This window comes from Micromonospora hortensis (assembly GCF_022230935.1).
In the GTDB taxonomy this organism is placed as follows: Bacteria; Actinomycetota; Actinomycetes; order Mycobacteriales; family Micromonosporaceae; genus Micromonospora; species Micromonospora hortensis.
The window spans coordinates 168,670-282,041 of the sequence record NZ_JAKKFE010000011.1; the positions used below are offsets into that span (position 1 = coordinate 168,670).

Sequence of the window (113,372 nt, forward strand, 5' to 3'; positions counted from 1 at the left end):
TGGACGGACCCCCGAGGCCGTCTTCGCCTTTCTCGCCCGCGGCGAGAACGACGCGCGCTGGCGTCCCAACGTGCTCGACGTCGCGCGCGTCTCCGGCGAGGGGGTCGGCGCTCGCTACAAACAGGGGCTCAAGGGCCCCGGTGGGAGCCGCATTCCTGCCGATTACGAGGTGACCGGGTTCGAGCCGGGTCGACGTCTGGCGTTCCAGGCGACCGGCAGCGTGGTACGCACCCAGGGCGAATACACGCTCACCCCGGCCGACGGCGGCGGGACGCGACTCACGCTGAAGCTGGCGTGGCAGCCGAGCGGGCTGTCGCGCTTCCTCGGCCCGGTCGTCGGCAAGACGTTCGAGGAGGAGATCGCCGCCCTCGACGCCCTTCGCGACCTGCTGGAGAGCGAAGCCTGAGCGCGGCGTGAGCCGGTAGCGCCGGCGGCAACCGCCGCCAGTGGATGTCGCCCGAGGGCCCGGAGCCAACTGGCTCCGGGCCCTCATCCTGTCGAACTCAAGGACTGGCGCAGGTGACGTTGCTGGGTGCGGTGGCACCGTTGCCGGTGGCGGTGAACCCGAAGGTGGTGGAGGCGCTCGGGCCGACCGTGCCGTTGTAGGCGGCGTTCTTGACGGTGACACTGCCGGTGGTGCCCGTGTTGGTGCCGCTCCAGAGACTGCTGATGGCCTGACCACTGGCCAGGGTCAGGCCCACCGTCCAGCCGTTCAGGGGCGCTGTGGAGTTGTTGGCCACTGTCACCTCAGCCTGGAAGCCGCCGGGCCAGGTGTTGAGCGTCCGGTAGGTGGCAGCGCAGGTGCCGGGCTCACCGGTCGGCGGCGGGGTGGTCGGCGGATCGGTGGGCGGGTCGGTCGGCGGCGGGGTCGTCGGAGGCGTGGTCGACTCGAACTGGCTGAAGAACCTCCAGATCTCACCCGACGTCCAGGTCCGCGAGTCGTTGGGACTGCCCGACCCGTCCACCGGGCTTGGGGTGTGGTCCCCGTCGAACGCCGCCCACTGCACGGGGTAGCCGGCCCGGCAACCCGCGTACGCGGTGGTGATGTGGGTGAGGCTGCCCCGGCTCGGCTCGCGGGGGCTCTGCGCCGTGCAGCCGTTGTTGCGCACGAACGTGTCGCGCAGCTGCCGACCCTGGGAGATGTTCAGCACGCTGTCGTAGATGCCGTGGATGCCGAAGTAGGCGACCGGCTGCGTACCCCCGTTGCATCCGCTGAGGTTCGCGCCGGATATGACGGTGACCGCGCGGATGATCGTGGGCCGGGCACAGGCCACCGCGTAACTCATCGCCCCGCCGTAGCTCCAGCCCAGGGCGAAGCGCTGGGTGGTGTCCACGCACAGATCGTTCTCGATCTGCCGGGAGATGTCGTCGAAGAGGGTCAGGTCCCGACCGTTGGTGTTGGCCCAGCCGGCGTTGAGACCCTGCGGAGCAACGAAGATCGTGCTGTTGTTCGACAGCGGCTGGAGCCCGTAGTAACCGGCCGAGGTGACGTTGTTGGCTGATCCGTTCAACCAGTGGAAGCCGAAAATCAGCCGGTACTGGCGGTTACGGTCGTACCCGTCCGGGATCCGCAGGTTGTACGTACGGCTCTGGCCGCTGCTCTGAATCGTCCGCGTCCCGGTGGCGAGTGTGGGGGCCTTGCCGCAGCCGGCGGTCGCCGCGAGGGTGCCGTTGGTGGCGGCCACCGCCGTCGCACCGAAACCGCCGCTCAACGCGGCGCCGGTGGTGGCCGCGAGGAGAAGCGCCGCGGCCGCGATGGATGGGAGGAAGAACCTACGTCTGAGCATTGCTTGGGCTCCTTGCCGTTCGACGACAAACAGTGGTCGCCAGGCATCAACGGGGGCCCGGACTGGTCACCGACCGGAAAGGCGGGAGGGGCGGACCCCTCGGCGCGTCTTCGCCGGCTGGCTCGGGTGACCGGGAGCGTGCCCTTCACTCCCGGGTGAAAGATAGCATGTTATCGATAACACGCCGAGCTGATCGCGCCTCGCGGGCTCACGTCCCGAGCGGCCGGGCCGCCCACTCGGCCGCCACTTCGTGCAGGTCACCGGTGCGGAAACGCGGGGGCTCGTGCAGCAGGAAGTCACGGTGGCTGATGTTCCAGGCGTACGCCCCGGCCATGGCGAAGGCCAGCACGTCGCCCACGCCGATCGGCCCCGCGGTGACCGACCGGGACAGCACGTCCTTCGGGGTGCAGAGTTGCCCGACCACTGTGACCGGCCCGCCGTCGGTGCGGGGGCCGCCGGCACCCGGTCGCGGGTGCACAGTGAACGGCTGCGCGTGTCCCTTCGCCGCCGGAGTCCGCAGGTGGTGCGTCCCGCCGGCCACCACCACGAACCACTCGCCGTAGGAGCGCTTCACGTCGACGACCTCGGTGAGGTACGCCCCGCAGTAGGCGGTGACCGACCGGCCCGGCTCGATGCGCAGCCGCACGCCCGGGTGCCTGTCGAGGACGTCCGTCAGGGCCTGGCCGTAGCCGTCCCAGTCGAATCGCGCGTCCGGGTCGGTGTAGTCGACTGTCATGCCGCCGCCGACGTCCACCTCGGCCGCGTCGACTTCGGCCGCAGCCCAACCGACCACGGCGGCGGCGACAGTCGCGGCGAGCGGCGCGTCCAGTCCACTGGCCAGGTGGGCGTGGATCCCCCGTACGTCGATGCCGGCGGGCGGGCGGCGGGCGCACGCGATCGCATCGGCCGGGTCCATGCCGAACGGGCTCGGTCCACCGCCCATGACCAGGCTCGCGCCCGGCGCGTCGACCGGCAGGTTCACCCGCAGCAGCACCTGGGCCGACCGGCCAGCCGCGGTGGCCAGCGCGCCGAGTCGCGCCAGCTCGGTGGGTGACTCGACGTGGATGCGGTGCACCCCGGCGGAGAGAGCGGCGGCGAGGTCCGCGTCGGTCTTGCCCGGCCCGGCGTAGGCGGCCGGCGCCCGTCCCGGCAGCACCTCGGCCAGCCTGCGCAGCTCGCCCCGGCTGGCGGCCTCGAACCCGTCGACGATCGGGGCGAGGGTTCGCAGCACACCCGGATCCGGGTTGGCCTTGACCGCGTAGAGCAGCTCGACCGGCTGGGGCAGCGCCGCCCGGATGGCTCGGGCCTGCCCGGCGAGCGCGTCGAGGTCGTGGACGTAGACCGGGCGGGTCATCGTGGCCCACCCATCGGGTTCGGCACCGGCACGAACGGTGCGGCCCGGTCGGCGTCACGCCGCCACCGGACCAGCAGGTTCGCCTTGGCCAGCAGCGGCTCCCCGGTCAGCAGCGGGCGCAGCTCCGCCGGCTCACCGAGGTCGGCGGCCACCGCCTCGACGACGGCGCTCAGCTCCTGCCACAGCCGCCGTTCGATTCCCGGTCGCGCGTCGGCGAGGGCCCCACTGATCCCACCGAGGTGGTTGACGAACAGGCAGTAGACGATCCGGCTATGGGCGGCCCGGGGACCGTAGCGGACCTGCGCCGGGACGCCGTCCGGCCAGGTATCCCACCGATCGGCGTCCAGCTTCACCCCCTCCAGGTCGCGCAGCAGCATCCGTACCGGGCGGCGATCCCGGTCGAGCACGACGACCACGTTCTGCAGGTGCGCCTCGTGCACGACGCCGTGGCTGAGCCAGCTGCGCAGCACCGCCGGCACCAGCAGGCCGACGTACGCGCGCCACCAGGCCACCGGGTCCGGTGTCACCAGCGGCGTCGCCGCCAGCGCCGCCGCCAGCACCGGGGTGTCGCCCGGACGCAGGTGCGTACGCAGGCCGTCGCGCAGGATCGTTCCGTACGCCTCGTCCGGGCCGGGTACGTCGACGGTGCGGTAGGCGGGCTCGGCGAGCAGCCCCACCCCGTCCGGCAGCGGCACCCGGGCCAGCACGTCGGTCAGCGCCACCGCGCCGGTGAGTTCGTAACGCGCGTTCTTGCGCAGGCAGTTGGTGATCCGCACGTGCAGGCTGGTCTTCACGAACAGGTCGGCCTCGGGGGCGTAGAGGGTGCGGACGCTCGCCGTGGGTCGTACCGGCACACCGGCCGCCCCCAGGTCGCGTAGCCGTGGGTGGGTGGGCGGCATCAGCGACAGCTGCCAGGGGTGCACCGGCAGGACGCGGTGCCCGCGTGGGGGCCGTGGCGGGTCGAGCGCGGCCACCAGCGGATCGAACGGCCCGGCGTCGGCGATCAGGTCGTCCGGTACGGCAAGCCAGTGCAGCCGGAACGCCGTGCGCAGCTCCGGTGCGTACGCCCGCCACCTGTCCGGGTCGCCGCTGCGCCACTTCGGGGTGGGGTGGTGCGGGTGGCCGAAGACCAGCGACTGCTCGGAGTCGACGTACGCGTCGATGGCGGGCTCACCGGTGGGGGTCGGATCCTCGGCCGGTCGGTCGGCCAGCAGTCGGGCCACTGTGTCCCGGCTGGCCCGGACCTGCTCGGCGAACTCGTCGTTGACCAGGCCGGTACGTGTGGTGAGTTCCGCCGCTACCAGGGCGGCCAACCCGTCCGCGTCCAGGTCTTCCCACCGCCCGCCGCCGGTGGTGCGTTGGACCGGGCCGGTGTAGCGGTGCGCGCCGATCGGCGAGGTTCGCGCGACCTCGCAGCGCACCGTGACGTCGAGGTGCCGCAGTGGCAGCCGGACGGCGCCGTCGACAACCGTCGGGGTGCCGTCCGGCGGGGCCAGCTCCCGCAGCAGGCAGCCGAAGACGGCGTGGGCGGCGGCCAGGTCGGCGCGCTGAGCGGTGTCGCTGGCCGGCCGGGAGCGCAACTGGGCGCTCGTCATCGTGTCTCCCGGAGGTAGTTCGGGCCGGTACGCAGGTAGTACTTGTTGATGTCGGCGCAGCCCAACCGCTGTTTGGGCAACAGGGTGCCGGCGGTGATCATCGCTTTGATGGGCAGCTGGGTGGCGTGCAGGACCCGCTCGGTGAAGGTCCGCGCCGCCGGTCCGTCGCCCCACCGGTCGCGGGCGGCGGCGAGCCGGGGCACCAGCGCCTCGGCGGGTGTCGGCACGGGCAGCCCCCGGGCGGCCAGGGCGACCAGTGGCGCGGCGGCGGCCAGGTGCAGGGTGATGGTGATGAACACGTCGGCCAACTCGTGCGGGTCGCGCGCCCACATCCGGTCGTCGTGCAGGGCGAGCCCGTTCGTGCCGTCGTGCCGCCTGTCGAGCCGGGCGCCGTCGTTGTCCTTGTAGAGCAGGCCGACAGTGCCGTCCGGGTGCACCAACAGGTGGATGTTCTGCGGGTGCGCCTCCAGTGCGATCCCGTGGCGTAGCCAGAGGAAGACGTGCCAGTCGAGCAGCAACTCCAGGTAGGACTCCAGCAGCGCGACGGGCCGCTGCGGGCTGATCCGTTCCAGGACCGTGCCCGCCACCGGATCGGCGGCGGCGAGGGCCGCTACCGGCACCACCCGGACGCCGGCCAGGTCGCGCGGAAATCGGCGCAGCAGGAAACCGCGGCGCTCGTCGCCGTCGACGTGCGCCCAGGTGCTCTCGTCGACGTGCCGGATCCGACCGGCGAAGCTGGGTTCGGCGGTGGCGATCCGGTCGAGCAGTCCGGCGACGGCGGCGCCGTCGGCAAGCGAGCCCGGTTGCAGTGTGCGTCGGTTACGCGCGCCGAGACTCGCGGTCGGCAGCGGCAGCTTGAGATGCAGGTACGGGTCGTGGTCGAGCGCCACCGTCCGCATGGAGAGGGTGGGTCGCACCGGGGTCACCGGCAGGTCGGCCACCGGGAGCGCGTCGCGGGCCACCGTGATCGGATGTGCCGGCAGCAGCAACTGATCCGGTCGCGGCGCGCGCGGCCACCACGATGGAAGCTCGCCCGCGAGCCGGACGCCCTCGGCCGGGGCGGCGTACCAGCGCAGCGCGAACCGTGGGGCGTGCTCCGGGGCGTACCGGAGCAGTTCGTCGTCGCGCAGACCGTGCCGACACCGGTCGGTGGGGTAGACGGGGTGGCCGTGGTGGGCGGCGATCACGTCGTCCAGGAGCGCCGCCGGCAGACCGGTCGGGGTGAGCGCGCGTTCGGCGGCCACCTCGGTGAACACCCGCGCCCGGCTGCGGGCGGCAAGCCGTCGGGCCCGCAGGTCGGCGCGGCACTCGACGCCGAAGTCCCGCCAGCCGGCCTCGGCCTCGGCGTTGTCGCGTGGGGCGAGCAGGGTCACCAGCCCGTCCAACGTCTCCGTGCGCTGCGTTTCGCCGGCGCGGGTCACCAGCAGCACCATCGGCGCGGCGCTGCGCAGAGCCTGCTGGAACCCGTCCGCCCGGACCGGTATGCGCAGCAGGCCAGCGGGGTGTGGCACCTGCCACCAGTCGGGCCCGTCCGGTCGACCGGCGCTGCGCAGCCCGAGGTGGTCCTCGCGCAGCAGGGCGTCGAGCACCCGCGTGAAGACCTCCCGCTCGCAGTCGTCGCTCACTCGACGATGGTCCACTGGAGGCCGTTGCGGAGGGCGGTCAGCGACTGCCGAACGGTGCCCTCGTCGGGGCCGATCCCGTGCAGCACGGCCAGGTAGTCGCGGTTCGTGCCGGTGCGCTCGGCGGTGCGGCCCACCTCGCGCAGCGGACGGCAGCCCAGTCGGACGTCGCCGTGGACGGTGTCGAGTGGGCCCGGTGCGGCGACGAGTCGGCCGGACCGGTCCGCGCAGACGTACTCGACGTGGGCGTAGCGGTCGACGGTGTCGGGTAGGCCGAGGGCGGCCAGCGGCTCGCCCAGGTGCAGCCGGATGACGTACTCGAACAACGGCACACCGAGCAGGTCGGCGAGGATCAGGTCCATCCGGTCGCCGATGAGGCGGTAGTTCACCTCGATCAGCCGGACCCGGCCGTCGGAGACGACGTACTCGGTGTGGCAGGCGCCGAAGCCGACCCCGAGCGCGTCGAGCCGCGCCCGCAGCTGGGTGCACGCCCGCTCCGCCGGGGGCGACCAGGCGAGGCTCTCCTCGGTGAAGGTCGGCGGCGGGCCGAGACCGGTGCGCCACCCGCCGAGGGAGGCCAGCTCGGCGCCGTCGCCGAGGGTCTCGAAGGTCCGCAGCTCGCCGTCGAGGTACTCCTCGACCACCAGTGCCACGTCCGGCCGCCGACCACGGATCTCGGCGACCCGGGCGACCAGCTCGGCGTGGTCGGCCACCAGGTACGCGTCCTCACTGGCCACTCCCTCGCGGGGTTTGACCACCGCCGGGAACATCCCGGTCGGCACGTCCGGCGTGGTGTCGGGGTCGATGGTGACGGTGCGGACCAGATCGAGGCCGGCAGCGGCGATCGCCCGGCGGGCCGCGGCCTTGTCCTTGCAGAGACGGGCGGCGTCCGGGTCCTTGCCGGGCAGGCCGAGCTTTCGAGCGGCGATCGCGGTGGCCTCCTGGAGATGGTCGCTGTTGGACAGTAGCGCCACCGCTCGGGTGGCTGCCGTCGCCGCGACCACGGCGGCCGGGTCGCGGACCGCGCAGCGCGCCACAGGCACGTCGGCAGGCCATTCGGCCGGCCGGTCGGTCAACACGGTGGCCGACAGCCCGAGCGACGCCGCCGCCGGGAGAAACCCGTCCAGGACGGCGTCGGTGGGGTTGAGCGCGGTCAGGTAGAGCCGCATACCGCCTCCGTCGACTACCACGATGTGACTATTAGGGTAGCCTACCCTTATTAGACGGTTTTGGTGCGATCTGCCCGGTGTAGCAAGCCCGCGGCGACCAGGCCACCGATCAACACCGCAGCCGCGCCCACCAACTGCCCCGTCTCCAGCGCCGAGGCGAAGGCGACAGTCACGGCCTCCCGTTCGGCCCCGTCACCTGCGGCGGCGAGAGCCACCGGGAACGACCCGGCACCGGCCAGGGCCGCCGGCAGCAGCGCCGCGAACCGGGCGTTCAGCACGGCACCCAGCACCGCGATGCCGAGGCTGCTGCCGACCTCGGTCATGGTGCCGTCGACACCCGCGCCCGCGCCGGCCTTCGCCGCCGGGATCGCGCTCATCACCGCCTCGACGATGGCCGGATTGGCGAGCGCGCACCCAACACCCATGACGAGCAGCCCGACCAGCAGCACCGCGTACCCGTCGGACGGGAAGAGGGTGACCAGCGCGAGACCGGCCGCGAGCAGCGTCATGCCAACGGCGATGGCGACCGCCAGGCCGAGCCGGCGGATCACACTCGCGACGACGCCGCTGACGTTGAGCAGCACGATGGACAGCGCGAAGGGCGCCATCCGCAGACCGGCCTCCCAGGCGGGATAACCCCTGACGAACTGGAGGTGCTGGGTGAGCAGGAACAGCGCGCCGGTGGCGCCGAACGTGATCAGCACGACGCCGGAGATCGCACCGACGAAGCGCCGGTCCCGGAAGAAGCGCATGTCCAGCATCGGGTGCGCGATCCGTCGCTCCCACCGCACGAAGACACCGAGCAGGAGTACGCCGACGACCCCCGCGCCGATCACAGCGGTCGACGCCCACCCGCGCTCCGGCCCGGAGATGATCGCCCAGACGACAGCGGTCAGGCCGGCGGTGGAGAGCACCGCGCCGAGCACGTCGAGTCGGCCGCCGGCCGGCCCGCGGGACTCGGGGACCAGCGCGCGGCCGACGAGCAGGCAGACCAGCACGATCGGCACGTTCATCAGGAAGATCGCGCCCCACGGCAGATGCGCGAGGATCGTGCCGCCGATCGGCGGCCCGATGGCGAAGCCCAACGCGCTGGTGGCGGCCCAGATGCCGATCGCCCGGGAGCGCTCGGCCGCGTCGAAGACCTGCATCGCCACCGCGAGCGTCGCGGTGACCAGCAACGCGCCACCGACTCCCATCCCGGCCCGCGCGGCGATCAACTGCCCACTGGTGCTGGCCAGACCGGCGGCCAGCGAGCCGACCCCGAAGAGGACCAGGCCGGCGAGCAGCATCCGACGACGGCCGTACCGGTCGGCGGCGCTACCCGCGGTGAGCAACAACCCGGACAACACCAACGCGTACGCGTTGATCATCCATTGCACCTCGGCGGTGCTGGCACCCAACTCGGTGGTGAGCACCGGCACCGCCACGGTCAGCACTGTGTTGTCCAACACCACTACCAGTTGCGCGACGCACAGCACGGCCAGGATGAGCCATCGCTGTGGCAGTCGTGCCGATGTCGTGGTGTCGGTGGTCGGCTGAACGGTGGTCACGCCACCGCCTTGACGCCGTCCACTGCGGGCTGCTCGGTGGGCTGCTCGGCCGTCGGGCCGACGGCGGGGCCGGGCCGGTGCGGGAATCGCCGCTGGTGAGAGAGCCCGAGGGCGACCCCGGCGGCCACCAGCACGATGGCCGCGACAGCTACCGCCGGATAGCCGACCCGGTCGGCCGCCGCGAGACCGATGGACGCGGCCACGAACGAGCAGACCAGGCCGAACGACGACAGCACAGTGAAGTCGGTGCCGCCGGTGTCGGGCCGGGAGTAGTCCATGTTGACCGTGTAGAGCACGACGTTGGCGATGGTGTAGGCCACCATGAAGCAGCAGAGGGCGGCGACCGTCCCGCCCAGCGGAGCGTTGCCGTTCATCAGCGGCAGCAGCAGCAACGTCGACACGGTGAGCGCCACGCCGCCGACCACCAGCACTCCACTGCGCCCGAACCGCCCGATCCCGAGCCCCGCGACAAGGCCCGCCACGATGGCCGGGGCGCTGATCACCACGCCGGTGACGACGCCGATCCGACCCAACGACCACCCGGCGTCGACCAGGGCCGGGGTGACCAGGGCGTACGCCATGCCCGCACCGACGTAGACCAGCGGCACCACGCCGAAGGTCCACCACCGGCAGCCCGGCTGGCCGAACACCGACAGCAACGCCCGGTAGGCAGCGCCGACCCGTTCCACCCGATCGGTGCGGGGAGGCTCCCGGAACCGCCACACCACCACCAGGCCGACCGCCGTCATCGCGGCCAGCAGGCCGATCGCCGGCACCCAGCCGAACTGGTCGTAGACCAGGACGCAGGCGCCACCGCCGAGCAGGTTGCCGAGGTAGCTCGCGGCGACCTGGATGCCGTTGCCGGTGCCCCGGGCCGAGTCGGCCAGCATCCGGACTGCGACGGCGTCCACCGCGATGTCCTGGGTGGCCGAGAAGAACACGTACGCGGCGCAGATCGCGATGATCGGGCCGAGCGCGTCGGCCGGGCTGGCGAATGGCAGCAGCGCCAGCAGGGCGAGCACCAGGGCGGTCTGGAGCACGAGCAGCCAGGAGCGGTAGTGGCCGCGGTGCCGTGAGCCGTACCGGTCGAGGATCGGCGCCCAGAGGAACTTGATGGGCCAGATCAGGCCGACGATCTGCAACAGCGCCAGCGTGTCCAGCGAGGTGCCGCCGTCGCGCAGGATGGCGGTGAGCCCGACGGTGATGAAGCCGACGCCGAGGTACTGGGTGACGTACAGCGCGGTCAGGGTGCCGAGGCGGCCCTTCATGCCGCTTTCCAGTAGCCGAGGGAGGTCAACCGGTCCTTGTCGACGCCCAACGTCTTGCGCAGGTGTCGGGTGATGCCCCGGGTGGTGGCCGCCTCGCAGGCCACCCAGTAGTGGCCAGCGCCGCTGGTCGGCACTGCCGAGCAGACCGTGTCGACGAGATGCTGACCCGCTTCGCGCCGCGGCACCCAGGTGACGTCGTGGTGCGCCCGGGCCCGCAGCGCGAGTGCCTTCTCGCCCTCGTGGGCGTACTCCAGCCACACCGTCGCCGGAATGTTGGCGCCGGCGTCGAGCAGGCTGTTCACCGCGGGCAGCGAGGCCGCGTCGCCGACCAGGTAGAGGTGCTCGGGTGCCGGGTCGGGCAGCTCGAAGGCGCTGCCCTGCATCGTCGCGCTGATGGTGTCGCCAACCGTGGCCGTGGTGGCCCAGCGGGCCGCACAACCGTCGTGGATGGCGAATTCGAGTGTGAATCGGCCGGTGGCCGGATCGGGGTCCACCAGCGTGTACGCGCGCTGGTGGACCCGGCCGTCGTTGTCGAACCACAGCCGGATCCACATCGTGGGGTGCACCCCGCACGTCTCCAGCAGGCCGCCCCCGTCCATGAGGAGCCGCTGGTAGTGCCCGTCGATTGACTCGGTGCTCAGGACGGTCAGCTGAAAGTCCCGCCCTCCCATGGCCTTGAGGACCAGGGCCTCCCAGTTCCGTTTCACGCACCCCTCCAGGTAAGGTCATCCTTGGTTAGGGGAGGTTAACCTAAGTTGCGCCCCGGATGGAACAGAGGACAGCGCCCGATGACGTACCAGGAGAAGATCGCCGGTCTCGGCGAGCTGTCGTTGGTGACCGTGGACCCGGACCGGGACGCCGCACTCCTGCACGGTTGGGTGACCCTGCCCCGCAACTCCTTCTGGGGCATGGGTTCGCACAGCCTCGAAGAGGTCCGCGAGATCTATGCCTTTGTGGACAGTCTGCCCACGCACCACGCGTACCTGATCAGTGTCGACGGGGAGCCGGTCGGCCTCTTCCAGAGCTATCAGCCCGAGGCGGACCCGGTCGGCGAGCGCTACCCCGTCCAGCCCGGTGACGTGGGGATGCACCTGCTGCTCAGCCCCGACCGACGCCTCGCCCGCAGCCTCACCAACGCGGCCGGCCCGGCCGTCGCCCGCTTCCTGTTCCGCGACCCGGCCGCGCAGCGGATCGTTGTGGAGCCGGACGTCCGCAACCACCTCGCCCTGCGCCGGCTGGAGATCGAGGGCTTCACCTTCGACGCCCAGATCGACATGCCGGACAAGCGGGCCCAGCTCGCGTTCCTGACCCGCGCCCGGTTCGCCGAGAGGCACCCGACGCCGGCCTGACCAGCGCCGTCAGCCGACGGCCGCTGGCGACCGTCAGCCGTTGGCGTTCCAGAACCCGACGAGGGTCGCTGTCCACCAGGCGAGCTGCGAGATCGTGGCAGCGGCGACACCCGGCAGCAGGGCGGACCAGGGTGGGCGGCCCCGCACGGCCACGAGTCGATCCCGGACCCGGCCGAGGAACAGCCCGTTGATGCCGACCACCAGCACCGCGAGCAACTTGACCCAGACCAACGCGGACGACGTGTCCGGTCCGAGGGCGGTCCCACTGGCGAGCAGACCCACCAGACCCAGCCAGATGAGCAGGTGCGCGCCGCGGGCGGCGGTCAGCACGGTGCCGAGCGGTTCCTGGCGCAGCAGCCAACGCAGGCTGAACCAGTCCACAGTCAGCACCGCGCCGAAGCCCACCACGAGGCAGGTCAGGTGGCAGAAGAGGGCGACCATCCGCGCACCCGGAGAGAGGGTGACGTGCGGCGCGACCAGGATCGCGATCAGCCAGCCGAGACTGACCGTCAGCACCGAGGCGACGATGGTGGCCCGGCCGGCGGCGCGACGGTGGCCGCCGCGCCAGCCGGCCGCCGGCACCGGGGCGACCGTGTCGGGCGGTGACGCGTTGTGGGTCCGGTGCGTCGCGCGGCGCACCGGGCGGACGGTGTCCGACGTGACGGCACGGTGGGCGGGACGGGACGCCCGGGTCGGGGGTTTGACGTCGGCGCGAAGGTCAGACGTCCGCATCGACCGGTCCTCTGGGCCGCATGTTCAGCCGCCCGGCGCGGCGGGAGGCGCGCCGGGCCGGTTGTCCAGCGTGTTCAGCTCGGCGGCCCGCGCCTGCTGGATCCGGCCTGCGAGCGCCCTCAGCTCCGGGCTTCCCCCGGCGGTCTGCTCGCCCCGGCACAGCACCACAGTCTGCGCGAGGTGCGCCCGGATCAGGCCAGCCGCCCGGGACGACACCTCCGCGTCGGACGCGGCACGTAGCTCGGCGAGGCTGGCCTGGGTGACCATCCCTGGCATCTGATGGCCCTCGTGGATGTTCAGCTCCGGTACGTTTCCCGCGGCCAACAGCCCACGCAGGTCCCGCAACTCCGCCTGATGGGCCTTTCGGACCTCGCCGAGGAGAGCCCGTAGCGACGGATCCGTCGGGCGGGTGTCGAGCTGATCGATCAGCGCGAGCGCTCCCTCGTTCATCGGGATCAGCAGTTGAATGAAGGCATCATCGGTGCCGTTGAGCACCACCGGGGCGGTCGGCGCCGCAGCGGCCGTCGACCTTGCCACCGACGACGCTGCTGGTGCCTGGTCGGTGCGGCCCCAGCCCTGGGTGAGCCCGACGGCCACCGCCGTGGCGACCAGTGTCGCGACGACGCCGACCAGCCGCCCGGCCCGCACGCGAAGCCCTCGGCGCTGCACCGTGATCTGCTCGTCCATCCGTTCGCCAGTGCTCAACGGGCCGCTTGGAACGCGCGGCCGACCACTGTCGCCTCGGTCCCGTCGCTGAACAACCCGGACCGATCCTTGTCCGTGGCGGGTAGCCCGAACCAGGCGTAGCGCTGCAGGTAGGAGAGTTGGCCGAGCATGGCGGTGGCCGCCGTGAGGAAGGCCGCCTGCTGCTGCTGACTGGGGAACTGCGAACCGCCACCGGCGAAGCGGATCAGCGCGAACTCGGTCAGCCAGATCGGCTTCCGGTACCGCTGGTAGACGGCCTGGAGGTACTGCCGAAGTTGGGCCACCGCGGCGGCGGTCGTGAAGTCGGCACCGAACCAGTGCAGCGTGATGAAGTCCACCCGGTGGCCGCGGGCCTGGGCCCCGGTCATGAACCTGTCCAGCCAACCCTGCGGGTCCGGCCCACCCCAGGCGACCGCCGGGCTGCCCAGCTTGCTGCCCGTCGCCATCAGCTGCGGCCACAGGTCCAACGCCTGCTCGACTGTCATGTTCGCCTGCTCGGGCATGTCCGGCTCGTTGAAGGTGAGCAGGTACGGCCCGGCGGCCTTGGCCCGAGCCAGCTCCGCAGCGGTGACGTTCTCCGCGCTGCGGATCATCGGCACGAACGTCGCACCGCGCGGCGTGCTGATCCCCGGGTGCTGGGTGCCCCAGGTGTAGTACCAACTGGCCTTGGAGTTCGCCAACGCCTGAGTCGCCCCGGCGAAGTTCCACACCCCGACGCCCTTGCGGGCGGAGCTGACCGCCGGCGCGACCGGCGCCTTCGACGAGGGGCGTGCGCTCGGCGAGGGCGCGACGCTCGGGGCGGCGACGGTGGGCGCGGCAGACGGCGGCGCCGCCCACGATGGCGCGGACGGATCGTCCGGCTGGATCACCACCGCCATGGTGATGGCCAGGACGGCGGCGGCCACACCGGCGGCGAGGGACGGCACGAGGCCACGGGGCCGGCTCACCGCGAGGTCGACGACACTCGGGCCGCCGCTCGCGTCGGTGGGCACCGCGCTCTGTGGGGTCGGCCCGCCGGCGGATCCGGCCGTCGGGCCGGACGGCGCGACGGCCTGCGCGGCGGCTCCCGGGGCGGCGGCGTTCGGCAGGTGGGCGCCGAGACCCGCCGGCAGCGGCAGCAACGGCATACCGGCGAGCAGCCGGTCGATCGGCAGGAGGGTGGTGCCCAACCGTCCACAGAACGCGCAGTCGCGGACGTGTCGAGCCAGTCGTTTGCGCCACAGCGAGCTGGGCGTGCCGTCCCACTCGGCGGTCACGGCGCCCAGGTCCGGGCAGCCGGGGCGGGCGCGGAGCGCGCGTACGACGCCACGGGCGCTCTGGATCTGCTCCTTCATCCGGTGGATCCGCACCGCGACGTGCCCGGGTGACAACCCGAGCGCGTCGGCGACCTCGTTGCGGGTGATCTCGCCGGTCTCCTCCAGCCACCACAGCGAGAGCAGTTCCTGATCGTCCGGGTCGAGCCAGCGGGTCGCCTCGGCGACCTCGCGTCGTTGGTCGGTGAGGCCGAGCCGGAGGATTGTCATCCCCGCGAAGTCGGAGGCGGGGTCGGGCACGTTGTGGATCGCGTCCAGCCCGGCGTCGCGGTTGAGCGCGACACGTCGGCGCGTCTCCCAGTCACGCACCTGACGGATGGTGATCGCCACCAGCCAGGACCGGTATGCCGCCGGGTCGTTGAGCGCGGGCAGGTACCGGATCACCCGTACCAACGTCTCCTGGACCACGTCGTCGACGTCGGCGTGCCCGCGCAGCGCACGCCCGACGATGTTGTAGACCAGCGGGAGCGAGGCCGCCACGACGTCGTCGAGAGCGCGCTGGTCGCCCTGCCGGGCCGCGACGACCAACCCGACATCGGGCAGTGCTCGACCGGCTGACGACATGGGTCTCACTCCTTGGGTGCTCATCCGCGCGGCGCCCACGCTGGGTGTGCTGACCGCCCTCAAGATCGGAGACTCGCGGCAGCGGGTGGGATTACAGAATTCCCGGGCGCCCGGTTCGCCACAAGCGAGACGGGTCCGTCGGCGGCGCATATGTGGTGCCGGCGCCGGGTATGGTGCGGGGTGTCGGTGTCGCCGGGCGTTCGCCCGTGCACAGGACACCAGCATTCGGGCGCCAGCGTGTGCGCCGAAGCGTCACCAGGTCGCACGGCCGACGTTGCCGAGGCCTCAGACGCACCCCTCTCGTAGAGACAGGATCCCTGCATGACATCGAACGACAACGGTCGACCCGCCCTGTTCCTCGCGACGTCACACGGTGACGTGCTGGACGGACCGGCGGTGACCTTCGACAGCAGCGAGGAGGCCATGCGGCGACTGCGCCACCCGTTCGCCGTGAAGCCGGCCCAGCCGGCCGCGACCGCTGCCGACGCCTCGGATCAGCGCGGCTGATCCCCGCCCGCTCGCCCCTTAAACGCCTAGCCTCATACTTTCGGCTAGAAAATAGTCGGTCTTTCGGGTAGTGTCCGGGTCATCAAGTGAACGACATGACGCGGTGGCGAGGCCCGTGCTCGTGGCCTTGCGACAGCGCACCTTCGCCCGTACGTGCGCCCCGGCGGTAGCCGGTTCGGAGATTCTTCCGGTCGACTCGATCGACGGGCCTGCGGGAAGGACCACCCACATGGCCACCATTGTCGCCAACGCCACCACCGCCGATCAGCGGAGCAGCGAGCAGGACCCGGACGACCTCCTCGCCGTCCTGGCGGCGACCCCGGCGGACTCTCCCCGCCGCCCGGCAGTGCGGGACCGCGCCATCGAGGCGTGGCTGCCGCTCGCCCGGCACCTGGCGCGCCGCTACGGCGGGCGCGGCGCACCCGACGACGACCTGGTCCAGACCGCCTGCGTCGGGCTCATCAAGGCCGTTGACAACTTCGACCCCGACCGGGGTGTCGACTTCAGCGGGTACGCCATTCCCACCATCATCGGCGAGATCAAGCGATACTTTCGGGACCGCACCTGGGCGGTGCGCGTGCCCCGCCGCCTCCAGGAGCTGCGCCTGTCGATCAGCGCGGCGAACAGCGCCCTGACCCAGACCCTCGGCCGCTCGCCGACCGTCGCCGACATCGCCTCCTACCTCGACGTGACCGAGGAGACCGTCCTGGAAGGGCTGGAGGGCGCGCGCGCCTACCGGGCCACCTCGCTGTCCACCCCGACCGGGGCTGACGGCAGCCGGGAACTCGGGGACACCCTCGGCGACGACGACAGCGCGTTCGACCTCGTCGAGATCCGCGTCGCCCTCGGCCCGGCCCTCGCCACGCTGCCGGAACGCGAGCGCCAGATCCTGAGCCTGCGCTTCCACGGCAACCTGACCCAGGCTCAGATCGCCGACCGGATCGGCGTCTCACAGATGCACGTGTCCCGGCTGATCACCCGCTCGCTGGCCGCACTGCGTCACCAGCTCAGCCCGGACATCGCCGCCTGAGCCCGATCAGAGTTGGATGACGTGGCCCACCCGTGGCGGCGTACGACCGGCGAGAACGTCGAGCCAGGCGTGTCGCAGCGCCTCCGGCCCGGCACCCACCCGAACGTCCAACCATCCGCTCACCACTGCGGCGAAGCGTTGCCAGGCCTCGGTGAACCGCTGGTCGAGGCCGTCGCGGCCCCAGTCGTGGCTGCGCTTGCGCATCTGCACCGGCGCGAAGAACACCTCCTCGGCGGCGTCGGCGTTCGGCGTCTGGTTGGTGAGCCCGACCGCGATGTCCCGGACGAGCCGATCGCCGAGGCGTCGACGCAGGGCGGCACGGGTCGAGGGTGCCCCGGACAGGTCGAGGTAGACGGTCGGGACCACGTCGAGGGCGTCGATGTCGTCGTACGACACGACCTCGTCGTAGCAGCCGAGCGACCGGGTGAACTCCAGGTTGCCCGGTGAGGTGAGACCGACCAGGCGCGGCCCGCGCCGGTGCAGCTCGAACGCGGCGGCGTACGCGGTCTTGCTCGACGCCGACGACACCAGCAGCGCCTCGGCACCGTAGAAGTCGTTGTCGACGACCTGATCGGCCAGCATGAACGAGGTGAAGAACAGCGGCCGGAAAAGGATCAGCAGATCCTCCTGGTCGCGCTGGTACGCCGGGTCGCCGGTGGTCGACCGGTACGCGTTGTACGGCGACGGCAGCTCGGCCCGGTGCGGGCTCGCCTCGCGGAACCCGGACGCGTCCACCCGGTCCGGCCGCACCACGAGGTGACCGGCGGGCGGGAGGTAGCCGTAGATCCGTTGCCCCACCTCGACGCCGGCCACCGCCGAGGCGACCACGTCGGCGAAGCCCCAGAGCGGCGGCAGGCCCCACTGCGGCCCGAGGCCCTGGGCCGCCGGCGGAAAGAACTGCCAGTACCGCATCGAGTCGCCGAGCACCGCGTAGGTCACGTTGTTGGCGGTGAGGCCGACGCGGTCCACGCGCAGCAGCGCCTCGCCGTCGGTCAGGGCGGGGGTGGAGCCATCGACGAGCGTGGTCCGCCCGAGGTCGTCACGCGCCACGGCGAAGGTCCATGAGTCAGCCATGAGGTGACGCTAGACAGCCTCACAATCGGAGACAAGTGCACTGGGAGTGCAAAATCCCACTGCGCGCGGTCACTGTCGGAGCGCGGCGAGGTCGCGGAGGTGCGCGAGCGGCAGGTGCGGTGGCCGCCACTCCACGAAGAGGGCCGTCGCGTCGTCCTCGAGTTGGTCGTCCTGATAGCCGACGACCGCGCGGACCAGGCGACGCATCGTCTCCGGGCTGGGCAACCCGTCGTTCAGGGCACGGTTGACGAAGTCGACGAGCCGGTCCAGACCGAACTGCTCACCCTCCGCGCTGCGGGCGTCGGTGATGCCGTCGGTGTAGGCGAGTATGCGGTCGCCCGGGTGCAGATTCTCCACGTGCACCCGCGGTCGGCGAGGTGACAGGTGGCCCAGGCCGAGCGGCAACACGGTCGGCCCGGGTAGCTCCCGGACGGCCTTGCCGTCACGCAGCAACATCGCACCGGGATGCCCGGCGTTGATCATGCTGAGCTGACCGGTCTGGCGGTCCAACTCGATGAGCAACCCGGTCGCGAAGAAGTTCGGGTGCTCGGAGCGCACCCATCGGTCGATGCTGATCGCCGTGTCGACCAGGTCGAGGCCACACCGACGGGCATTGCGGTACGCGCTGACCACCAGCGAGGCCAGGGTGCTCGCCTTGATGCCGTGCCCGCAGGTGTCGAAGAGCCCGACGCTGAGCACGTCGTCGTTCAACGCGTAGTCGAAGATGTCGCCGCCGACGTCGTAACACGGTTCGAGGATGGCGGTGACCACCAGGTCGTCGGTGGCGAAGGTCAGCGGCGGGAGCAGGCCCCACACGATCTCGGCCGCGACCTGCATCGGCATCCGCCGCCGCATCCGCTCGACCACGTCACCGTAGAGCCGGCGGTTGACCAGGATCTGGGCGACGTTGACCGCCACCTCCCAGGCCGGGGCGTCCATCGTCTCGTCGGCGGCGGCCGGGGAGACGATCTCCAGTACGCCCATCCGCTCACACCCGAGCAGCAGCGGCACCCACACCCGGTCCGGATTGTCGGGCGCACGCTGGATGTCGAGGGTGGTGAAGGCCCGGCCGGCGAGCGTCGTCTCGATCGGCAGCTGGTCCCGGTCGAGCCCCGCGCCGAGCAGCGGCACGAGCAGGGTCTGCGTGTAGTCGGCCAGATAGATCACGATCTCGCTGGCATCGAGAGCGGGCGCCGCGCGGGCGACCAGTTGCGACACCTCGTCCGGGCCACCCCGGGGCGCGTTGAGCTGCAACCAACGCACCACCTCGCCGACGTCGGCCATGCTCCACCTCCCCCTGTCCAGCGGTGAGGCTACCTCGCCCCAGCGCATTCTCCGCCCGCCTCGACCATCGCGCCGAGGAGCGCGGACAACGGCACGGTGGCGAATCCCACTCGCGCGTCACTCGCCCCGTACGGCACCCACAGCTCACCGTCGTGCACGAGCGCACCGCAGGAGTAGACGACGTTCGGCACGTACCCGTCCCGGTCGTTGTCGTCGGGTGCGAGAAGCGCACCAGGCAGGTGGGCGATGACCCGCTCCGGTGTGTGCAGGTCGAGCAGGAGCGCACCGATCGCGTACCGACGCATCGGCCCGACGCCGTGGGTGAGCACGAGCCAGCCGACGTCGGTCTCGATCGGTGATCCGCAGTTGCCGACCTGGATCAGTTCCCAGCTCTCGCCCGGTGCGTGCAACGGGGTCGGGGCCTGCCAGCGGCTCTCGCCGTCCAGGGCGGTCAGGCCGATGGTCTCGCCGTCGGCACGGCACAGTGCCAGGTGCCGGCCGCCGACGGTACGCGGGAACAGCGCGAGCCCCTTGTTGCGGGCACCCGGTCCGCGCATCGGGGTCATCTCGAAACGGCGCAGGTCGTCGCTGGCCAGCGCGCGGGTGGCGATGTTCCGGCCGTCGTAGGCGGTGTAGGTGGCCCGGTACACCGGCCCGGATTCATCGACGAAGCGGACGAACCGGGCGTCCTCCATGCCGTTGCTCTCCGCCGGGGTCGCCGGCCACAGCACCCGTTGGTGCAGGGCCGTGTCCGCGGGGAAGGCAGTGGCGTAGCTACCGGCGTTGGTACGACGCAGTTGTTCGACGGTCGCCAACCCGGTGCTGCGGGAGAGCAGATCGGGTGGCAGGTTGCCGAGCACCCGCTCGAAGGCGGCCCCGTCGTACCACTCGGGCAACGCGTCCAGCACGGTGGCAGCGACCTCGTTGTCGCAGCCCTCCTCGGCCAAGCCGGCAACGAGCAGGTCCCGACGGTGCCGTACGCCAGTCCGTTGCCCGACGGCCAACGGCCCGGCCCGGTCGGCGATCCTGAGCTGTTCACCTGGTCCGACGATCGCGGTGGCGAAACCGATAGAGGACACGTGGCCCTCCCCGACCTGGCGCAGGCTGATGGCGACGCGCAGTTGCCCCGGGCCGAGACCGCCCTGGTCCGGGTGGACCACCATCGACGGGTTGCACAGGGCGGCGGCCTCGACGGCGTACTCGTGGCTGAAGTAGGCGCCGACCAGCAGCCGGCTGCTCGGTGAGAGGTCCCGGGCCCGTGCGGCGCGGTGCCGGACCAGCTCGTAGTGGTGGTGGAAGGTGCCGGCCAGGTCGCGGTGCCGGGCGCCGAACCGGTCGAGGGTTTCCCGCAGCAGCCGTGCGGTCTCCTCGTCGTCGAGCTGCCCGACCCGGTCGATCAGCGCCTGCGCGCGGGTCCGTACCACGGCGGCGTCCTCACCCGGCACGAAGAGCTTGACGATGACGCGGCGCGGATCCGGGGTGAGAGTGACGTCCTGTCGGACGGCCAGACTCCCTGTCACGACCACCGCCGGGCGTGCTGCAGCGTGGAGATGAGCGCGAGGGTGGACTCGGCGCCCTGGTTGAGGTTGGGCCCGTGCGCGGTCAGCCCGTCGTAGCCACCGCCGGTCGCCGGATCCCACATCGGCGTGCCGAGGTCGTTGTCGCCGAGGAACCACCCGACCGCCTGCCGCACCCCGTCGTCCCACGCCGGGTCACCGGTGACGGTGGCCGCCGTGGCGCAGGCATCGGCGAAGGCGGCGACCTCGATCGGCTGCTGGTCGTGGTGCAGCCGTACGGCGCCGCGCCGCCAACCTCCGGCCGGTACGACCGACAGCCGCCCGTCGCGGAGCTGGACATCGCGCAGCCAGGTCAACATGCGTAGGCCATCGTCGAGAGGTGGGCCACCCTCGCGAAGCTGACTCGCGGCGATGACCACCTCGGCGAGGGCGGCACTGGCGTACGTCAGCTCCTGCCGTGGCCACGGCCACCCCGCGTCGGAGGCCGGCGGGCCGATCGTGCTGGCCGCGTCCGCCAGCAGGGACGCGGCGGCGACGTGACCCGGGTGACGGCGAAGCACCTCGGCCGCGCCCAGACCGGCGAAGGCCATCGTGTGCGGGGCCTTGGCCCGGCGGGCGGCACCCCGACTGAAGGCGACCAGCGCCTCCTCGCGTACCCATGGGGCGGGGCTGCGGGCGACGGCAGTGCCCAGGCCCCACAGAGCTCGACCCCACCAGTCGCCGAGCCCTGCCTCGTCGACCCAGCGCCGGTCGTGCCCGAGCCGGTTGCGGAACGCTCCGCCAGCGTCCTGCGCGTGGGTCAGGAACGCCAGGTAACCCTCCGCCAGCCGGAGCAGTTCCTCGCTCGGCTCCGGCTCGCGGCTCACGACCAGCAGGCCACGGGCCACGTCGTCGGTGCAGTAACCATGCTCACGCCGGACGATGGCGTGCCGTGCGTGCTCGAACAGACCGGTGTCATCGCTGAGCCGAGCCAGGTGCGCGAAGCTGGGCGCGGGTGCCGTCACCCAGCGCCCACCCGTCGACGTCCGGGAGCGTCCGGTGGTCGCCGTCACGCCGGCACGGCGCTGATGGCGGGTTTGCGGGCGTCGGCGAGCTCTTCGGCGAGAGCGCCGTAGCGGGCCGCCACCGCGGGCCAACGCAGGTGCGCGGCCAGCGGACGAACCCGTCCGGCCAGCCGGGCGGCCAGGCCCGGTTCGATCAGGACCCGCCGGATCGCCTTGGCCAGTGCCGCCGGGTTCTGGTGGGGTACGACCAGGCCGGGCCCACCGGTCAGCAGCTCGACGGCGTGCGGGAACGCCGTCGCCACGACGGGCACTCCGGCGGCCACCGCTTCGATGAGTACTCCGGAGGTGACCTGTTCGCGGGAGTCGTAGGGCAGCACGACCACGTCGGCGGAGCGGATCAACCGGCCCAGCGCCTCCTGGTCGTGGTAGACGTCCTGGTAGTCGACGGCGTGCGCGACGCCCAACTGGGCACCGAGCTGGTGCAGCCCCGCCCGGTACGCCTCACCGTGGTGCTCGATCACCTTCGGGTGGGTCCGCCCCGCCACCGTGTAGGTCGGAGTCGGTTCCAGATCCTGCAAGCGCGCGAGGGCCCGCAACGACCACTCGATGCCCTTGCCCGGCCCGAGCAGCCCCCAGGTCAACAGGTGCGGGCGGGTACGTCGGTCGACGGGCACACCGGCGAGTTCGGCCGCGCCGTGCGGGATCACGGTCACCTTGCCCGGTGGCACGGCGTACCCGACGAGCAGCCGGTCGCGGGCCGTGTCGGTCATCGTGACGACCGCCCCGGCGGTCGCCACGATCTGCTCCAACAGGGATTTCTGCCGGGCCGAGGGCTGGCTGAGCACTGTGTGCAGCACCACGATGCTCGGCACGCTGAGCCGCCGCAGCAACGGCAGGACCTCCTCGCCGTCGGTGCCGGGGTAGATGCCGTACTCGTGCTGGACGATCGCCACGTCGTACGCGTTCAGAGCGGCCGCAGCCTCCCGCCAGCCGGCCGGGTTACGCGCCGACCAGGTGTGCACCACCCCGGGTACGGGCCGCTGGTCGTCGCCGTGATCGGTGACCCGGACGATGCCGCCGCGGGTGCCGTCGGCGGTCAACTGGGCGGCGAGGGCCGCGTTGAAGGTGGCCAGTCCGCACCGGGTCGGTGGGTGGGTGCTGAGGAATCCGTAGCTGAGCATGAACGTCGGGCCTTCCGGTTGTCGGCCACCGCAGGAGTACGGGTGAGCCTCACGCGGGGACGGCGCACGCCGGTCAGCGTGTGTGACCGGCGGAACGGAGAGCGGTGCAGTTCAGTCAGTTGCCGACGAGCTTGTCGTAGACGGCGAGATAGTCGGTGACCATCCGGTCCGCGCTGAAGCGCTTCAACGCCAGCGCCCGACACTGCACCCGATCGAGCCCGGCGACCTGGGTGATCGCTTCGACGGCCTGGTCGACGGTGGAGACGAGGAGACCCGTCACCCCTTCGTCGACGACCTCGGGCATGGACCCTCGCTTGTAGGCGACGACCGGGGTGCCACAGACCATCGATTCCACCACCGACAGCCCGAACGGCTCGTCGAAGGCGATCGGGTGCAGCAGTGCGGTGCTGTCACCCAGCACCTCGGCACGCCGTCGCGGACCCACCGACCCGAGGAAGATGACCTGGTCGCCGTCGATGTGTGGGGCGACCTGCTCAGCGAAGTACCGCTCGTCCTGCACGATCCCGCAGATGGTGAGGGGCCGGCCGGCGCGGCGGGCGATCTCGATCGCGGTGTGGGTGCCCTTGTCCGGGTGGATCCGGCCGAAGGCGGCCAGCCCAGGACCGGCCTCATTGGTGAACGGCAGTCCGGCGACATCGACGCCGTGGTAGACCGTGGCCACGTAGTCCAGCTCCGGCGCCCGGTCGGCGTCGGAGATCGACACGTACGACGAGCGGGCTCGGCCATAGGCGGGCAGGATCCCCGCGCCGGAGAAACCGTGCACTGTGGTCAGCAGTGGCGCGCGGCAGTGCTCCGCGAACGCCAGCGGCAGCCAGTCCAGGTGACTGTGCACCAGGTCGAACTGCGCCGAGCGGGCCATCGCGTGGGAGACGTGCATCGCCTCCCACACCCGACCGTCCAGATCAGGGTCGTCCGCGTACCCCCGTGGGCAGACTCCGTCGAGCTGGGCGGACGTGACGGAGTCCAGTGTCGCGAAGAGCGTCACGTCGACCCCGCGGCTGACCAGCCCCTCGGCGAGCAAGCCGGTCACCTGCTCCCACGGGCCGTAGTGGTGCGGGGGCGTACGCCAGGCGACCGGTCCGAGCAGCGCAACCCTCAAGGGGAGGACGCGTCGACGAGATCAGCTGGGTTGAGGTTCAGGGTGGCGAGCAGCCCCGAGTGCTTGGCCGGGTCCACGCGCTCCGGCAGCTCGCGCTCGACCCAGTCGGCCCGCGCCTGCTGGCCCCGGTCGCGAAGTGCGGCGACGATCCGATCCCTGGCGATCCTCATCTGGTACTCCCTAGTTAAGGCGTTCGGAACAATTCGCACGGAGGGTGTACCCAAGTGCGCGCGTCGGGCAACCGACCGCCGGACACCGGCGACGCGGCGCCGGTCGGTCGGGACGCGGTCTGCGATCAGCCGACACGACCGTTACGTCGCGGCGATGGAGAAGATGAGCGGTAACGCCCCTGGCGGGCTGGTGGCGACGGCGTCTGGCGGCCACCGGGGTCCCGGGCGACATGTTCACCGTACGCCCTCGCGGCGCCCCGCCGCACCAGCGCCCTGGACGGGCCGGAGGTCAGGGCTCCAGCACCACCTTGCCGGCCCGGCTGCGGTTCTCGGCGAACACCAGTGCCGCGGAGACCTCGCTGAGCGGGTAGCGAGCGGCGATCTGCGGCACGATCACTCCCTGCCGCAGCAGGTCGAGCACGATGCCGAGGTCGGTGCGCAGGCGACGGCGGAACGCGGCGCGGCGGGTGAGCTGACCGGCCCAGAAGTTGTAGAAGCCGGCCCGGTGGCCGTTGGGCAGCGCGTTCCAGGTGTAGAGGCGGGTCAGCAGCTTCACGAAGACCCACGCGACCGACTGCCCGGTGCCCACGGCGGCGGCGTTGCCGTAGACGACCAGCTTGCCGCCGGGGGCGAGCAGGGCGTACGAGGTGCGTACGCCCGGGCCGGCGACCGGGTCGAAGACGGCGTCGACGCCACCGGGCGACAGAGCGCGGACCCGCGCGGCCATGTCCGGGTCGCGGTAGTCGAGCGGTTCGACGCCGAGCGCGCGCAGCCCGGCGTGGTGTCGTTCGGCGGCGGTGCCGATGACCCGCAGTCCGAGGTGTCGGCCGAGTTGGACGAGCACGCTCCCGACGCCGCCGTTCGCGCCGTGCACGAGGATCGTCTGCCCGGCCGTCAGGTCGGCGTCCCGCAGCATCTGCCAGGCGGTCACCCCGTTGACGACGACGGTCTCGGCCGCGGCGGGGTCCAGGCCGACGGGCACCGGGGCCAGGGCGTCGATGTCGACAATCGCGTGCGTGGCCCAGGCGCCGGTCTTGGTGACCGCCGCCACCCGGGTGCCGACCAGTGCGTCGTCGCCGCCGGGACCCACCGCCCGGACGGTGCCGACGAGGTCGTAGCCGGGCACGAACGGGAACTTCGGCTGGCCGGGGTAGAGCGCGTGGCGCATCTGCTGCTCGGCGAACGAGATGCCGGTGGCCTCGACCTGGACGAGTGCCTGCCCCGGGGCGGGGACGGGCATGGCGCGCCGGTGCAGCCGGAGGCCGTCGGGCTCCACCACGCCGGGCAGTACCACTTCGGTGATCGTCGTCTCGGTGGTCATCGGGGTTCTCCCTTGTTTGTAAGTGTGCACTCACACACTTGTCGGTCCAAAAGAGTGGGCCGCCGAGGCGGCCCAGCATCGGGGTCGGTCAGGGGTGGCGAATGCCGGCGGTCAGGGCGCGAGCCCATGGCTCCGCGACCTGCTCCAGGCCGGCGGTCACGATCAGGTGACACAACTGGCCGTACGCGAAGAACTGCTGCACCTGCGCGTCGCTGGCCCGGGCCCGACTCTGCACGAAGGTCGCGACCCGCCGGTAGCCGGCCCGCACCGCCTCGGCGACCTCCGGGATGTCAGTGACGGCCTGCGCCTGCACCTGGAAGAGCAGCAGGTCGCGATCGGCGATCAGCTCCGCGTAGGCACCGCCCATGGCGTCGAGGATCTCCTCCGGGCTGTCACCCCCGGCGCGCTCCGCACCCGCCTCGATCGCGTCGGCGATCCGGTCGAAACACGCCCCCGCTGCCGCCACGAACAAGCCGAGCTTTCCGGAGAAGAGCCGGAAGACGTACGCCTCGGAGATGCCGGCGGCGGCGGCCACGGCGGTGACCGGGGTGGCGTGGAAGCCGGCGCGCGCGAACACCGACACTGCGGTGTTCAGGACGGTGACCCGGCGGGCCGCGGCGGTGGATCGCATGTTTGTAAGTGTGCACTCACAAACGAGCGTCGTCAAGTCCGCCGCCCTGCCATCCCGTCCGTCGCTCGGCCACCAGCGCCCATGCGGTCGTCCGGGGGCGCGATGCGGTCGTCCGGGGGCGCGGCGTGTCGTCAGGGGGCGATGCGTAGTTGCCGGATCGCGGTGTCGTCGTAGTCGCTGAAGCGGTACCGGAGGCCGGCGAACGGGCTGCCGGGGAAGTCGCCGGTGATCGTCGCGGTCACCACGGTGCCGGCCGGAGTGTCCTCCGCTTGGAGGACCGCGAATGCCCGCTGTCCAGCGCGCTCGGCCACGTGGGCGAGTGGTGGACGCTGCTGATCCTGCACGACGCCTTCGACGGCTACACCCGGTTCGACCAGTTCCAGGCCAACCTGGGCGTGTCGTCCAGCATCCTGACCAGCCGGCTGAAGACCCTCACCGGGCAGGGGTTGCTCGAACGTCGCCGTTACCAGACCAGGCCCGACCGCTACGAGTACGTCCTCACCGACCTCGGCCGCAGCCTGCGGCCCGTCGTCGTCGCCCTCGCCGCCTGGGGTAACTCACGCCTCGATCCGAGCGAGCGCAGCATGATCCTCGTCGACCGGACCACCGGGGTGGAGGCCGACCCGGTGATCGTGGACCGCCGCACCGGTCGCCCGCTCGACGACGTCGACTTCGTGTTCGCCGCCGGCCCGGCCGCCAGCGAGGCCATGCGCAAACGCTACGAGCACCTCCCCAGCCAGGTAGCCCCGCAGCGGCCCTGACCGGCTCACTCAAGCGGATAGAGGCGGGCCGGGTCGCCGGGCCGGAGGCTGTCCGGCGTGTCGTCGGCGCTGCTGGCGGCGATCGAGCCGAGCAGCGCCAACGAGCGGGCGGACTCCGTACCGGGCTCGGCGTGGTAGATCACCAGTAGCTGCCCGTCGGCGCCCGCCACCGCGAGCTTGTCGCAGTACAGGTCGAGGTCGCCCACCTCAGGATGGTGCAGCCGACTGACGATGCCCTCCCGCCGACGCACCTCGTGACGCGCCCACAGTTGCCGAAAGCAATCGCTCTTGAGTGACAACTCGCCCACCAGAGCCGTCAACCGTGGGTCGTTGGTTGCCCCGCCCGAGTCGGCACGCATCTGCCCCACGACGCCCTGCATCGCCTGCCGCCAGTCGCGGAACAGCTCTCGCTCGGCCTCGTCCAGGAACACCGCCAGGAGTCGGTTGGCACCCGGGGCGAGATTCGGCGACAGCGCCCTCGCCATCGGGTTCGACGCCAGGATGTCGAGGTAGCGATTCTGCACGAAGGCCGGCATGGAGAGCTGCCGCAGCAGGTGCAGGATGCTGGCCGGGACCCGCTCGGCGGCCGGTCGGGACGCACGGCGCGACCGCGCACGGCTCAACCCGATCATGTACGCGGTCGCCTCCGGATCCAGCCGCAGCACTCCGGCGAGGGCGTCGAGGACCTGCACCGAAGGGTGCCGCTCGCGACCCTGCTCCAATCGGAGGTAGTAGTCGGCGCTGATGCCGGCCAGCATCGCCACCTCCTCACGCCGCAGTCCCGGCACCCGTCGTAGGCCCACGCCCGGGCCGAGCCCGACGTCCTCGGGCCGGGTCTGCTCCCGGCGGGCGCGCAGGAAGTCGCCGAGCGGGTTCGTTGCGTCCATGCCACCGACGGTAGATCGCCGGGCGGCCCGGTGACTGGCTGTGTCACTACCAGGAACAGCTCGCCCTGCCGCCCGGCCGGCTGCCGGCGGACAGTCGACGCGTACCTACTGCGATCACGGATAGAGGATGAGATGAGCGAGAACCTTCCCGGCGGTGCCCTCACCCCCGCTGACGGCCTCACCCTGAGCCGGATGGGCTACGGGGCGATGCAGTTGGCCGGCCCGGGTGTCTTCGGCCCGCCCCGCGACCGCGAGCAGGCGCTCGCCGTGCTCCGCGAGGCCGTCGACCTGGGCGTCCGGCACATCGACACCAGCGACTTCTACGGGCCCGTCGTCGTCAACGAGCTGATCCGCGAGGCGCTCCACCCGTACCCCCAGGGTTTGCACCTCGTCACCAAGGTCGGCGCGCGCCGCGGCGCCGACCGCTCCTGGATCCCGGCTCTGGAGCCGGACGACCTCAAGGCCCAGGTACGGGAGAACCTGGAACACCTCGGCCTGGACGTGCTCGACGTGGTCAACCTGCGGGTAGGCATGGCCGAGGGCACCGGCGACGCGCCGCTCGGTGCGCAGTTCGCCGCCCTGGCAGAGCTGCGGCAGGAAGGGCTGATCCGGCACCTGGGGCTCAGCAACGTGACGCTCGACCAGCTCGACGAGGCGCAGGCCATCGCGCCGGTGGTCACCGTGCAGAACCTCTACAACCTCGCCAACCGGCGGGACGACGCCCTGGTCGACAGGTGCGCGGAGGAGAACATCGCGTTCGCGTCGTTCTTCCCGCTCGGCGGGTTCACGCCGTTGCAGTCCGACACGCTCGACGACGTGGCCGCCCGACTGGGCGCCTCACCGCAGCAGGTCGCCCTCGCCTGGCTGCTCCAGCGCTCCCCCACCACGGTGCTGATCCCCGGCACCTCCAGCCTGGCGCACCTGCGGGAGAACATGGCGGCGGCCGACCTGAAACTGCCGACCGACGCCGTCGAGGAGTTGGACGCGTTGGCTTCCTAGTGCTGGTGCGGCCGGTTGCGGATCAGGGTGACCGCCAGCACCGCGGTGACGAGGAAGACGACGCCGTTGACCCGCAACCCGGCCTGGACACCGGAGGTCAGTGCCTCGGCGATCGCCGCCCGGACCGGGTCGGACAGTGGTCGGCCGCCGTTGGCACCGGAGGCCACCGCAGCCTGCACGGCGGTGCGGGTGGGTTCGCCGATCTGGTGCGCGGCGAGCCGGTCCGGCAGGTCGGCCACCATCGTGGTGGTGAGGAGCGTGCCGAGCACTGACGAGCCGAGCACCGAGCCGACCTGGCGGGCGGCGTTGACAGCGCCGGAGGCCATGCCGGCCTGGGCGGGCGAGACGCTGGCCAACGCCGCCGCCGTCGCCGGGGCCACCACCAGACCGCCGGCCGCCCCGAACAACGCGAACAGCGCCCAGCGGTCACCGAACGACGTGGTCGGCCCCTGGTTCGCCAGCGCGAAGCTGGCCACCGCACCGAGGACCAGGCCGAGGGTCAACGGCGCCTTGAATCCGGTACGACGAATCGCGCGCCCGGCACCGAAGGCGACCAGCACGTACGCCCCGAAGAGCACCAGCATCCGCCAGCCGGTGTCCAGCGGGCTGAGCGCCTGGGCACGTTCGTGGAAGAGGACCAGCAGGATCGCCACACCGGTGAAACCGAACAGCGACACCGCGGCGACGACCATGACGGCGCTGAACGACGCGGACCGAAACAGCCGCACGTCGAGCATTGGCGCGCTGGCCCGCAGCTCGACCAGCACGAACGCGACAAGTGCGACGACTGCGACGACCCAGCCCGTCGACACCACCGGGCTGGTGTAGCCGACCTTGCCGCCCTGGATCAGCGCGTAGACGGCTGCCGCGATGGCGACGGTGCCCAGCAGCAGGCCGGGCACGTCGAGTCGGGCGGCGCTCGGCCGGGACTCGGCCACCCCGACGATGGCGACGACGAGGGTGACCAGACCCAGCGCGATCGTCGACAGGTAGACGCTGTGCCACTGGTAGTGCCGCAGCAGGAAGCCTGCGATGAGCGGGCCGATCGCGAGGCCGATGCCGGACGCCGCCGACCACGCGGTGATGACCTCGGTCCGTCGGTGCGGGTCGGTGAAGGTCGCGCCGAGGATCGCCAGACTGTTCGGCAGGATCAGGGCCCCGCCGAGGCCGGCGACCAACTGCCCGACGATCACCCACGCGACGGTCGGAGCGCCAGCCACGACGGCCGCGCCGGCGATCATCGCGACGACCCCGGCGCCGAACATGCGCCTTCGCCCGTAGCGGCTGCCCAGGGTGGCCGCGGACAGCACGACGCTCGCCACCATCAGGGTGTAGGCGCTGGGGATCCAGACCAGAGTGGTGGGGTCGACCCGCAGGTCCCGCTGGATCGTGGTCAACGCGGAGACCGTCGCGGTGATCTGAAGGAACGTGATCATCGCGCCCAGGCACATGGCGATCAGGGTCACCGGGCGGGACCCACGCACCGACGAACGAGCGGTCGCGGCCGGTCCTGGTGGGTTCTTCCCGGTTGGAGCCGCTCCGGGTGGGGTTGGGGCCGTGGCGCTGGTGGTCACTGAAGATCCTTCAGGCTGGTGATCTGACTTGCGTATGCTGAAGTCAGCGCAACCCAGTGAAGCACCTGGCTAGCATCTACGCAAGTCAGGTAGGCTGGAGGGCATGGAGGACCTCCGAGACGATCGCGATTCCTGGACGAGCGAAAACTGCTCGGTGGCCCGGGCGATGGACATCGTGGGCAGCAGGTCGACGGTCCTGATCATGCGCGAGGCCCTGCTCGGCACGCGCCGCTTCGACGACTTCGTCCGCCGGGTGGGCGTCGGCGAGCCCGCCATGGCCGCCCGCCTCAAGGAGATGGTCGCCGCCGAACTGCTCGAACGAATCCCCTACCGGGAGCCCGGGCAGCGCACCCGCCACGAGTACCAACTCACCCGCAAGGGCCGCGAACTCCTGCCCGTCATCACCGCACTACGCAACTGGGGCGACACCTGGGCCGCCACCGACACCGGCCCGTCCGTCGTCGCGACCCACCACGACTGCGGCGAGCCGATCCGCGCCGTGCTCCGGTGCGCCGTCGGCCACGAGATCGCCGACGGCGACATCGACATCATCGCCGGCCCGGGCCTCGTCCGGCGCGACTGACGCTCCGAACCAGCCCGCGCTCCGAAGCGACACTGCCGACAGGCTCCCAAACCGCAGCAGCCCTGCCTGCCCTGCCAACTTCACGTCGTCTGCCGCCGGGCAATCGATCATGGCAACTGGGATTGTCGTACACCTGTTCTAGTGTCGGGTCATGGTCGAGGAGTTGGCGCTGGCAGACGACGCGGTCGCGGCCTGCCTCGACGCTGCCGCCTGGGCCCTGCCGGAGCACGAGCTGATCGCCGCACTCGACGCCGCGCACCGCCTTCAGCAACGCCTCGCCGCCGTCACCCTCACCCTCGTCCGCGAGATCGACGGCCGCGGCACCGCCCGCACGCAAGGCGCCTCCAACACCGCGGTGTGGCTGCGCGAACGCCTGCGACTCACCATCCCCGCCGCCCGACGCCTCATCGACCTCTCCACGGCCCTCGACACCGCCAACCCCGGCATCCGACAAGCGCTGGCTGACGGCGCCATCAGCCTGGACCAGGCCCGGGTCATCGCCGACACCGCCACCACCGTCCAGGCCACCGCCGGCACGCAGGCCGCCGACAAGGCCGCCAGCCTGCTCACCGAGTGGGCCAGCCAGTTCGACCCCACCCACCTGCGCAAACTCGGCACCCGCATCCTCGACCACGTCGCCCCCGACATCGCCGACGCCGCCACCCAAGCCGCCCTCGACGCCGAAGCACGCCGCGCCGCCCGCGACCGGCACCTCACGTTGTCCGAGCAGACCGACGGCAGACTGCGACTCACCGGCACCCTCGACACCGAAACCGCCGGCCTGCTCCGCGCGGCCATCGACCCACTGACCGCACCATCCGGCCCCGACGACACTCGCTCCCCCGGTCAACGCCGCCACGACGCCCTCGCCGATGTCTGCCGACTCGCCCTCCGAACCGGCGAACTGCCCGACAGCGGAGGCGACTCCGCCCAGATCGTCATCACCACCACCTACGACGGGCTGACCCGGCAACTCGGTGCCGGCGCACTCGACATCGGCCTAGAACTCACCCCGGACACGGTGCGCCGGCTCGCCTGTGACGCCACTATCCTGCCCGCCGTCCTCGGCGGGACGGGTCAGGTCCTCGACGTGGGTCGACAACGCCGCCTCATCACCGGGCCGCTGCGCCGCGCCCTGATGCTTCGCGACCGCGGCTGCGCCTTCCCCGGCTGCGACCGACCACCGCGCTGGTGCGCCGCCCACCACATCCACCACTGGGCCGACGGCGGCACCACCAACCTCGACAACGCCGTGCTCCTCTGCGGCCACCACCACCGACACGTCCACCAGGCTGACTGGGTCGTCCGGCTCAGCGACGACGGACACCCCGAGTTCATCCCACCCGCCTGGCTCGACCCCGAACAACTCCCCCGTCGCAACCACTACCACCGACGAACGTAAGAGCAGCCGGCCGACGCCCGAGCAGCCCTTAAAGCCGGGCAACCACAAGCGCGCGTTCCGGGCGACGGGCTCGCTCCCGGTAGCCAGGGTCGGGCCGGGGCTGCGCTTCACCCGCTCGACGGGACACAGGCGCCGCTCCGCGCTTGACGACGCGGGCTAGGCAGATGCGTCCGTTCCTACACCGCGCCTAGCCGCTCTGCCTGGGCGATGGCGCACGTACTGCTCCGGGTGCTCGGCCACGCGGAGAGCCGCCCGACCGCACGCCTGTGGAACTCCGAGCAACCGCGCACCTGACCCACGGCTTCGGGAACGCAGCCGTCGTAGAGGTCGACCGCGACGAGGCCGGCGGCGCCGACGGCGAGGTGGGCGTCGAGGATCGCGTCGAACGCCGCCTCGACCTGCGGGACCGGCAGGTGCTGGAACCGGGTCAGCCCGCTGCGGTCCGCGCCACGCATGGTGGCGTGGTTCAGGACGCTGGCGTCGTACCACCGGAAGATGAGCGTCGGACCAGCCGCGCCGTGCATCGTCCGGATGGGACGGACGATGGACGGGTGGCGGCAACGCCAAGGAACGCGCCGGCAGTGCCGAGGGACGCGACGACGTGGAGGTGGCCGAATGGGCGCTGCGGGAGGTGGTGGCCGACCAGGCCGCCGCCTGGGTCCCCCAGTGGGACGGCCCGGCACGGATGGTGCAGGTGGCGGGCCGTCAGGTCGACGGCCCGCCACCGTGAATCAGAGGGTGACCTGGTGCACCCGGTCGTCGACGCCACGCACCGCCAGCCAGGCGCTGCCGTTGCCACCGGCGGCGGCCCCGGGCGCACCCCGGAACGCGTCGGTGGCGAACTCACCGCGTCGGAACCAGCCGCCCCAGGCCCCGTCGGCCAGGTTGCGCTGCCAGAGCCGGTTGTCGGCGGCCAGCGCGAACAGGTAGACCCGGCCGGAGGTGGCAAGCAGTGTCGGGCTGCCGCTGGTGGTACCGCCCAGGTTGGTCCAGGCCGACCAGGTGGTGCCGGTCCGGCTGCTCCACCACACCTCGTCGGTGCGGCTGCGGACCGCCACGTGCAGCACACCGGCCTCGTCGACGACAGCGCTCGGCCGACCGTAGAACGGCCGGTTCTCCGGAGCCCCGACGCCGGTCCAGCCGGCGTTCGGCGTACGCGACCAGAGCTTGCCGTCGGCACCGCGGGCGACGAGCGTCCACTGCGTCGGGCTGGTCCAGGCAACCGTCGGCGCGTCGGTCAGCGTGCCGCCGAGGCTGCGCCACGGTCCCCACCTGCCGGCCACGTAACTGCGCTGCCAGGCGGCGTTGTCGGTGCCACGGACGAAGACGTCGAGCCGCCCGTCGGCGGAGCCGTACGCCGCCGGCTGACCGAGGATCCGGCCGCCGACCGGGCCGCCGAGCGAGGTCCAGCGCGTGCCCCACGTCGTACCGGTGCGGGTGTTGACGGCCAGCGCACCGGAAGCGTCGCGAACGAAGGCGGTGGCGTGGGTGTCGTCCACCCGGACCAGCGCCGGGCTGGCGCTGGCGGTGCCACCGAGGTCGGCGCCGGCGACCTGGTCGGCGCCGGTCAGGCCGAGCATGGCCACCCCGTGCGCCGGCACCTCGACTGTGTACGAGCCGGTGAACGGCTGTACGCCGGGGGTGCCCGGCTGGGCGTCCACGTTGGAGCGGGACCACAGGTCACGGACCCTGACCGACCCACCGAGGGCGACGTCGGCGAAGTTCACAGTGATCTCCTGGGCGCTGTCGTGCCGGTTGAGCAGCGCGACCGCCCGCTTGCCGGAGCCGGCGAGCACCTTGCTCCACACCTGCGCGTCGGTGCCGGTGTCGGCGACCTTGACGCCCTGCCGGACCAGCGGGTCCTGGTCCACCGCGATGATCTCCGGGTTGGTCAGCGCCGAGATCATCTCCTTCGGCAGGCCACGCGGGTCGGAGCCGATCACCAGCGGCGCGGCCATGATGGCCCACATGCCGAGCTGCGTCTTGGACTCGTCAAGGCTCAGCTCGTACCCGCCGTCGGGCAGCGGGCGCATCGGCAGCAGGTAGTCCGGGTCGTTGTAGTGCCCCGGCCCGGTGGCCGCCGGGTGGTACGCGTTGACGTCCATGTTGCGCAGCACCCACGGGTACGCCCACTGCGGGGACGGGTCGGTGAGCCCCACGTCCGTGTACGTCCGCCAGGAGTCGGCGATGGTGGGCGCGTACGTGTAGCTCCAGGTGGAGAGCTGCTCCGGGGTGTACGGGCCGCCGCCCCAGTCCGAGCTGACCGGGTTGCAGATGTTGAGCAGCATCGGTCGGGGCGACTGGCGTACCGCCTCGGCCAGTTCCCGGAAGGTGGTCTCCGGGTCGAGGCCGGCGGCCCGGCCGCACAGCCAGTCGGCCTTCAGCGCGTCGAAGCCCCAGCCGGCGAACTGGGCGATGTCCGCCCGGTAGTGGCCGTTGCTGCCGAGCCCACACTGCCCCGGCAGGTACGGGCCCGCGTCGGTGTAGATGCCGGCCTTCATCCCCCTGCTGTGGATGTACGCGGCCAGCGCCGCCATCCCGCCGGGGAAGCGGGCCGGGTCGGCGACGAGCTGACCGGCCTCGTTGCGCGGGGTGGGCGCGGCCCAGTTGCCGTCGATCCACACGTAGGTGTAGCCGGCGTCCCGCAGGCCACTGTTGACCATGTAGTCGGTGACCGACCGTACTTCGGCCTCGGTGGGGTCGCCACCGAGACCGAAGTAGGTGTTCCAGCCCTGGTAGGGCGTCGGGGCGAGGCCGCTGTTGAAGAAGGTCGGCGCGCCCTGGTCCTCGGCGCCGGTGGCCGCCGGGGCGTGACCGGGGCGGCCGGGTCCGTGGCCGGCCGGTGGCGGGTCGGCGTGGGGTGGGCCGGCCATCGCCGGCATCGGGCTGGCCAGGCCCAGGCCGAGCACGGCCAGGGCTGCGGTCAGCTGTCGGTTCAGGCGCATGGAGGTACTCCTGTCCCTCGGGGGTGGGGGTGGTGGTGCTCCGATCTCAGTCGCGGGTCAGCACGATGAGGTCGGCGTCGTGGGTCGCGCTCCACTGCACGGGCAGGCCGACGGTGGCGAGGTGGCTGCCGGAGTAGTGCCGATCGCCGTGCGAGTAACGGGCCGCCGGGTCGAGGCCACGAAGGGGCAACCGGACCGGGCGGGACGGAAGCAGCCCCGCGCCGTCGAGCCGACCGGTGTGCCAGGCGAGCACGACGATCTGGTTCTCGTCCGGCGCGGAGTACTGCACCGCACAGCGGGCCTGGTCGGGGCCACCGATCAGGTGCACCTCGCCGTGCGTGACGACGTCCCGGATCTCCTTGTAGCGGGCGATCCAGCCGGCCGCCTCGGCCCGCTCGGCGGGGGTCCACGACCGGATGTCCGCGCCGATGCCGAGCACACCGGCCATCGCCAGGACGAATCGGAACGCCAGCGACCGGGGGCGGGTGTCGAACAGGCCGGGCGCGTCGGTGACCCAGGAGCTGAGCAGGTGTGGGGCGTTGGCGTGCAGGAAGCCGTACTGGATGGCCAGCCGGTCCAGTGGGCCGGTGTTGTCGCTGGGCCAGAAGACGTCGGCCCGGGCGGCCATCGCCAGGTCGGTCCGCGCACCTCCCCCGGCACACGCCTCGATCAGCACACCGGGATGGTCCCGGCGCAACCGCTCGTAGATCCGATGCAGGTTGGCGACGTGCGCGCCGTCCAGGTCGAGGGGGCCCAACCCGCCGGACCGACCCGGCTCGGTACGCGGCCTGTTGAAGTCCCACTTCAGGTAGTCGATGTCGTACCGGCGCAGTAGGCCGTCGACCGTGGAGTGGACGAACTCGGCGACCTCCGGCCGGCCCAGGTCGAGCAGGTACTGGTTGCGGACCGGGGTGAGCGGTCGGCCGTCGACGGAGTAGACCCAGTCTGGGTGCTCGGCGTACAGGGACGACTTCGGGTTGACGCACTCCGGCTCGACCCAGAGCCCGAAGTTCAGCCCGAGGGCGCGGACGTCGGCGATGAAGGTGTCGAACCCGGCCGGGAACTTCGCCGGGTCGGGCGCCCAGTCGCCCAGCCCGGCGGTGTCGTCGTCGCGGCCCACGAACCAGCCGTCGTCCACGACGAACGTCTCCACGCCCAACTCGGCGGCGATCCGGGCGAGCGCGAGCTGACTCTGCGCCTCGACCGCGAAGTAGGTCGCCTCCCAGGAGTTGTAGAGCACCGGGCGGGGGCTGAGCCGGTCGCCGGCCAGCGACCGCTGGTGGGTGTGCCAGACCCGGGCCAGCCCGTCCAGGCCGTCCGGGCTGTACGCCCCGGTGGTCACCGGCAGTGCCAACCGCTCGCCGGCGGCCAACTCCAGCGGCCCGTCGACCAGCTGACGGCCGACCCGGACGCGGGTCAGGCCGCCGGTGTCCCGCTCGGCGCTGATCTCCCACGAGCCGGTCCAGGCCAGCGCCATCCCCCACGCCGGACCGGCCGGCTCGGCGGTGTCACGCACGGCGAGCCAGGGCACGTGCAGATGCCCGGGTACGCCCTGGGAGCTGCCGATGCTGAACGTGCCGTGGCCCAGCTCGACGTGGGAGAGCTGGAACTCCTGCTCCCACTGGCCCCACTGGTGGCTGAGCAGCGCGCCGTGCGGCGTCGGTACGCAGAACCCGCCCGATCCGGCCCGGACGACCCGCAGCGCGTCGCTGCCGTCGTTGGCCAGTTCGACCCACCGCTGCACCACGTCGGTGCCGGCCGGCACCCGGTAGTGCACTGTGGCGCGCAGCCCGGTGACCGGGTCGGCGAACTCGACGGCCAGCTCCCGCTGGTCGGCGTCGACCCGCGCGTCGGTGTGCACGAAGCCCACCCGGCGCTGCCCGTTCGAGGTCTCGATCACCAGGTCGGCGCCGGTGAACGGGCGGTCGGCATCGGTGGAGTACTCGATGGGGGCCGCGTCCCCGGCGGTGAGGAACGGGACCGGGCCGTCGTAGGCGACCGGCGAGGGCCCGTCGGAGACGCCGTGCGGCCCCCACGCGACAAGTTCCAGCCAGCGGCCGTGCGCCGGCACCGTCACCGTGTACTCGGTGTGCGTGCCGCGCAGCGTCCAGCGCTGCCCGGCCTCGGCGGTCACTTCACCGCTCCGAGCGCCAGGCCAGAGACGAAGTGCCGCTGGAAGCGGAGGAACACCGCGACGGTGGGCACGGCCGCGATGACGGTGCCGGCGGCGATGACGTTCCAGGACGAGACGAACTGGCCCTGGAGGGCGAGCAGCGCCGGGGTGACCGGCATGTTGTCATCGGTACGCAGCACGGTGATCGCCCAGAGCAGGTCGTTGAAGATCCAGGTGAACGACAGCGCCCCGAGGGCGGCCAGCGCGGGTCGGGTCAACGGCAGCATCACCTTGGTGAAGATCTGCGCCGTGCCGGCGCCGTCGATGGTGGCCGCCTCCTGGATCTCGCCCGGCAGGTCCCGCATGAAGCCGTGCAGGACGAACGTGTAGAAGCCGAGCCCGAAGCCGACCTGCACCGCGATCAACGCCCAGAGCGTGTCGTACAGGCCGGTCAGCTCGCTGAACTTGGCCACCGGGATGAGCAGGATCTGCGGTGGGAGCAGGTTGCCGGCGAGCATCAGCAGCAGGATCGTGCGCCGCCCGGGGATCCGGAAGCGGCTCAGCGCGAACGCGGCCATCGCTGCCAGCCCCAGGCTCAGCGCCACCGACGGGACGGTGACCAGCATGCTGTTGATCAGCGCGCGCAGCTCGCCGCCGTCGGTCCACGCCTGCCGGTAGGTGTCCAGTGTGAACGACCGGGGCAGGCTGCCCACGCCGTGCGCGGCGATGTCGTCGAACGACCGGGTGGACATCACCACCACCCAGAGCACCGGGCCCAGCCAGAGCAGCGAGAGCAGGATCATGCCGGTGTGGAAGGCCCCGGTACGGAGCTTGTTCATGACGCTTCCTCCCGGAACGCGCGGACCAGGTAGCCGAGGATGACGGCCAGCGCGAGCACGAAGATCACGACAGCGATCGCCGAGGCGTAGCCCAGCCGCAGGCTCTGGAACGCGGTCGAGTACATGTAGGTGCTGAGCAGCTCCGACGAGTGGTACGGCCCGCCCTTGGTCAGCGACCAGACGATGTCGAACGAGCGCAGCGAGTCGATCACGATGACCGACAGCACCACTGCGTTGACCCCCTTGAGCTGGGGAATCGTGACGTGCCGTAGCCGCTGCCAGGCGCTTGCGCCATCCATCCGGGCCGCCTCGTGCAGGGCCGGGTCGATCGCCTTCAACCCGGCCAGGAACAGCACCATCACGTACCCGATCTGCCGCCACAGCGCGGGCAGGATCACCGCGTACAGGGCGGTCTGCGGGTCGGCGAGCCACGGCCGGATCAGCTGTTCCAGGCCGACGGCCCGCAGCAGCGTGTCGGCGACGCCGTCGGGCTGGTAGAAGACCCGCCAGACCAACGCGGTCACGACCAGCGAGAACACCACAGGGGTGAACAGCGCGGCCCGATAGAAGCCGACAAAGCGCCGCTCCTTCTGCAGGACGAGCGCCATGCCGAAGCCACCCAGCACGGAGAGGCCGCCGAAGAGCACCAGCCAGATCACCGTGTTGACCAGCGCGCCCCGGAAGGTGGCGTCGCCGGCCAGCTCGACGTAGTTGTCGGTGCCGACGAAGGTCGGCGGTGTCATCCCGTCCCACCGGGTGAGGGAGAACCAGAAGCCCTGGATCGCCGGCCAGAAGACCCAGACGCTCTCGACAGCGAACGGCACGAGGACGAACGCCACCAGCAGCGGCGACAGTCGAGCCGACCGTCGCCGCCGGGTGGGGGTGACCGAGGTCGTGGAGATCGTTGCTGTCACGTCAGCCCTTGAAGACCTTCTCGGCGCCGGCCTGCCACTCCCGCAGGATCGCGTCGATCTGGTCCGGCTTGTCGATGAACTTGGTCAGCGCGGTGTCCGCTGTCGGCTGGAGCGCGTCGCTGGAGTCGCGGTTGAAGAACTGGGTCAACTCCTTGGCCTCGTTCAGCATCGCCTTGCCCTTGACCACCAGCGGCGAGTCCGACGCCTTGGCCTTGGGGTTGGCTGGCAGCACGATGCCGGAGCTGGCCTTGACGTACGCCTCCTGGGCCTCGACCCCGGAGAGGTAGCTGAGCAGGGCCTTGGTGCCGGTCGGGTTGGCGGTCTTCGCGCTGGCGAAGAAGCCGTCGGTCGGCGCCTCCTCGGCCAGCGGCACCGCCGGGTCGATGATCGGGAACCGGAAGAAGTCCAGGTCGCCGAGTGCGTCCTTGGGTGCGGCGTCGGCGAAGAACGTGCCGATCAGGAACATGCCGGTCTTGCCGGCCAGCAGCGCGGTGGTCGCCTCCTGGAACGGGTACGCCTTGCCCTTGGGGTCGAAGTAGGGCAGGGCCTCGCGCCAGCGGGTGAAGACCGCCTTGACCTTCGGGTCGTCGAAGCGCTGCTTGCCGGCGAGCAGCTCGCGGTGGAACGGCGCGCCGTTGATCCGGATGTTCAGGTAGTCGAACCAGGCCGAGGCCACCCACGGGGTGTCGCCGAGGCCGATGCCGATCGGCGGGACGCCCTTGCTCTTCAGGGTCTCGCACAGCGCCAGGAACTCGGTCCAGGTCTTCGGCTCCTGCACGCCCCACTTGGCGAAGTTGGACTTGCGGTAGAAGAAGCCCCACCAGTAGTTGTTCATCGGCACGAAGATCTGCTTGCCGCTGGCGTCGGTGGAGAGCGTGCGCAACGACTGGGGGTAGTCGTCCAGTGACTTCCACACCTCGGAGACGTCCAGCAGCAGGTTCTTGCTGGCGTAGTCGTTGGCGACCGAGCCCGCGTACCAGGTGTAGAGGTCCGGCGGGTTGGCCGAGGTCAGGTAGGTCGGCAGCTGGGTCCGGAAGGTCTCCGAGGCGATCGTGTTGAGACTGGCCGTGCCCTTGCCCTGCGCGTTGAACGTCTCGATCAGCTTCTCCATCGCCGCCTTGGCCTGCGGCGAGGAGAGGTTGGACTGGATGGTGACCGCGCCCGAGCCGTTGCTCGTGGTCGGCCCGCTGGCGGAGCTGGCGCACGCGCTGAGGAACGAGCTGGCGCCGAGCGCGCCCAGGCCGGCGAGCCCAAGGTGGCCAAGGAATCGCCGGCGACCGGGGTCGAAGTCGCTCACGGAGGTATCCCTTCCTTTACGACACTCAGCGTCACCGCGCGATGTGTCGACCATGTGAATGCTGTGACGAGAAGGTTGCATCGGCCGTCGCCGACTGTCAAGATATCTTCGTAATTAATGATTAGACGAGACCAAGGCGAGGGCCAGGTGGATCAGCTTATGCGCCGGCTTGAGGGCAAGAACGCGCTGGTCACCGGTGCGATGGGCGGGATCGGTGCGGCCATCGCCCGGCGACTCGCCGCCGAGGGGGCAGCGGTCGCGCTGCTCGACGTGGCCGACCCGGCGCCATTGGCCGAGGAGCTGACCAGGCGAGGCGACCGCGCACTGTCCGTAGTGGGCGATGTCAGCGACGAGGCCGACTGGACGGCCGCCGTGAGCGCCGTACGGGACCGCCTCGGCCCGGTCGACATCCTGGTCAGCACCGCGTACGCCGTGCGGGTCGCCCCGGCGCACGAAACCAGCCGGCAGTCCTGGGACAACCAGCTCGGCGTCAGCCTCACCGGCTCGTTCCTCGGCGTCCGCGCCTGCCTTGACGACCTGCGGGCACGCTCGGGCGCGGTGGTGCTGATCTCCTCGGTGCACGCGCTGGTCGGGTTGCCCGGCCGGCCCGCGTACGCCGCGGCCAAGGGTGGCCTGGTCGCGCTCGGCCGCCAACTCGCCGTCGAGTACGGCCCACAGGTCCGGGTCAACACGGTGCTGCCCGGGCCGATCCTCACCGCCGCCTGGGCCGACGTGTCCGAAGAGGACCGCCAGCGCAGCATCGCGGAGACCGTAGCGAAGCGCTTCGGCACACCGGACGAGGTGGCCGCCACCGTCGCCTTCCTCGCCTCGCCGGACGCCGCGTACGTCACCGGCGCGAGCCTCGTGGTGGACGGTGGCTGGACAGCGGTGAAAGCCTCGGCCTGAGAGATCGATACCGACCAGCGAAAAGGCCAGGAGCATTGGCACAGTACGCACGCCGCGGCGTCCACGGGCAGACCGTCGAAGCGATCGCCCGTCGCATCCTCACCGGCGAGATCGCCGCCGGCGCGACGCTGAACATCGTCGCGTTGCAGGAGGAGTTCGACGTCAGCCTCACCGCGCTCCGCGAGGCGCTGAAGGTCCTCTCGGCCAAGGGCATCGTCGACGCCCGACAGAAGCGCGGCACCTTCGTCCGACCCCGTGCGGACTGGAACCTGCTCGACGGTGACGTGATCCGCTGGCAGTTCGCCGAGGGCACCGACCAGCGGTTGCTCGACCAACTGCACGAGGTGCGCGCCATCATCGAGCCGGCCGCCGCACGGCTGGCCGCCACCCGCGCCACCGAGGACGACCTGACCGCCCTCGACCGGGCGCTGGCCGAGATGGCCCAGGCCAACGGTGATCCCGCCGCCGCCATCGCCGCCGACCTCGCCTTCCACCGCGCGCTGCTCACCGCCACCCACAACGAGCTGCTGGAGCGGATGGAGGTGGTGATGGAGACCGGGCTCGCCGAACGGGACCGGCTGGTGCACGGTGGCAGCCCCCACGACGACCCGGTACCCAGCCACCGCGCGGTGGTCGACGCGCTGCGCGACCGGGACGAGACGGCGGCCGAGACCGCTATGCGTCAGTTGCTGGACAAGGCCGTCCGCGACGTCGAGAAGGCACGGGGACGAAGGGGCAGTCAGTGAAGATCGAGCGGATCGAGACCTTCCTGGTCGCGCCACGGTGGTTGTTCTGCCGGGTGGAGACCGACGACGGGCTGGTCGGGTGGGGTGAGCCGGTGGTCGAGGGCCGCGCCGAGGTGGTGCGCGGCGCCGTCGAGGTGCTCTCCGAGTATCTGATCGGTGCGGACCCCCTGCGCATCGAACAGCACTGGCAGGTGCTCACCAAGGGCGGCTTCTACCGGGGCGGCCCGATCCTCTCCAGCGCGGTCGCCGGCCTCGACCAGGCGCTCTGGGACATCGCCGGGCAGGCGTACGGCGCGCCGGTGCACGCGCTGCTCGGCGGGCACGTACGCGACCGGGTACGGATCTACTCGTGGATCGGCGGGGACGAACCCGGCGAGGTGGCCGACGCCGCCGCCGCGCAGGTCGCCGCCGGCCTCACCGGGGTCAAGATGAACGCCTGCGGCCGACTCTCGCCGATCCCCACCTCGGCCGAGGTGGACGCGGTCATCGGCCGGGTTGCCGCCGCCCGTGAGGTGCTCGGCCCCGACCGGGACATCGCCGTGGACTTCCACGGTCGCGCCGGAATGGCCGCCGTCCGCCGGATCCTGCCCGAGCTGGCCGCCCTGCGCCCGTTCTTCGTGGAGGAGCCGGTCCTGCCGGACCAGGCTCACCACCTGCGCGACATCGTCGCCAGCACGCCCATTCCGGTGGCCACCGGCGAGCGGCTCTACGGTCGGTCCGAGTTCCTCGGCCCGTTGCAGGCCGGGGTCGCAGTGGTCCAACCGGACCTGTCGCACGCCGGTGGGATCTCCGAGGTCCGCCGGATCGCCGCGCTGGCCGAGACGTACGGCGCGCTGCTCGCCCCGCACTGCCCGCTCGGCCCGATCTCCCTGGCGGCCAGCCTCCAGGTGGCCTTCGCGACGCCGAACTTCCTGATCCAGGAGCAGAGCATCGGCATCCACTACAACGCCGGCTCGGAGTTGCTGGACTACCTGATCGACCCGGAGCCGTTCCGGTTCGTGGACGGGCACATCGCCCGCCTCGACCGGCCCGGTCTGGGCATCACCGTCGACGAGACGGCGGTCCGCAAGGCCGCCCAGACCCCACACGCCTGGCGCAACCCGGTCTGGCAGCACGCCGACGGGTCCTTCGCCGAGTGGTGACCGGCACGCGGCCGGTGGCCCTGCGAGTGGCGTACGACGCGGCGCACGGCGGTCGGTGGACGAGTCTGCGCGGCGGCGGCCGGGAGTGGCTGTGGCGTGGCCCGGAACCAGGCCGGCACGAGGTGCGCCCCGACGGCGCGTTCGTCGATGCCGGCGGTCTGGAGGAGTGCCTGCCCACAGTGCGCGGCGAGCCCGACCACGGCGAGGTGTGGTCGCGGCCGTGGCGCGACGGCGGCCCCGGCACCGCGCTCATCGAGCGGCCGACGTTCACCCTCACCCGCCGGATCACCGACTCCGCCGGCGTGGTGGCGGCCGACTACCTGTTGGCCGCCGACCCCGGGTACCGGTTCGTCTGGGCCGCGCACGCCCTGCTCGACCTCTCCCCCGCCGCCCGCCTCGACGCGCCCGCCGGCACCCCGACCCGGCTGCACCCGGAGGCCGCCGCGCTCCTGCCACCGGGCGGCTGGCCCGCCGGCGAGCCATGGTTGACCGGGCCGTGGCCGGCCCCGGCCGGGCTGACGCTGGACACGTTCGGCAGTGACGACGGGACGGCGCTCGGCGCGGTGCTGCTCGACTGCGCCCGGGTCCAGGTCATCGACGGAGCCGACCGGCTGACTCTGGAGCTGGAGTGCGCCGACCAGCCCCGCGGCACCGCCGTCTGGCGCAACCTGGGCGGCTGGCCGGCGAACGGCCCCTACCGCAGCGTCGGCATCGAACCGATGCTCGGCGCGGCCTTCGACCTGGCCGACGCCGGCCCCTCCGACGCGGCGGTCGTCCCGCCCACCGGCGAGGTCACCTGGCGACTCACCATCTCCGCCCACCGCGACCACTGAGGACACCGGAATGAACCTGCTCGACGAGCTGCGTACCCATCGACTGTTGGCCATCGTGCGCGGCCCGGACCCGGACGCCGCGCTGACCGCCGTACTCACAGTGGCCGAGAGCGGCGTCGCACTGGTCGAGGTCTCGATGACCAGCGCCGACGCGCTCGGTGTCATCCGCCGCTCCCGTGCCGCCCTCGGGCCCGACTTCGCACTGGGCGCCGGCACCGTGCTCAGCGTCGAGGACGCCCGCGCGGCGGCCGACGCTGGCGCCGGTTTCCTTGTCACTCCGGCCATCTCGGCGAGTCTCGCCGAGGGCGGCCGGCTCGGGCTGCCGGTGCTCGCCGGCGCCCTCACCCCCACCGAGGTGGTGCGGGCCAACGACGGCGGGGCCACCGCGATCAAGCTCTTCCCTGCCTCACTTGGCGGGCCCGACTACCTCGGCGCCCTGCGCGACCCGTTCCCCGGTACCGCGTTCGTGCCGGTCGGTGGTGTCGACGCCGACGGTGCTCGGCGCTACCTCGACCGGGGCGCGACAGCCGTCGGCGTCGGTTCGCCGCTGCTCGGCGACGCCGTCCGAGGCGGCGACACGACGGCGCTGCGCGAGCGCGCCGCAGCCTTCCTCGCGGCGGTCCGGCCATGACCGACCTGCTCACCCTCGGCGAGACGATGGCGGCGTTCCGCACCACCGGCCCACTGCGACTGGGCGGCACCGCCGCAATCTCCGTCGCCGGATCCGAGTCGAACGTGGCGATCGGCGTGGCCCGGCTCGGCCACCGGGCCGCCTGGGTCGGTGTCACCGGCGCCGACGAGCCCGGTGAGCTGGTCCGCCGTACGCTGCGCGCCGAGGGTGTCGACCTGACCTGGTCCCGGGTCGACGCGACCGCCCCCACCGGCCTGATCCTCTTCGAGAATCGGGTCGCCGACATCAACCGGGTCACCTACCACCGCGCCGGGTCGGCCGGCTCGCGGCTGGGCCCGGCCGACGTGACCCGGGCCTTCGACGCGCCCGGGTCACCACCCCGGCTGCTGCACGTCACCGGCATCACCTGCGCGCTCGGCCCCGAGCCGTACCAGGCGGTGGTGGAGGCCGTGCGGCGCGCCAGCGTCGCCGGCAGCACGATCTGCCTGGACGTCAACCACCGCAACCGGCTGTGGTCGGTCGCCGAGGCCGCCGCCGCGCTGCGCCCGCTGCTGCCCTCGATCGACCTGGTGATCGCCTCCGACGACGAGTTGGCGGTGCTGACCGATGCGAACGATCCGGCCTCGGCGCTACTCTCGGCCGGCGTCACCGAGGTCGTGGTCAAGCACGGTGCCGATGGAGCGACCAGCCACAGCGCGACCGGTGCCATTCACCGTCCAGCCCGGACGGTGTCGGTGGTGGACACCGTCGGCGCGGGCGACGCCTTCGTCGCCGGGCTGCTCTCCGGCTGGCTCGACGGCGTCGACGCGTCGGCCCGACTGGACCGGGCCGTCACCACCGGCGCGTTCGCTGTCGCCACCCGGGGCGACTGGGAGGGCCTGCCCGACCGGGCCGAGCTGGCGCTGCTCGACCACGGCCCCGGCGGTACGGTCCGCTGACGACCCCTTTGGAGGAGCACCATGGAGCTGACCGAGCCGACCGTCTGGAGTACCGACCGGCTGGAGTTGGGTGAGGGCCTGCGCTGGGTCGACGACCGACTGGTCCTCGTCGACCTGCTGGCCGGGCGACTGTTGGAGACCGACGGCGACGCCCCGAGCCCGCTGCGGGAGCTACGCCACCTCGACGTGCCGCTCGGCGCTGTCGCCCCGGTGACCGACCGACCCGGTGCATGGCTGGCCGCCGCCGGGACCGGCGTCGCGGTGCTGCCCGCCACCGGCGACCCCCGACCGGTCGCCGAGCTGGTCGCCGACGCGCCCGAGCCGACCCGGATGAACGACGCGGTCGCCGACCCGCACGGCCGCTTCTGGGCCGGCAGCATGACGTACGCGAGGGTGCCCGGCGGGGGCACCCTGTTCCGCCTCACCCCCGGCGCCGAGCCGGTCCCCGCGGTGACCGGGCTGACCATCCCCAACGGGCCGGCGTTCGACGCGACCGGCACCACGATGTACCTGGCCGACACCCCGCGCGGCGAGATCGACCGGTTCACCGTCGACCCCGCCACCGGTGACCTGAGCGGGCGGGAGCCGTTCCTGCGGTTGTCCCCCGCCGACGGCGGGCCGGACGGCATGACGCTCGACGCGGCCGACCACCTCTGGATCGCGTTGTGGGGCGGCTCCGCGGTACGCCGTTACCGGCCCGACGGCACCCTCGACCGGGAGATCCGACTGCCGGCCAGGCAGCCGGCCGGCATCTGCCTGGGCGGCCCCGACCTGCGGCGACTCTTCATCGGCACGGCCCGGGTGGGGCTGGACTCGGCGGGTCCGCAGGACGGCGCGCTACTCGCTGTGGACGTCCCGGTGCCCGGCCTGCCCGCAGCGCGGGCCGGCGCGCCAGCGAGCTGATCGGAGGCATACCGGACGCCAGGGCGGGAACAACCGCACCGAAGCGCCGTAACAGCCGACCGGTAGGGAGCGAGCCGATGAGCACCGTGGGGCGGACGTCATGAACGGGCCGGTCGGCGACGAGCCGATGGGCGAACTGGAGCTGGTGCATACCTTCACCGGCCCGATGCCGACCGGGGTGAGCGTCTCGCACCGGGGCCGGATCTTCGTCAACTTCCCCAAGTGGGGCGACGAGGTGCCGGCCACAGTCGTCGAGCTGCGCGACGGTCAGGAGATGCCCTACCCCGACCAGGCCTGGAACGACCCGTCCGGCGACGACGACGCGGGCGCGTTCGTCTCGGTGCAGAGCATCGTGGTGGACCCGGCCGACCGGCTCTGGGTGCTCGACACCGGCAGCCCGATGTTCCAGCCCACCAAGCCGGGCGGCCCCAAACTGGTCCGGATCGACCTGGACACCGACACGGTCGCCCAGGTGATCACCTTCCCGACGGACGTGGCGCTGCCGACGACGTACCTCAATGACGTCCGCTTCGACCTGCGGCGGGGCGAGGCGGGGGTCGCGTACATCACCGACTCCGCCGACTCCGGGCCCAACGGGATCATCGTGGTGGACCTGGCCAGCGGGGCCTCCTGGCGGCGGCTGCACGACCACCCGTCCACCAAGGCGGAGCCGCTGACGTCGTTCCGGCCGGTGGTGGAGGGCCGACCGTTCCTCGAACGGCCGGCCGACGGCCCGCCGAAGCCGGTGAGCATGGGCTCCGACGGCATCGCCATCTCCGCCGACGGCGATCGGCTCTACTACTGCCCGCTGGCGTCCCGACGACTGCACAGCGTGTCCACCGAGGCGCTGGCCGACCCGGGCGTCACCCAGGAGGCGGTCGCCGCGACAGTCGTCGACGAGGGCGACCGGGGCACCGCCTCGGACGGGTTGGAGAGCGACGACGCGGGGCGGCTCTACCTCACCGCGTACGAGCACAACGCGGTGCTGCGTCGACTGCCTGACGGCGAGTACGAAACGTTGGTGCACGACCCGCGACTGCTCTGGCCGGACACGATGTCGGTGGCCACCGACGGGTACCTCTACGTGACCGCCAACCAACTGCACCGGCAGCCGCAGTACCAGCGGGGCAAGGATCTTCGGCGCAAGCCGTACGCGCTGTTCCGCACCCGCATCGACGCCGGCCCGGTGCTGCTGCGCCGCTGAGCGGGCAGCGCGCCCGTCAGCGCAGTTTCGCGCCGATCTTGCAGATTCTGTCGCGACAAAGCAGGTCTAAGCCGGCAATTCGACGACACAAAGTGCAAGATCGCGGAGCGGGGGCACAGCGGGTCAGCTGACGGGCAGGGTGCGGTTCAGGAGGTCGAACAGGGCGGCCCAGTGACGTTCGGTGGCCTGCTCGTCGTACGCCGGGGTGTCGGCCATGGTGTAGCCGTGGTGCGCCCCGGCGTAGACCTCGGAGCGGTAGCGCACTCCGGCGGCGTCGAGCGCCTCCTCCAGCGCGGCGATCTGCTCGGGCGTCATCGACTGGTCGGCGTCGGCGTGCCCGAAGTACAGCTCGCCGGTGATCGAGGCGACGCCCCGGTGTGGGCTGTCCGGCGCCTCGGTGACGATCCGCCCGCCGTGGAAGCTGGCGATCGCGGCGATGCGGTCCGGGTGCGCCTCGATGGCCCGCAGCGCGTTCGTGCCGCCCATGCAGTAACCGGTGATGGCGACCGGACCCGGTCGGACGTCGTCGCGGGCGGCCAGGAAGTCGAGGAACGCGGCGGTGTCCCGGCTGATCACCTCGGGGGTCAACGCGCCGACCAACGGCATGATCTTCTCGAAGAGCGCGCCGCGCTGGTCGGCCTCGCCGAGCCGGGACAGGTCGAACAGGGGTGCCCGACCGGCCCGGTAGAACAGGTGAGGCGTCAACACCAGGTAGCCCCGGGCGGCGATTCGCTCGGCCATCTCGACCAGGCGCGGGCGCGGCCCGAAGGCGTCCATGAAGAGCAGCACCGCCGGGAACGGGCCGTCGCCGTCCGGTCGAGTCAGACTCGCGTCCGCCACTCCGTCACCGGTCGGGATGTCCACCGTCGTCGTCAGCACCGTGCCTCCTCGTACGCCGATCTTGGTCCGTTCGGAACGTTACTCGCCGGGCCGGCGAGTCCGGCACCGGTCCGTCAGGCAGGGACTACCGATCCCTGGACAAGACCACCCTGGGCGGTGGCCGAAGTCTGACCCAGTGTTGGTGGCGACCAATGAAGGACACCGTTGACCTGGGGGTTGTCGTGCTCGACCTGACCGTTCCGGAGCTGACCGGAAAGCTCGCCGTGGTGACCGGCGGCAGCGACGGGCTGGGCCTCGGCCTGGCCACCCGGCTGGCGCGCGCCGGTGCCGAGGTGGTGCTGCCAGTCCGCAACCCGGCCAAGGGCGCCACCGCGCTGGAGGCCGTCCGAGCCGCCGCGCCGGGTGCCGTCGTGTCGACCCGGCCGCTGGACCTCGCCTCGCTGGGGTCGGTGGCCGCGCTGGCCGACACGCTGCTCGGCGAGGGCCGACCGATCCACCTTCTCATCAACAACGCGGGCGTGATGACCCCTCCCACCCGACATGCCACCGCAGAGGGCTTCGAGCTCCAGTTCGGCACCAACCACCTCGGCCACTTCGCGTTGACCGGACGGCTGCTGCCGCTGCTCCGGGCGGGGCAGGCCCGCGTCACCACGATGTCGAGCAGCGCCGCCCGCTCCGGCCGGCTGGACTGGGGCGACCTCCAGAGCAACCGCAGGTACGCGCCGATCCGCGCCTACAACGCCTCGAAGCTGGCCACCCTGCACTTCGGGCTGGAACTCGACCGGCGCAGTCAGGCCGGTGACTGGGGCATCGTGAGCAATGTCGCCCACCCGGGCACCACCATGACCAACCTGTACGCGTCCGGCCCCAATCTGGGCCGCAGCCGCCCCTCGCTGCACCACTCGATCATGGGTCGACTGGCCCACTGGGGGATCCTGGTGCATTCGGTGGATGCTGGGCTGCTTCCTGCCCTGTACGCGGCCACCAGCCCGCAGGCGCAGGGCGGCCGGTTCTACGGCCCGGACGGTCTGGGCCAGTTCACCGGCGCACCAACCGAGTTGACCGTCTACCGCTCGGCGCGCAATACCGACGACGCCGCCCGGCTCTGGGCCGCCTCGGAGCGGCTGGTGGGCGTCGAGTACCCCGGCAACTGACTGGGCGTCCGCCGTGAACGCGGCGTCAAGAAATGGCGGTGGCCCGTCGAAACCGCGTATCGACCAGTGCTCCGCAGTCGCGCGGTGGTGACGATGGGTCCATGAGTCCTTGGCGGATGACACGCTGGGAACGCGGCGAGCCGCCACCCGGTACCGACACGGCCAGCGATCCCGGCGAGCCCGTGACAGGAGCGGACGAGCCGGAGCGGCGGCACGAGGCGCTGGTCAGCGTCCGGCTCGGTCCGTCCGCGCCCGGTAGTCACCTGGTGGAGTACCTGCGGCGCGAGCCGTGCGCGGTCGCGGCGTGGTGGATCGCCGCCGACGTCGACGCGGTGGTCCGCCTCTCCGCCGACAGCATCACCGTGCTGCACCGCGCCGTGGCCGACCTGCGCCTGCGCGCCGGGGTGGAGGTGGCGGAGGCCAACTACATCCTGCGCGCGCTCGACCTGACCAGGCCGACCGACCCGCGTGCCGCAAAGGAAAGTCCGGCCTGGGTGGGGTCCGCCGCATGAACCGCCGCACTGGTGTTCACCGGATCGTGGTGGGAGTCGACCGCTCGTTCGCCGGGATGCAGGCGCTGCGCCGGGCGATGGGACTGGCCCGCCGCGACGGCGCGCAGGTGGACGCCGTCCGCGCCTGGGTCTTCGCGCCGACGTGGCGGCCTGGCACCCTGACCTGGCGGTGGCAGGACGAGTGCGACCGGGCGGCCCTGGTCTACCTGCGTGGCGTCTTCGACGCGGCGCTCGGTGGCCTGCCCCGGGACGTGACAGTGCGGCTGGTGGCCACTCAGGGGTACGCCGGGCAGGTGCTTGTCGACCACGCGCACCGCGATTCCGATCTGCTGGTCGTCGGCAGCCCGGATCGCGGCCGGTTCGGCCGGTCCCGTGGCCACGTCACCCGATACTGCGTGACCCGTGCGGCCGTGCCGGTCGTCGCGGTGCCCGCGCCGACCTGGGCACGGGCCGCGACGATCCGCCGCTTCGCCCGCGACCTCGAACGATTCAGCCGATGACCAGTGCCCTGGCGCCGCCGCCGGTGACTGCCGCTCTCGCGACACGTGTGGAAAGGACCAACCCGACAATGGACGAGGCCCCGATGATCTTCGCCGTTCCGGTGCGCGACCTGCCGGGACGGCTGATACGGACGGTGCGGACCGGCCGTTCGCCGCAGGGGCAACGGGTGGGCATCGCCTTCACCCGACCGGAGTTGCTGGTCGCCGCGATGGGCGCGGAGCAGCAGTGGGAGGAGCTGTGCGAACCCGCACTGCGGGGGATGCTGCGCCCGCTCGGCATTTCGGTGATCCAGGTCGACCCGCTGCTGGTGGCCCCGCCACTTGACCGGGTCGACCCGGCACCCGCCTCCGGTCAGGCGCGTACGAAACGCACCGCGTCCGCGACCACGTGGCCGTCGGTGTCCTCGGTGCGGATCAGCACGCTTCCGTCGCTGCCCGCAGTGAACTGATAGGTGCCCAACGGCACCCACTGACCGCCCGACTGTCGCTGGTTCACCGTCCGGGTGACCAACCCCCCGGAGTACGCGATGTCCACCGGCACGTTCGTCGCGCGGTTCGGGTCCGCGGTCCAGCGCAACTGCACTGTCCACGACCCGGAGGCGGGCAGTGAAGGGCGGAACCGCAGCCGGTTGACGCCCTTGGCGGTGTTGCCGTCGTGCTCGTAGTCCGGGCCGTAGTAGCCGCCGATGCTGGTGCTGCGCAGCCACGTTCCGGCCCTGGTGATGCCGCTGGACGCGGCGTTGTCCAGGATCACCTCGCTGGTGGAGCCCCACTCCAGCACCGCGCCGTCCTGGCGCAGCCGGGTCTGCAGGGTGGGCACGGAGACGGCCTGCACGGCGAGGTTCCCGGCGAGCGCCAGGGACGCCGCTGTGGCAGCGGCCTGCCCGAGGATCATGAACACGGGTTCCATCCGGATCGAGCCGTACGCGATGTGACTCGCCGAGAGACAGACCGGCACCAGCAGGTTGGCGCACTGCGCCTGGTGCGGCACTATCGCGCGGTAGCTCACCGGGTACGGCGCCGGCACGCCGATCTGCACGTCTCCCTCGTTGCGCACCCTGCCGTCGACGACCACCCGCTGACAGTTGTGCGAGTCCATCGTGTAGCTGGCCAGGCCCACGGAGTCGGTGGCGCGTACCCGGCCCCGACAGTCGGCCTCGGTCATCACGTACGCGGAGATCATCCGGCGTGCCTCGCGGATGTAGAGCATCGGTGGCCAGCCGCCGGTGCCGGTGAACTCGTCCACCGGCAGCCCCCACCGGGCCGTCGAGTCGCGGACCGTCGCCGGCAGTCGGGGGTCGTTGGCCAGGAACCACATCAGCCCCTGCTGGTAGGTGCGGTGCTCGGCGATGATGCTCTCGCGCGTGGCCCAGCTCGCCGTCGGGTACGCGTAGTTGAAGCCGATGTTGTCGGTCGACACGGCGCCGTTGTTGTTGGAGTCGGTCTTCCCGCCGCCGACCGAGTGGGTGGTGAAGTACGGCCCGGTGTAACCGGCCTGGATGTGCCGCAGCAGCAGCTCGTACCGGATCGGGTCGTACCCGGACGGCTTGCCGAACGGGATCCGGTTGGCCGCCTGGGTCAGGCACATCCGAAAGCAGTACGCCTGGATCTTGTCGTCGCCGCTGCCCTGCGGGGCGAGCGGGGTGGCGGAGATGCCCGGCAGCAACCCACTGGCGGGCGAGCCGGCCGTCACGTACGGGTCGACGGGGTAGGCGAACTGGTGGGTGTTGCGCGACTGCACCCCGTTGATCGTCTCGCCGTAGGTGTCGTTGGACTCCCGCCCGACGGTGAACCCCACCCCGGCCATGGCCAGCAGATCGCCCTCGTAGGTGGCGTCGACGAACACCCCGCCTCGGTAGATCGACCCGTCCTCGGTGCGCAGCTCGGTGATCCGGTTCCCGGTTCGGCCCAGGCCGGCCAGCCGGGCGTCGACGACCACCGGGACGCCCGCCTCGGCCAGCATCTCGGCGAAGACGGCGGTGGCGACGCGCGGTTCGAAGGTCATCCGCAGCGGCGACGTCGGCGTGAGGGTTCCGCCGTGGTACTTCACGTACACCCGGCGGTAGAACTCGGCGGCCAGCCCGCCGATGGACGCCTGGACGCCGGTGTCGGTGGCGCCCAGCCCTGCCGTGCTCAGCCCGCCGACGTGGCCGGTGGGCTCCACCACCACTGCGGTGTGGCCGAGCCGGCGCATGGTGATCGCGGCGGCCAGCCCGCCGGAGGTGGCGCCGTAGACGACAAGGTCGGCGGTGGTGACGGCGGCCCGGGCGGGGCCGGCCCGGAACGGGTCGGTGAGACCGGCCAGGACGAGGCCGGCACCGCCGGCGACGAGCAGCCGACGACGGGACAGGGGCAGGGGAAGGGGCAGGGACACGGCGGGGCTCCCGAGGGGTAACCGGTAACGGGGACGGTTACAGAAGCACGCCGCTGCCGCTGCGAAAGAAATTCTTCAATCTCTGCCGGCGGGTGTCAACGGTTCACGGCCGGTAGCGGTAACCCATTCCCGGCTCGGTGATGAGGTGGCGGGGGCGGGCCGGGTCGTCCTCCAGCTTGCGTCGCAGCTGGGCCAGGTACTGCCGCAGGTAGTTGGTCTCGTTCTGGTACTCCGGCCCCCACACGTCCTGGAGGAGCTGACGTTGGCTGACCAGCTTGCCGGGGTGGCGCAGCAGCTTTTCCAGCACGCTCCACTGGATGGGGGTCAGCTTGACCTCGGTGCCGTCGTCACGCAGCACGCTGTGGTCGGCCAGGTCGACTGTGTGCTGGCCGATCCGCAGAGCCGGCACCGCTTCGCTGGGCGCGCCCAGGCGGCGGGTCACCGCGCGGATGCGGGCCAGCAGTTCCTCCACCCCGAACGGCTTGGTGACGTAGTCGTCGGCGCCCGCGTCCAGCGCCGCGACCTTGTCCTCGCTGCCGGCCCGGCCGGAGAGCACGATGATCGGCACTGTGGTCCACCCGCGCAGGCCCCGGATCACCTCCACGCCGTCGATGTCGGGCAGGCCGAGGTCCAGCACCACCAGGTCGGGCGGGTGGCTGGCGGCGGCCTTCAACGCGGCGGCCCCGGTGCCGGCGACGTCCACGTCGTACCGGCGGGCGCGCAGGTTGATCCGCAGGGCGCGCAGGATCTGCGGTTCGTCGTCGACGACCAGGATGCGCGTCATTCCTGCGGCCCCTCCGAGCTGGTCGGCGCGGCGGGCAGCCGCAGCACCATGGTGAGCCCACCGCCGGGGGTGGTCTCCGGGGTGATGCTGCCACCCATCGCCTCGGCCAACCCCCGGGACAGGGCAAGACCGAGACCGACACCCGTCTGGTTGTCCCGGTCGCCGAGGCGTTGGAACGGCAGGAAGACGTGCTCCCACTGATCTTCCGGGATGCCCGGCCCCCGGTCGATCACCCGCAGCTCCACCTGACCGGCGTGCGCGCTGGCGGTGATCGTGGGCGGTTGGTCCGGCGGGCTGTAGCGCAGCGCGTTGGCGACGATGTTGACAAGCACCCGTTCCAGCAGGCCCGGGTCGGCGGTGGCGGCCGGCAGGTCGGCCGGGATGTCCGTGCCGACCGTCGCGGCCACCGGGCCAAGTTCGTCCAACGCCAGGGGTACGGCGTCCTCCAGGCCGATCGCTGTCGCCGAGATGCCCAGCACGCCCGCCTGGAGCCGGCTCATGTCCAGGAGGTTGCCGACCAGCCGGGCGAGACGGTCCAGTGACTCCTCGGCGGTCTCCAGCAACTCCTCGCGGTCGGACTCGTCGAACTCGATGTCGTGGCTGCGCAGGCTGGTCACTGCCGCCTTCGCGGACGCCAGTGGCGTACGCAGGTCGTGGCTGACCGCCGCGAGCAGCGCGGTGCGCATCCGGTCGGCGGCGGCGAGGGGCCGGGCGGTGGCGGCCTCCTGGGCGAGCCGTTCCTGTCGCAGCGCGACGGCGGCCTGGGCGGCGAACGCCTCGACGATCCGCCGGTCGGCGGCCTCCAACCGCCGGCCGCTGAGCACGACGGTGATCCGGTCGTCGACCGGTACCGCCGTCTCGCCAGCGTCGGGCGTGCAGGCCGGCTGCTCGCCGACGCTGGCCACCACACACCAGGCGTGCTCCTCGCGGGCCCGCTCCGGTCGCCCGCTGGCCTCCTCGGCCAACTCCAGCACGCTCACCGCGCGGAGCCCGAACGTTTCCCGGAGCTGATCCAGCAGGGCGGGCAGCGGACGTTCGCCGCGCAGCACGCCACCGGCGACGGCGGCGAGGGTCTGCGCGTCGGCGGCGGCCCGCGCGGCTTCCCGGGTACGACGGGCGGCCACGTCGACGATCCAGCTCACCGCGAGGGCCACCCCGACGAAGACGGCCAGGGCGAGCAGATTGTCCGCCTCGGCGATGGTCAGCGTGCGGAAGGGCGGGGTGAAGAACCAGTTGAGCAGCAGGGAGCCGCCGAGCGCGGCGACCAGGGCCGGCCACACCCCACCGACCAGCGCGACCCCGACGACCCCGGCGAGGAACAGCAGGATGTCGTTCGTCAGCGTCAGGTCCGGCAGGGTCTTCAGCAGCACTGTGAGCAGCGGCATGCCCAGCACCGCCAGGCCGAAGCCGAGCAGCCGGCGGCGTCGGGACAGCGCCGCCGGTACGGCCGCCGCCCGGCGGCCCTTGCCGGCCTGCTTGTGGGTGACCAGGTGCACGTCGATCGAGCCGGACAGCGCTGTGGTGGTCACCCCGACGCCTCTGGCGAAGATCTGCGCGAGGCGACCCCGCCGGCTGGCTCCGAGCACCAACTGGGTGGCGTTCACGCCCTGAGCGAAGTCCAGCAGCGCGGCCGGCACGTCGGTGCCGAGCACCTGGTGGTACGTGCCGCCGAGGCTCTCCACCAGCACTCGTTGCCGGGCCAACTGGGCCGGGTCGGCACCGGCCAGGCCGTCGCTGCGGGCCACGTGCACGGCGAGCAGGTCGGCGCCCTTGCTGCGGGCCGCGACCCGGGCCGCCCGACGGACCAGCGTCTCACCCTCCGGGCCACCGGTCAGCGCGACCACCACCCGTTCCCGGGCCTCCCAGGTGGCAGCGATCCCCTGCTGGCTGCGGTAGCGGTCGAGCTGCTCGTCGACCTTGTCGGCCAGCCAGAGCAGCGCCAGCTCGCGCAGCGCGGTGAGGTTGCCGACCCGGAAGTAGTTGCCCAACGCGGCGTCGATCTTGTCGGGTCGGTAGATGTTGCCGTGCGCCATCCGCCGCCGCAGCGCTTCCGGGGTCATGTCGACAAGCTCGACCTGCTCGGCGGCGCGGACGATCTCGTCCGGCACTGTCTCCCGCTGGGTGGTGCCGGTGATCTGCGCGACGACGTCGTTCACCGACTCCAGGTGCTGCACGTTGACAGTGGACAGCACGTCGATCCCCGCGTCGAGCAGCTCCTGGATGTCCTGCCAGCGCTTGCCGTGCCGGGAACCGGGCACGTTGCTGTGTGCCAGCTCGTCGATAACAGCGATCTGTGGCCGGCGGGCCAGCACCGCGTCCAGGTCCATCTCGGTGAACGCCGCGCCGCGGTAGTCAATGGTCCGGCGGGGCACCTGCTCCAGGTCGCCGAGCATCGCGGCGGTGTGGTGACGGCCGTGGGTCTCCACGAAACCGATCACCACGTCGGTGCCGCGCGCGGCCCGCCGCTGGGCCTCCTCCAACATGGCGTACGTCTTCCCGACGCCGGGGGCGGCACCGAGATAGATGCGCAGTTCTCCGCGTGGCACGGGGACCATCCTCCCTGGTCAGATCGGCGGGCGGGGCCGCGCCCGGTTGGCACGGCCCCGCCCGCGAAGGTGCTCAGCGTGCGGCGAACTGCTTGTCGAGGGCGAGGTTGAGCTCCAACACGTTGACGCCGGGCGCGCCCATGAAGCCGAGCCCGCGCCCGTCGGTGTGCTCCTCGACCAGCTTGCGGACCGCCGCCGGGTCCGCGCCGCGCTCCCGCGCGACCCGGTTCACCTGCAGTTCGGCGTACGCCGGGCTGATCTGCGGGTCCAGACCGCTGGCGCTGGCGGTGACCGCGTCGGCGGGCACCGCCGGGTCGGCGGACGCGTCGCCCCGGATCGGGGTGACCACGCCACCGGCGGCCACGTAGTCCTCGCCGGGCTGGGCCACCTCCACCGACACCCCCTCATAAGAGGAGACGAACGGCGTCGACGGGGCGGCCTGGTTGACGCTGACCACCCGAGTGACAGTGCCGGTCAGGCCGTCGGCGCGGAAGACCGCCAGGACGGCGCCCACCCCGTCGTCGGTGCAGTACGGGCGCCGGCCGTCGACGCCGTTGAGCTCGCCGACCGACTTGCTGCGCCCACACACCTGGGTGAGCAGGCTCTCGCTGGATTCCTCGGGGTCGGTGGCGATGGTGTCGACAACGCTCTCCGGGCCCAGGTTGCTGGCGGACGTGGAGGTCGGGTCGTAGCCGTCGCCGGCGGCGGAGGGGCGGGACTGGAAGTACCGGGCGACGGGGTTGCCGTCGGCGTCGGTGAAGGACTGACCGATCAGCGCGCTGCCGACAGTCGTCCCTCCCGAGGAGATCAGCGAGCCGTCGGCCTTGTGGTTGAGGCCGGGTAGCTGACCGAGCGCTACCAGGGCCAGCGGGTAGACCAGGCCGAGCAGCACGGTGAAGACGAGTACGGCGCGCAGCGCGGCGAGGTGTTGGGCGATCCAGGTAGGTAGGCGCATCACGAAATCCCCGGGATGAACTGGATGAGCAGGTCGATGAGTTTGATCCCGATGAACGGCACGATGATGCCGCCCAGCCCGTAGACCAGCAGGTTGCGGCTGAGCAGCTTCGACGCGGCGGCCGGCCGGTACCGCACGCCACGCAGGGCGAGCGGGATCAGCGCGATGATCACCAGGGCGTTGAAGATGACAGCGGACAGGATCGCCGACTCCGGGCTGGACAACCGCATGATGTTCAGCGCGTCCAGGCTCGGGTAGAGGCCGGCGAACATGGCCGGGATGATCGCGAAGTACTTCGCGATGTCGTTGGCGATGCTGAAGGTGGTCAGCGCGCCGCGCGTGATCAGTAACTGCTTGCCGATCTCCACGATCTCGATCAGCTTGGTCGGGTCGGAGTCGAGGTCGACCATGTTGCCGGCCTCCTTGGCGGCCGACGTGCCGGTGTTCATGGCCACCCCGACGTCGGCCTGCGCGAGCGCCGGCGCGTCGTTGGTGCCGTCACCGGTCATCGCGACCAGGCGGCCACCCTCCTGCTCCCGCTTGATCAGCGCGAGTTTGTCCTCCGGTGTCGCCTCGGCCAGGAAGTCGTCCACCCCGGCCTCGTCGGCGATCGCCTTCGCGGTCCGCGGGTTGTCGCCGGTGATCATCACGGTTCGGATGCCCATCCGGCGCATCTCGTCGAACCGCTCCCGCATGCCGGACTTGACCACGTCCTTGAGGTGGATGACGCCCAACGCGCGGGCTGGCGCACCGTCGACGTGCTCGGCGACGACCAGCGGGGTGCCGCCGGTGCCGCTGATCGCGTCCACGATCTCGCCGACCTGCTCGGTCGGGTGGCCCCCGTTCTCCCGTACCCACTTCATCACCGCGGCGGCGGCGCCCTTGCGGACCCGGCGGGCGGTGCCCACCGCGCCGGCGTCCACGCTGGCGTCCGGTGTGAGGTCGACGCCGCTCATCCGGGTCTGCGCGGTGAACGGTACGAAGGTGGCGTGCGGCATCACGCCCGGCTCACGCTCGCGCAGCCCGAACTCGTTCTTCGCCAGGACGACCACCGAGCGCCCCTCCGGGGTCTCGTCGGCCAGGCTGGACAGCTGCGCGGCGTCGGCCAGCGCCGCGGGGTCGACCCCCTCGACGGGTACGAACTCGGCGGCCTGCCGGTTGCCCAGCGTGATGGTGCCGGTCTTGTCCAGCAGCAGGGTGTTGACGTCGCCGGCCGCCTCGACGGCCCGGCCGCTCATGGCCAGGACGTTGCGCTGCACCAGCCGGTCCATGCCGGCGATGCCGATGGCGGAGAGCAGCGCGCCGATGGTGGTGGGGATCAGGCAGACCAGCAGCGAGATCAGCACCACGCCGGTCACACCGGAGTCGGTGATCGCCCCGCTGTCCGGCGCCGCCGCCTGGTACGCCTTGGAGAAGATGGCCAGCGGCTGGAGGGTGACCACCGCCAGCAGGAAAATGACAGTGAGCGCGGCGAGCAGAATGTTCAGCGCGATCTCGTTCGGCGTCTTCTGCCGGTTGGCCCCCTCGACCAGGGCGATCATCCGGTCGATGAAGCTCTCCCCCGGCTTCTGGGTGATCTTCACGATGATCTGGTCGGAGAGCACCTTGGTGCCGCCGGTGACCGCGCTGCGGTCGCCGCCGGACTCCCGGATGACCGGGGCCGACTCGCCGGTGATGGCCGACTCGTCGACGCTGGCGATGCCCTCGACGATGTCGCCGTCGCCGGGGATGATGCCGCCCGCCTCGACGAGCACGACGTCACCCTGACGCAGGTCCGGCGCCGGCACCGCCTCATCGCGGTAGGTGTTGGCCCGCGCGCCCGGCTTCCAGTCGATCAGCCGGGTGGCGATGGTGTCCTTCTTCGCCTGCCGCAGGGTCGCGGCCTGGGCCTTGCCCCGGCCCTCGGCGACCGCCTCGGCCAGGTTGGCGAAGACCACTGTCAGCCACAGCCAGATGGTGATCGCCCAGGCGAACACCGACGGGTCGATCACCGCCAGGACCGTGGTGAAGGCCGCGCCGACCTCCACGATCAGCATCACCGGGTTGCGCCACAGCGTGCTGGGGTTGAGCTTGCGTACCGCGTCCGGCAGGGACCGGATCAACTGCTTGGGGTCGAGCAGGCCCCCGCCGATCCGGTTGCCCTGGGTGGCGGGCGTGCCGGGAAGTTGCTCTGTCGGGGCGGACGTGACGGACATGTCCTCGTTCCTCATGATGATCAGAGCCCCTCTGCCAGCGGACCGAGCGCGAGCGCGGGCAGGAAGGTCAGCGCGACGAGGACCACTGTGACGCCGACGACCATGCCGATGAACAGCGGTCGGTGGGTCGGCAGGGTGCCCTCGGACGCGGGGGTGGGTGCCTGGCGGGCCAGCGAGCCGGCCAACGCGAGCACGAAGATGAGCGGCAGGAACCGGCCCAGCAGCATGCACAACCCGAGCGCGGTGTCCCACCAGGTCGTGTTGACGGTGATGCCGCCGAACGCCGAGCCGTTGTTGTTGCTGGCCGAGGTGAACGCGTACAGCACCTCGGAGAGGCCGTGCGGGCCGACGTTGAGCGCCGTGGAGTTGTTGCCGGTGCCGAACGCCGCAGCCGTGCCGACGAGCACCAGGATCGGCGTGATCAGGAAGTAGAGCGAGGCGAACTTGATCTCGCGCGACCCGATCTTCTTGCCCAGGTACTCGGGAGTGCGGCCCACCATCAGCCCGGCCACGAAGACCGTGATCACCGCGAGGATGAGCAGGCCGTACAGCCCCGAACCGGTGCCGCCCGGCGCGACCTCGCCGAGCATCATGTTGACCATCGTCATCATGCCGCCGAGCGAGGTGAACGAATCGTGGAACGAGTTCACCGCACCGGTCGAGGTGAGCGTGGTGGCGGCGGCGAAGGTGGCCGAGTTCGACACGTCGAACCGCACCTCCTTGCCCTCCATCGCCGCGCCGACCGCCTGCGGCACCGTGCCGTGGCCGGCCAGCTCGAAGATGTTGGTGATGGCGACGCTGAGGAACGCGAGGATGCCCATCACCGCGGCGATGGCGTAGCCCTGCCGGTTCTGCCCGACCATCCGGCCGAAGACCCGGGGCAGACTGAACGGGATCAGGAGGATCAGGAAGATCTCCAGCCAGTTCGTCCAGGTGGTGGGGTTCTCGAACGGGTGCGCGCTGTTGACGTTGTAGAAGCCGCCACCGTTGGTGCCCAGCTCCTTGATCACTTCCTGGCTGGCGACCGGACCACCGGTGATGGTCTGCGTGCCGCCGGTCAGTGTGCTCACGTCGGTGCCGGCGGACAGGTTCTGCACCGCCCCGCCGATCATCAGCGCGATGGCGCCGAGCACCGCGATCGGCAGCAGGATCCGCAGCGTGATCCGGGTCAGGTCGACCCAGAAGTTGCCGAGCTGCCCGGTACGACTGCGGGCGAAGCCGCGTACCAACGCGACAGCCACCGCGATGCCGACCGCCGCCGAGACGAAGTTCTGCACGGCCAGGCCGGCCATCTGCACCAGGTGGCCCATCGTCGACTCACCCGAGTACGACTGCCAGTTCGTGTTGGTCACGAACGACACGGCCGTGTTCCACGCGCCGTGCGGCACCACCGGGTCGAATCCCAGCGACAGCCACAGGTGGTTCTGCACCCGTTGGAACAGGTACAGGAACAGGATCGAGACCGCGGAGAACGCCAGCACGCTGCGGGCGTACACGCCCCAGGTCTGCTCGGCGGCCGGGTTGACCCCGACCAGACGGAAGACGCCCCGCTCGACCCGCGACTGCTTCGTGCCGGAGACCGCCCGGAACATGTAGTCGCCGAACGGCTTGTAGACGGCGACCAGGGCCGCCACCAGCGTCAACACGAAGATGACGCCCGCTGTTGTCATCGTCATCAGAAGCGCTCCGGAAACAGCAGGGCGAACACCAGGAACGCGCCCAGGACGACCGCGAGCACCAGACCGACGGCGTTGACAGCGTTCACAGCTTCTCCACCGCCCGGACCACCAGGGCGAGCACTGCGAACAGCACCACCGTCAGGACCACGAACACCACGTCAGACACGCTGACTCCTCAGCCGGAAAGGTTCGTCGCGACCGCCTTCCGGTCGCGCCGGGCAATCAAAGCCCCACCACCCGCCGGACGGCAGGGGTCATAACGCGACCATGACGGCGGCGAACCCTTTCTTGACGTGGTTTTCACACCTGCGCACTGAACAGGTGAAATGCGGCACAGACCCTCGGTGGCCCGCGAGGTCAGGACCGGTTGTCCGCCCTTTGCTCTGCACCCGCGGAGGCGACACTTGCTCTGCACCCGCGGAGGCGACACTTACGGTCTGTAGCTGGTGCCTCGGCGGGTGCAGAGCAAAGGGGAAAAAGCACGACAGAGACCAGGCGCGACTTGGAAGGGGTGCCTCATGGCACGGCGGGGCGGAGGTGCGAGGCCCGTCAGGCCGGGCGGCGGGCCACCAGCACGTCGCGCATGATCGACTGGTCCACCCGGTGCCGCAGCGCGCGGTAGGGCTCGGCGTCGACAACTGTCAGACCGGCGTCGGCCAACGCCGCCGCCGCGTCGTCCCGGCTGGCGACGTGGGTGTTCCAGGAGATCCCGAGCGCACCACCGGGACGCAACAACCGGGCCCAGACGGGCGCGGCGTCCGCGAGCAACGCCAGCGGGTCTCGGGTCAACCCCTGCCCAGCGGTACGACTGCCGTGCTGCACGCCGTACGGCGCGTCGGCGACGACCAGGTCCACGGTCTCCGGGCGGAAGAACTCCGCCGAGCGGGCGGTGTCGGCGTTGACCACGTCCAGCAACTGCGTCTGGCCGGCCTTGTGCTCCTCGCGGGTCGGCGCCAACTCGATCCGCACCCGCCGGCCGACCACCTTGCGCTCCCGCCGCACAGGTCCCGACTCCAGCACCCGGTGCTTGACCCGCTTCTGCTTCAGCCAGGTCGTGATGAACGCCCGGTACGCCTCGACGTCCTTCTGATCGCGCTCGATCCCGGCGGCGTCGAAGCCGTACATGAGCGCCTGGTTGAGGGTGGTGCCCCGACCACAGAGCGGATCGAGCACCCGAAACCGGCGGCTGGTCATCTCGGCGGCCCAGTCCGAGGCGAGCAGTGTCACGTTGAGCAGCAGCTTGGTGAACTGCTCATTGGTCTTGCCCGGGTACTTCTGGATGGTGAGCAGATCGTCGTCGTAGCGGTCCAGACGGCTCCACTCGATCGGCCGCAACAGCTCACCGACGATCTCGAACAACGCGTACCCGGCGGAGAGGTTGCCCAGGACGGCCAGATCACGCTCGGTCAGCCCGTCGCCGGTGAACGTGATGTACGACGCCCCTCCGACGACCTCGGTGTCCAACTCGCCGATCCGGCCGTCCAGCGCCGAGCGGCCGAAGATCTCCAGCTCGGCTCGGGTGAGGTCGACGGCGGCGCGGGCGTACACCCGGTTGGTGGCGGGCAGGATCAGCAGGCCGTAACGCGTCATGATCCGGCGAGTATTCCACAACCAGTCACTGTCGCCGGGAACCGGAGCGGCTGCCGGAGCGACTACCGATACATGGGGTGTGAGCAGTGGCGGGAGGTCCTGTCCGCGCAGTTGGACCGGGAGGAGACCGCCGCCGAACTGACGGCGGTGCAGGGGCACCTCGACGGGTGTGCCGAATGCCGGGCCTGGTTCACGGCGGCGGCCGCGGTGACCCGTCGGGTTCGTACCCGATTGGTGGTTGAGGTGCCCGACCGGACGGCGGCGATCCTTGCCGCGGCCAGCGCGGCTCCGGCCCGCCGGTCACTGTGGCGGCGTGGCCCGCTGGTCGCCGGCCTACCAAAGGTGCCCGGGCGGGGCCAACTCGCCGCCGGATTGCGCGCGGCGTTCGGACGTGGCCCGCTCGTCGCCGGCCTGCGGTCGGCACTCGGGCTGCTCGGCGCGGTGCAACTGGTGCTCGGCCTGGCCCAGGTGGGCCGGGGCGCGACCGCCGACCACCTGCACCCCACCGGCCAGCACCTGTGGCACGAGTCGGCGGCGTGGAACGTGGCAGTGGGCGCGGGCTTCCTCTTCGTGGCGCTGCGCCGCAGCCCACCCGCCGGGCTGCTGCCAATGCTCAGCGCGTTCGTCGGCACGTTGCTGCTGCTGTCGGTAAACGACCTGGCCACCGGTTCGGTGGGCGGGGAACGGCTGATCAGCCACGGCTTCCTGGTGGTCGGCTACCTGATCACCGTGCTGCTGTCCCGCCCCGGCCTGCGCCCCGGAGGCCCGGCACCGCAGCGGCAGCCGACACCGTCGCGCTGGCGATTCGGGTCCGACGAGGTGGACCGGCCGCTGCGGGTGGTAGGCCCCGAGTCCTATCCGGCGCAGGCCGCCGATCGCTTCGCCGCCCCGGCGGCGCATGCCGGGCGATCCACCCGCACCGGCGAGGCCGAGGAACGCCGGGCCGCCTGATCGGCCGAGTCAGTCCACCTGCCGCTGCCGCGCCCGGTGGGCGCGCAGGTTGGTGGGGTGCCCACAGGCCCGTACGGAGTGCCAGACTCCGCTGTTGTTGCGTGAGCGGTCGTAGAACGCCACTCGGCAGCGGGGGTTGCGGCAGGTCTTGATCCGCCGTCCGACGTCGGCGAGCTGCGCCTCGAACAGCGTGGCGAGGACGAGCGAGACCAGCAGATCGGCACCGACCCCGGCCGGGTCGAGGTGGACGGATCCGCCTCGATCGAGCCGGAGCGTGGCACCGCTGGTACGAGATCCGGTCGAAACCCGGTCCGACGCCGTGACGGGTTGCCCGGGGTCGGGCGTGACGTGGAGCCTGGCATCGATCTCGTCCAGCAACTCCTCGCGAAAGATCCGTAGTGCCCGGAGCCCCTCGGCGTCGAGCGTGACGTCGGGCGCCGGGCGCCCGGTGGCCGTCGACCACTGCCCGACGGCCACCCGTGCCCACTCGGTAGCGCTGCCCAGATCGTCCAGGAGGTCCGGATGCCGTGGCGCGCCGGCCGAGATCGTGTTGAGTAGATCCTGGACGAGACCGAGGCCGCCCGGGGCGTGGTCGATGCCGTACCTCGCGGTGGCGATCCACGGCCCGGCCACCGCATCTGCCGTGCGTTCGGGCATGGAAGGCGTCATCAGCTCACTTCCCGAGCAGGGCAAGTGCCCCGTACCACGCCGGTCCCGGATTCACCCAGTCTGGGTAGAGCCGCACCATCTCGTCGAAGAACTCGCGGGCGGTCGACTTCTCGGCCAGCAGGCGCTCCACGTTCAGCAGGTACTTCCGGGTCAGGTCGATGCTTGCCGGGTCGTCGGGGCGGTTCCGATTCTTGTGGCCGGCGACGACTGCGCGCGGTGCGAGCGCTTCGACGCGGTCGAGGGCGTCGAGCCAATGCCGTAGGCCGCCGTCGACCGTCTCCACGATGTACTGGTGAACCCCGTTGTAGACCACGTCACCGGCGACCACCAGGCCGATCGACGGAACGTGCAGGACGGTGGTCTGATCGGTGTCGGTGTGTCCGGTCTCGACGGGCTGGATGAGATTGCCCTCGAGCAGGAACCCTTCGGCCGGCACGGGCACCGCGTCGACCGGCGACTCCGGGATGAGGCCGGGGAAGACCCGGTCGAACAACTCACTTCGTCCGACGGTGGCCTGCTGGTGCATGACCTCGATGGTGCCGGGCGTCGCGTAGGTGACCGCGCCGGGGAAGCGCTTGACCAGCTCACCCGCGCCGAACCAGTGGTCGCCATGCCCGTGGGTGGCGTAGATGTACGTCAGCCGCTTACCCGACTGTGCGATCCAGTCGCCCACCTTCGAGATCTGCTCGTGGGTGAACGGTGGATCCACGAGGAGCGCCTCCTCGGCTCCGAAGATCAACGTTGAAGAGACCGGATTCCAGTGGATCCGTGACCCGTCCGGCATGCGTTGGTCACCCGCTCGCACCGGACCGTCCGAGACGAAGACCTCGTAGGACAGGGCATCTGTGGTCATGTCTCCTCCTCGGTGACTCGATCGCCCGCAGGTCCCGGGTGCGGTTACCCGCCGACCGTGAAATAACCATAACCTCTATGCCTATTTCATCGCGATCATCGCGCCCGTGGCCCGCGGCACACCACAGGTCGGGCACGCCGAGGACCGCCGGCTGAAGGTGAGCCGGCCTGCCTTCCACTCCCTACGCCGGAGGCTCAGCCGGCCGGTTCGAACCGTCCACGCCGAGGACCTGCGGGATGACCTGTTCGACGATGGTCAGCAGGGTCGTGGTGAGCAGCAGGTGCACCTGGGCGCGGGTCAGCGCGCCACGCTGAAGCCATTCGCGGGCCGTCGAGGTGGCCAGACCCCCGTACGCCCGGACCATCCCGCGCAACTCCTCGCGGTGCTCCGCCTCGCCGGCCAGCCCGACGGCGACCAGCATGCGGTCCGCGGCGACCTCCTCGGCCTCGGCGAGCACCCGCTCCACGTCGGCGTCGCCGCCCATCCCCCGCGCGGTGACCGCCGCCAGCCACGAGGTGCTGTGCCGGGACACCACGTCGAGGAACCAGGTGACGCTGGCGTCGACCCGAGTCCGAAGATCACCCTTGGGTAGCCGCTCCAGGGCAACCTCGGGGATGGTCACCATGACCCGGACGACCTCCAGGTAGAGGTCCTTCTTCGCACCGAAGTAGTGGTTGACCAGGCCGCGGGCGACACCTGCCTCGCGGGCGACGTCGGTGGTCGACACGTCCGCGTACGGGCGCTCACCGAACAGCCGGACCGCGCAGGCCAGGATCTGCCCACGCCGGGCGTCCGGCTCCAAACGGCGGCGGCGCGGAGCCGTCTCGACACTCATCTGCCCGACCCTATCGACAGCCCACCGGCCGGCCGCCTTTCCTCACCATGATCACTTGATGCTCAGTAGTCGTCAGCGCTGTCTCTGAGCTTCTCAGCATCAAGTGATCGCCACGGGCCCCGGCGACGCCGTTCAACCGACAGCGCAGCGACCACTTTCGGTTGGGAGCCAACCTTTCGGGGACCCCTGATCGGGGATCGGCGCCGAGTAGTTCGCCCGCCCCGCCTCGCGCCCGCCCACTCGCCGTCCGCCCGTGGTGTCTGACAACAGCGGATTCGCACGATTGATGCACCCACACAACCCCGCAGGCCGCACGGCGCACGCCTCGCGGCGGGGCAAGTTTGCCGCAATCTTGGACAGTTTCCGTTAGCTCGTAACGGAAACTGTCCAAGATCTCCGCGCACACGGCCCGCGCGCCGCCCGGACCACCGTCGATCTTGGAGGTGTGGTGGGCGATATGGCCGCCCGTTCCCTCTTTGTGAGGCACCACAACTCCATGATCGGCCACGTCTAGGCCAGGGTCAGCGGTGCTGGGCTGCGGACCGGACGTCCAGACGGCCCGTGGCCGGACGTCCATCTCGACTTATTGACATGCCGCCAACAGCGCGCGAGGGTGGTGCACATGCCGACCCCCCCGCCCGACGGCTCCCCCTCACAGTGGCCCGAGCCGGAGCATGACGACCTGGCCGAGCTGGCCCGCGCCTTCTTCACCAAGGAGGTGTTGCCGCACGCCGACCGCCTTCAGGAGCAGGGCCACCCGGACCGCGAGCACTACCGGCGCGCCGGTGAGCTGGGGCTGCTCGGCCTGTCGGTCCCGGAGGAGTACGGCGGTGGGGGCGGCGGGTTCACCCACGAGGCGGTGCTGCTGCACGAGCAGGCGTACGCCGGGGAGAGCAGCCTCGGCCTGGCCGTCCACAGTGGCATCGTCACCGGTTACCTGGTGGCGTACGGCAGCGAGGAGCAGAAGCGACGCTGGCTGCCCGGCCTGTGCAGCGGTGAGCTGGTCGGCGCGATCGCGATGACCGAGCCGGACGGCGGCTCCGATCTTCAGGCGATGCGTACCCGGGCGGTCCGCGACGGCGACGACTATCTAGTGACCGGCGCGAAGACGTTCATCACCAACGGTGGTCTGGCCGATCTGGTCATCGTGGCCGTGAAGACCGACCCGGAGCAGCGGGCGTCCGGCGTCTCGCTGCTGGTCTGCGAGGTGGGCGGCGACCCGGAGGGCTTCCGCCGGGGCCGGCTGCTGTCCAAGATCGGCCTGCACGCCAACGACACGGCGGAGTTGTTCTTCGACGAGTTCCGGGTGCCGGCGGCCAACCTGCTGGGCGGCGCCGAGGGGCTGGGCTTCATTCAGCTCATGCAGCAGCTTCCGCAGGAACGGCTGGTCATCGGCGTCGGCGCGGTAGCGGTCATGGAACGGGCGGTCGCGCTGACAGTCGCGTACGCCAAGGAGCGCACCGCCTTCGGCAAGACCCTGATGGGTCACCAGAACACCCGGATGGTGCTCGCCGAGTGCGCCACCCGCACCCGGGTCAGCCGCGTCTTCCTGGACGACTGCATCGTCCGACACACGCGTGGCGACCTGGACGTCTCCACGGCGGCGATGGCGAAGTCATGGCTCACCGACGGGCAGTGTGAGGTCGTCGACAGGTGCCTTCAGCTCTTCGGCGGCTACGGCTACACGACGGAGTACCCGATCGCCCGGATGTACGCCGACGCCCGCGTCCAGAAGATCTACGGCGGCACCAACGAGATTATGAAGGAGCTGATCGCCCGTGCTCTCTGAGGCGTACGTCTATGACGCGGTCCGCACCCCGCGCGGACGCGGCCGGGACACCGGCGCGCTGCACGGGGTCAAGCCCATCTCCCTGGTGGTCGGCCTGATCGACGCGTTGCGGGAGCGCAACCCCGGCCTGGACGTCGGCCGGCTTGAGGATCTGCTGCTCGGCATCGTGACTCCGGTCGGCGAGCAGGGCGGCGACCTGGCTCGGGCGGCCGCGCTGCTGGCCGGGCTGCCCGACCAGGTGGGCGGGGTGCAGCTCAACAGGTTCTGCGCCTCCGGGTTGGAGGCGGTCAACTCCGCCGCCGCGCGGATCCGCTCCGGCTGGGAGCATCTGCTGCTCGCCGGTGGGGTCGAGTCGATGTCCCGGGTGCCGATGGGCTCCGACGGCGCGGCCTGGGCCACCGATCCGCAGACCGCGTTGGCCACGTCGTTCGTGCCGCAGGGCGTCAGCGCGGATCTGATCGCCACCCTGGAGGGCTTCACCCGCGACGACGTGGACGGCTACGCGCTGCGGTCGCAGGAGCGGGCCGCCAAGGCATGGGCCGGCGGGTACTTCGCCCGCTCGGTGGTGCCGGTCCGCGACGGCAACGGGCTGGACATCCTCACCGTCGACGAGCACCCGCGCCCGGAGACGACCCGGGAGGCGCTGGCCAAGCTCACCCCGTCCTTCGCCACAATGGGTGAGGCGGCCGGCTTCGACGCTGTCGCGTTGCAGAAGTTCCACTGGCTGGAGGCCATCGAGCACGTCCACCACGCGGGCAACTCGTCAGGCATCGTGGACGGGGCGGCGCTGGCGCTGATCGGTTCGGAGCAGGTTGGTCGGGATCTCGGCCTCACTCCGCGCGCCCGGATCGTCGGCGCGGCGGTCACCGGCGCGGACCCGACGTTGATGTTGACCGGTCCGATCCCGGCCACCCACAAGGCGCTCGCCGTCGCCGGGCTGACAGTCGACGACATCGACCTGTTCGAGATCAACGAGGCGTTCGCCGCCGTGGTGCTCAAGTACGTCCGCGACCTGGGCCTCGACCCGGACCGGGTGAACGTCAACGGCGGTGCGATCGCGCTCGGCCATCCGCTCGGCGCGACCGGAGCGATGCTGCTCGGTACGGCGTTGGACGAGTTGGAGCGCCGCGACCTGCGCCGTGCCGTGGTGACCCTCTGCATCGGCGGCGGCATGGGCGTCGCCACAGTTCTCGAGCGCTGCTGACCCGGAGGACGACAATGACAAACACCATCCGGTACGACCGCGGCGCCGACGGCATCGTCACGCTCACACTGGACGACCCCACCCAGTCCGCCAACACCATGAACCGGGCGTACGCCGCCTCGATGAGTGCCGCGCTGGATCGGCTGGAGGCCGAGCCCGATCTCGTCGGCGTCATCGTGACCAGCGCGAAGTCGACGTTCTTCGCCGGCGGCGACCTGCCCGAGATGATCCGGGCCACCCGCGCCGACGCGCCCGACCTGGCAGCCCTGCTCGGTGCCATCAAACGGGACCTTCGCCGGCTGGAGACACTGGGCCGACCGGTGGTCGCCGCTGTCAACGGCTCCGCGCTCGGTGGTGGCCTGGAGATCGCGCTCGCCTGCCACCACCGGATCGCACTGGACGCGCCCGGCAGCCGGCTCGGGCTGCCCGAGGTGACGCTGGGCCTGCTGCCCGGGGCGGGTGGCGTCACCCGGACCGTGCGGATGCTCGGCCTGGCCGGCGCGCTGACCACTGTGCTGCTCACCGGCCGACGGATGCGCCCGGCCGACGCCCTGTCGGCAGGGCTGGTCGACGAGGTTGTCGCCACGCCCGCCGAGTTGCTGGAGCGGGCGCGGGCCTGGGTCGCGGCGAACCCGCACCCCAGGCAGCCGTGGGACCGGCCGGACTATCGGATGCCCGGTGGCACCCCGGCCAGCCGCTCGCTGGCCGCACAACTGCCCGCCTTCCCGGCGACGCTGCGCAAGCAACTCAAGGGTGCCCGGCTGCCCGCGCCCGAGGCGATCCTCGCCGCCGCCGTCGAGGGCGCACAGGTCGACCTGGAGACCGCCCTGACAGTGGAGACCCGGCACCTGATCGGCCTGCTCACCGGCCAGGTCGCCAAGAACATGATCGGTGCGTTCTTCTTCGACCTGAAGGCCGTCAACGGTGGCGCGGCCCGACCAACCGATGTGGACGCCGCGCCGGTGCGACGGGTGGCGGTGCTCGGGGCCGGCATGATGGGCGCGGGCATCGCGTACGCCTGCGCCAGCGCCGGACTGGACGTGGTGGTCAGGGACGTCACGCCGGAGGCCGCCGGCCGGGCCCGGGAGCACGCCGAGCGGTTGCTGGCCCGCGCGGTACGCAAGGGTCGCACCACCGAGGCGGACGCCCGCGCCGTACTGGACCGGATCACCACCACCGACCAGGTGGACGCGCTGGCCGGCTGCGACGCTGTCATCGAGGCGGTCTTCGAGGATCCGGCGCTGAAACAGCAGGTCTTCGCCGAGGTGCTGCCCGTACTGGCGCCCGGCGCGTTGCTCGCCTCCAACACCTCCACCCTGCCGATCACCGGGCTGGCCGCCGGCGTGGACCGGCCGGCGGACTTCGTCGGCATGCACTTCTTCTCCCCTGTGGACCGGATGCCGCTGCTGGAGATCGTGGTGGGCGAGCGGACCGGGGACGTGGCGCTGGCCCGGGCGTTCGACCTGGGTCGGCGGATCGGCAAGACCCCGATCGTGGTCAACGACGGCCGGGGTTTCTTCACCAGCCGGGTGATCGGCAAGTTCATCGACGAGGCTGTCGGCATGGTCGCCGAGGGTGTTCCCGCCGCATCGGTGGAGCAGGCCGCCCTTCAGGCCGGCTACCCGACCGGGCCGCTGGCGCTGGCCGACGAGGTCAGTCTCACGCTGATCCAGCGGATCCGCCGCCAGTTCGAGGCGGCCAGCGAGGAGTTCCGCCCGCTGCCGGCGCACCGCCTGGTGGACGAGCTGGTCGACGCGTACGACCGGCCGGGGCGCACCGCCGGACGCGGCTTCTACTCCTACGACGACGGCGCCCGCGGCCGGCTGTGGCCCGGTCTCGCCGACCTGACCACCGACGCGGGCCGGGCGGTGCCGTTCACCGACCTCCAGGAGCGGATGCTCTTCGCCGAGGCGCTGGACGCGTTGCGCTGCCTCGACGAGGGCGTGCTGCGCACCGAGACCGACGCCAACATCGGCTCGATCTTCGGCATCGGCTTCCCTGCGTGGACGGGCGGGGTGATCCGCTACGTCCGGCAGTACGCGGGCGGCCCGGCCGGCTTCGCGGCCCGTGCCACCGAGTTGGCCGGCAACTACGGTGACCGGTTCACGCCCCCCGCCGACCTGGCCGACCGGCTCGCCACCCCTCGGGCCGAACCGGCTGACGTCGCGTGATGGCGGCACGCGGCGGGCCGCTGGCCGGGGTGCGCGTGATCGAGCTGGCCAGCCTCGCCCCGGCGCCGTTCGGCTGCATGGTGCTCGCCGACCTCGGCGCGGACGTGGTGCGGGTGGACCGGCCGGGCGCACCGGGAACGGGCCGGCTGGCCGCCCCGACCAGCGGGCCGTTGCAACGCGGCCGGCGGGTCACCGCGCTGGACCTGAAGTCCCCGGCCGGGGTGGCGGACCTGCTGCGCCTCGCCGAGCGCGCGGACGTGCTGGTCGAGGCGTACCGGCCGGGGGTGGCCGAGCGGCTCGGCATCGGGCCGGAGGTGTGCCAGGCCCGCAACCCCCGACTGGTGTACGCGCGGATGACCGGCTGGGGTCAGGATGGCCCGCTGGCGGCCCGAGCCGGGCACGACATCGACTACATCGCTGTGGCCGGGGCGTTGGAGCCGCTGGGACGGGCCGGCGAACGCCCGTACGCGCCGATGAACCTCGTTGGCGACTTCGGCGGCGGCGGGATGCTGCTCGCCGTCGGGGTGCTGGCCGCGCTGCTGGAGCGGGAGCGCTCCGGCTTCGGCCAGGTGGTCGACGCGGCGATGGTGGACGGCTCGGCGCTGCTCACCTCGTTCCTGCACGGGCTGCTCGGCACCGGCCTGTGGGCCGCCCCGCGCGGGCGCAACATGTTCGACGGTGGGGCGCCGTTCTACGACACGTACGCCACCGCCGACGGTGGATTCATGGCGGTCGGCGCGATGGAACCGGCTTTCTACGCCGTACTGCTCAGCGGCCTCGGCCTCGCCGACGATCCGGACCTACCCGCCCAGTACGACCCGAGTGGCTGGGACGAGCTGCGCCGCCGGTTCACCGAGCGGTTCGCCGAGCGCACCCGGGACGAGTGGACGGCGGTCTTCGCCGACCTGGACGCCTGCGTGGCGCCGGTGCTCGCGCCCGGCGAGGCGCACACGCACCCGCACAACGCGGCCCGGGGCACGTTCGTCGAGGTGGGCGGCGAGGTCCAGCCGGCCCCCGCACCCCGCTTCGACCGCACCCCGACCGACCGCCCAACCCCGGCACCTGATCCGGAGCAGGACGCCCTACCGGTCGAGGACATCCTCACCAACTGGCCGCAACGCCCGTGACCTGGCGCGTGCAGGCGCGCCGACGGCCCGGCCCGCCGTTGCGGTGGCTGATAGCGTTGACGACTCACGATCCGCAACCTCCCATCGAGCGGGAGGCGCAAGATCTCCGCTTTCCTGCTGGAGGGTCTTGCCATGGCTGAGAACAATCGGGGGGCGGCTGCCTCACGCACTCGCCTGCTCCTGCTGACCGCGGTCAACGCCCGGATGGACGCGGGCAGCAGCCCCACGGGGATTGTCGGGCGGAGCCTCGCGCGGCAACTGCTGGACGCTGGTGACCGGGTGCGTGTTCTCGCCGAATCCGACCAGGTGGATGGCTGGCCCGACGGGGTCGAGGTCGTCGAGGGATCCATCACCCGGCCGCTCGAGCACGTCCAGGTCTACGACGACGTCGACGGCGTCTTCCTCGCCGGAGCCTCGCCGACGACGGTGCGGAATGCCCTGGACCTCGCCGGTGGTGCCGGTGTGCGGCGAATCGTCGTGCTGTCCTCGCACGGGCCGGAGTACGAGGAGAGGTACCCGCCCGAGACCTGGTTCTGGCTGTCGATCGAGCGGGCTGTCGAAGGCTCCGGGATGGAGTGGGTACACATCCGGCCGTCGGCGGTGATGGGCGCGGTGATCGAGGGCACCTATCCGGCCACCGGATCGGACTGGCCAGAGACGATCAGGGGCGAGGGCACCGTACGGGAGGCACACCTGGACGGCGGGCACTACCCCTTCATCCACGAGGACGACCTCGCCGCTGTCGCGTTGGCGGCGCTGCGTACCGACGACCATGTCGGCGCTGTCCTCGAAGCGGTAGGGCTGCCGATCAGCAGCCGTTCGCGGGTGGCGAGCATCGCCAGAGCGGTCGGCCGCGACATCGTCGCCATTGAGGTGACGCCCGACCACAGCCGTGCGAGTTGGCGGCGTCGCGGCTGGCCCGACAGCGGTATCGACGTGACCCTGTACGCCCTTGAGGAGTACGGCACGCGACTCGCTGACCTCACCCAGTGGACGCTCGACCAGCGGCCGACCGTGCGCGAGATCATCGGCCGCCCGCTACGCGACTTCGACGGCTGGGCGGTTGAAAATGCCCGACTGTTCCGCTGAACGTGCCGCAACCGAGCGCTGCCATTTCAGCCACGGCAATTCCTGGCCGGGACGGCAGCCAGAGCTTCACAGGGAGTCAACGAGCATGGGTACGGACAGCTGGAGGGGCCACGTCAACGGAATCCTCTACGGGGTTCAGTTCGACAGAACGCTCGACGATTCGGTGGTCACGCGGGTAGTCGACGGGGTGGCCGCTGGGCTCTACCCGGGTGACCGGGCCGAGACGCGGGACGCGCTGGTCCACGCGCTGCGCTACTCGGGTCCCCTGAATGAGCAGGCCGGAACGCACCACAGCGAGGACGACCTCATCGAGTTCCTCCGCCGGCTGTCCACCGCGCTGGCAGCGCCCGCTCCGTCAGGTTGATCAAGAAGTTCGCGTCAGGGATTCGTCCTCCGGTGACGCAAACTTCTTGATCAACCTGGTTGGACGGGGTGGCCGCCGCCGACCAGGGCGGCGGGAGTGGTACCAGGTGGCGAAGAGGGCTGCCGCCAGGAGCAGCTCGGCCAGGTCGCCGCCGTAGTACATGAGTTGGGCGGCCGAGCGGAACACTTCCGGGTCCCGGTCGGCGAGGCCGGGCGGGAGGGTTTCGGCCCGGGCGTACAGATACTTGGCCAGCACGGCGTGGCCAGCCGACGCGGCCAGTAACGCGCCGACCCGTACCGCCAGTCGGGGGCGACGCGGCGCCGGGTCCGGCCCGGCCAAGGACCAGGCGAAGAGGTACCCGGCTGCCAGATAGTGCAGGTGCACGGCGTGGTGCAGGATGGGTTGCCGTTCGGCCGCCGCGTACAGCGGGGTGAGCAGCACCAACGCCAACCCTCCGGTGGTCAGCAGCGCGGCGGTGACCGGGTGGGCGAGCAGGTGCAGCGGGCGGGCGCGCAGCAGCCGACCGACAGCTCGGCGTACCGGCGGCGGCACGACCCGGAGCAGCAGCGTCACCGGGGCGGCGAGCACCAGCCCCAGCGGGGCCAGCATGCCGAGCAGCAGGTGCTGCGCCATGTGCCCGCTCGGGTTGTCCGGGAGCGGAGCCAGCGGCCCGACGGCGACCGCCAGCAGGGCGCAGCCGACCAGCCAGGAGGCGGTGCGTCGGTGGTCCCAACCCCGCGGGTCCCGGACGGCGGCCAGCACGTAGCCGACCGCCAACAACGCGACCGGGAACAGTGGGAACCAGCTCGGCCCGGCCGCGCCGTGCCCGGCGTGCGCCAGCGGCCCGGCCACCGTCATCGGGCGCCGGGCTGGCGGGAGCGGGCCCGCCAGAGGACGGCGACGCCGGCCAGCAGCAGCACCGCGCCGGCCACGTTCCAGACCACGTCGTACGGCACCAGGTGTACGCCGTAGCGGATCTGGTGCAGCCGGAGCACCTTGTGGTCGACGAGACCGTCGAAGAGCTGGAATCCTCCGGCGCCGAGCAGGAGGCCACCCCAGGCCAGCCGGCTCGCCAGGGCATGCCGTCGACGCAGGTCGGCGAACCAGAAGAACCCACCGACCAGGGCGATCACCTCGGCGGCGTGCAGCAGCCCGTCGGAGAGCAACGCCACCGAGGGGGTGGAGCGGTCGTAGAAGTGGTGCCAGGCGAGGAGTTGGTGAAAGACGATCTCGTCGATCGCGGCCATGATCGCGATGCCGATCAGGACGCCGACGAGGGTGGAGGAACGAACGTCGACGGAACGGGGCCTTGGCAGGCTCGAATCGACCACCACACACCTCGCAGTCAGGTCGGATCGGGTCGTAAATACCCCGAACCGCACCAAACATGCCGGACCGGAGCAGCGGAAAGGCCCAGCGGGCCGGTGGCACATCCCCGTTTCGTGACTCCCGGGCCACTGACGGCATGATCATGGAGCCTGGAGGGGCAGCGACAGCCAGATACCGAGAAGGAGGTGCCCGTGCCGGACGCGGACGAACTCGTCGCCAACGCGCTCGCGGCGGTGCGCGGCACTGACGTACGGCAGGCCGAACGGCAGTTGGACCATCTGATGGTCGGCACCGGCGCCGCGGACGGCACCACGGCGGTGGACGCCGCTCTGCTGCGTCGCCTGGTCCGCGGCCTGGGCCGGCTCTGGCCGCGCGGTTGGCAGCCGGTCGACGTGGACCGGATCACCAGTCGACGGCTCGACGCCCGCGCCGCGCGGCTGGTCCGCGCCGCGATGGCCGCCCAGCGGCGCGACCAGGCCGAGCCGGTCCCGGCCTGGTGGGACGACCAGCTACGCGAGCTGGTGCCCGCCGACGGCGGTGCCGACGGCAGCGTGCTGGCCGGTTGGGCCAGCCGGGAGGGCCTGGACCGGGCCGACGCGCTCCGCGCGGCCGTGGACACTCTCGCGCTGGTGGAGAGCCTGCCGCCGATCGCGGTGCTGCGCCCACCGCCGGGCACGAGCGGCGCGGCACTGCCCCGCACGGCGGGCACGGCTCGCAGCGGGTCGCCGATGCTGGATCGGGTGCGGGCGCTGCTGGCGAAGGCCGAGTCGACCACCTTCCCGGCGGAGGCGGAGGCGCTGACCGGGAAGGCCCAGGAGCTGATCGCCAGGCACAGCATCGACGAGGCGCTGCTGGCGGCCGGGTCGGAGCGCGGGGATCTGCCCGGCGGCGTACGCCTGAGCACCGACACCCCGTACGCGGGCGCGAAGGCGCTGCTGGTGCAGGAGGTCGCGGCGGCGAACCGGTGCGAGGCGGTCTGGTCCGACGATCTCGGCTTCGCCACGGTGCTGGGCTGGCCGGCGGACCTGGTGGCTGTGGAGTTGCTCTACACGTCGCTGCTGGTCCAGGCCACGGCGGCGATGCTGCGGGGGCGTGCCGAGCGACGGCAGGGGTCGGGGCGACGGACGAAGGTCTGGGACGAGTCCTTCCTCAACGCGTTCGCGCTGCGGATCGGCGAGCGGCTGCGCACGGCCACCGAGGCGGCGACCAACGCGGCGGACCAGGCGGCGGCCGAGACCACCGGGGCGGAACGGCTGTTGCCGGTGCTCGCGGCCCGGGGCGAGGCGGTCCGGGAGCGGTTGGACACCCTCTTCCCCGGCGTCACCCGGCACCGGCTCAGCGTGCGCGACGCCGAGGGCTGGTCGTCCGGCACCTCTGCCGCCGACCGGGCTTCGCTCGACGTCGGCAGCGCCCGGAAGCCCCGACAGGTGCCCGGCCGACCCGATCCGCGCTGAACCATCCGGCGTGGGAGAGCCCCAGGCGGATGTTTCTGCGATTTTCTTCGGTACGCGGTAGGGATCGGGGAATCGACTCCGACCCTCCGCTGAGTCGCGCCCCGATCGGGATGCGACCAGAGCCTGAGGAGCATCGCCGTGAAGTACATGCTGCTGATCTGGAACCGGCCCGGCTTCACCGAGGAGCTGAGCGAGCAGGAGCGCACCGCCCTGTTCGGTGAGGTCGACGAGATCATGAAGGAGCTGACCGAGACCGGCGAGCTGATCGGCGGCCAGGCGTTGGCCAATCCGTCGCAGACGGTGACGGCCCGACTCGTGGACGGCACCCCAGAGGTCCTCGACGGCCCGTTCATGGAGAGCAAGGAGCAGTTCGCCGGTTACCTGGCCGTCGACTGCGACAGCCCGCAGCGAGCTGCCGAGATCGCCGCCCGCTGGCCGGACGTCCGGTACGGCGGCGCGATGGAGGTCCGCCCGATCATGGACGAGGCCGGGACGGAGATGTGACCGAGGACCGGACGGTCGAGGATCTGCTGCGCACGCTCGCGCCGCAGGTCCTCGGTCTGCTGGTCCGTCGGCACGGACAGTTCGACAGGTGCGAGGACGCGGTCCAGGAAGCCCTGCTCGCCGCCGCGACCCAATGGCCCGGGCAGGGCGTACCGGACAAGCCGCGCGCCTGGTTGCTCACAGTGGCCACCCGCCGGCTCACCGACGAGTGGCGCAGCGAGAGCGCGCGCCGGGACCGCGAGGTGGCGGTGGCGCGGCGCGAACCGGCGTACGCCGGGGTGGTGCCCGCTGTGGACGCGGAGCCGGCCGTCGCGGCCGACGACGACACCCTCACGCTGCTGTTCCTCTGCTGTCACCCGGCGCTGCCCGGATCGGCGCAGGTGGCGCTCACGCTGCGCGCGGTCGGCGGTCTCAGCACCGCCCAGATCGCCAGGGCGCACCTGGTGCCGGAGGCGACGATGAGTCAGAGGATCCGGCGGGCCAAGCAGCGGATCGAGGCCGCCGGGGCACGGTTCACCATGCCCGGGCCGGCCGAGCGGGGCGAGCGGCTGGGAACGGTGCTGCGGGTGCTCTACCTGATCTTCAACGAGGGCTACACCGCGTCCAGTGGCCCGGAGCTGCGCCGGGCCGAGCTGACCGGCGAGGCGATCCGGCTGGCTCGCATCCTGCGCGGCCTACTGCCCGACGACGGCGAGGTGACAGGGCTGCTGGCGCTGATGCTGCTGACCGACGCGCATCGGGCAGCCCGGGTGGGGTCCGACGGGGAATTGGTGCCCCTCGCCGAGCAGGACCGTTCACTGTGGGACGCCGCCGCCGTCGCGGAGGGGGTCGCGCTGATCACCGAGGCGCTGACCTGGTCGCCGCCCGGCCCGTACCAGCTCCAGGCGGCGATCGCCGCTGTGCACGCCGAGGCGTCGACGGCGGCGGAGACGGACTGGCGGCAGATCGTCGCGCTCTACCGACTGCTGGCCCGGATCGCGCCGAACCCGATGGTCACCCTCAACCAGGCGGTGGCGGTGGCCATGGTCGACGGGCCCCGGTCCGGGCTCGCCCTGCTCACGTCGTTGGACGCCGACGACCGCACGGCCGGGCACCACCGGCTGGCCGCCGTCCGTGCCCACCTGTTGGAGCTGGCCGGGGACGTCGGCGCGGCGCGGGAGGCGTACCTGGTGGCGGCGCGGGGCACCACGAGCCGGCCCGAGCAGCGCTACCTGGAGGTACGGGCGGCCCGGCTGACCGGGCAGGGGTGAGCCACGCCGAATTGCCATTTTGGCAACAATCTTTGCGCATCGCCCGGTCGCCGGTCACAGTCGGGGGCGACGCGCGAAGGAGCAGACACAGATGACCGAGCAGCACGAGTTCGACAAGGACTACTGGGAGCGGCACTGGCACCAGGCGCACCACGACCGTCCCGGCGCGATGAGCACGAGTCCCGCGCACCCGTACCTGGCCCGGGAGATCGGCGCTCTGACGCCGGGCTCGGCGCTGGACGCCGGGTGCGGCGCGGGCGCCGAGGCGATCTCGCTCGCCGCCCACGGCTGGCAGGTCACCGCCGTCGACATCTCATCCGTCGCGCTCGCCCGAGCCGCCGAACGCGCGACGGAGAGCGGGGTCTCCGAGCGCGTGCGGTGGGTGGAGGCGGACCTGACGACCTGGGCCCCGGAGACGCGGTTCGACCTGGTCACGACGCACTACGCGCACCCCGCGATGCCGCAGTTGGCCTTCTACGACCGCGTCGCCGGGTGGGTGGCCCCCGGCGGCACCCTCCTGATCGTCGGGCATCTGCACACCTCGGAAGCCACCGCGCCAGGCCACGGACACGGGCGCGGACATGGGCACGGGTCTGGGCACGGGTCTGGGCACGGGCACCCGCCGGACGAGGCGTCGGTCACCCTGGCGGACATCACCGCCGGCCTGGACGGCAGCACCTGGGAGATCGTCACCGCCGAGGAGCACCGCCGCACCGTGCCGGGCCGGGACGTCCCGCTGTACGACGTGGTCGTACGCGCCACCCGACGCCCCTGAGCACACCTCGGGTTCGACGGCCGAGAGGCCGGACACACAGCACGCCGGGCCGGTGATGATCACCGGCCCGGCGTGCGAGGTACGTCGTACGTCAGCTCTTGAAGGCGTCCTTGATCTTCTCGCCCGCCTGCTTGAGCTTGGCGGTGGACTGGTCAGCGCGACCCTCCGCCTCCAGTTGCTCGTTGTCGGTGGCCCGACCGGCGCCTTCCTTCAGCTTGCCGGTCGCGTCCTCGGTGGCGTTGTTGATCTTGTCGTCGAATCCCATTGCCAACCTCCATTGCAAGCATCGCAAGCTTCGCTACGACCACAGAGGTACCCCCGTCGTCACCGGCCCAACCATTACCGTCGTCACAGATCGGTAGCGGCCGGACGAAAGCGACGCAGCCGCAGGCTGTTGGCCACCACGAAGACCGAGGACAGCGCCATCGTCGCGCCGGCGATCATCGGGTTGAGCAGCCCGGCGGCGGCCAACGGCAGGGCCGCCACGTTGTAGCCGAACGCCCAGAACAGGTTGCCCCGGATGATGCCGAGCGTCCGCCGAGACAAGCGGATGGCGTCCACCGCGGCGTCCAGGTCGCCCCGGACGAGGGTGAGATCGGCCGCCTCGATCGCCACGTCGGCGCCGGTGCCCATGGCCAGCCCCAGGTCGGCCTGGGCCAGCGCCGGGGCGTCGTTGACCCCGTCACCGACCATCGCCACCGACCGCCCCTCGGCCTGAAGCCGCTTGATCACGTCGACCTTCCCGGCCGGCAGCACCTCGGCGATCACCTCGTCGACGCCCACCTCGGCGGCGACCGCGCGAGCCACAGTGGTGTTGTCCCCGGTCAGCAGGACCGGAGTCAGCCCCAGCCCGCGCAGCCGGGCCACCGCCGCCCGGCTGGTCGGCCGGACCACGTCGGCGACAGTGAGCACGCCTCGAGCCTGTCCGTCCCAGCCGGCGACGATCGCCGTACGGCCTGCGGCCTCCGCGTCGCGGACGGCCCACTCGACCTCCGGCGGTACGTCGATCTCACGCTCGCGCAGCAGCCGGACCCGGCCGACCAGCACGGCCCGCCCGTCGACGGTGCCGGTCACCCCCAGCCCTTCGAGGTTGCCGAAGGCGGTCACCGGGGGCAGCGCGCCCGCGGCGGCGGCAGCGGCGGCGATCGCACGAGCGATCGGGTGCTCGGAGGCGGCCTCCACCGCCCCGGCGAGCCGGAGCAGCTCGGCCCGGTCCACACCGCTCGCCGGCACCACGTCCACCACTGTCATCCGGCCGGTCGTCACGGTGCCGGTCTTGTCGAGCACCACGGTGTCCACCCGGCGGGTCGACTCCAGCACCTCCGGGCCCTTGATCAGCACGCCGAGCTGGGCGCCCCGACCGGTGCCGACCAGCAGCGCGGTCGGGGTGGCCAGGCCGAGCGCACACGGACAGGCGATGATCAGCACGGCCACGGCGGCGGTGAACGCGGCGGTCGGGCCGGCCCCGGTGCCGAGCCACCAACCGAGCGTGCCGACGGCGAGGGTGATGACGATCGGCACGAAGACCCCGGAGATCCGATCCGCCAACCGCTGCACGGCTGCCTTGCCGCTCTGCGCCTGCTCCACCAGGTCGGCCATTCGGGCGAGCTGGGTGTCCGCGCCAACCCGGGTGGCGGTGACGATCAGCCGCCCACCCGCGTTGATCGTGGCGCCGACCACGCCGTCACCCGGGGCGACCTCGACCGGCACCGACTCACCGGTGAGCATGCTGGCGTCGACAGCGGAGGTGCCCTCGTCGACCACCCCGTCGGTGGCGATCTTCTCCCCGGGGCGGACCACGAACCGGTCACCGACGGCGAGCCGGTCCACGGGGATCAGGGTCTCCACGCCGTCACGCAGCACCGTCACGTCCTTGGCGCCGAGGTCGAGCAGGGCGCGTAGGGCGGCGCCGGCAGTCCGCTTGGACCGGGCCTCGAAGTAGCGACCGGCCAGGATGAACACGGTGACCCCGGCGGCCGCTTCCAGGTAGATGTTGCCGGCGCCGTCGCTCCGGGTGATGTCGAAGCGGAACGGGTGCGTCATGCCGGGCATCCCCGCGTCACCGAGAAAGAGCGCCCAGAGCGACCAGCCGAAGGCGGCCAGGGTGCCGAGCGACACCAGGGTGTCCATGGTGGCCGCGCCGTGCCGCAGGTTGGTCCAGGCGGCCCGGTGGAACGGCAGCCCACCCCAGACCACCACCGGGGCGGCCAGGGTCAGCGACATCCATTGCCAGTAGTCGAACTGCCAGGCCGGGACCATCGCCAGCAGGACCACCGGCACGCTCAGGGCCACCGACACCCAGAGCCGGGTACGAGGCCCCCGCAACGGGTCCACCGGGGGTTCGGCGCTGGGCGGGGCCGGCAACGCCGCCGTGTAACCGGTCTTCTGCACGGTCCCGATCAGGTCGTCCGGCGTGACGCCGTCGGCGTAGCGGACGGTCGCCTTCTCGGTGGCGTAGTTGACGGTGGCGCTCACCCCGTCCATCCGGTTGAGCTTCTTCTCGATCCGGGCGGCGCACGCGGCACAGGTCATTCCGCCGATCGCCAGTTCGATCCGGTTCGGCGCCTCGGGCAGCGGTCTGCTGGTGGTGGTCATCGTCTGGTCCCGTCAGTTGTGTCCGTGCCCGGGGGTGCCGTGGTCGGCCCCGCCGGTCGGTGCGGGCCCGCTCGGGCTGGGGGCCTCTCCGGTCGGGGCAGTGCCGGCGACCACAGTGAACTCTGCGGTGCGCACCCGCCCGCCGTGTTGGAAGTCGAGGTAGAGCCGGTAGCTGCCGGCCGAGGGCACCTCGGCGAGGAAGGTGACGGCCGGACCGGGCCGGGTGCGCCCATCGCCGGGCGTCCCGTCCGGGTGCACGTGCAGGTACGCCAGATCACCCCGACGTAGTGCCACGAGGTGCCCGTACGCGCCCAGGTAGGGCTCCAGGTCGGTGACCGGCTGCCCGTCCCGGCTGACGGTCAGTGTCAGCGGCGACGTGCGGCCGGGCTGCGGCGTGCCGGTCAGGGTGACCGTGTAGCCGTCGACCGTGGTGCTGGTTGCCGGGGCGGGCAACGGCCGTTCGGTCAACTCGCCGGGGACTGTCACGTCCACGCCGAGGGTCAGCGGCTCACCCCCGGTCGGGGCGAAGTCGGCGAACGCCCGCCACTGCCCGGGGCTGGCCAGCGGGGTGTCGACCCGCCAGGTGCCGTCCGGGGCCAGCTCGGGGTGGACGTGGCGGAAGCCGGAGAGGTCCCGACGGGCGACGATCAGGTGCATCTGCTTGTCGTGCGCCACGTCGTACCGGGTCACCGGGCGGCCGTCCGGGCCGGCGATCCGGAAGGCGAACTCGCCGGCCGGGGCGTCGACCGGTTCGAGGGTGTAGCCCCGGTCGGAGACGAGCAGCCCGCCCGGGAGCCGGTCGGCCGTCTCGTCGTGCTCGCCCGTCGCATGGGCGGCATCGCCGTCGTGCCGGCCCTCGACCACCGGGGCGCTGTCGACCACCCGGCCGATCCCGTACGTCGTGCCGAAGATCGCCGCCAGGCCGACGGCGAAACCGGCCAGTCTCGTCACGGTGCGCACGCCGGCCCGCCGATCACGCGTCGACGAGGTCGTAGCCGGCCTCGTCGACTGCGGCTCGGACAACAGCGGTGTCCAGCGGCTGATCACTGCTGACGGTGACCCGGCCGGCCGCGAGGTCGACCTGGACGTCGCGCACCCCAGCGATGGCACCGACCTCGGCGCTCACCGCGCTGACGCAGTGCCCGCAGGTCATGCCCTGAACCTGGTACGTCGTGTCGACCATCGGATCGTCTCCTTCGCGGTACCGGTACCCGGTGGGGGTATCTCAACAGAACCGACCGTACCATACCCCCTGGGGGTACGCTATCCTTGTCGACATGACCGCACCCACCCCGATCCGCGGATACACCGCCAGCAAGGACCAGCTGCTCGCGCGGCTCCGCCGCGTCGAGGGGCAGGTCCGGGGCATCGAGAAGATGGTCGACGACGACCGCTACTGCATCGACGTGCTCACCCAGATCTCGGCCATCCAGGCCGCCCTCGACAAGGTGGCCCTCGGGCTGCTCGACGGGCACGCCCGGCACTGCATGCACGAGGGCGCCGCCGAGGGTCGGGCCGACGAGATGGCCACCGAGATGATGGCGGCGGTCGGCCGGCTCATGAAGCGCGGCTGAGCGGGCTCAGTCCGGCGCGGGGTCGAGACGGACCCGGCGCAACAACTGCGCGTTGAGCGCCACCACGATGGTGGACGCCGACATCAGCACCGCGGCCAGCGCCGGGCTCAACGCCACGCCGGCCCAGGCCAACACCCCGGCGGCCAGCGGCAGCGCCACCACGTTGTAGCCGGCCGCCCAGGCCAGGTTCTGTCGCATCTTCCGGTACGACGCCCGGGACAGCCGGACCACGGCCCCCACCCCGCGCGGGTCCGAGGATGCCAACACCACCCCGGCGGACTCGATGGCCACATCGGTGCCCGCGCCGATCGCGACCCCCACGTCCGCCCGGGCCAACGCCGGTGCGTCGTTCACCCCGTCACCGACCATCGCCACTACCAACCCCCGCCGCTGGAGCTCGGCCACCCGATCGTCCTTCTCCGCCGGCAGCACCTCGGCGAAGACCTCGTCGACGCCAGCTCGGAAGCCCAGGTCGGCGGCGACCGCCTCGGCCACCGGCCGGGCGTCACCAGTGATCATGGCGATGGTGCGGACACCCTCGGCACGCAGCTCGTCGACGGCGCGCCGGGCCTCCGGACGCACCTCGTCGGTCAACGCGAACGCACCGAGCACGGCGTCCGGCAGCCGCACCAGGTGCAACACCGCGGCACCCCGCGCCGACCACCGCCCGGTCGCGGCCTCCAGCTCCGCCGGGAGCCGAAGGCCCAGCTCGCGCAGCAGCGCCGGCCCGCCCACCGCGTACTCCGTACCGTCGATTGTCGCCTGCACACCGCGGCCCGGCAGCGACCGGAACCCGGCCGCCCGGGTCGGCCCGGCGCTCCCGGCGGCCGCCACTATCGCCCTAGCCAACGGGTGTTCGCTCTCCGACTCGACACCGGCCGCGATCCGCAGCACCTCGTCCCGCTCGACGCCGGACGCCGCCACCAGGTCGGTCACCCCGTGCTCGCCCCGGGTCAGCGTGCCGGTCTTGTCGAAGAGCACCGCGCCGACGGTCCGTATCCGTTCCAGGGCCAACCGGTCCTTGACCAGGATCCCGGACCGCGCGGCGAGCGCTGTGGAGAGCGCGACGACCAGCGGGATGGCGAGACCCAGCGCATGCGGGCAGGCGATCACCAGGACGGTGACCGCACGGACCACCGCCTCGTCCGGCTGACCGAGCGCGGTCCAGACCAGCACGGTCAGCACGGCGGTGCCGGTGGCCAGGTAGAACAGCGCGGCGGCGAACCGGTCGGCCAACAGTTGGGCCCGTCCACCGGAAGCCTGGGCCTGCGCGACCATCCGCTGGATGCCGGCGAGGGCGGTCTGCTCACCCAACGCCTCGACGCGCACCCGGATCGCCGAGTCGGTGGCGACGGTGCCGGCCACCACCCGGTCGCCCGTCGACCGGGCGACCGGCCGCGACTCCCCGGTGATCATCGACTCGTCCAGCTCGGCGCCGCCCTCGACGACCCGGCCGTCCGCCGGCACCCGACCCCCCGGCCGGACCAGCACCACGTCGCCGATCCGCAGACCGGTCACCGGCACCGCCTCGACCCGCCCGTCCGCCGCCACCCGTTCGGCCTCGTCCGGCAACAGCGCGGCGAGCGCCGCGAGCGCTCCCCGAGCCTGCCCGATGGCCTTCATCTCCTGCCAGTGCCCGAGCAGCATGATGGTGACGAGCGCGGCCAACTCCCACCAGAAGTCCAGGTCGAAGGCGCCGACGCTGGTCGCCAGGGACGCGGCGTACGCGACGGTGATCGCCATCGCGACCAACAGCATCATCCCGGGCGCCCGGTCCCGCACCTCCCTGACCGCACCGACCAGGAACGGCCAACCGCCCCACCAGAACACCACCGAGCCGAGCACCGGCCCCACCCAGGCCTGGCCGGGGAGGCCGTCGTCCCCGGTCAGGCCCAGCCGATCCGACACGAGACGACTCGTCAACACCACCGGGACGGTCAACACCAGGCAGACCCAGAACCGGCGGCGGAACAACGCCGGATCGTGCCCGGCGTGTTTGTCGTGCCCGGCGGGCTTGTCGCGCCCGGCGTGTTTGTCGTGCCCGGCGGGCTTGTCGCGCCCGGCGTGTTTGTCGTGCCCGGCGGGCTTGTCGCGCCCGGCGTGTTTGTCGTGCCCGGCGAGCTTGTCGCGCCCGGCGCGCCCGGGGTGCTTGTCGTGCGGCATGGGCTCGGCGCGTCGCTGGCGATCCGGGTCGGGCGGTGACGGAGCGGGCATGGCTCCAACATGCCGCCCCGGAGGCCGCCGCGCGAGCGGTTCGGCCGCCCGACACTCCGCCACGACCTGCAACCCCCGGGAGGGCTGGCTAGCATCTCCCACGATGGCCCTCCGAATGCCGCTGCACAGTCGGGCACCGGCGCCGCCCCGTCGTGGCGTCGTCCCCGGCCGACCGGGCCGAGCACTGACCGTCCGTGATCAAGCGGTCGTCAGGCAGCGATCCGCCCCGCCGTCCGCCGCGTTTCCACCGCAACGGTGAACCGCCCGGCCCGCTGACCCGTATCCCGCACCGGATCGTTGGGAGTCTCACCTTGGCCGCCGACCACACTCACCCCGCTCCGTCCGCCCCGCCACGGGTGCGACGGATCCTCATCGTGACTGTGGTACCCCTCTTCGTCGCCACCGTGCTGGCCGCGTTACTGCTCTGGCCCCGCGGCGGGTCACCGCAGACCGATGGTGGCGCGGACGTGCCGCGCCACCCCGGCACCGTCACCCGGGTGGTGAGCGAGCCGTGCCCGCCGGCACCGTCGGTTCCGGAGGGCACACCGAGGGTCGGCGACGGGCGGTGCGGCACTGTCGACGTCCGGGTGGACGACGGGCCGACCGCCGGCCAGCAGGTACGGACACCGGTGCCCGACGGGCCCGGCGCACCCCGGGTCGAGGTCGGCGACGAGGTCGTCCTGGTCGAACTGGCCGATCCGATCGATCCCACGGTCAGCAACTGGAACATCGCCGAGCACCAACGCGGCACCCCGATGGTGTGGCTGGCGGTGGTCTTCGCGGCCGCGATCGTCGCGTTCGGGCGGTGGCGAGGTCTGGCAGCGCTCGCCGGGCTGGCCGCCAGCTTCGCCATCCTGCTCACCTTCGTGCTGCCGGGCATCAGCGCCGGCAGGTCACCGCTGCTGGTGGCGGTGGTCGGCGCGGCCCTGATCATGTTCGTGGTGCTCTATCTGACCCACGGGGTCACCGCACAGACCTCGGTCGCGGTACTCGGCACCCTGGGCAGCCTGGTGCTGACCGGCGTGCTCGCCACCATCGCCACCGCCGCGACCCACCTCACCGGCTTCGGCAGCGAAGACGCCACCACCCTGTCGATGTTCCAGGGCGACGTGGACCTGCACGGTCTGCTACTCGCCGGCATCATCATCGGATCGCTCGGGGTGCTCGACGACGTGACGGTCACCCAGGCGGCCACCGTCACCGAACTGGCGAACGCGAACCCCGGGCTGACCCGGTTGCAGCTGTACCGTGCGGCCACCCGGGTCGGCCGCGCGCACATCGCCTCCACCGTCAACACCATCGTGCTGGCGTACGCGGGCGCGTCACTGCCCCTGCTGCTCCTGCTCACCGCCGACTCGCGGCCGATCGGGCAGATCCTCACCAGCGAGTTCCTCGCGCAGGAGATCGTCCGCAGCGCGGTCGCCACCCTCGGCCTGATCGCCGCCGTGCCGCTGACCACCGGCCTGGCAGCGGTGGTGACCGCCGCCGGGCGCGGCGATGCCACGCCGTCCAGCGGCGCTCCCGCGCCCCGGCCCCAGCCGGACCGCAGCGAGGCACTGGCCGCACTCAGCTCACCGCGTACGGCCGGCTCCGACGAGCCGGACCGGACGCGGACCGCACCCCCATCCGAGGCCACCGACCGGTGGCCGGAGTCGAACAGGAGCACGGATACGGCATGGTGACACTCCTCAGCGTGACCAGATCGGGCATCCACCCTGAGAACCGCGTCACTGGTCACTCAACGCTATGGCGAAATGACGCTTTTGGTCGGCATCCAGGCATAGCTCAGCCGGTCGGCTCTCGGGTAACCTCGCTGCCGGTTACCGATGAAGGCGCGAAGCGGCGCCTGCGGTGCCACCGCCCAATCGCCAACCGGCGAGCCGGGGACCCAGGTGCCTGGGGTGAATCCGCGTCAGCGGTAGGGGCCACTTCCGCCCCGAACCCGTCAGCTAACCCGGTCGGCGGTCGACGGAAGGGAACATTGTGACGGCACCCCTACGCCGCTGGTTGACACCCGTGGTGGCCGTGATCGCCGCACTGACCGTGCTCGCCGGGCCGCTCCCGGCGCACGCCGCCCCGACGAACCCCACACCGTCCGGGCACGAGGAGGACGGCGAGCCCAAGCTGCTCAACGACGTCATCGAGCAGGCCAACCGCGACTACTCCGCCGCGAAGTCCAAGCTGGACAAATCCAAGAAGCGGCAGGGCGAGTTGGCGGCGGAGGTCAACCGCGCCAAGGCCGACCTGGACGCGCTGGCGCCGCAGGTCGGGCAGATCGCCGCCCAGGCGTACCGGACCGGCCGGATCGGCGCGGTCGCGATGCTGCTGGAGAGCGACGCTCCCGACTCGTTCGTCCAGCGCGCCGGGCTGCTCGACGAGATGAACATGGTCAACGAGAAGAAGCTCTCCGAGGTCAACGAGGTGAAGGCCCGCGCCGAGCAGGCCAAGCTGGCCCTCGACACGGAGGTCCGCGAGCAGCAGAAGCAGACCGCCCTGATGGCGAAGCGCAAGAGCGAGGCCGACAAGGCGCTCTCCCTCGTCGGCGGCAAGGGTTTCACCGGCGGCCTGGTGGATGCCACCTCCAAGGTCGCGAAGATCGGCCCGGGTCGCACTGCCGACGGTGACTGGAAGCCCCAGTCGTGCAGCGAGAACGACCCCACCACGTCCGGCTGCGTCACGCCGCGCACGCTGCACGCGTACAAGGAGGTCAAGGCGGCCGGCTTCAACCGGTTCGTCGGCTGCTACCGCCCCGGCGGGCCGTGGGAGCACCCGAAGGGCCGCGCCTGCGACTGGTCGCTGCAGAAGAGCGGGTTCTCCCCATGGCACAACAACGACACCCGGACGTACGGCAACAACGTCGCCGCGTTCCTCATCCGTAACGCCGACCGGCTCGGCATCTACTACGTGATCTGGAACCGGCAGATCTGGTTCCCGGCCACCGGCTGGAGTTCGTACAGCGGGCCGTCGAACCACACCGACCACGTCCACATGTCGCTGCTCTGACCCGCACGATCCCCGTCGAGGGCCGTTCCGCGTGACGCGGAGCGGCCCTCGTCGCGTCAGACGGTGGCAGGCGCGGCCGGGTCGGTCGACTCGGTCGAGGCCGGGGTCTCCACCGTCGCGAAGCCGGCCGGCACCGCGGCCACCGGGCGCACGGCTCCGGCGGCGAGCCGGTAGGACACCCCCACCACCGCACAGCGTCCCAGCGCCACCTCGTCGGCCAGCACGGGCGACTGCCCGAGCAACGTCTCGACGGTCTGGGCGATGTGGATGTCCACGATGCCGTCGATGTCGTCAACGCCCTCGGACGCGGCGCGGCGCAGGCTGGGCAGCACGGCGTCGACCACCGCGCGCAGATGCCCACTCGGTGCGGTACCGGTCGCGGCGGACTCCCGGGCGGCCTGCACCGCACCACACGAGTCGTGGCCGAGCACCACCACCAGCGGGGTGCCGAGCACTGTCACCGCGTACTCGACGCTGCCGAGCACCTCGGGGCCGGCGGTGTGCCCGGCGGTGCGAACCACGAACAGGTCGCCCAGACCCCGGTCGAAGATGATCTCGGCAGCCAGCCGCGAGTCGGAGCAGCCGACGATCACCGCGAACGGGTGTTGCCCGTCGGCCACGGCGGCCCGGTGCCCGGCATCCTGGTTGGGGTGGCGTGGGGCGCCATCGACGAAGCGCCGGTTGCCGGCGACCAGTTCGGCGTAGGCCCGGGTCGGCTCGCTGAGCGCGGTGGCCCGGTCGGTGGTCCGCTGCGGACCCGGCTGACCGCCGGAGCTTCCGGTATGACTCATCCCGCACCTCGTCTCGACGCGTCTGCCCTGGTCAAGCCGGCTTTCCGCCGGCCGGGCGGGCGGGCGCTGGCTCGTGCTCCACCGTCACACGCACCGTAAGATGCGTCAAGGTATGCGTGATTTAGATTTCATACGTTGACTCCGGCCGCACCCTGGGCAACCTTCCCGAGGCAGGGCGGACCAGACTCTCGCGAGGGCAGGCGGACATCCGGAAAGGCGGTCACACGATGGCGAGCACGGTGACGGACGACACCGGCGGCGGGCGGAACTGGACGTTCCTCACCAATCACGGGCACGTGCTGCTGGCCATCGCCCGCGATCCGACCGCCCGGCTACGCGACGTCGCGGCCGAGGTCGGGGTGACCGAACGGGCCGCGCAGGCGATCGTCGCCGACCTGGAGGCGGGCGGCTACCTGCACCGCACCCGGGTCGGGCGACGCAACGAATACACCCTCAACCCGGCCGGCCGGTTCCGGCACCCCGCCGAGGCCGACCGGCAGGTCGGCGACCTGCTCGCGCTGTTCGCCGACGTTCCCCCAGCGAAGGCAGAGCCCCGGGCCTGACCCCGGTCACCGGGGCCGCTGACCGACGGTCACGGCGGTAACCTTTGCGGGTGCGCGAATGCCCGCCGTTGAGCGCGACCCCGTCCCGCCGTGCCCTTCGCGGCGTCCTCAGTGGAACGCTGGCGGTCCTGCTCGGCGCCGGCCTGGTGGCACCCTCCCCCGCGACCGCCGCACCGCCCCTCTGCGGGCCCACCGGCACCGACAGCCTGGCCCAGATGCCGTGGGCGCTGCGCCGGCTGGAGCCGTCGTCGGCGTGGCCGCTGTCCCGGGGCGCCGGGATCACGGTCGCCGTGATCGACTCCGGAGTCTCCGCCGCCCACCCGCTCCTCAAGGGGCAGGTGCTCGAGGGTCGCGACTTCAACGGCCTGCCGGCCCGGCAGGGCCAGTGCGACGAGGCCGGGCACGGCACGCTGATCGCCGGCATCATCGCGGGCCGGGAGGGCACTGTCGTCCCCTTCAGCGGCATCGCCCCGGCCGCCCGCATCCTGCCGATCCGGGTTCTGCCACAGCTCGGCGCGGTCAACAACCCGCAACTCCCCGCACAGATCGCCGCGGCCATCGACTGGGCGGTCGCGCAGGGCGCCGACGTGATCAACCTGTCCCTGACCACAATTCCCCGCCCCGAACTGACGGAGGCCGTCGAGCGCGCGCTGGACAAGGGGGTGGTGCTGGTCGCCGCCGCGGGCAACCGGTCGGAAGACTCGCAGAACCTGCCGGGTTACCCGGCCGCGTACCCCGGGGTGATCGCGGTGGGCGGTGTGGACGAGCAGGGCGGCCACGTCGGCACCTCGATCAGCGGCGACTACGTCGACATCGCCGCACCCGGGATGAACATCGTCGGGCCGGCGCCCGGGAACAGCGGCTACCGCACCGTGCCGGAGGGCGGCACCAGCTACGCCGCCGCGTACGTCTCAGGAGTGGCCGCGCTGGTCCGGGCCGCCTACCCGAGTCTCGACCCGCAGCAGGTCGCGGATCGGCTGAAACGCACAGCGGACAACCCACCCGAGGGTCAGAACGCCGACATCGGGCACGGGATGGTCAACCCGTACCGGGCGGTGTCGAGCCTGCTCGGCACCAGGGCGAACCCGCCGGCCGGCGCGCTTCCGGCACCCGCCGTGCGGGACGACCCGCTGAGCTGGCAGCGCCCCACCGCGATCTGGGCGGCGGTCATCGGCGGGCTAGTCGCCGTGCTGCTGCTGGTCGCGCGACCGATCACCGCCCTTGGCCGTCGACGCGACTGGCGCCCCGGCCGGCGCACCGACGCCCCGACCGCCGGCTGAGCGGCGCACCGCAGCCCGCCGCCAACGCCTACGCCCGCCGCCAACGTCACACACAGAGCGGCTCCGGGCCGGGCGAACCGGACCGGAGCCGCTCGTGCGGATGCCTCAGCTCCACACCTTGGAGTTGCTCATCTCCGTGGTGAGGTAGTTTTCGCGGGCGATGCCCACGGCACCGCCGATCTCGTTCAGGATCCGGTTGATGTCCCGGACCGCCGCGTCCCACTTCGCCTGGTGCTGCTCGTAGGCAACCCGGTCCTCGCCGTCCCAGTGCAGCTTGGTCAGCATGGACCGCAACGTGTCGAGCTTCTCCTCAAGGGTCTTCGAGATGGCCTGCATCTGCTGGTTGCTGCTCTCGAGGACCGCATAGTCAACTTTAATCGTCACGATTTCCTCCTCTGCCGGCTACGGATCACGGGTTGAGAGCAGAGTGGAACTTGTCCAGCATCTGCTGCTGCTCTTCGTCGTTGACCTGGTGCGTCGTACCCGACTTGTCGAGCAGGTCAGCGATGCTGTCCATCGCCGTCAGCAGCTTGACGGTGTCCTCGTTCCAGCGCGTCATCAGCGACTGGAAGCCAGTGGACGCCTGACCCTTCCACGCGATGGCCAGGTCATCGACGACGTTCCACAGCTTCTTCAGCTCGCCGTCGACCTCGCTGCGCGTGGACCGCACGTCACTCGCGGCGGTATGCAGAGTCGCAGCTTCGACCTCGAACGCCATGCTTCACACCCTTCCGTCTGTTGTGGTGGCGGCTTCGCCGCACCCCTCCCCCGCGGCAAGGCAGCAACACCCCACCGACGGACACTCCTGTGAAGACCGTAGCGGAACGCGTCCAGCCCTCGCAGCCCTGACCGGTGACGTTCGATGGATGGTGGTGAATCGGGCCGGACGGCCCACCACCCCCTACCGAACGACCGACAGCGCTCAGGTCGGCTCAGACCACGCGGTCTGAATCAGCTGCTGGCCATCACGACGGCGAACCAGGGTGCCCCGACCGGGCGGTTGCGGGCTCGGCCGCAACGTGCCGAAGACCGCGCCCTCCTCCCGGTTTCCGGACATCAGCAGGCCCGGCGAGTCCAACTCGCGCAGTCGTTGCAGCACCGGCTCGTACAGCGCCCTGGACACACCACCGACCCGGCGCGTGACGATCAGGTGCAGACCGATGTCGCGGGCCTGCGGCAACAACTCGTGCAGGGCGCTCAGCGGGTTGCTGCCGCCAGAGGCCACCAGGTCGTAGTCGTCCACCAGGATGTACAGGTCCGGACCCTTCCACCAGCTCCGATCACGTAGCTGGGCGGTCGTCACGTCCGGGCCGGGCAGCCGGTTGGACAGCGCACTGCGGATCGACCCGAGCCCCTGGGCGAACGCCTGGTTCGACGGGGCGTAGTCGAGCAGGTGGTCACCCTCCACCGCCCCCAGCAGGCCACGCCGGTAGTCGGCGATCACCAACCGGGCCTGCGCCGGCGTGTACCGCTCGGTGATCCCCCGGGCGATCAGGCGCAGCAGGTTGGTCTTGCCGCACTCCGCGTCGCCGAAGACCGTCAGGTGCGGCTCGTTGGCCAGGTCCAGGTAGACCGGCGCGAGTGCCGACTCGTTGACACCGACCGGGAGACCCGGTGCCGACCGGTCGATGATCCGGGCCAGCTCCGCCACCGGCAGCCGACGCGGCAGCAACCGCACCTTCGGCGCCGGACGACCCGGCCAGTTCGCCGCCACGTGCCCGGCCAGGGACAGCGAGGCCTCGCTCAGATCGTCGATGTCGCGACGGCCATCGATACGCGAGATGGCGGTGAGGAAGTGCAGCTTGTCCCGGGTCAGGCCGCGACCGGGCGACTTCTCCGGCACGTTGTTCGCCGCCCGACGATCGATCTCGGACTCCGACGCGTCGCCGAGGCGCAGCTCCAACTTGGTGCCGAGCAGATCCCGCATGTTGATCCGGATCTCCGCCCACCGCACGGCGGTGAGGACCACGTGCACACCGAAGCCGAGGCCCCGGTTGGCCAACGTGGTGATGGTCTGCTCCAGCTCCTCGTACTCCTGGCGCAGGGTGTTCCACCCGTCCACCACCAGGAACACGTCGCCGAACGGGTCGTCGGCGAACTCGCCGGCGGCCCGACGACGGCGGTAACTCGCCACCGAGTCGATGCCGTGCTGGGCGAAACGCGCCTCCCGCTCGTCCAGGACGGCGACCACCTCGGCCACCGTCCGGCGGACCGCCTCGACGTCACGCCGACCCGCCACCCCGGCCAGGTGCGGCAACCGCTCCATGCTGCGCAGCGCGCCCCCGCCGAAGTCCAGACAGAAGAACTGCACCTCCCGCGGCGTGTGCGTGAGCGCCAGCGAGGCCAGCAGCGTACGAAGCATCGTGCTCTTGCCACTCATCGACCGGCCGACGATGACCACGTTGCCGCCAGCCCCGGCCAGCTCGACCATCATCGGGTCGCGGCGCTGCTCGTAGGGACGGTCCACCACACCGACCGGCACCGTCAGTCGCCCGCGCCCGGGCCAGGAGGCGGTGCACAACCCATAGGTCGGGTCCACCGCCAGCGGACCGAGCAGCTCACCCAGGCCCGGCGGGTCGGCAAGCGGCGGCAACCACACCTGGTGCGCCGGGCGGCCCCGGCCCTTGAGCTGGTCGATCAGCACGTCGAGCATCGCGACGGCCTTGCCGTCGGCCGGCTGCTCCGGCTCCGGAGCGGTGGCCACCGGCACCTGCGGGACCTGCACCGGAACGAAGTCGAGACCGTACGGCACGATCCGGCGCTGCACCAGCGCCTGCGAGGCGGACGCCTGCTGCCCCGGCGCCCGGTACGCCCCCGACACGTACGCGGCCCGGAACCGCAGCATGGTGCTGGTGTCCGTCTTCAGGTAGCCGTGGCCCGGCGCGTTCGGCAGCTCGTACGCGTCCGGTACGCCGAGCACGATCCGGCTCTCCACGGCGGAGAACGTCCGCAGACCGATCCGGTACGACAGGTGCGTGTCGAGGCCCCGCAGCTTGCCCTCTTCGAGGCGCTGGCTTGCCAGCAGCAGGTGCACGCCGAGGGACCGACCCAACCGGCCGATCATCACGAACAGGTCGATGAAGTCCGGCTTGGCGGCGAGCAGCTCGCTGAACTCGTCACAGATGATCAGCAGGCTGGGCATCGGCGCCAGCGGCTCACCGGCCGAGCGCGCCTTCTCGTACTCGAAGCGGGAGACGTAGTTGCCGGCCGCCCGCAGCAGTTCCTGCCGGCGCACCATCTCGCCGGCGAGCGCGTCGCGCATCCGGTCGACGAGCGGCAACTCGTCGGCCAGGTTGGTGATCACCGCGCTGGTGTGCGGCAGGGCCTCCAGCGAGGCGAAGGTCGCGCCGCCCTTGAAGTCGACCAGGACGAAGTTCAGTTCCTCCGACGAGTGGGTCACCGCCAACGCGGCCACCACCGTACGCAGCAACTCGCTCTTGCCGGAGCCGGTCGCACCGATCACCAGGCCGTGCGGGCCCATGCCCTCGTGCGCCGACTCCTTGAAGTCGAGCTCGACCACGTTGCCGTCCGGGCCGACGCCGAGCGGGATGCGCAGCCGGTCGCGGTGCCCACGCGGGCGCCAGGTGTTCTGCACGTCCACCGCCGCGGCGTCACCGACGCCGAGCAGATCCGGCAGCTCCGTGCTGCGGGCCAGCGGCTCGTCGCCGCCGGTCTGCTGCTGGGAGAGCCGGAAGGGGGCGATCTGTCGGGCCAGCCCCTCCGCGGCCTCGGCGCTGAGCCGGTCGGGCCGACCCAGCGTCGACGACGAGCTGCCCCGGACCAGGTCGAGTGAACCTCCGTCATTGACGTCGAGGCAGAGCAACCAGCGGCCGGCGTCGCGTGGCACCGTCCCGGAGAGGTCGATCACTGTGGCGCCGAGCAGCCCTGGACCAACCAGCTGGCAGGTCGGCGAGATCTCCCCGCCGTCGATCACCACGACCAGGTGCGGGGCGGTGGTGAGCGGCTTGGCCTCCGGCGCGAACCGGGGCCGCCCGGCCAGTTCGGCGGCGAGCGAGGCCTCGGCCTCGGCCAGGCTGGCGAAGACCAGACGGCGCGCGCCGGCCGCGTCCGTACGACCGCTGTGGTGGGCGTGTGGCAGCCACTTCACCCAGCCCCAGGAGGACTGCCGGTCGGGTGCGGCGACCACCGCGATCACCAGGTCGTCCGGTGCGTGGAAGGTGGCCAGCTGCCCCAGCGCCGCCCGGGTCAGGTCGAGCACCGGCTCGCGGTCGCCGCGCAGCACCACCCGACTGAACGCGCGAACCGACAGCGCCGTCGGCAGTTCGGGCACAGTGGAGTGTGCCCGGACGAACCGGCGAAGCGCGATCGCGCTCATCGGCTCCAGGTCCTCCACCGGCTTCGTCTCCGGTGGAACGATCTCCACGGCGAGCCGCTGCGGGCCGAGGGCGATCCGGGTCTCGCCGAAATCGTCCTCGGTGATCCGCCGCTCCCAGAGTCGCCGGGACGCGGCGATCGACCAGAGCGCGTCGGGCTCCGGGTGCCGCCAGGCCATCGCGGCCCGCTGCTGCTCGGCGGCACGGCGGGTGCGCTTGCGCATCTGCGCCAGGTAGCGCATGTAGTCGCGGCGATCAGCGTTCAGCTCCGCCTTGTCCTTGCCACCGCTGTTGGCCAGCGAGCCGATCGCCATGCCGAGCATCGAGACACCGAACAGACCACCGGCGACGTAGGTCATCATGCCGCCGCCCTTGCCGGCGTAGAGGAACGCCATGGCACCGACCCCGCAGAACATCGGCAGGATCATGAGTAGCTGCCCCATCCCGCGGGGCGTCGGCTCGGGCAGCTCGGGAGGCGACTCCAGCAGCACCTCGCCGCGCGGCAGGGCCGGCCCCGGCTGACGCGGGAGCCGGCGGAACACCACAGTGCTCACGGCTGTCTCCTCCCCAGAAGCGGCCCTGATGACGTGCGGCCCGCGGAACACCGCCCGCGGGTGGGCATCGTACGTGCCGTCATCGTAGGTAATCTGCCGTGTGCGCGGTGGACCCGGACCGCGGCATTCCAGCCAGCCGATCACAGACGCACACCTGGAGGCCACTGTGGCGACGAAGACGGCGACCGGTGGTCTCAGCCGAATCACCATCGTGGCTCCGCGTACCCGGATGGATCTGGCGCTGCCGTCGGACGTGCCGTTGGCCGACCTGCTCCCCACCCTGCTGCGCTACGCCGGCGAGGACATGGCCGACGAGGGTGCGCGGCACGGCGGATGGGCACTGTCCCGATTGGGCGGTGCCCCCCTAGACGGTGGTCGTACCGCTGCGCAGCTCAGCGTCCGCGACGGTGAGGTCCTCTACTTCAACCCCCGCTCCGACGCCGCACCGGAGATCGTCTTCGACGACGTGGTGGACGCGGTCGCCACCGCCACCAACCAGCGCCCCGGCGCCTGGCAGGTCGGCGCGACCCGCTCCTTCGCTGTGGTCTTCGCGGCGGCGGCGTTCGGCGCCGGCGCGCTGGCCGCCCTCTTCGCCGGTCCGCCCCACCTGCCCGGCGCGTTGGCCGCGCTGCTGGTAGCGGTGGCGCTGCTGGTGGGCTCGGCGGTGCTGTCCAGGGCCGCCGGTGACAGCGGCATCGGCTCGGTGCTGGCCCTGGTCGCCCTGGTGCACGCGGCCACCGGCGGCCTGCTGCTGCTCGCCGGCGATCGAGCGCTGACCGACCTGGCCAGTCCGCATGTCCTTCTCGCGGCGACCGCCGCCGTGGTGGCCGGCGCGGTGGCCGTGCTGGCGGTCGGCGACCGGTACCCCCTCTTCTTCGCGGCGATCGGTGTCGCGGCCGCGACCGGCCTGGGCGCGGTGCTCTGCCTGGCCCTCGGCCTCGACGCGGCGGCCTCCGCCGCGGTGGTGGCGGCTGTCGCGTTCGGCGTGGTGCCGGCGCTGCCGATGATGGCCTACCGGCTGGCCCGGCTGCCGGTGCCGTCGATTCCGACCGGCCCGGAGGACCTGAAGACCGACAGCGAGTCGGTGGACGGCAGGCAGGTGCTCCAGCAGAGTGAGCGCGCCGACCAGTTCCTCACCGGTCTGCTGTGGACGGTGTCGCTGCTGGTGCTGGGCGCGCAACTCGTGCTGGCCCTGGACGGGCGCCTGCCCGCGGTGCTGCTGTGCCTGGTGCTGGCCCTGCTGGCGCTGCTGCGGGCCCGCCCCCTCCTGGGCCGTTCCCAGCGCACCCCGGTGCTGCTGGCAGGCACCGTGGGTCTGGGCCTGGCCGCCGCGACCACGTTCGCCGGTGGGTCGCTGCCGGTCCGGCTCGGCCTGATCCTGGGCGGTCTGGTGCTCGCCGCGGTGATCAGCCTGATCTACGGTCTGACCGTCGCCGGCAAGCGCATCTCGCCGGTCTGGGGTCGCCTGCTCGACATCGCCGAGATCCTGCTCATCATCTCGCTGGTGCCGCTCGCCTTCTGGGTCTGCGGCCTCTACGGCTGGATCGTCAACCTCCGCCCCTGACCGCGCGCCGCCGCCGCACCGGTCAGCGCGACCGCGGACCGGCGGAGACGCCCAGCGCCGACGCGACCGGAGCGGTCGCGTAGACGCCCGGAGCATGCTGGCCGTCCATCGGCCGGGTGGACGCGCCGACCCGGCCGGCGACCTCACGAACCACCTTGACCAGGGCCTCGACGTGGTTGTCCATCGCGGCAACCCGCAGCAGCGGTGCCGCCACCCGACCGTCCGACGAGACGGTCACGGCCACCGTGTGCGACGGCGCCGAGGTCGCGGTGATCGCGTCGACCAGCGGACCGAGCTGCGCGTCGAAGCGGCCCCGCAGCGCCATGCAGCGGTGCGTCCAGCCGCCGCCCCGCAACCCACGCCAACTCTCCGCCGGCGCCTCGGGCACCAGGTCCAGACCGGCGGCCGAGACGATGGCCGCGCGTAGCTCCTCCCGGCCCAGCGGGCGATGGGCCAGCCCCGCCGAGGTCAGCGCCTTGCCGAGCCGGCCGATCCCGGCCGCCACCGTCCGGTGTACGCCGGTCAGCCCGCCGCCCCGGCTCACGGCCTCGACCCGCGCGTCCCGGACGGTGAGCCGCACCGCGACCCACACGGTCCGGTGGGCAGCCGGCGGCGCACCGGGTGCCGGGTACCAGACCAACGTGTGCGCGACGACCTGGGCCCGGGAGACCGGGGCGCTGAAGTCCGCGAGCACCCGCAGCGCGTGGTCCACCGCGGCGGCGTCGACGGAGCCGACCGCCGCACCGGTCGCGGACTGCAGGGCGACGGCGGCGAACCAGCCCTGGTCGTCACGCCCGATGCCGAGCCGGGTGCCCCGGTCGGTCAGCTCGATGACGCTCAGCTCGGGAGCGAGCGCAGCCAACCTCGGGTCGGTCGCCGTACCGCTGGCCAGCGCTGCCGACGCCCGTTCGCCGCGTCGCCGCAACCGCTGGCGCAGCAACAGGTCCTCGAACCACCAGCGGCCACCCCGACGGGCGAAGGCGGCCAGGACCACCAGCAGCGCCGTGGCGCCGGCCGCGGCGAGCACCCAGCTGGGTCCGGCGGTGGCGGCCCAGACGCCGACCAGGCACAACTCCAGTACGACGAGCTGCCCGACCAGCACGGGGCCGACCCGCCCACGGCCGGGCCGCTCGGCCGGGGGCGCCGGCCGGGTCGGAACGTCGACAGGGTCCGTGACCGCTCGGACGGGTGCCGCCTGAACCTGCGTCATCGCTGACTGTCCCTCCTGCACGGTACGACTCTGCGCCGGGGTCTCCTCCGGTGCCGGCCACGAGCGGTGGTCCCAAGGAACCACCGTCGGCCCCTTATCGTAGGGAAGCCCGCGACGGCACCCCGACCCTGATCGTCGCGGATCCACCCCGCCGGAGGTAAGTCATGCGGACCCGCCGCGATCAGGTGCAGGCGTACCGCTTCGTCACCCGCCGCATCGTCTCCGCCTTGCTGTCGGGCGATCCGGAGACCACCAACCTGCCGATGCGACGGCTCGGCATGGCCGTCTTCGGCAGTGTCCTCACCGCGGCCATCGTGCTCGGCGGGGTGGGTGCCTACGGGCAGTTGACCGGTGGCGCGGCGCCGCTGGACGATCAGACCCTCGTCATCGAACGGGAAACCGGCGCGACGTACGTCTTCATCGAGGGCAAGCTGCACCCGACGCTGAACTACACGTCGGCGCGCCTCATCGTGAACGACGCGAGTGCCCAGGTGCGGACGATGTCCCAGGCGTCGCTGCGGGACCGGCCCCGCGGCGTCACCGTCGGCATCGTCGGGGCACCGGACGCCCTGCCGGACCGCAAGTCGCTGACCGGGCTGCCCTGGTCGGTCTGCGACGTGCCCGACCCGGTCGACAGGCAGCGGTCCAGCACCCGGCTGGTGATCGACCGGGCCCTGCCCGGCGGCACGCCGCTGGGTGACCGGGCGGTGCTGGTCTCGGTGAACGACCAGCGATACCTGGTCACCAACAACACCCGGCTCCAACTGCTCGATCCGTCCCGCACGATCACGGCGCTACGGATGGCCGGCACCGAGCGACTCCAGGTCGGGCAGCAGTTGCTCAACGCCGTGCCGGCCGGGCCACCGCTGCGCCGGCCGTCGCTGCCGGGTGAGGGCGAGCCCAGCAGTCGCACGGTGGCCGGGCAGACGCACGACGTCGGTTCGGTGTTCAAGGCCGCCGGGCGGCACTACGTGCTGACCCGGGACGCTCTTGTCTCGATCAGTGAGATCACCGCTCTGCTGCTCGTCAGCAACGGCGGTCGGATCACCGACATCACCCCGAACCAGGCCAGCGAGGCGTTCGAGGAGCGGCGGATCGAGGAGGAGGGGGTGCCCTCGACGATGCCCGCCCTCTACCCGGCTCAGCCCGGTCAGACCACGCTGTGCGCGACGTACCGCAAGGGCACCGCGGGCGGCCCGCCGACCACCACACTGGAGGTCTTCGACCGGGTGCCGACCGAGTTGACCGACAGCGATCCGGGCCTGGTGCCGGTGCGCCAGACCAGGCGCGACGCCGTACGCACCGCCGAGGCGGTGCTGCTGCCCGGCGGCAAGGGTGTCATCGCACAGGCCTCACCCGGTGCCGGGACCAGCGGTTCCGGCGCCGCCGGGTCGACGATCTACCTGATCAGCCCGCAGGGCATCCGGTATCCGCTCGGCTCGGCGGCGACACTGGACGTGCTCGGCTACGGCGGAATCACCCCGCTGGCGGTGCCCGGCTCCCTGCTCGCCCTGATCCCGACCGGGCCGACTCTGGATCGCGAGGACGCATTCGCCGTCTTCACTGCCGACGGGCCGGCACCGTCCGCACCACCGTCGGCCGCGTCGGAGCCCGGCTCACCATCCGCTGCGCCGCCCTCGGGCACGCCGTCCGCGGCGCCACCGTCGGGGTCGTCGTCCGCGGCGCCACCGTCGGGGTCGGCCAGTGGCACCCCGTCGAGCGGTGGGACCGGTGGGGGGTCCACGGAATCGACCGACGCCGACGGCTGAGCAGCTTCGACGGGTCGCCCGGAGTCGCACTGGTGGACTAACCTGAATGTCGCTGACGGTTGTCAACCAGAACGACGGGGATGTTGCCATGGCCGGGCGTACGGAAGTCGACCTGTTGTCCCTTGAGGACTTCCACGAGCACCTGGCGTCGCGGTTGAGTCAGGCCGAGTCGGTGCTGCGCAAGCTCAACACCGAGATGCAGTGCCGTCCTCCGGCGCTGGGCTCGTTCTTCGACGCCACCGACAAGGCGCGTCGCTACAGCGAGGTCCACCAGTCCTATGTCGAGCAGGCCGAACGAATCCGGCAGGCGGTGCTGGCGGCACAGCAGGCGACCAGCACGATCCTGAGCAACTACCGCACCGCCGAGGCGCGTAACGCCGCCAACGCCGACGACGTCACCGCCGCGCTGACCCCTGTCGACCGGGCGTTGCAGCCGAAGGAGGACGGGCGTGTCTGAATACACCCAGCGCTACCAGGGCAACAGCCACCAGCAGCTGTACGACGGCCTGATGGCGGGCAAGCCGGAGCAGATCGAGGGCGTGGCCACCCAGTGGGCCGAGCTCAAGGGCATCCTCGACGGCCTCGGCCGGGAGTTGAGCGGCGACCTCGACAAGCTGAGCAACACGTGGACGGGTTCGGCGGGTCGGGAGTTCCACCGGCGACTCAGCTTCATCGTCGCCCACAGCGACGCGTTGGGCGAAGGGATGGCCGGCATCAAGCAGGGGTTGACCATGATGGCCGACCATCTGCGCGCCGCCCACAAGGAGGCCGAGAGCCCTGAGGAGACCGACGACAACGACAAGGCGATCGGCGGTGCGATCAAGGGTGGTGCCACCTTCGGGCTGACCGGTCTGATCATCGGGGGCATCGCGGGTCACCAGCAGGACAAGGCAGAGCAGGAGAAGGCCCACCAGCGGATGGTGAACCTGGTGGCCGGCCTGGCCAACAGTTACGAGATCTCCGCCTACGACCGGGTTGTCGAACCACCCCCGCCCGACCCGGACACTCCGACCACCGCCCGCAAGGATCCGACGACGCCACAGAGTGTCTCGGCCATCGCCAGGGTGTCCGGCGGTCCCACCACCGGCGCTGACACCGCGCGCACCGGTGACGCGACCATCTCGTCGCCCGACCGGGTTGCCCAACTGCCGGGCGACGGTTCGACTCCGGGTGAGGTCGGCTCGGGCACCGGTGGCAGCCCGGCTGTCGGCGCCGCGCCGATCGGCGTTGGCAGCGACCTCGCTGACCGCGGCACCTCCCTCGCCGGAGCCGACCCCCTCGTCGGTGGCGCGCTGCTCGGCGGTGGTGCTGCCGGGCTGGTCGGGCTGTCCGGGCCGGCCGGCGCGCCCACTGCGGCGAGCACCGGTCCCGGCCTGCTCTACGGAGCACAGGGCGGGTCACCGGCCGGCGGGGTGTTGCGCAGCGGCGCGCTCGCGGGCTCGGGCAACGCACCCCCCGCCTCGGCTCGACCGACCGGCGGTGGTGCTCCCCCGGCGGAGACCCGCGCCGCCAACGGGGTCGGGCGCAGCATCGACGGCCAACGCGGTGGGAGCGGCGGGCGCCCGGCCATGACCGGCGGCAACGCCCGGCCGGGGTCCGGCGGCGGCCGGCCCGGTGTGCTCGGCGGGCAGGGTCGAGCGCAGGACGACGACTCCGACGAGCGGCTGACCTGGTTGACCGAGGACGAGATGGTGTGGCAGGGCGACGACAAGGCCGCGCCTCCGGTGCTCGGCACCAGCGACTGATGACGGCCTGACGCCGGCACACACCACCAGCGGTGCCGCCCCCGGCGACGCACGGTGCCCCCGATCGGACCTGGTCCGGTCGGGGGCACTGCCATTCCTGGGCCCCGACCGTCGGCGTCCACAGTGCGCATGGTGGTGGCGGTCACGCCCGCGCCGTCCATCGCCGTGCTGCGGTAGGCCAGGACGGACGATAGGTTGGTCTGGTGTCGTCCGCAGCGTCTGTCCGCCCAGCCAGGTGGGCTGTGCTGCGGTCACTGCGGGAACTGACCCGCCTGGCGGTCACCGCGCTGGTGCTCGCGGTCGGCCTCGGTGCCGCTCTCGCCGCGACCCCACCGCCCGCCCCCACACAGCTGCGGCCCAGTGCCGTGAGCAGCCGGGTGCCGAGTGTCCGCCCCGATGCCGTTCCGGCCAACCAGCGGGCCGCCCAGCCCGCTGAAGCCCCGCCGGCTGGCACGTTCGATACCGCCACGGCGACCGGTCCGGTCGCGGCGGGCCCGGTGCACGTCCCGGCCATCGATCCCGGCCGTGGCTCTCCTGCACGACGCGGCCCGCCCGCCCGCTGAGCCAGGCCCGGCGACCCCCGGGGCCCGATCCCGGCTGATCATCCCGCACGGCACCCTGAGGTCGCCGTCGACGGGACCATCCCGCCACCGGGCCGACCGGCGATACCGGGCCCTCTGCCGCCCGTCGATACCCGCCTTCGACCGCGAGGTGCTGATCATGCAAACCATCCTCTCCGCCGTCCTGCCAGACCTCTCCCGGGCCGCCGTCATCTGGCTGAGCCTGCTCGGGGTGGTAGCCGTCGCTGTCTCCGCTCTCCTGCTGCGGCCCGGCCGATTCCGCTTCGACCCGGGCTCCCGGATCCGCCGCGCCGCCATGCCGAGCCACCTTGAGCAGGCTCAGGAGGAGCGGGAGCAGAGCCGCTACGCGCAGGAGGTCGCGGTGGCGGCGGAGCGGGCGACCACCACAGTGCGGCGCCGCCGGGAGGAGTGGGTGGCCGCGCAGGAGGCGGTCGAGGCGGCCTGGCTGGCGTACGAGGCGGCCGAGGCCGGCGTACGGCGGCTCGACGCGGCGGCCGCGATGCCGCTGCCGCACACCGCACGGACCCCCGCGGAGTACGCGGACCGCGAGCGCTACCTGCACCGGGCGGCACTGGATGCGTACTGGCGGCGGGAGCTGTCGGTGGAGCAGCTCAGCGACGTCTTCGCGCACCGCGACGGCTGGGACCCGCGACTGCACCCGGTCGAGCAGGAGCTGGTGCTCCAGCGGGCGATCCGAGACAACCTGGCGGCCCGGCACGCCGCAGCCCGCGAGCGGGAGCAGACCGCGTGGCGGGCGGCGGAGTTGGCGGTGGCCGCGGCTCGCAGTCTGCGCGAGGAGGCGCACGCCGCGACCGGTCGACGGGTCGCCGAGTCGGCGTCGGTGCTGCCGCTGAGCGAGGTTGCCCGACCGGTGGGCGCGCAGCCTCGGGAGAACGTCGAGCAGACCCGGGAGAACAAGGTGACCGCACGCGGCCGTGCGACGGTGCCCGCGTTCTGAGCCGCGCGGGCCCGGGTGGGTTAGCGTGACGGCATGTCCCGACAGGCGTGGGTCCTCGTGGTGATCGCCAGCATCCTGGCGCTCGCCACACTGGTCGGTGCCGTGGTGCTGGCGGTGCGGGTGGTGCGTACCCGGCGGATGCTGACCGGGCTCGGCGCGGGCGGCAAGGTCGCCTTCTACGGGGCGCTGATCTACACGATCTTCCCGGTCGACGTGCTGCCGGACCCGATCTACCTGGACGACATGGGGGTCCTGGCCGCCGCGCTGATCTACCTGACCCGGCTGGTGCACCAACGTCGGGCGGCGGGTCGGCAGCTGCCCGGTCAGCCGGACGCGCCGACGGATCGGGGTCAGGTGCGCCGCCGCGTGCCATGATCGGGGTCGGTTCGGCGGACAGGGGACGGGGCATGACGGGCGATCATCGGTTGGACGTGCACGATGAGCGGGTTGTCGCCTTCTGCGCCGAACGACACCTGGCGACGCTGACCACACTGCGGGCGGACGGCACCCCACACGTCGTACCGGTCGGGGTGACTCTCGACCCGGCGGCCGGCCTGGCCCGGGTCATCACCTCCGGCGTCTCCCGGAAGGCCCGCCAGGTGGCGGCTGCCGGCACGGCGGGCGCTGCGGTGGCCGTGTGCCACGTGGATGGCCGCCGCTGGTTGACGATCGAGGGCCGCGCGGTGCTGCGGTCGGATCCGGCCGCCGTGGCCGAGGCGGAGCGGCGGTACGCCGAGCGATATCGGACACCACGGCCGAATCCGGAGCGGGTGGTCATCGAGATCACCGTGACCAGGCTATTGGGCAGTCTCTGAGCTGACAGTTTGTCCCCGACGACCGGTTCGGGTCGGGCAGGGACGCCGCGCGACACCGGTGCCCGCAGTCGGCGGAATTCTCCGTGGAGCAGAGCGGTTACGCCCTCGGTACGCCCAGGGCCGAGACCACCAATGGTCGGCCGTGTTGCGCCGAGCGCCATTCCCGGTGCTGCCGCCCTCCGCTGGCCGGAGGCGCCAACCCCCGAACGGAGACTCGACCATGAACCCGATCGTCCAGAAGAGCGGCCTGTCCGTCGTCGGCCTGCTCGTCGCCGGCGGCTGCGCCCTCGGCCCTGCGGTGGCCGCGCAGGCCGCCCCGGCTCAGGCGGCCCCGGCCTCGTCGAGCCAGAACGACCGGCACGCCGAGCGGATCCTCGGCGTCGACTACCAGGCCCAGCCGAACTTCTACTACTGCGGCCCGGCCGCGACCCGGATCGCGTTGTCCGCCCAGGGCAAGGCGCTGTCCCAGGACGAGGTGGCTCGGCTGCTCGGTACCACCGAGGCGGGTACCCCCTCCGCCCTGGACACCACCCGGGTGCTGAACGAGCTGACCGGTGGCAAGTACCGGACCACCGAGATCCGTGATTCGGTGGCCCGCCCCGACCAGGTCGAGCAGCTGCGCCGTGACGTGCTGGCGGCGGTGGACGCCGGTCGCCCGGTGGTGGCCAACATCAAGGGCACGACGGTGGACACCGACGGCAACCCGCACTCGTACGAGGGTGGCCACTACCTGACCCTGGTCGGCTACCGCGACGGTGGTGACACGATCCGGGTCGCCGACCCGGCCGACCCGGCGTTGGGCGAGTACTGGATGAGCCTGCCGAAGGTCGCCAACTGGATCGCCGAGCGCGGCTACTCCTCCTGATCACCACGGTTCACCGGGCCGGCCTCTCCCGTGCGGGGAGGCCGGCCCGACCGTCGTTACGGGCCCGGGCGGCGAGGTGCGCGCGTCGACGGGCTCGGGCGGCTCGCGTCGGTCGGGCCCGGTGCAGTTGTCGGCGGACCGGCGGGTGGATCTCCGCCTCGCCGGCTCCGGCCGCCCGGCGCACGATCCGATTGGCGTCCTCGGGTTCGGAACCGGCGGCCCGGAGCAGGTCGCTGGCTGCGGTGCGCAGTCCGGTGACGAGGGATTCGCCGAACGACTTGACGCCGGTCGCGGATGCCCGCCCGGCCAATTCTGCACACTCCTCGATCAACCGGCGGGTCCGTCGAGGGTCGTCACCGACCCTGCACTCCACCCGCATCTCCGCCACCGCCTGACCCAATCGGGCCATCGCCTCCGGCAGCTCCGGCGGAATCGGTTCGTCGTACTGCAACGCGGTGGTCGACCAACGGGCCATGGCGCGGGTGTCCAGCAGCAGCCGTTCCAGGTGACCCGCGCTGCGGGCGTAGCGGTGGTACTGCTGTCGACGGTGCCAGCGCACGGGGGCGATCGTCACCACCTCCTCGGCGCCGCTGAGCGCATCGTGCAACCGGCCCAGGTCGTCGTCGGTGCCGCGGAGCCGCTCCAGGACACCCATGGTCCCGGCGCCGTCGCGCTCGCGCAGCGCACGCGCCAGCTCGGCGAGTTGCTCGCAGAGGATCGTGAAGATCGGTGCCGCGGCGCGGTCCAGCACCCGCATCGGGTTGATCGGCAACAGGAGCGCGACAACCACCAGGCCGACGGCACCACCGACCAGCGCGTCGAAGATCCGGGGCACCTCCAGGCCACGCTCCATCGGGGCCAGCGTGGCGATCAGCACGGCGGTACCGCCGGCCTGACCGACAAGCGGACCACCCTTTCCCGCGACCAGCAACGCGGCGGCGATGGCCAGCGCGACCACCACGCCGGTCTGCCACGGGCCCGAGCCGAGCAGGAATCGCAGCGTGTCACCGATGACGATGCCCAGGGCCACGCCGCCCAACAGTTCGAAGGTCCGGCGGGCCCGCTGCCCGATGGCGGTGGCGATCGTGCCGACGGCGGCGGCGGGGGCGAAGACGTGCGATCCGGGGCCGAGCAGATTCTTGGCGAGCAGGGCGGCGATGGCCGCGGCCAGCCCCGCCTGGATGGAGATCACCAGGGTGACCTCCCACTGCCGGGCCCGGATCCGGCCGGCCTGCCCGCCACGGTGCCGCACCCGCCGGACCGTCCGCTCGGCGGTCTCATCGAACCGCGACTGATCGCGGTCGGCGGGTGGGCGGTCGGCGGCCATGGCGGCGGTTACCCCGGCGGCGGCAGGGCAATCGTGGCGGCCGGGTCACCACCGCCACCGCCAGCACCACGGACACCGTCGGACGCATCGTCAACCATGGGTTCGCGCAGCCCGGTGGGGGTACCAGAGCCACACACCTCCCACCGATCCGCAACCGGTAAGGGGCCGTGACATGACCAATCCACCGACCACCGACGACCACGATGTCGTCGACATCCTGGTCTCCGATCATCGTGAGATCGAGGCAGTCCTCGTCGAGTTGGCGACCCGGCAGGGCACCCCCGAGCACCGCCGACGCCTCGCCGACGTGGTGATCGCCGAACTCGTCCGCCACTCGGTGGCCGAGGAGGCGTACGTGTATCCGGTCGCCCGAAAGGTGCTGCCCGACGGCAACGAGATCGCCGACCGGGAGATCGCGGAGCACGCCGACGCCGAGCGGACCATGAAGGAGTTGGAGTCCGTCGACGCGTCCGACGCCCGCTTCGACCAGCTGCTCGCCCACCTGACCAGCACCGTCCGACACCACGTGACGGAAGAGGAGAAGGAACTCTTTCCCCGGCTGCGCGCGGCGACGGCTCGGGAGGAACTCGTCGAGATCGCCGCCCAGGTGACGGCGATCAAGGAGATCGGGCCGACCCGGCCACATCCGGGGAGCCCGGAGCACCCACCGGCGAACAAACTGCTCGCACCCGGCCTCGGTCTCGTCGACCGGTTGCGCGACGCGTTGAGCGGCCGGCCCACCTCGATGGACGACCTACGCGACAAGCGCTGACCCGGCCATCATCCGGACCCGGCACTCCCGGGTCGCCGACGGCTCGGCGGCCCGGGAGGAGCGCGCAGGGTCAGCGGCCCGGGAGGAGCGCGCAGGGTCAGCGGACCTGGTCGCCCTCACCGGTGCGCGCCTGGGCCTGGTCCACGCCCTTGTCGATCTGATCGCCGTACTTGCCGCCGGTGCGCTTGTCGGCCATGTCGCCGGCCTTCTCCGCGCCCTGGTCGACCTGCTTGTCATGCTTGTCCGCGAAGTCCTTGGCCTTGTCCATGAAGTCACCCACGGTGTTCCTCCTCAGTCCGGTCCGTCCCCTTCGCGTTCCCTCGGCCGGACCACGCAAACGCCGCCGCTCCGGACGTGATTCGCGAACACCCGCCCACGTCATTCCGGCCGACGTACGATCCGCGCGGGCGACGGCCAGCGATTCGGGTGTCGGGGCACGGCCGACCGGGTACCGACCTCGTCGACATCGAGGAGGACCGACATGGCCGCAGAGGAACCCGGACCGACAGGCGGCCCCGGGCCGCGCCAGACCTGGGCGGCGCTGCCGTGGCTGGTCCGGACCGCTGTGTTGTGGAGCGCCTGCCTGGTGGTGATCGCCGCTGGGCTCTACCTGCTCGGCCGGATCGCCGTCCTGTTGGCGCCGCTGGCCATCGCGCTGGCCGCCACCATCTTCCTCACCGCGCTCCTCGACCCGGTCCTGCTGCTGCTGCGCCGGTTGCGCCTGCCGGCGGCGCTGGCCGCGCTCTGCACCGTACTGGTGCTGCTCGGCATCCTGGTCGGCGTCGGCGCCCTGGTGTGGAACCTGACCGCCAGCCAGTTCGATCAGCTCAGCCAGGAGTTGACGCAGGGGGTCGAACGCAGCCGCGACTTCGTGACGTCCACCCTGCCGGTCAGCGAGGCACAGCTGGACCGGCTGGTCGACCAGGCCCGGGAAGGGCTCAGCGGCAGCTCTCCGGACCCGGTGGCCGGCGCCCGGACCGCCACCGAGGTGTTCGGCTCCGCGCTGCTGGCTCTGGTGCTGCTCTTCTTCCTGCTCAAGGACGGCCGGTCGATGTGGCACTGGGTGCTGTCCCGGGTCTCCGGCCCGAACCAACCCGTGCTGGCCGAGGCCGGCCGGGCCGGTTGGCGGACGTTGGGCGCGTACAGCCGGGGCACCATGTTCATCGCCGCGATCGACGCGCTGGGCATCGGGCTGGCTCTCGTGGTGCTGCGGGTGCCACTCGCCCTGCCGCTTGCGTTGATCACGTTTCTCGGTGGGTTCGTGCCGATCATCGGGGCGACGGTGGCCGGTGCGGTGGCGGTGCTGGTGGCGCTGGCCGCGAACGGTCCCACCACAGCGCTACTCACCCTCGCGGCGGTGATCGCCGTGCAGCAGATCGAGGGCAACCTGCTGGAGCCGCTGGTGATGAAGCGGCAGGTCCGACTGCATCCGGCGGTGATCCTGGTGGCGGTCACCGCAGGCACGCTGATCGCGGGCATCGCCGGCGCCTTCGTCAGCGTTCCGATCACCGCCGTCCTCTGGCGCGTCATCGACACCGTCCAGCAGCGCCGCTCGACCTCGGCTCTCCTGCCCTCAGAATGATCACCGAGCGAGGTGCGTGGTGAACCAGGTGCCGGCCTGATCGGCGACCTGCTCAAGGGTGCCGGGCTCCTCGAAGAGATGGGTGGCGCCGGGGATCACCCGTAGCTCGCCGACCTGCCCCAACTCGGCCAGCGCCCGCTCGTTGAGCGTGATCACCTCTTCGTCCAGCCCGCCGACCAGGAGCAACGTGGGGGTACGCACCTGGGCCAGCGCGTTACCGGCCAGGTCCGGCCGACCACCCCGGCTGACCACCGCGGCCACCCGATCGGCGCGGGACGACGCCGCGACCAGGGCAGCGGCAGCACCTGTGCTGGCCCCGAACAGACCGATCGGCACATCGCCGGCGGGACGCTCGACGGCCAGCCAGTCGACGATCCCGGCCAGCCGACTGGCCAGCAGCCCGATGTCGAAGCGCAGTTCGGCTGTTCGCGCGTCCACCTCGTCCTCGGCAGGGGTGAGCAGGTCCGCCAGCACCGTGCCGAGTCCGCGGCCGTTCAACGTCCGGGCCACCGCCACATTGCGCGGGCTGTGCCGGGAACTGCCGCTGCCGTGCGCGAACAGCACCACGCCGACCGGCTGGGCGGGCAGCGTCAGGTCGGCGGGGAGTTGAGCGTCCCCGATCGGAATGGTCACGCTGCGCTGCTCGTCCATGCCCCCCACCTCCGCGTACTCGCCGGTGGTCCGGGTACCCCGCCCGCCGCCGGGCACGCACGCCGCGACGGCGTCACCCCGGGCCGTGGGCCCGCAGCCGTGCCGCGTTTGCCCGCTGGGGCGTCGGGTACGCGACGAGCGACCGCAGACCGTGTCGGCGCAGCCGCGCCCCGACGGATCGCGAGGATCGCCATGGCGAAGCAGCAGATTTCCCGGCAGCAGCAGCTGACCGAGCGAACCCAGCGTGAACAGGACGCCGAGCGCAACCAGGACGTCGGGGACCAGGATTTCGGGGACCAGGCCGCTTCGGCCCGGCTGCCCGACGACCCGAAGGCGGCGGCGCCTCGGGACGCGATCGGGCGTCCGTCGACCGGCGAGCCGGTCTGAGCAACCTAGGCCGGCGAGCGCCGGTCTGAGCGACCTGGGCCGGCGAACGCCGGTCTGACTCACAGCGCGGGCGGGCGGGGCGGGAAGACTCCCGTCCCGCCCGTCACTGTTCGCGTTCGGGCAGCCGCAGCAACGGAGACCGGCCCGGTGGCTGCTCGGGCGGCGGGCCGGACGGTTCGGCCGGTGGCACCGGCACGGTCACCGGCTCGTCGCAGGTCACCCGCAGCAACTGGTCGTGGTGGCGCAACTCCACCACGTCGTCCGGGCCGCCGTGGCGCAGCGAGTACGTCGTCTGGTGGGGCCGGACGTCCACCCGCAGCGCCAACCCCCGCCACTGGAGTGAGAACTCCAACCGGCTGAGTCGGCTGGAGAGCCGGGGGGCGAAGGACAGCTCGCCGTCGTGGTCCCGTAGACCGCCGAACCCGCTGACCAGGGCGAGCCACGCGCCGGCCAACGACGCCATGTGTACGCCGTCGCGGGTGTTCTCGTTGAGGTCGTGCAGGTCCATCAGCGCGGCCTCACGCAGGTAGGTGTGCGCGAGTTCGGGGTGGCCCACCTCGGCGGCGAGCACGGACTGGGTGCACGCCGACAACGACGAGTCTCGTACGGTGCGGCGCTCGTAGTAGAGGAAGTTGCGCACCTTCTCCTCGGGGGTGAAGGCGTCCCCCCGCCAGTGCATGGCGAGGACCAGGTCGGCCTGCTTCACCACCTGCTTGCGGTACAGCTCGAAGTACGGGTAGTGCAGCAGCAACGGGTACTTCTCCGCCGGTGTGTGCGTGAAGTCCCATTCCTGGAGCCGGGTGAAGCCCTCCACCTGCTGGTGGACCTCGAGCTCCTCGTCGTACGGGATGTGCATGGAGGTGGCGGCGTCCCGCCAGCTCGCGGCCTCCTCGTCGGTGACGCCGAGGTGGAACGCCTCGTCCCGGTAGCGCATGACCACGTCGGCGGCGGCGAGCAGGTTCCGCTGTGCCATCAGGTTGGTGTAGACGTTGTCGTTCTTCACGGCGGTGTACTCGTCCGGGCCGGTGACTCCATCGATGTGGAACTGCCCGTGCCGGTCGTGGTGGCCGATCGAGCGCCACAGCCGGGCGGTCTCCACCAGCAGCTCCAGCCCGATCTCCCGCTCCAACTGGGTGTCCCCGGTGACCATCACGTAGCGGCGCACGGCGTCGGCGATGTCGGCGGCGATGTGGAAGGCTGCCGTTCCGGCCGGCCAGTACCCGGATGACTCCGGGCCGCCGATGGTGCGCCAGGGGAAGGCCGCGCCTCGGAGGTTGAGCGTCTCGGCGCGTTCCCGCGCCGAATCCAGCGTGCTGTGTCGCCACTGCAACGCGCTGCGCACCGCGCTCGGCTGGGTGTACGTGAGCACCGGCAGGACGAACATCTCGGTGTCCCAGAAGGCGTGACCGTCGTAACCGGGGCCGGTCAGTCCCTTCGCCGAGATCGGCCGCTGCTCGGCTCGCGCGCCGGCCTGCAACACGTGGAAGAGCCCGAACCGGACCGCCTGCTGCACCTCCGGGTCGCCCTCGACCAGCACGTCGGAGGCATCCCAGAACGCGTCGAGGTAGTTGCGCTGCTCCCGGTGCAGCCCGTCCCATCCGTCGAGCCGGGCACCGGCCAGTGCCGCGCCGACCTGGTCGCGCAGCGCCGGCAGGGACCGGCGACTCGACCAGCTGTACGTCAGATACTTGATCACCCGCAGCTTCTCGCCGGGCTGGAGCACGCAGGCGATGGTGGTACGCACCCAGTCCTGGTAGCCCTCGGACTCGATGGTGGTGTGGTCCGGGCCGTGCACCTCGTGCTCCATGGCCGAGGCGACCCGCAGACCGGAGACCTTCGTGCGGTGGATCAGCTGGCCGCCGTCGGGGGTGGTCAGCTCCTCCTCGGCCTGCAGCGGCGACTCCAGCACCGCCGCGACCCGCGGGTCCTTGCTCTGCGCGGGCAGCGACTCGTTCGCCACCAACTCGGACTGCACGATCAGCCGCAACGGGCCGTCGACGGCCTCCACCTCGTAGCTGATGGCGGCCACGGACCGCTGGGTGAACGAGACGAGACGGGTGCTGCGGACCTTTACCTCCCGGCCGGCGGGCGAGCGCCAGTGCAGCTCCCGGTGCAGCGTGCCGGCCCGCAGGTCGAGTATCCGCTCGTGGGCGATCAGCTCGCCGTACCGCACGTCGAGTGGTTCGTCGTCTACCAGCAGCCGGATCAGTTTGCCGTTCGTGACGTTGACGATGGTCTGCCCGGACTCGGGGAAGCCGTAGCCCGCCTCCGCGTACGGCAACGGACGCAGTTCGTAGAACGAGTTGAGGTAGGTGCCGGGCAGGCCGTGCGGTTCGCCCTCGTCGAGGTTGCCCCGCAGGCCGACGTGCCCGTTGGAGAGCGCGAAGACCGACTCCGACTGGGCCAGCACGTCCATGTCCAGTCGGGTCTCCCGGACGTGCCACGGCTCTACCGGATAGGCGCGCTCCCGAATCATCCGGAGCCTCGTTCGGTGGCGATCGGGTCGGTCGCGGCGCGGTGCGGCGCCGGTGGGTCCTCGCGGTCGAGGAGGTCGGCGAGGTCCGTCACCACGATGTCGGCGCCGTGAGCGAGCAACTCGTCGGCCTGCCCGACCCGGTCGACGCCGACCACGTAGCCGAAGCCACCGGCGCGGCCGGCGGCCACCCCGGAGAGCGCGTCCTCGAAGACGGCGGCCCGCGTCGGGTCGACGCCGAGCAGCCTGGCCCCGGCGAGGAACGTGTCGGGGTGTGGTTTGCCGCGCAGCCCCTGCGCACGGGCGACCAGCCCGTCCACCCGAGCCTCCAGCAACGGCTCGAACCCGGCGACGGCCACCACCTCACCCCCGTTCGCGCTGGCGGTGACCACGGCTCGGCGGAGGCCCGCGGCGGTGGCCGCCTTCAGATACCGCACCGATCCCGGGTAGACCTCGACGCCGTCGGTACGCAGACGGTGCAGCAGCAGGACGTTCTTGCGGTTGCCCAGGCCGTTGACGGTCTCCGCCTCCGGCGGGTCGTCCGGGCCACCCTCGGGCAGCACGATGCCGCGGGAGGCGAGGAACGACCGGACGCCGTCGGCCCGGGGGCGGCCGTCGACATAGCGGTTGTAGTCCGGGCCCGAATCGAACGGTTGGAACGGTTCGCCGGAGACGGTGGAGCGCTGGCGGAGAAACTCGTCGAACGTCTGCGCCCAGGCGGCGTTGTGTACGCGGGCGGTCTGCGTCAGCACACCGTCCAGATCGAAGAGACAGGCGGTCACGTGAGCAGGTAGGCCCAGCACGGTTC

The 113,372-nt window shown here is 71.9% G+C and carries 106 protein-coding genes and 1 riboswitch (1 of these 107 running past the window's edge); of the genes, 49 read left to right on the forward strand and 57 right to left on the reverse strand.

All coding sequences use genetic code 11. The features are described from left to right. Positions 1–406, forward strand: the 3' portion of a protein-coding gene (locus tag NIE111_RS07700; protein WP_238683699.1) for an SRPBCC family protein. It extends 29 nt beyond the left edge of the window; 406 of the gene's 435 nt are visible here — the last part of the coding sequence; the start codon falls outside the window, past its left edge; the stop codon is at positions 404–406. Positions 407–503: 97 nt separating this feature from the next. Here NIE111_RS07700 and NIE111_RS07705 read toward each other — a convergent pair whose 3' ends face one another. The 8 genes from NIE111_RS07705 to NIE111_RS07740 form a co-directional block, all read right to left on the reverse strand. Further along, positions 504–1,787, reverse strand: a complete 1,284-nt coding sequence (locus NIE111_RS07705; protein WP_238683700.1) for a CE1 family esterase — start codon at positions 1,785–1,787, stop codon at positions 504–506. A gap of 208 nt (positions 1,788–1,995) precedes the next feature. After that, positions 1,996–3,141 (reverse strand): alanine racemase, encoded by a 1,146-nt coding sequence (locus NIE111_RS07710; protein WP_238683701.1) that lies wholly within the window; start codon positions 3,139–3,141, stop codon positions 1,996–1,998. Next, positions 3,138–4,736: an IucA/IucC family protein gene (locus NIE111_RS07715; RefSeq protein ID WP_238683702.1), complete on the reverse strand. Its 1,599-nt coding sequence runs from the start codon at positions 4,734–4,736 to the stop codon at positions 3,138–3,140. The genes NIE111_RS07710 and NIE111_RS07715 overlap by 4 nt, the downstream gene beginning before the upstream one ends. Then, positions 4,733–6,361 carry an IucA/IucC family protein gene (locus NIE111_RS07720; protein WP_238683703.1) on the reverse strand — a complete coding sequence of 543 codons (1,629 nt, stop codon included), beginning with the start codon at positions 6,359–6,361 and terminating at the stop codon, positions 4,733–4,735. The genes NIE111_RS07715 and NIE111_RS07720 overlap by 4 nt, the downstream gene beginning before the upstream one ends. Then, positions 6,358–7,527 carry an ATP-grasp domain-containing protein gene (locus NIE111_RS07725; protein ID WP_274530820.1) on the reverse strand — a complete coding sequence of 390 codons (1,170 nt, stop codon included), beginning with the start codon at positions 7,525–7,527 and terminating at the stop codon, positions 6,358–6,360. Before NIE111_RS07725 ends, NIE111_RS07720 begins: the two co-directional genes overlap by 4 nt. A 50-nt stretch (positions 7,528–7,577) precedes the next feature. Continuing rightward, complete coding sequence (locus tag NIE111_RS07730; RefSeq protein WP_238683705.1) at positions 7,578–9,077, reverse strand: MFS transporter; 1,500 nt, start codon at positions 9,075–9,077, stop codon at positions 7,578–7,580. Further along, on the reverse strand, positions 9,074–10,345 hold the full coding sequence (locus NIE111_RS07735) for an MFS transporter (RefSeq protein WP_238683706.1): 1,272 nt from the start codon (positions 10,343–10,345) through the stop codon (positions 9,074–9,076). Before NIE111_RS07735 ends, NIE111_RS07730 begins: the two co-directional genes overlap by 4 nt. Beyond that, positions 10,342–11,052, reverse strand: coding sequence for a siderophore-interacting protein (locus tag NIE111_RS07740; protein WP_238683707.1), 711 nt, complete (start codon positions 11,050–11,052; stop codon positions 10,342–10,344). Before NIE111_RS07740 ends, NIE111_RS07735 begins: the two co-directional genes overlap by 4 nt. A gap of 81 nt (positions 11,053–11,133) precedes the next feature. Here NIE111_RS07740 and NIE111_RS07745 point away from each other — a divergent pair, with 81 nt between their 5' ends. After that, positions 11,134–11,694, forward strand: coding sequence for a GNAT family N-acetyltransferase (locus NIE111_RS07745; RefSeq protein WP_238683708.1), 561 nt, complete (start codon positions 11,134–11,136; stop codon positions 11,692–11,694). 33 nt (positions 11,695–11,727) lie between these two features. Here NIE111_RS07745 and NIE111_RS07750 read toward each other — a convergent pair whose 3' ends face one another. Genes NIE111_RS07750 through NIE111_RS07760 form a run of 3 tightly spaced genes read right to left on the reverse strand, consistent with a single transcriptional unit; the run spans position 11,728 to position 15,008 of the window. Further along, a complete protein-coding gene (locus tag NIE111_RS07750) occupies positions 11,728–12,426 on the reverse strand; it encodes a hypothetical protein (protein ID WP_238683709.1) in 699 nt (232 codons plus the stop codon). Positions 12,427–12,450: 24 nt separating this feature from the next. Continuing rightward, complete coding sequence (locus NIE111_RS07755) at positions 12,451–13,113, reverse strand: DUF305 domain-containing protein (RefSeq protein WP_238683710.1); 663 nt, start codon at positions 13,111–13,113, stop codon at positions 12,451–12,453. A 14-nt stretch (positions 13,114–13,127) separates the two neighbouring features. Beyond that, positions 13,128–15,008: a sigma-70 family RNA polymerase sigma factor gene (locus tag NIE111_RS07760; RefSeq protein ID WP_238683711.1), complete on the reverse strand. Its 1,881-nt coding sequence runs from the start codon at positions 15,006–15,008 to the stop codon at positions 13,128–13,130. Positions 15,009–15,329: 321 nt separating this feature from the next. On the opposite strand from NIE111_RS07760, the gene NIE111_RS07765 reads away from it, so the two are divergent. Further along, positions 15,330–15,515 carry a hypothetical protein gene (locus NIE111_RS07765; RefSeq protein ID WP_238683712.1) on the forward strand — a complete coding sequence of 62 codons (186 nt, stop codon included), beginning with the start codon at positions 15,330–15,332 and terminating at the stop codon, positions 15,513–15,515. A 229-nt stretch (positions 15,516–15,744) separates the two neighbouring features. After that, positions 15,745–16,545 (forward strand): RNA polymerase sigma factor SigF, encoded by an 801-nt coding sequence (locus NIE111_RS07770; protein ID WP_238683713.1) that lies wholly within the window; start codon positions 15,745–15,747, stop codon positions 16,543–16,545. Positions 16,546–16,551: 6 nt separating this feature from the next. Here NIE111_RS07770 and NIE111_RS07775 read toward each other — a convergent pair whose 3' ends face one another. From NIE111_RS07775 to NIE111_RS07815, 9 genes are all read right to left on the reverse strand, one after another. Beyond that, complete coding sequence (locus NIE111_RS07775) at positions 16,552–17,619, reverse strand: DUF2855 family protein (protein ID WP_238683714.1); 1,068 nt, start codon at positions 17,617–17,619, stop codon at positions 16,552–16,554. A 69-nt stretch (positions 17,620–17,688) separates the two neighbouring features. Next, positions 17,689–18,903, reverse strand: a complete 1,215-nt coding sequence (locus tag NIE111_RS07780; RefSeq protein ID WP_238683715.1) for a PP2C family protein-serine/threonine phosphatase — start codon at positions 18,901–18,903, stop codon at positions 17,689–17,691. A gap of 29 nt (positions 18,904–18,932) precedes the next feature. Next, a complete protein-coding gene (locus NIE111_RS07785; protein ID WP_238683716.1) occupies positions 18,933–20,423 on the reverse strand; it encodes a glycoside hydrolase family 130 protein in 1,491 nt (496 codons plus the stop codon). Then, entirely contained in the window at positions 20,420–21,472 is a 1,053-nt protein-coding gene (locus NIE111_RS07790) for a glycosyltransferase (protein ID WP_238683717.1), read from the reverse strand. Before NIE111_RS07790 ends, NIE111_RS07785 begins: the two co-directional genes overlap by 4 nt. Further along, positions 21,469–22,605, reverse strand: coding sequence for a glycosyltransferase (locus tag NIE111_RS07795; RefSeq protein WP_238683718.1), 1,137 nt, complete (start codon positions 22,603–22,605; stop codon positions 21,469–21,471). Before NIE111_RS07795 ends, NIE111_RS07790 begins: the two co-directional genes overlap by 4 nt. Positions 22,606–22,720: 115 nt before the next feature. Further along, a complete protein-coding gene (locus NIE111_RS07800) occupies positions 22,721–23,725 on the reverse strand; it encodes a glycosyltransferase family 4 protein (RefSeq protein WP_238683719.1) in 1,005 nt (334 codons plus the stop codon). Continuing rightward, complete coding sequence (locus NIE111_RS07805; protein WP_238683720.1) at positions 23,722–23,895, reverse strand: hypothetical protein; 174 nt, start codon at positions 23,893–23,895, stop codon at positions 23,722–23,724. The genes NIE111_RS07800 and NIE111_RS07805 overlap by 4 nt, the downstream gene beginning before the upstream one ends. A 289-nt stretch (positions 23,896–24,184) precedes the next feature. Further along, on the reverse strand, positions 24,185–25,216 hold the full coding sequence (locus NIE111_RS07810; protein ID WP_238683721.1) for a medium chain dehydrogenase/reductase family protein: 1,032 nt from the start codon (positions 25,214–25,216) through the stop codon (positions 24,185–24,187). 88 nt (positions 25,217–25,304) lie between these two features. Next, positions 25,305–25,847: a TetR/AcrR family transcriptional regulator gene (locus NIE111_RS07815; protein WP_238683722.1), complete on the reverse strand. Its 543-nt coding sequence runs from the start codon at positions 25,845–25,847 to the stop codon at positions 25,305–25,307. A gap of 269 nt (positions 25,848–26,116) precedes the next feature. Between NIE111_RS07815 and NIE111_RS07820 the strand changes: the two genes are divergently transcribed. Beyond that, entirely contained in the window at positions 26,117–26,608 is a 492-nt protein-coding gene (locus NIE111_RS07820; RefSeq protein WP_238683723.1) for a winged helix-turn-helix transcriptional regulator, read from the forward strand. A gap of 5 nt (positions 26,609–26,613) precedes the next feature. On the opposite strand, the gene NIE111_RS07825 is transcribed toward NIE111_RS07820, so the two are convergent. Continuing rightward, positions 26,614–27,495, reverse strand: a complete 882-nt coding sequence (locus tag NIE111_RS07825) for a helix-turn-helix domain-containing protein (RefSeq protein ID WP_238683724.1) — start codon at positions 27,493–27,495, stop codon at positions 26,614–26,616. A gap of 132 nt (positions 27,496–27,627) precedes the next feature. On the opposite strand from NIE111_RS07825, the gene NIE111_RS07830 reads away from it, so the two are divergent. Then, positions 27,628–28,494 (forward strand): oxidoreductase, encoded by an 867-nt coding sequence (locus NIE111_RS07830; protein ID WP_238683725.1) that lies wholly within the window; start codon positions 27,628–27,630, stop codon positions 28,492–28,494. On the opposite strand, the gene NIE111_RS07835 is transcribed toward NIE111_RS07830, so the two are convergent. After that, on the reverse strand, positions 28,491–29,960 hold the full coding sequence (locus tag NIE111_RS07835; protein WP_238683726.1) for an MFS transporter: 1,470 nt from the start codon (positions 29,958–29,960) through the stop codon (positions 28,491–28,493). The two genes, NIE111_RS07830 and NIE111_RS07835, sit on opposite strands and share 4 nt — an antisense overlap. Positions 29,961–30,171: 211 nt before the next feature. Here NIE111_RS07835 and NIE111_RS07840 point away from each other — a divergent pair, with 211 nt between their 5' ends. After that, positions 30,172–30,651 (forward strand): winged helix-turn-helix transcriptional regulator, encoded by a 480-nt coding sequence (locus NIE111_RS07840; RefSeq protein WP_238683727.1) that lies wholly within the window; start codon positions 30,172–30,174, stop codon positions 30,649–30,651. Positions 30,652–30,802: 151 nt separating this feature from the next. Next, on the forward strand, positions 30,803–32,053 hold the full coding sequence (locus NIE111_RS07845; protein ID WP_238683728.1) for an HNH endonuclease signature motif containing protein: 1,251 nt from the start codon (positions 30,803–30,805) through the stop codon (positions 32,051–32,053). 176 nt (positions 32,054–32,229) lie between these two features. On the opposite strand, the gene NIE111_RS07850 is transcribed toward NIE111_RS07845, so the two are convergent. Then, positions 32,230–32,577 (reverse strand): hypothetical protein, encoded by a 348-nt coding sequence (locus NIE111_RS07850; RefSeq protein WP_238683729.1) that lies wholly within the window; start codon positions 32,575–32,577, stop codon positions 32,230–32,232. Positions 32,578–32,654: 77 nt separating this feature from the next. Between NIE111_RS07850 and NIE111_RS31930 the strand changes: the two genes are divergently transcribed. After that, the gene (locus tag NIE111_RS31930; protein WP_274530794.1) at positions 32,655–32,783 is read left to right on the forward strand and encodes a hypothetical protein; all 129 of its coding nucleotides are present in this window, start codon (positions 32,655–32,657) and stop codon (positions 32,781–32,783) included. Position 32,784: 1 nt separating this feature from the next. Here NIE111_RS31930 and NIE111_RS07855 read toward each other — a convergent pair whose 3' ends face one another. From NIE111_RS07855 to NIE111_RS07875, 5 genes are read right to left on the reverse strand one after another with little or no spacing between them, the layout of a single operon-like run. Beyond that, on the reverse strand, positions 32,785–34,998 hold the full coding sequence (locus NIE111_RS07855) for a DUF8189 domain-containing protein (RefSeq protein ID WP_238683730.1): 2,214 nt from the start codon (positions 34,996–34,998) through the stop codon (positions 32,785–32,787). A gap of 46 nt (positions 34,999–35,044) precedes the next feature. Continuing rightward, positions 35,045–37,132, reverse strand: coding sequence for an alpha-galactosidase (locus tag NIE111_RS07860; protein ID WP_238683731.1), 2,088 nt, complete (start codon positions 37,130–37,132; stop codon positions 35,045–35,047). Further along, entirely contained in the window at positions 37,129–37,950 is an 822-nt protein-coding gene (locus tag NIE111_RS07865) for a carbohydrate ABC transporter permease (RefSeq protein ID WP_196920834.1), read from the reverse strand. Before NIE111_RS07865 ends, NIE111_RS07860 begins: the two co-directional genes overlap by 4 nt. Continuing rightward, positions 37,947–38,864 (reverse strand): carbohydrate ABC transporter permease, encoded by a 918-nt coding sequence (locus tag NIE111_RS07870; protein WP_238683732.1) that lies wholly within the window; start codon positions 38,862–38,864, stop codon positions 37,947–37,949. The genes NIE111_RS07865 and NIE111_RS07870 overlap by 4 nt, the downstream gene beginning before the upstream one ends. Position 38,865: 1 nt before the next feature. After that, positions 38,866–40,161 carry an ABC transporter substrate-binding protein gene (locus NIE111_RS07875; protein WP_238683733.1) on the reverse strand — a complete coding sequence of 432 codons (1,296 nt, stop codon included), beginning with the start codon at positions 40,159–40,161 and terminating at the stop codon, positions 38,866–38,868. A gap of 159 nt (positions 40,162–40,320) precedes the next feature. Here NIE111_RS07875 and NIE111_RS07880 point away from each other — a divergent pair, with 159 nt between their 5' ends. The 8 genes from NIE111_RS07880 to NIE111_RS07915 all read left to right on the forward strand — a co-directional run bounded on the left by NIE111_RS07880 (position 40,321) and on the right by NIE111_RS07915 (position 47,464). Then, complete coding sequence (locus tag NIE111_RS07880) at positions 40,321–41,067, forward strand: SDR family NAD(P)-dependent oxidoreductase (protein ID WP_238683734.1); 747 nt, start codon at positions 40,321–40,323, stop codon at positions 41,065–41,067. 35 nt (positions 41,068–41,102) lie between these two features. Next, a complete protein-coding gene (locus NIE111_RS07885; protein ID WP_112620721.1) occupies positions 41,103–41,813 on the forward strand; it encodes a FadR/GntR family transcriptional regulator in 711 nt (236 codons plus the stop codon). Next, positions 41,810–42,955, forward strand: a complete 1,146-nt coding sequence (dgoD, locus tag NIE111_RS07890) for a galactonate dehydratase (RefSeq protein WP_238683735.1) — start codon at positions 41,810–41,812, stop codon at positions 42,953–42,955. The genes NIE111_RS07885 and dgoD overlap by 4 nt, the downstream gene beginning before the upstream one ends. Beyond that, positions 42,949–43,788 (forward strand): hypothetical protein, encoded by an 840-nt coding sequence (locus NIE111_RS07895; protein WP_238683736.1) that lies wholly within the window; start codon positions 42,949–42,951, stop codon positions 43,786–43,788. Before dgoD ends, NIE111_RS07895 begins: the two co-directional genes overlap by 7 nt. 10 nt (positions 43,789–43,798) lie before the next feature. Continuing rightward, positions 43,799–44,419, forward strand: coding sequence for a bifunctional 4-hydroxy-2-oxoglutarate aldolase/2-dehydro-3-deoxy-phosphogluconate aldolase (locus NIE111_RS07900; RefSeq protein ID WP_238683737.1), 621 nt, complete (start codon positions 43,799–43,801; stop codon positions 44,417–44,419). Further along, the gene (locus NIE111_RS07905; protein ID WP_238683738.1) at positions 44,416–45,357 is read left to right on the forward strand and encodes a sugar kinase; all 942 of its coding nucleotides are present in this window, start codon (positions 44,416–44,418) and stop codon (positions 45,355–45,357) included. The genes NIE111_RS07900 and NIE111_RS07905 overlap by 4 nt, the downstream gene beginning before the upstream one ends. Before the next feature lie 21 nt (positions 45,358–45,378). Further along, entirely contained in the window at positions 45,379–46,260 is an 882-nt protein-coding gene (locus NIE111_RS07910) for an SMP-30/gluconolactonase/LRE family protein (protein WP_238683739.1), read from the forward strand. Between the two features lie 100 nt (positions 46,261–46,360). Beyond that, complete coding sequence (locus NIE111_RS07915; protein WP_238683740.1) at positions 46,361–47,464, forward strand: L-dopachrome tautomerase-related protein; 1,104 nt, start codon at positions 46,361–46,363, stop codon at positions 47,462–47,464. A 123-nt stretch (positions 47,465–47,587) separates the two neighbouring features. Here NIE111_RS07915 and NIE111_RS07920 read toward each other — a convergent pair whose 3' ends face one another. Beyond that, positions 47,588–48,343, reverse strand: coding sequence for a dienelactone hydrolase family protein (locus tag NIE111_RS07920; RefSeq protein ID WP_238683741.1), 756 nt, complete (start codon positions 48,341–48,343; stop codon positions 47,588–47,590). A gap of 152 nt (positions 48,344–48,495) precedes the next feature. Between NIE111_RS07920 and NIE111_RS07925 the strand changes: the two genes are divergently transcribed. The 4 genes from NIE111_RS07925 to NIE111_RS07940 all read left to right on the forward strand — a co-directional run bounded on the left by NIE111_RS07925 (position 48,496) and on the right by NIE111_RS07940 (position 50,919). Further along, complete coding sequence (locus NIE111_RS07925) at positions 48,496–49,458, forward strand: SDR family oxidoreductase (RefSeq protein WP_238683742.1); 963 nt, start codon at positions 48,496–48,498, stop codon at positions 49,456–49,458. 101 nt (positions 49,459–49,559) lie between these two features. After that, positions 49,560–49,970 carry a hypothetical protein gene (locus NIE111_RS07930; RefSeq protein ID WP_238683743.1) on the forward strand — a complete coding sequence of 137 codons (411 nt, stop codon included), beginning with the start codon at positions 49,560–49,562 and terminating at the stop codon, positions 49,968–49,970. Further along, positions 49,967–50,470, forward strand: a complete 504-nt coding sequence (locus tag NIE111_RS07935; protein ID WP_238683744.1) for a universal stress protein — start codon at positions 49,967–49,969, stop codon at positions 50,468–50,470. The genes NIE111_RS07930 and NIE111_RS07935 overlap by 4 nt, the downstream gene beginning before the upstream one ends. Positions 50,471–50,538: 68 nt before the next feature. Continuing rightward, entirely contained in the window at positions 50,539–50,919 is a 381-nt protein-coding gene (locus NIE111_RS07940) for an SAV_915 family protein (protein ID WP_238683745.1), read from the forward strand. Here the strand turns inward: NIE111_RS07940 and NIE111_RS07945 are convergent. The 8 genes from NIE111_RS07945 to NIE111_RS07980 all read right to left on the reverse strand — a co-directional run bounded on the left by NIE111_RS07945 (position 50,823) and on the right by NIE111_RS07980 (position 62,593). Further along, positions 50,823–52,844, reverse strand: a complete 2,022-nt coding sequence (locus tag NIE111_RS07945) for an FAD-dependent oxidoreductase (protein WP_238683746.1) — start codon at positions 52,842–52,844, stop codon at positions 50,823–50,825. The two genes, NIE111_RS07940 and NIE111_RS07945, sit on opposite strands and share 97 nt — an antisense overlap. Before the next feature lie 103 nt (positions 52,845–52,947). Then, the gene (locus NIE111_RS07950; protein WP_238683747.1) at positions 52,948–53,628 is read right to left on the reverse strand and encodes a response regulator; all 681 of its coding nucleotides are present in this window, start codon (positions 53,626–53,628) and stop codon (positions 52,948–52,950) included. Continuing rightward, complete coding sequence (locus NIE111_RS07955; RefSeq protein ID WP_238683748.1) at positions 53,625–56,174, reverse strand: sensor histidine kinase; 2,550 nt, start codon at positions 56,172–56,174, stop codon at positions 53,625–53,627. The genes NIE111_RS07950 and NIE111_RS07955 overlap by 4 nt, the downstream gene beginning before the upstream one ends. A 73-nt stretch (positions 56,175–56,247) precedes the next feature. Beyond that, on the reverse strand, positions 56,248–57,129 hold the full coding sequence (locus NIE111_RS07960) for a potassium-transporting ATPase subunit C (protein WP_238683749.1): 882 nt from the start codon (positions 57,127–57,129) through the stop codon (positions 56,248–56,250). Continuing rightward, positions 57,129–59,324, reverse strand: a complete 2,196-nt coding sequence (gene kdpB / locus NIE111_RS07965; protein WP_238683750.1) for a potassium-transporting ATPase subunit KdpB — start codon at positions 59,322–59,324, stop codon at positions 57,129–57,131. The genes NIE111_RS07960 and kdpB overlap by 1 nt, the downstream gene beginning before the upstream one ends. A gap of 20 nt (positions 59,325–59,344) precedes the next feature. Further along, entirely contained in the window at positions 59,345–61,000 is a 1,656-nt protein-coding gene (kdpA, locus tag NIE111_RS07970; RefSeq protein WP_238683751.1) for a potassium-transporting ATPase subunit KdpA, read from the reverse strand. Further along, positions 61,000–61,089, reverse strand: coding sequence for a K(+)-transporting ATPase subunit F (gene kdpF, locus NIE111_RS07975; protein ID WP_036410889.1), 90 nt, complete (start codon positions 61,087–61,089; stop codon positions 61,000–61,002). The genes kdpA and kdpF overlap by 1 nt, the downstream gene beginning before the upstream one ends. Positions 61,090–61,552: 463 nt before the next feature. Then, positions 61,553–62,593, reverse strand: coding sequence for a TRM11 family SAM-dependent methyltransferase (locus tag NIE111_RS07980; RefSeq protein WP_112603623.1), 1,041 nt, complete (start codon positions 62,591–62,593; stop codon positions 61,553–61,555). Positions 62,594–62,665: 72 nt separating this feature from the next. Here NIE111_RS07980 and NIE111_RS07985 point away from each other — a divergent pair, with 72 nt between their 5' ends. Then, positions 62,666–63,544, forward strand: a complete 879-nt coding sequence (locus NIE111_RS07985) for a zf-HC2 domain-containing protein (protein ID WP_238683752.1) — start codon at positions 62,666–62,668, stop codon at positions 63,542–63,544. 9 nt (positions 63,545–63,553) lie between these two features. Here the strand turns inward: NIE111_RS07985 and NIE111_RS07990 are convergent, their stop codons facing one another. The 3 genes from NIE111_RS07990 to NIE111_RS08000 form a co-directional block, all read right to left on the reverse strand. Then, positions 63,554–64,201: a CGNR zinc finger domain-containing protein gene (locus NIE111_RS07990; protein ID WP_238683753.1), complete on the reverse strand. Its 648-nt coding sequence runs from the start codon at positions 64,199–64,201 to the stop codon at positions 63,554–63,556. Positions 64,202–64,217: 16 nt separating this feature from the next. Beyond that, positions 64,218–65,066, reverse strand: coding sequence for an MBL fold metallo-hydrolase (locus NIE111_RS07995; protein ID WP_238683754.1), 849 nt, complete (start codon positions 65,064–65,066; stop codon positions 64,218–64,220). Positions 65,067–65,247: 181 nt separating this feature from the next. Next, positions 65,248–65,901, reverse strand: a complete 654-nt coding sequence (locus tag NIE111_RS08000) for a TetR/AcrR family transcriptional regulator (RefSeq protein WP_238683755.1) — start codon at positions 65,899–65,901, stop codon at positions 65,248–65,250. Between the two features lie 622 nt (positions 65,902–66,523). On the opposite strand from NIE111_RS08000, the gene NIE111_RS08005 reads away from it, so the two are divergent. From NIE111_RS08005 to NIE111_RS08030, 6 genes are all read left to right on the forward strand, one after another. Then, positions 66,524–67,690 carry an acyl-CoA dehydrogenase family protein gene (locus NIE111_RS08005; protein ID WP_238683756.1) on the forward strand — a complete coding sequence of 389 codons (1,167 nt, stop codon included), beginning with the start codon at positions 66,524–66,526 and terminating at the stop codon, positions 67,688–67,690. After that, complete coding sequence (locus NIE111_RS08010; RefSeq protein WP_238683757.1) at positions 67,680–68,894, forward strand: acetyl-CoA C-acetyltransferase; 1,215 nt, start codon at positions 67,680–67,682, stop codon at positions 68,892–68,894. Before NIE111_RS08005 ends, NIE111_RS08010 begins: the two co-directional genes overlap by 11 nt. 14 nt (positions 68,895–68,908) lie before the next feature. Beyond that, entirely contained in the window at positions 68,909–71,065 is a 2,157-nt protein-coding gene (locus NIE111_RS08015; protein WP_238683758.1) for a 3-hydroxyacyl-CoA dehydrogenase NAD-binding domain-containing protein, read from the forward strand. Next, a complete protein-coding gene (locus NIE111_RS08020; protein ID WP_238683759.1) occupies positions 71,065–72,192 on the forward strand; it encodes a CaiB/BaiF CoA transferase family protein in 1,128 nt (375 codons plus the stop codon). The genes NIE111_RS08015 and NIE111_RS08020 overlap by 1 nt, the downstream gene beginning before the upstream one ends. A 132-nt stretch (positions 72,193–72,324) precedes the next feature. Next, on the forward strand, positions 72,325–73,281 hold the full coding sequence (locus NIE111_RS08025) for an NAD(P)H-binding protein (RefSeq protein ID WP_238683760.1): 957 nt from the start codon (positions 72,325–72,327) through the stop codon (positions 73,279–73,281). Between the two features lie 85 nt (positions 73,282–73,366). Then, on the forward strand, positions 73,367–73,645 hold the full coding sequence (locus NIE111_RS08030) for a hypothetical protein (RefSeq protein ID WP_238683761.1): 279 nt from the start codon (positions 73,367–73,369) through the stop codon (positions 73,643–73,645). Here NIE111_RS08030 and NIE111_RS08035 read toward each other — a convergent pair whose 3' ends face one another. Then, positions 73,646–74,503 carry a cytochrome c oxidase assembly protein gene (locus tag NIE111_RS08035; RefSeq protein ID WP_238683762.1) on the reverse strand — a complete coding sequence of 286 codons (858 nt, stop codon included), beginning with the start codon at positions 74,501–74,503 and terminating at the stop codon, positions 73,646–73,648. Then, positions 74,500–74,976 (reverse strand): DUF2243 domain-containing protein, encoded by a 477-nt coding sequence (locus tag NIE111_RS08040; protein ID WP_238683763.1) that lies wholly within the window; start codon positions 74,974–74,976, stop codon positions 74,500–74,502. The genes NIE111_RS08035 and NIE111_RS08040 overlap by 4 nt, the downstream gene beginning before the upstream one ends. Before the next feature lie 189 nt (positions 74,977–75,165). Here NIE111_RS08040 and NIE111_RS08045 point away from each other — a divergent pair, with 189 nt between their 5' ends. The 4 genes from NIE111_RS08045 to NIE111_RS08060 all read left to right on the forward strand — a co-directional run bounded on the left by NIE111_RS08045 (position 75,166) and on the right by NIE111_RS08060 (position 78,957). Continuing rightward, positions 75,166–76,428: a DUF2786 domain-containing protein gene (locus tag NIE111_RS08045; RefSeq protein WP_238683764.1), complete on the forward strand. Its 1,263-nt coding sequence runs from the start codon at positions 75,166–75,168 to the stop codon at positions 76,426–76,428. A gap of 147 nt (positions 76,429–76,575) precedes the next feature. Further along, positions 76,576–76,932, forward strand: a complete 357-nt coding sequence (locus NIE111_RS08050) for a YciI family protein (protein WP_238683861.1) — start codon at positions 76,576–76,578, stop codon at positions 76,930–76,932. Next, on the forward strand, positions 76,929–78,182 hold the full coding sequence (locus NIE111_RS08055; RefSeq protein WP_238683765.1) for an RNA polymerase sigma factor: 1,254 nt from the start codon (positions 76,929–76,931) through the stop codon (positions 78,180–78,182). The genes NIE111_RS08050 and NIE111_RS08055 overlap by 4 nt, the downstream gene beginning before the upstream one ends. Before the next feature lie 91 nt (positions 78,183–78,273). Next, positions 78,274–78,957, forward strand: a complete 684-nt coding sequence (locus NIE111_RS08060; protein ID WP_238683766.1) for a class I SAM-dependent methyltransferase — start codon at positions 78,274–78,276, stop codon at positions 78,955–78,957. A 91-nt stretch (positions 78,958–79,048) separates the two neighbouring features. Here NIE111_RS08060 and NIE111_RS08065 read toward each other — a convergent pair whose 3' ends face one another. The 4 genes from NIE111_RS08065 to NIE111_RS08080 all read right to left on the reverse strand — a co-directional run bounded on the left by NIE111_RS08065 (position 79,049) and on the right by NIE111_RS08080 (position 82,735). After that, positions 79,049–79,222, reverse strand: a complete 174-nt coding sequence (locus tag NIE111_RS08065) for a CsbD family protein (protein WP_036410891.1) — start codon at positions 79,220–79,222, stop codon at positions 79,049–79,051. 83 nt (positions 79,223–79,305) lie between these two features. Continuing rightward, positions 79,306–81,552, reverse strand: coding sequence for a heavy metal translocating P-type ATPase (locus tag NIE111_RS08070; protein WP_238683767.1), 2,247 nt, complete (start codon positions 81,550–81,552; stop codon positions 79,306–79,308). 12 nt (positions 81,553–81,564) lie between these two features. Further along, positions 81,565–82,512 carry a DUF8832 domain-containing protein gene (locus tag NIE111_RS08075; RefSeq protein WP_238683768.1) on the reverse strand — a complete coding sequence of 316 codons (948 nt, stop codon included), beginning with the start codon at positions 82,510–82,512 and terminating at the stop codon, positions 81,565–81,567. A gap of 13 nt (positions 82,513–82,525) precedes the next feature. Continuing rightward, positions 82,526–82,735 carry a heavy-metal-associated domain-containing protein gene (locus NIE111_RS08080; RefSeq protein WP_238681977.1) on the reverse strand — a complete coding sequence of 70 codons (210 nt, stop codon included), beginning with the start codon at positions 82,733–82,735 and terminating at the stop codon, positions 82,526–82,528. A 94-nt stretch (positions 82,736–82,829) separates the two neighbouring features. Between NIE111_RS08080 and NIE111_RS08085 the strand changes: the two genes are divergently transcribed. After that, entirely contained in the window at positions 82,830–83,126 is a 297-nt protein-coding gene (locus NIE111_RS08085; RefSeq protein WP_030329541.1) for a metal-sensitive transcriptional regulator, read from the forward strand. Between the two features lie 6 nt (positions 83,127–83,132). Here the strand turns inward: NIE111_RS08085 and NIE111_RS08090 are convergent, their stop codons facing one another. After that, positions 83,133–85,340: a heavy metal translocating P-type ATPase gene (locus NIE111_RS08090; protein ID WP_238683769.1), complete on the reverse strand. Its 2,208-nt coding sequence runs from the start codon at positions 85,338–85,340 to the stop codon at positions 83,133–83,135. Between the two features lie 311 nt (positions 85,341–85,651). Here NIE111_RS08090 and NIE111_RS08095 point away from each other — a divergent pair, with 311 nt between their 5' ends. Both NIE111_RS08095 and NIE111_RS08100 read left to right on the forward strand, forming a co-directional pair. Next, complete coding sequence (locus NIE111_RS08095; RefSeq protein WP_238683770.1) at positions 85,652–87,022, forward strand: YibE/F family protein; 1,371 nt, start codon at positions 85,652–85,654, stop codon at positions 87,020–87,022. 166 nt (positions 87,023–87,188) lie between these two features. Then, positions 87,189–87,319: riboswitch (cyclic di-AMP (ydaO/yuaA leader) on the forward strand. A gap of 4 nt (positions 87,320–87,323) precedes the next feature. Continuing rightward, entirely contained in the window at positions 87,324–88,343 is a 1,020-nt protein-coding gene (locus NIE111_RS08100) for a coiled-coil domain-containing protein (protein ID WP_238683771.1), read from the forward strand. A gap of 56 nt (positions 88,344–88,399) precedes the next feature. Here the strand turns inward: NIE111_RS08100 and NIE111_RS08105 are convergent, their stop codons facing one another. Further along, complete coding sequence (locus NIE111_RS08105; RefSeq protein WP_238683772.1) at positions 88,400–89,134, reverse strand: carbonic anhydrase; 735 nt, start codon at positions 89,132–89,134, stop codon at positions 88,400–88,402. 227 nt (positions 89,135–89,361) lie between these two features. On the opposite strand from NIE111_RS08105, the gene NIE111_RS08110 reads away from it, so the two are divergent. Both NIE111_RS08110 and mycP read left to right on the forward strand, forming a co-directional pair. Then, on the forward strand, positions 89,362–89,697 hold the full coding sequence (locus tag NIE111_RS08110; RefSeq protein WP_238683773.1) for a helix-turn-helix transcriptional regulator: 336 nt from the start codon (positions 89,362–89,364) through the stop codon (positions 89,695–89,697). A gap of 50 nt (positions 89,698–89,747) precedes the next feature. Next, positions 89,748–90,977 carry a type VII secretion-associated serine protease mycosin gene (gene mycP, locus NIE111_RS08115; protein ID WP_238683774.1) on the forward strand — a complete coding sequence of 410 codons (1,230 nt, stop codon included), beginning with the start codon at positions 89,748–89,750 and terminating at the stop codon, positions 90,975–90,977. Positions 90,978–91,082: 105 nt separating this feature from the next. Here mycP and NIE111_RS08120 read toward each other — a convergent pair whose 3' ends face one another. The 3 genes from NIE111_RS08120 to eccCa form a co-directional block, all read right to left on the reverse strand. Next, the gene (locus NIE111_RS08120; RefSeq protein WP_030329555.1) at positions 91,083–91,361 is read right to left on the reverse strand and encodes a WXG100 family type VII secretion target; all 279 of its coding nucleotides are present in this window, start codon (positions 91,359–91,361) and stop codon (positions 91,083–91,085) included. A gap of 25 nt (positions 91,362–91,386) precedes the next feature. Beyond that, positions 91,387–91,695, reverse strand: a complete 309-nt coding sequence (locus NIE111_RS08125) for a WXG100 family type VII secretion target (protein ID WP_030329557.1) — start codon at positions 91,693–91,695, stop codon at positions 91,387–91,389. A 204-nt stretch (positions 91,696–91,899) separates the two neighbouring features. Then, positions 91,900–95,865, reverse strand: a complete 3,966-nt coding sequence (eccCa, locus tag NIE111_RS08130) for a type VII secretion protein EccCa (protein WP_238683775.1) — start codon at positions 95,863–95,865, stop codon at positions 91,900–91,902. Between the two features lie 166 nt (positions 95,866–96,031). On the opposite strand from eccCa, the gene eccD reads away from it, so the two are divergent. Next, complete coding sequence (gene eccD / locus NIE111_RS08135; protein WP_238683776.1) at positions 96,032–97,429, forward strand: type VII secretion integral membrane protein EccD; 1,398 nt, start codon at positions 96,032–96,034, stop codon at positions 97,427–97,429. Positions 97,430–97,451: 22 nt separating this feature from the next. On the opposite strand, the gene NIE111_RS08140 is transcribed toward eccD, so the two are convergent. Then, on the reverse strand, positions 97,452–98,639 hold the full coding sequence (locus tag NIE111_RS08140; RefSeq protein ID WP_238683777.1) for a type VII secretion protein EccE: 1,188 nt from the start codon (positions 98,637–98,639) through the stop codon (positions 97,452–97,454). Positions 98,640–98,803: 164 nt separating this feature from the next. Between NIE111_RS08140 and eccB the strand changes: the two genes are divergently transcribed. The 8 genes from eccB (at position 98,804) to NIE111_RS08180 (ending at position 105,372) form a co-directional block, all read left to right on the forward strand. Beyond that, positions 98,804–100,408 carry a type VII secretion protein EccB gene (gene eccB / locus NIE111_RS08145; RefSeq protein ID WP_238683778.1) on the forward strand — a complete coding sequence of 535 codons (1,605 nt, stop codon included), beginning with the start codon at positions 98,804–98,806 and terminating at the stop codon, positions 100,406–100,408. A 46-nt stretch (positions 100,409–100,454) separates the two neighbouring features. Continuing rightward, the gene (locus NIE111_RS08150; protein WP_238683779.1) at positions 100,455–100,865 is read left to right on the forward strand and encodes a hypothetical protein; all 411 of its coding nucleotides are present in this window, start codon (positions 100,455–100,457) and stop codon (positions 100,863–100,865) included. Then, positions 100,858–102,153, forward strand: a complete 1,296-nt coding sequence (locus NIE111_RS08155) for a WXG100 family type VII secretion target (RefSeq protein ID WP_238683780.1) — start codon at positions 100,858–100,860, stop codon at positions 102,151–102,153. The genes NIE111_RS08150 and NIE111_RS08155 overlap by 8 nt, the downstream gene beginning before the upstream one ends. A 242-nt stretch (positions 102,154–102,395) precedes the next feature. Beyond that, a complete protein-coding gene (locus NIE111_RS08160) occupies positions 102,396–102,716 on the forward strand; it encodes a hypothetical protein (protein WP_238683781.1) in 321 nt (106 codons plus the stop codon). Between the two features lie 157 nt (positions 102,717–102,873). Next, positions 102,874–103,692 (forward strand): hypothetical protein, encoded by an 819-nt coding sequence (locus NIE111_RS08165; protein ID WP_238683782.1) that lies wholly within the window; start codon positions 102,874–102,876, stop codon positions 103,690–103,692. A 33-nt stretch (positions 103,693–103,725) separates the two neighbouring features. Next, positions 103,726–104,067, forward strand: a complete 342-nt coding sequence (locus NIE111_RS08170) for a YkvA family protein (RefSeq protein WP_238683783.1) — start codon at positions 103,726–103,728, stop codon at positions 104,065–104,067. A gap of 32 nt (positions 104,068–104,099) precedes the next feature. Then, the gene (locus tag NIE111_RS08175; RefSeq protein WP_238683784.1) at positions 104,100–104,507 is read left to right on the forward strand and encodes a pyridoxamine 5'-phosphate oxidase family protein; all 408 of its coding nucleotides are present in this window, start codon (positions 104,100–104,102) and stop codon (positions 104,505–104,507) included. A 220-nt stretch (positions 104,508–104,727) separates the two neighbouring features. Then, entirely contained in the window at positions 104,728–105,372 is a 645-nt protein-coding gene (locus NIE111_RS08180; protein ID WP_091395184.1) for a C39 family peptidase, read from the forward strand. Positions 105,373–105,382: 10 nt separating this feature from the next. Here NIE111_RS08180 and NIE111_RS08185 read toward each other — a convergent pair whose 3' ends face one another. Next, positions 105,383–106,699 carry an FUSC family protein gene (locus tag NIE111_RS08185; protein ID WP_238683785.1) on the reverse strand — a complete coding sequence of 439 codons (1,317 nt, stop codon included), beginning with the start codon at positions 106,697–106,699 and terminating at the stop codon, positions 105,383–105,385. Between the two features lie 172 nt (positions 106,700–106,871). On the opposite strand from NIE111_RS08185, the gene NIE111_RS08190 reads away from it, so the two are divergent. Beyond that, a complete protein-coding gene (locus NIE111_RS08190) occupies positions 106,872–107,471 on the forward strand; it encodes a hemerythrin domain-containing protein (RefSeq protein WP_238683786.1) in 600 nt (199 codons plus the stop codon). 97 nt (positions 107,472–107,568) lie between these two features. Here the strand turns inward: NIE111_RS08190 and NIE111_RS08195 are convergent, their stop codons facing one another. Continuing rightward, entirely contained in the window at positions 107,569–107,739 is a 171-nt protein-coding gene (locus NIE111_RS08195; protein ID WP_231393380.1) for an antitoxin, read from the reverse strand. Positions 107,740–107,952: 213 nt separating this feature from the next. Here NIE111_RS08195 and NIE111_RS08200 point away from each other — a divergent pair, with 213 nt between their 5' ends. Then, complete coding sequence (locus NIE111_RS08200) at positions 107,953–109,053, forward strand: AI-2E family transporter (RefSeq protein ID WP_238683787.1); 1,101 nt, start codon at positions 107,953–107,955, stop codon at positions 109,051–109,053. On the opposite strand, the gene NIE111_RS08205 is transcribed toward NIE111_RS08200, so the two are convergent. Continuing rightward, complete coding sequence (locus tag NIE111_RS08205) at positions 109,054–109,704, reverse strand: dienelactone hydrolase family protein (RefSeq protein WP_238683788.1); 651 nt, start codon at positions 109,702–109,704, stop codon at positions 109,054–109,056. Positions 109,705–109,896: 192 nt separating this feature from the next. On the opposite strand from NIE111_RS08205, the gene NIE111_RS08210 reads away from it, so the two are divergent. Further along, positions 109,897–110,091 carry a hypothetical protein gene (locus NIE111_RS08210; protein WP_091395197.1) on the forward strand — a complete coding sequence of 65 codons (195 nt, stop codon included), beginning with the start codon at positions 109,897–109,899 and terminating at the stop codon, positions 110,089–110,091. Positions 110,092–110,194: 103 nt separating this feature from the next. On the opposite strand, the gene NIE111_RS08215 is transcribed toward NIE111_RS08210, so the two are convergent. Next, positions 110,195–112,567 carry a glycoside hydrolase family 65 protein gene (locus NIE111_RS08215; RefSeq protein WP_238683789.1) on the reverse strand — a complete coding sequence of 791 codons (2,373 nt, stop codon included), beginning with the start codon at positions 112,565–112,567 and terminating at the stop codon, positions 110,195–110,197. Next, a complete protein-coding gene (locus tag NIE111_RS08220; RefSeq protein ID WP_238683790.1) occupies positions 112,564–113,367 on the reverse strand; it encodes an HAD family hydrolase in 804 nt (267 codons plus the stop codon). The genes NIE111_RS08215 and NIE111_RS08220 overlap by 4 nt, the downstream gene beginning before the upstream one ends. Between the last annotated feature and the right edge of the window lie 5 nt (positions 113,368–113,372).

What these genes read in the sequence shown, in the direction of transcription:
- NIE111_RS07705 (WP_238683700.1), bottom strand. Translation starts at nt 1,787, where the DNA reads ATGCTCAGACGTAGGTTCTTCCTCCCATCCATCGCGGCCGCGGCGCTT.
- NIE111_RS07710 (WP_238683701.1), bottom strand. Translation starts at nt 3,141, where the DNA reads ATGACCCGCCCGGTCTACGTCCACGACCTCGACGCGCTCGCCGGGCAG.
- NIE111_RS07715 (WP_238683702.1), bottom strand. Translation starts at nt 4,736, where the DNA reads ATGACGAGCGCCCAGTTGCGCTCCCGGCCGGCCAGCGACACCGCTCAG.
- NIE111_RS07725 (WP_274530820.1), bottom strand. Translation starts at nt 7,527, where the DNA reads ATGCGGCTCTACCTGACCGCGCTCAACCCCACCGACGCCGTCCTGGAC.
- NIE111_RS07735 (WP_238683706.1), bottom strand. Translation starts at nt 10,345, where the DNA reads ATGAAGGGCCGCCTCGGCACCCTGACCGCGCTGTACGTCACCCAGTAC.
- NIE111_RS07745 (WP_238683708.1), top strand. Translation starts at nt 11,134, where the DNA reads ATGACGTACCAGGAGAAGATCGCCGGTCTCGGCGAGCTGTCGTTGGTG.
- NIE111_RS07750 (WP_238683709.1), bottom strand. Translation starts at nt 12,426, where the DNA reads ATGCGGACGTCTGACCTTCGCGCCGACGTCAAACCCCCGACCCGGGCG.
- NIE111_RS07755 (WP_238683710.1), bottom strand. Translation starts at nt 13,113, where the DNA reads ATGGACGAGCAGATCACGGTGCAGCGCCGAGGGCTTCGCGTGCGGGCC.
- NIE111_RS07760 (WP_238683711.1), bottom strand. Translation starts at nt 15,008, where the DNA reads ATGTCGTCAGCCGGTCGAGCACTGCCCGATGTCGGGTTGGTCGTCGCG.
- NIE111_RS07765 (WP_238683712.1), top strand. Translation starts at nt 15,330, where the DNA reads ATGACATCGAACGACAACGGTCGACCCGCCCTGTTCCTCGCGACGTCA.
- NIE111_RS07770 (WP_238683713.1), top strand. Translation starts at nt 15,745, where the DNA reads ATGGCCACCATTGTCGCCAACGCCACCACCGCCGATCAGCGGAGCAGC.
- NIE111_RS07775 (WP_238683714.1), bottom strand. Translation starts at nt 17,619, where the DNA reads ATGGCTGACTCATGGACCTTCGCCGTGGCGCGTGACGACCTCGGGCGG.
- NIE111_RS07780 (WP_238683715.1), bottom strand. Translation starts at nt 18,903, where the DNA reads ATGGCCGACGTCGGCGAGGTGGTGCGTTGGTTGCAGCTCAACGCGCCC.
- NIE111_RS07795 (WP_238683718.1), bottom strand. Translation starts at nt 22,605, where the DNA reads ATGCTCAGCTACGGATTCCTCAGCACCCACCCACCGACCCGGTGCGGA.
- NIE111_RS07805 (WP_238683720.1), bottom strand. Translation starts at nt 23,895, where the DNA reads ATGAGGATCGCCAGGGATCGGATCGTCGCCGCACTTCGCGACCGGGGC.
- NIE111_RS07810 (WP_238683721.1), bottom strand. Translation starts at nt 25,216, where the DNA reads ATGACCACCGAGACGACGATCACCGAAGTGGTACTGCCCGGCGTGGTG.
- NIE111_RS07815 (WP_238683722.1), bottom strand. Translation starts at nt 25,847, where the DNA reads ATGCGATCCACCGCCGCGGCCCGCCGGGTCACCGTCCTGAACACCGCA.
- NIE111_RS07825 (WP_238683724.1), bottom strand. Translation starts at nt 27,495, where the DNA reads ATGGACGCAACGAACCCGCTCGGCGACTTCCTGCGCGCCCGCCGGGAG.
- NIE111_RS07830 (WP_238683725.1), top strand. Translation starts at nt 27,628, where the DNA reads ATGAGCGAGAACCTTCCCGGCGGTGCCCTCACCCCCGCTGACGGCCTC.
- NIE111_RS07840 (WP_238683727.1), top strand. Translation starts at nt 30,172, where the DNA reads ATGGAGGACCTCCGAGACGATCGCGATTCCTGGACGAGCGAAAACTGC.
- NIE111_RS07845 (WP_238683728.1), top strand. Translation starts at nt 30,803, where the DNA reads ATGGTCGAGGAGTTGGCGCTGGCAGACGACGCGGTCGCGGCCTGCCTC.
- NIE111_RS07850 (WP_238683729.1), bottom strand. Translation starts at nt 32,577, where the DNA reads ATGCACGGCGCGGCTGGTCCGACGCTCATCTTCCGGTGGTACGACGCC.
- NIE111_RS07855 (WP_238683730.1), bottom strand. Translation starts at nt 34,998, where the DNA reads ATGCGCCTGAACCGACAGCTGACCGCAGCCCTGGCCGTGCTCGGCCTG.
- NIE111_RS07865 (WP_196920834.1), bottom strand. Translation starts at nt 37,950, where the DNA reads ATGAACAAGCTCCGTACCGGGGCCTTCCACACCGGCATGATCCTGCTC.
- NIE111_RS07880 (WP_238683734.1), top strand. Translation starts at nt 40,321, where the DNA reads ATGCGCCGGCTTGAGGGCAAGAACGCGCTGGTCACCGGTGCGATGGGC.
- NIE111_RS07900 (WP_238683737.1), top strand. Translation starts at nt 43,799, where the DNA reads ATGAACCTGCTCGACGAGCTGCGTACCCATCGACTGTTGGCCATCGTG.
- NIE111_RS07905 (WP_238683738.1), top strand. Translation starts at nt 44,416, where the DNA reads ATGACCGACCTGCTCACCCTCGGCGAGACGATGGCGGCGTTCCGCACC.
- NIE111_RS07910 (WP_238683739.1), top strand. Translation starts at nt 45,379, where the DNA reads ATGGAGCTGACCGAGCCGACCGTCTGGAGTACCGACCGGCTGGAGTTG.
- NIE111_RS07915 (WP_238683740.1), top strand. Translation starts at nt 46,361, where the DNA reads ATGAACGGGCCGGTCGGCGACGAGCCGATGGGCGAACTGGAGCTGGTG.
- NIE111_RS07925 (WP_238683742.1), top strand. Translation starts at nt 48,496, where the DNA reads ATGAAGGACACCGTTGACCTGGGGGTTGTCGTGCTCGACCTGACCGTT.
- NIE111_RS07930 (WP_238683743.1), top strand. Translation starts at nt 49,560, where the DNA reads ATGAGTCCTTGGCGGATGACACGCTGGGAACGCGGCGAGCCGCCACCC.
- NIE111_RS07935 (WP_238683744.1), top strand. Translation starts at nt 49,967, where the DNA reads ATGAACCGCCGCACTGGTGTTCACCGGATCGTGGTGGGAGTCGACCGC.
- NIE111_RS07940 (WP_238683745.1), top strand. Translation starts at nt 50,539, where the DNA reads ATGGACGAGGCCCCGATGATCTTCGCCGTTCCGGTGCGCGACCTGCCG.
- NIE111_RS07950 (WP_238683747.1), bottom strand. Translation starts at nt 53,628, where the DNA reads ATGACGCGCATCCTGGTCGTCGACGACGAACCGCAGATCCTGCGCGCC.
- NIE111_RS07960 (WP_238683749.1), bottom strand. Translation starts at nt 57,129, where the DNA reads ATGCGCCTACCTACCTGGATCGCCCAACACCTCGCCGCGCTGCGCGCC.
- kdpB (WP_238683750.1), bottom strand. Translation starts at nt 59,324, where the DNA reads ATGTCCGTCACGTCCGCCCCGACAGAGCAACTTCCCGGCACGCCCGCC.
- kdpA (WP_238683751.1), bottom strand. Translation starts at nt 61,000, where the DNA reads ATGACGATGACAACAGCGGGCGTCATCTTCGTGTTGACGCTGGTGGCG.
- NIE111_RS07980 (WP_112603623.1), bottom strand. Translation starts at nt 62,593, where the DNA reads ATGACGCGTTACGGCCTGCTGATCCTGCCCGCCACCAACCGGGTGTAC.
- NIE111_RS07985 (WP_238683752.1), top strand. Translation starts at nt 62,666, where the DNA reads ATGGGGTGTGAGCAGTGGCGGGAGGTCCTGTCCGCGCAGTTGGACCGG.
- NIE111_RS07990 (WP_238683753.1), bottom strand. Translation starts at nt 64,201, where the DNA reads ATGCCCGAACGCACGGCAGATGCGGTGGCCGGGCCGTGGATCGCCACC.
- NIE111_RS07995 (WP_238683754.1), bottom strand. Translation starts at nt 65,066, where the DNA reads ATGACCACAGATGCCCTGTCCTACGAGGTCTTCGTCTCGGACGGTCCG.
- NIE111_RS08000 (WP_238683755.1), bottom strand. Translation starts at nt 65,901, where the DNA reads ATGAGTGTCGAGACGGCTCCGCGCCGCCGCCGTTTGGAGCCGGACGCC.
- NIE111_RS08005 (WP_238683756.1), top strand. Translation starts at nt 66,524, where the DNA reads ATGCCGACCCCCCCGCCCGACGGCTCCCCCTCACAGTGGCCCGAGCCG.
- NIE111_RS08015 (WP_238683758.1), top strand. Translation starts at nt 68,909, where the DNA reads ATGACAAACACCATCCGGTACGACCGCGGCGCCGACGGCATCGTCACG.
- NIE111_RS08020 (WP_238683759.1), top strand. Translation starts at nt 71,065, where the DNA reads ATGGCGGCACGCGGCGGGCCGCTGGCCGGGGTGCGCGTGATCGAGCTG.
- NIE111_RS08025 (WP_238683760.1), top strand. Translation starts at nt 72,325, where the DNA reads ATGGCTGAGAACAATCGGGGGGCGGCTGCCTCACGCACTCGCCTGCTC.
- NIE111_RS08030 (WP_238683761.1), top strand. Translation starts at nt 73,367, where the DNA reads ATGGGTACGGACAGCTGGAGGGGCCACGTCAACGGAATCCTCTACGGG.
- NIE111_RS08035 (WP_238683762.1), bottom strand. Translation starts at nt 74,503, where the DNA reads ATGACGGTGGCCGGGCCGCTGGCGCACGCCGGGCACGGCGCGGCCGGG.
- NIE111_RS08050 (WP_238683861.1), top strand. Translation starts at nt 76,576, where the DNA reads ATGCTGCTGATCTGGAACCGGCCCGGCTTCACCGAGGAGCTGAGCGAG.
- NIE111_RS08060 (WP_238683766.1), top strand. Translation starts at nt 78,274, where the DNA reads ATGACCGAGCAGCACGAGTTCGACAAGGACTACTGGGAGCGGCACTGG.
- NIE111_RS08065 (WP_036410891.1), bottom strand. Translation starts at nt 79,222, where the DNA reads ATGGGATTCGACGACAAGATCAACAACGCCACCGAGGACGCGACCGGC.
- NIE111_RS08070 (WP_238683767.1), bottom strand. Translation starts at nt 81,552, where the DNA reads ATGACCACCACCAGCAGACCGCTGCCCGAGGCGCCGAACCGGATCGAA.
- NIE111_RS08080 (WP_238681977.1), bottom strand. Translation starts at nt 82,735, where the DNA reads ATGGTCGACACGACGTACCAGGTTCAGGGCATGACCTGCGGGCACTGC.
- NIE111_RS08085 (WP_030329541.1), top strand. Translation starts at nt 82,830, where the DNA reads ATGACCGCACCCACCCCGATCCGCGGATACACCGCCAGCAAGGACCAG.
- NIE111_RS08090 (WP_238683769.1), bottom strand. Translation starts at nt 85,340, where the DNA reads ATGCCCGCTCCGTCACCGCCCGACCCGGATCGCCAGCGACGCGCCGAG.
- NIE111_RS08105 (WP_238683772.1), bottom strand. Translation starts at nt 89,134, where the DNA reads ATGAGTCATACCGGAAGCTCCGGCGGTCAGCCGGGTCCGCAGCGGACC.
- NIE111_RS08110 (WP_238683773.1), top strand. Translation starts at nt 89,362, where the DNA reads ATGGCGAGCACGGTGACGGACGACACCGGCGGCGGGCGGAACTGGACG.
- NIE111_RS08125 (WP_030329557.1), bottom strand. Translation starts at nt 91,695, where the DNA reads ATGGCGTTCGAGGTCGAAGCTGCGACTCTGCATACCGCCGCGAGTGAC.
- NIE111_RS08140 (WP_238683777.1), bottom strand. Translation starts at nt 98,639, where the DNA reads ATGACGCAGGTTCAGGCGGCACCCGTCCGAGCGGTCACGGACCCTGTC.
- eccB (WP_238683778.1), top strand. Translation starts at nt 98,804, where the DNA reads ATGCGGACCCGCCGCGATCAGGTGCAGGCGTACCGCTTCGTCACCCGC.
- NIE111_RS08150 (WP_238683779.1), top strand. Translation starts at nt 100,455, where the DNA reads ATGTCGCTGACGGTTGTCAACCAGAACGACGGGGATGTTGCCATGGCC.
- NIE111_RS08165 (WP_238683782.1), top strand. Translation starts at nt 102,874, where the DNA reads ATGCAAACCATCCTCTCCGCCGTCCTGCCAGACCTCTCCCGGGCCGCC.
- NIE111_RS08170 (WP_238683783.1), top strand. Translation starts at nt 103,726, where the DNA reads ATGTCCCGACAGGCGTGGGTCCTCGTGGTGATCGCCAGCATCCTGGCG.
- NIE111_RS08175 (WP_238683784.1), top strand. Translation starts at nt 104,100, where the DNA reads ATGACGGGCGATCATCGGTTGGACGTGCACGATGAGCGGGTTGTCGCC.
- NIE111_RS08180 (WP_091395184.1), top strand. Translation starts at nt 104,728, where the DNA reads ATGAACCCGATCGTCCAGAAGAGCGGCCTGTCCGTCGTCGGCCTGCTC.
- NIE111_RS08185 (WP_238683785.1), bottom strand. Translation starts at nt 106,699, where the DNA reads ATGGCCGCCGACCGCCCACCCGCCGACCGCGATCAGTCGCGGTTCGAT.
- NIE111_RS08190 (WP_238683786.1), top strand. Translation starts at nt 106,872, where the DNA reads ATGACCAATCCACCGACCACCGACGACCACGATGTCGTCGACATCCTG.
- NIE111_RS08195 (WP_231393380.1), bottom strand. Translation starts at nt 107,739, where the DNA reads ATGGACAAGGCCAAGGACTTCGCGGACAAGCATGACAAGCAGGTCGAC.
- NIE111_RS08200 (WP_238683787.1), top strand. Translation starts at nt 107,953, where the DNA reads ATGGCCGCAGAGGAACCCGGACCGACAGGCGGCCCCGGGCCGCGCCAG.
- NIE111_RS08205 (WP_238683788.1), bottom strand. Translation starts at nt 109,704, where the DNA reads ATGGACGAGCAGCGCAGCGTGACCATTCCGATCGGGGACGCTCAACTC.
- NIE111_RS08210 (WP_091395197.1), top strand. Translation starts at nt 109,897, where the DNA reads ATGGCGAAGCAGCAGATTTCCCGGCAGCAGCAGCTGACCGAGCGAACC.
- NIE111_RS08215 (WP_238683789.1), bottom strand. Translation starts at nt 112,567, where the DNA reads ATGATTCGGGAGCGCGCCTATCCGGTAGAGCCGTGGCACGTCCGGGAG.